80 protein-coding genes, 1 pseudogene and 1 riboswitch (1 of these 82 running past the window's edge) are annotated in these 94,228 nt (G+C 40.4%); of the genes and pseudogenes, 50 read left to right on the plus strand and 31 right to left on the minus strand.

The window, feature by feature from the left end; translation table 11 throughout:
* On the minus strand, window positions 1–704 hold the 5' portion of the coding sequence (locus SANK73390_RS08170) for a manganese-dependent inorganic pyrophosphatase (RefSeq protein ID WP_462765300.1). Its footprint begins 217 nt before the window's first position; 704 of the gene's 921 nt are visible here — the first part of the coding sequence; the start codon lies at window positions 702–704; its stop codon lies beyond the left edge, outside the window.
* Window positions 705–890: 186 nt separating this feature from the next.
* Here SANK73390_RS08170 and SANK73390_RS08175 point away from each other — a divergent pair, with 186 nt between their 5' ends.
* Both SANK73390_RS08175 and mutM read left to right on the plus strand, forming a co-directional pair.
* Entirely contained in the window at window positions 891–1,370 is a 480-nt protein-coding gene (locus SANK73390_RS08175; RefSeq protein WP_462765302.1) for a hypothetical protein, read from the plus strand.
* 23 nt (window positions 1,371–1,393) lie between these two features.
* Window positions 1,394–2,203 (plus strand): bifunctional DNA-formamidopyrimidine glycosylase/DNA-(apurinic or apyrimidinic site) lyase, encoded by an 810-nt coding sequence (mutM, locus tag SANK73390_RS08180; RefSeq protein ID WP_261593168.1) that lies wholly within the window; start codon window positions 1,394–1,396, stop codon window positions 2,201–2,203.
* A gap of 4 nt (window positions 2,204–2,207) precedes the next feature.
* On the opposite strand, the gene SANK73390_RS08185 is transcribed toward mutM, so the two are convergent.
* The gene (locus SANK73390_RS08185; RefSeq protein ID WP_462765304.1) at window positions 2,208–3,356 is read right to left on the minus strand and encodes a M20 family metallopeptidase; all 1,149 of its coding nucleotides are present in this window, start codon (window positions 3,354–3,356) and stop codon (window positions 2,208–2,210) included.
* Between the two features lie 174 nt (window positions 3,357–3,530).
* Between SANK73390_RS08185 and SANK73390_RS08190 the strand changes: the two genes are divergently transcribed.
* The 3 genes from SANK73390_RS08190 (at window position 3,531) to SANK73390_RS08200 (ending at window position 8,558) form a co-directional block, all read left to right on the plus strand.
* The gene (locus SANK73390_RS08190; protein ID WP_462765306.1) at window positions 3,531–4,466 is read left to right on the plus strand and encodes an ATP-grasp domain-containing protein; all 936 of its coding nucleotides are present in this window, start codon (window positions 3,531–3,533) and stop codon (window positions 4,464–4,466) included.
* 4 nt (window positions 4,467–4,470) lie between these two features.
* Window positions 4,471–5,853 carry an ATP-grasp domain-containing protein gene (locus SANK73390_RS08195; protein WP_462765308.1) on the plus strand — a complete coding sequence of 461 codons (1,383 nt, stop codon included), beginning with the start codon at window positions 4,471–4,473 and terminating at the stop codon, window positions 5,851–5,853.
* Window positions 5,854–5,960: 107 nt separating this feature from the next.
* On the plus strand, window positions 5,961–8,558 hold the full coding sequence (locus SANK73390_RS08200) for a M14 family zinc carboxypeptidase (RefSeq protein ID WP_462765311.1): 2,598 nt from the start codon (window positions 5,961–5,963) through the stop codon (window positions 8,556–8,558).
* Between the two features lie 259 nt (window positions 8,559–8,817).
* Here SANK73390_RS08200 and SANK73390_RS08205 read toward each other — a convergent pair whose 3' ends face one another.
* From SANK73390_RS08205 to SANK73390_RS08215, 3 genes are read right to left on the minus strand one after another with little or no spacing between them, the layout of a single operon-like run.
* Window positions 8,818–9,297 carry a DUF3299 domain-containing protein gene (locus SANK73390_RS08205; protein ID WP_462765313.1) on the minus strand — a complete coding sequence of 160 codons (480 nt, stop codon included), beginning with the start codon at window positions 9,295–9,297 and terminating at the stop codon, window positions 8,818–8,820.
* Window positions 9,298–9,309: 12 nt separating this feature from the next.
* On the minus strand, window positions 9,310–10,635 hold the full coding sequence (locus SANK73390_RS08210; protein WP_462765315.1) for an ABC transporter permease: 1,326 nt from the start codon (window positions 10,633–10,635) through the stop codon (window positions 9,310–9,312).
* Complete coding sequence (locus SANK73390_RS08215; protein ID WP_462765317.1) at window positions 10,632–11,318, minus strand: ABC transporter ATP-binding protein; 687 nt, start codon at window positions 11,316–11,318, stop codon at window positions 10,632–10,634. The genes SANK73390_RS08210 and SANK73390_RS08215 overlap by 4 nt, the downstream gene beginning before the upstream one ends.
* A 201-nt stretch (window positions 11,319–11,519) precedes the next feature.
* Between SANK73390_RS08215 and SANK73390_RS08220 the strand changes: the two genes are divergently transcribed.
* The 5 genes from SANK73390_RS08220 (at window position 11,520) to SANK73390_RS08240 (ending at window position 16,953) form a co-directional block, all read left to right on the plus strand.
* A complete protein-coding gene (locus SANK73390_RS08220; protein ID WP_462765319.1) occupies window positions 11,520–12,626 on the plus strand; it encodes a phosphoribosylaminoimidazolesuccinocarboxamide synthase in 1,107 nt (368 codons plus the stop codon).
* Between the two features lie 128 nt (window positions 12,627–12,754).
* Window positions 12,755–13,405, plus strand: a complete 651-nt coding sequence (locus SANK73390_RS08225; RefSeq protein WP_462765320.1) for a methylamine utilization protein — start codon at window positions 12,755–12,757, stop codon at window positions 13,403–13,405.
* Window positions 13,395–15,710 carry a bifunctional diguanylate cyclase/phosphodiesterase gene (locus SANK73390_RS08230; protein ID WP_462765321.1) on the plus strand — a complete coding sequence of 772 codons (2,316 nt, stop codon included), beginning with the start codon at window positions 13,395–13,397 and terminating at the stop codon, window positions 15,708–15,710. Before SANK73390_RS08225 ends, SANK73390_RS08230 begins: the two co-directional genes overlap by 11 nt.
* Complete coding sequence (locus tag SANK73390_RS08235) at window positions 15,697–16,518, plus strand: DUF3034 family protein (protein WP_462765322.1); 822 nt, start codon at window positions 15,697–15,699, stop codon at window positions 16,516–16,518. The genes SANK73390_RS08230 and SANK73390_RS08235 overlap by 14 nt, the downstream gene beginning before the upstream one ends.
* 48 nt (window positions 16,519–16,566) lie before the next feature.
* The gene (locus SANK73390_RS08240; protein ID WP_462765430.1) at window positions 16,567–16,953 is read left to right on the plus strand and encodes a group I truncated hemoglobin; all 387 of its coding nucleotides are present in this window, start codon (window positions 16,567–16,569) and stop codon (window positions 16,951–16,953) included.
* Here the strand turns inward: SANK73390_RS08240 and SANK73390_RS08245 are convergent.
* Both SANK73390_RS08245 and SANK73390_RS08250 read right to left on the minus strand, forming a co-directional pair.
* Window positions 16,950–17,738: a glycosyltransferase family 2 protein gene (locus tag SANK73390_RS08245; protein WP_462765324.1), complete on the minus strand. Its 789-nt coding sequence runs from the start codon at window positions 17,736–17,738 to the stop codon at window positions 16,950–16,952. The genes SANK73390_RS08240 and SANK73390_RS08245 overlap by 4 nt on opposite strands.
* Window positions 17,716–18,753, minus strand: a complete 1,038-nt coding sequence (locus tag SANK73390_RS08250) for a glycosyltransferase family 9 protein (protein WP_462765326.1) — start codon at window positions 18,751–18,753, stop codon at window positions 17,716–17,718. The genes SANK73390_RS08245 and SANK73390_RS08250 overlap by 23 nt, the downstream gene beginning before the upstream one ends.
* Window positions 18,754–18,847: 94 nt before the next feature.
* Here SANK73390_RS08250 and SANK73390_RS08255 point away from each other — a divergent pair, with 94 nt between their 5' ends.
* Window positions 18,848–19,678, plus strand: a complete 831-nt coding sequence (locus tag SANK73390_RS08255) for a sulfurtransferase (RefSeq protein ID WP_462765327.1) — start codon at window positions 18,848–18,850, stop codon at window positions 19,676–19,678.
* On the opposite strand, the gene SANK73390_RS08260 is transcribed toward SANK73390_RS08255, so the two are convergent.
* Window positions 19,671–19,877 (minus strand): DUF5522 domain-containing protein, encoded by a 207-nt coding sequence (locus SANK73390_RS08260; RefSeq protein WP_462765329.1) that lies wholly within the window; start codon window positions 19,875–19,877, stop codon window positions 19,671–19,673. The two genes, SANK73390_RS08255 and SANK73390_RS08260, sit on opposite strands and share 8 nt — an antisense overlap.
* A 135-nt stretch (window positions 19,878–20,012) precedes the next feature.
* On the opposite strand from SANK73390_RS08260, the gene SANK73390_RS08265 reads away from it, so the two are divergent.
* The 5 genes from SANK73390_RS08265 (at window position 20,013) to SANK73390_RS08285 (ending at window position 25,094) form a co-directional block, all read left to right on the plus strand.
* Window positions 20,013–20,372, plus strand: a complete 360-nt coding sequence (locus tag SANK73390_RS08265; protein WP_462765331.1) for a hypothetical protein — start codon at window positions 20,013–20,015, stop codon at window positions 20,370–20,372.
* Window positions 20,373–20,382: 10 nt separating this feature from the next.
* Window positions 20,383–20,862, plus strand: a complete 480-nt coding sequence (locus SANK73390_RS08270) for a hypothetical protein (protein WP_462765332.1) — start codon at window positions 20,383–20,385, stop codon at window positions 20,860–20,862.
* 98 nt (window positions 20,863–20,960) lie between these two features.
* Window positions 20,961–21,410, plus strand: coding sequence for a P-loop NTPase fold protein (locus SANK73390_RS08275; protein ID WP_462765334.1), 450 nt, complete (start codon window positions 20,961–20,963; stop codon window positions 21,408–21,410).
* Window positions 21,370–22,398, plus strand: coding sequence for a P-loop NTPase fold protein (locus SANK73390_RS08280; protein ID WP_462765432.1), 1,029 nt, complete (start codon window positions 21,370–21,372; stop codon window positions 22,396–22,398). Before SANK73390_RS08275 ends, SANK73390_RS08280 begins: the two co-directional genes overlap by 41 nt.
* Window positions 22,399–22,406: 8 nt before the next feature.
* Window positions 22,407–25,094 carry an NACHT domain-containing protein gene (locus SANK73390_RS08285; protein ID WP_462765336.1) on the plus strand — a complete coding sequence of 896 codons (2,688 nt, stop codon included), beginning with the start codon at window positions 22,407–22,409 and terminating at the stop codon, window positions 25,092–25,094.
* A 32-nt stretch (window positions 25,095–25,126) separates the two neighbouring features.
* Here the strand turns inward: SANK73390_RS08285 and SANK73390_RS08290 are convergent, their stop codons facing one another.
* The gene (locus tag SANK73390_RS08290) at window positions 25,127–26,095 is read right to left on the minus strand and encodes a class 1 fructose-bisphosphatase (protein WP_462765338.1); all 969 of its coding nucleotides are present in this window, start codon (window positions 26,093–26,095) and stop codon (window positions 25,127–25,129) included.
* Window positions 26,096–26,252: 157 nt separating this feature from the next.
* Between SANK73390_RS08290 and SANK73390_RS08295 the strand changes: the two genes are divergently transcribed.
* A complete protein-coding gene (locus SANK73390_RS08295; RefSeq protein ID WP_462765340.1) occupies window positions 26,253–28,679 on the plus strand; it encodes a zinc-dependent metalloprotease in 2,427 nt (808 codons plus the stop codon).
* Between the two features lie 71 nt (window positions 28,680–28,750).
* Here SANK73390_RS08295 and argE read toward each other — a convergent pair whose 3' ends face one another.
* Entirely contained in the window at window positions 28,751–29,914 is a 1,164-nt protein-coding gene (gene argE, locus SANK73390_RS08300) for an acetylornithine deacetylase (protein WP_462765342.1), read from the minus strand.
* A gap of 184 nt (window positions 29,915–30,098) precedes the next feature.
* Between argE and argC the strand changes: the two genes are divergently transcribed.
* The 8 genes from argC (at window position 30,099) to SANK73390_RS08340 (ending at window position 37,448) form a co-directional block, all read left to right on the plus strand.
* A complete protein-coding gene (gene argC, locus SANK73390_RS08305; RefSeq protein ID WP_462765434.1) occupies window positions 30,099–31,124 on the plus strand; it encodes an N-acetyl-gamma-glutamyl-phosphate reductase in 1,026 nt (341 codons plus the stop codon).
* The gene (gene argB, locus SANK73390_RS08310; RefSeq protein ID WP_462765344.1) at window positions 31,115–31,894 is read left to right on the plus strand and encodes an acetylglutamate kinase; all 780 of its coding nucleotides are present in this window, start codon (window positions 31,115–31,117) and stop codon (window positions 31,892–31,894) included. The genes argC and argB overlap by 10 nt, the downstream gene beginning before the upstream one ends.
* A 9-nt stretch (window positions 31,895–31,903) precedes the next feature.
* Complete coding sequence (locus SANK73390_RS08315) at window positions 31,904–32,824, plus strand: ornithine carbamoyltransferase (RefSeq protein ID WP_462765346.1); 921 nt, start codon at window positions 31,904–31,906, stop codon at window positions 32,822–32,824.
* Window positions 32,825–32,837: 13 nt separating this feature from the next.
* Entirely contained in the window at window positions 32,838–34,043 is a 1,206-nt protein-coding gene (locus tag SANK73390_RS08320; protein WP_462765348.1) for an argininosuccinate synthase, read from the plus strand.
* A 23-nt stretch (window positions 34,044–34,066) separates the two neighbouring features.
* Entirely contained in the window at window positions 34,067–35,932 is a 1,866-nt protein-coding gene (gene argH / locus SANK73390_RS08325) for an argininosuccinate lyase (protein WP_462765350.1), read from the plus strand.
* A gap of 202 nt (window positions 35,933–36,134) precedes the next feature.
* On the plus strand, window positions 36,135–36,308 hold the full coding sequence (locus SANK73390_RS08330) for a hypothetical protein (protein WP_462765352.1): 174 nt from the start codon (window positions 36,135–36,137) through the stop codon (window positions 36,306–36,308).
* Window positions 36,309–36,368: 60 nt separating this feature from the next.
* Window positions 36,369–36,902 carry a hypothetical protein gene (locus SANK73390_RS08335; protein WP_462765354.1) on the plus strand — a complete coding sequence of 178 codons (534 nt, stop codon included), beginning with the start codon at window positions 36,369–36,371 and terminating at the stop codon, window positions 36,900–36,902.
* Window positions 36,903–36,935: 33 nt separating this feature from the next.
* The gene (locus SANK73390_RS08340; protein ID WP_462765355.1) at window positions 36,936–37,448 is read left to right on the plus strand and encodes a hypothetical protein; all 513 of its coding nucleotides are present in this window, start codon (window positions 36,936–36,938) and stop codon (window positions 37,446–37,448) included.
* A 665-nt stretch (window positions 37,449–38,113) separates the two neighbouring features.
* Here the strand turns inward: SANK73390_RS08340 and SANK73390_RS08345 are convergent.
* Both SANK73390_RS08345 and coaD read right to left on the minus strand, forming a co-directional pair.
* Window positions 38,114–39,493: a capsule assembly Wzi family protein gene (locus tag SANK73390_RS08345; protein WP_462765356.1), complete on the minus strand. Its 1,380-nt coding sequence runs from the start codon at window positions 39,491–39,493 to the stop codon at window positions 38,114–38,116.
* A complete protein-coding gene (gene coaD, locus SANK73390_RS08350; RefSeq protein ID WP_462765357.1) occupies window positions 39,490–39,972 on the minus strand; it encodes a pantetheine-phosphate adenylyltransferase in 483 nt (160 codons plus the stop codon). The genes SANK73390_RS08345 and coaD overlap by 4 nt, the downstream gene beginning before the upstream one ends.
* Before the next feature lie 189 nt (window positions 39,973–40,161).
* On the opposite strand from coaD, the gene SANK73390_RS08355 reads away from it, so the two are divergent.
* Together SANK73390_RS08355 and thiI are read left to right on the plus strand one after the other, a co-directional pair.
* Window positions 40,162–40,818: a TetR/AcrR family transcriptional regulator gene (locus SANK73390_RS08355; protein ID WP_462765359.1), complete on the plus strand. Its 657-nt coding sequence runs from the start codon at window positions 40,162–40,164 to the stop codon at window positions 40,816–40,818.
* Between the two features lie 104 nt (window positions 40,819–40,922).
* Window positions 40,923–42,383 (plus strand): tRNA uracil 4-sulfurtransferase ThiI, encoded by a 1,461-nt coding sequence (gene thiI / locus SANK73390_RS08360; RefSeq protein WP_462765361.1) that lies wholly within the window; start codon window positions 40,923–40,925, stop codon window positions 42,381–42,383.
* A gap of 48 nt (window positions 42,384–42,431) precedes the next feature.
* Here thiI and SANK73390_RS08365 read toward each other — a convergent pair whose 3' ends face one another.
* Together SANK73390_RS08365 and SANK73390_RS08370 are read right to left on the minus strand one after the other, a co-directional pair.
* Complete coding sequence (locus SANK73390_RS08365; protein WP_462765363.1) at window positions 42,432–43,325, minus strand: ketopantoate reductase family protein; 894 nt, start codon at window positions 43,323–43,325, stop codon at window positions 42,432–42,434.
* Entirely contained in the window at window positions 43,318–43,668 is a 351-nt protein-coding gene (locus tag SANK73390_RS08370; protein WP_462765365.1) for a VanZ family protein, read from the minus strand. Before SANK73390_RS08370 ends, SANK73390_RS08365 begins: the two co-directional genes overlap by 8 nt.
* A gap of 140 nt (window positions 43,669–43,808) precedes the next feature.
* Between SANK73390_RS08370 and SANK73390_RS08375 the strand changes: the two genes are divergently transcribed.
* Together SANK73390_RS08375 and SANK73390_RS08380 are read left to right on the plus strand one after the other, a co-directional pair.
* On the plus strand, window positions 43,809–44,291 hold the full coding sequence (locus tag SANK73390_RS08375) for a YajQ family cyclic di-GMP-binding protein (protein ID WP_462765367.1): 483 nt from the start codon (window positions 43,809–43,811) through the stop codon (window positions 44,289–44,291).
* 152 nt (window positions 44,292–44,443) lie between these two features.
* Window positions 44,444–44,587: riboswitch (cobalamin riboswitch) on the plus strand.
* Window positions 44,588–44,624: 37 nt separating this feature from the next.
* Window positions 44,625–46,499: a TonB-dependent receptor domain-containing protein gene (locus SANK73390_RS08380; RefSeq protein ID WP_462765369.1), complete on the plus strand. Its 1,875-nt coding sequence runs from the start codon at window positions 44,625–44,627 to the stop codon at window positions 46,497–46,499.
* Window positions 46,500–46,710: 211 nt separating this feature from the next.
* Here SANK73390_RS08380 and msrA read toward each other — a convergent pair whose 3' ends face one another.
* From msrA to SANK73390_RS08395, 3 genes are read right to left on the minus strand one after another with little or no spacing between them, the layout of a single operon-like run.
* Window positions 46,711–47,241 carry a peptide-methionine (S)-S-oxide reductase MsrA gene (gene msrA, locus SANK73390_RS08385; protein ID WP_462765371.1) on the minus strand — a complete coding sequence of 177 codons (531 nt, stop codon included), beginning with the start codon at window positions 47,239–47,241 and terminating at the stop codon, window positions 46,711–46,713.
* On the minus strand, window positions 47,234–50,335 hold the full coding sequence (locus SANK73390_RS08390) for an efflux RND transporter permease subunit (RefSeq protein WP_462765373.1): 3,102 nt from the start codon (window positions 50,333–50,335) through the stop codon (window positions 47,234–47,236). The genes msrA and SANK73390_RS08390 overlap by 8 nt, the downstream gene beginning before the upstream one ends.
* Before the next feature lie 9 nt (window positions 50,336–50,344).
* The gene (locus SANK73390_RS08395; protein ID WP_462765375.1) at window positions 50,345–51,400 is read right to left on the minus strand and encodes an efflux RND transporter periplasmic adaptor subunit; all 1,056 of its coding nucleotides are present in this window, start codon (window positions 51,398–51,400) and stop codon (window positions 50,345–50,347) included.
* Window positions 51,401–51,630: 230 nt separating this feature from the next.
* Between SANK73390_RS08395 and SANK73390_RS08400 the strand changes: the two genes are divergently transcribed.
* The 5 genes from SANK73390_RS08400 (at window position 51,631) to SANK73390_RS08420 (ending at window position 55,751) form a co-directional block, all read left to right on the plus strand.
* Window positions 51,631–52,326: a DUF2982 domain-containing protein gene (locus SANK73390_RS08400; protein WP_462765377.1), complete on the plus strand. Its 696-nt coding sequence runs from the start codon at window positions 51,631–51,633 to the stop codon at window positions 52,324–52,326.
* 37 nt (window positions 52,327–52,363) lie between these two features.
* Window positions 52,364–52,696 (plus strand): hypothetical protein, encoded by a 333-nt coding sequence (locus SANK73390_RS08405; protein ID WP_261593127.1) that lies wholly within the window; start codon window positions 52,364–52,366, stop codon window positions 52,694–52,696.
* Between the two features lie 20 nt (window positions 52,697–52,716).
* Window positions 52,717–54,393, plus strand: coding sequence for an Lcl C-terminal domain-containing protein (locus tag SANK73390_RS08410; protein ID WP_462765379.1), 1,677 nt, complete (start codon window positions 52,717–52,719; stop codon window positions 54,391–54,393).
* Window positions 54,390–54,920: an Lcl C-terminal domain-containing protein gene (locus SANK73390_RS08415; protein WP_462765381.1), complete on the plus strand. Its 531-nt coding sequence runs from the start codon at window positions 54,390–54,392 to the stop codon at window positions 54,918–54,920. Before SANK73390_RS08410 ends, SANK73390_RS08415 begins: the two co-directional genes overlap by 4 nt.
* Window positions 54,921–55,037: 117 nt before the next feature.
* Window positions 55,038–55,751 (plus strand): YggN family protein, encoded by a 714-nt coding sequence (locus SANK73390_RS08420; protein ID WP_462765383.1) that lies wholly within the window; start codon window positions 55,038–55,040, stop codon window positions 55,749–55,751.
* Here SANK73390_RS08420 and SANK73390_RS08425 read toward each other — a convergent pair.
* The 7 genes from SANK73390_RS08425 to SANK73390_RS08455 form a co-directional block, all read right to left on the minus strand.
* Complete coding sequence (locus SANK73390_RS08425) at window positions 55,748–56,584, minus strand: amidohydrolase family protein (protein WP_462765385.1); 837 nt, start codon at window positions 56,582–56,584, stop codon at window positions 55,748–55,750. The two genes, SANK73390_RS08420 and SANK73390_RS08425, sit on opposite strands and share 4 nt — an antisense overlap.
* Window positions 56,581–57,309, minus strand: coding sequence for an SDR family NAD(P)-dependent oxidoreductase (locus SANK73390_RS08430; protein ID WP_462765387.1), 729 nt, complete (start codon window positions 57,307–57,309; stop codon window positions 56,581–56,583). The genes SANK73390_RS08425 and SANK73390_RS08430 overlap by 4 nt, the downstream gene beginning before the upstream one ends.
* Window positions 57,310–57,321: 12 nt before the next feature.
* Window positions 57,322–57,810: an FKBP-type peptidyl-prolyl cis-trans isomerase gene (locus tag SANK73390_RS08435; protein WP_462765389.1), complete on the minus strand. Its 489-nt coding sequence runs from the start codon at window positions 57,808–57,810 to the stop codon at window positions 57,322–57,324.
* A 56-nt stretch (window positions 57,811–57,866) separates the two neighbouring features.
* A complete protein-coding gene (locus SANK73390_RS08440) occupies window positions 57,867–59,330 on the minus strand; it encodes a LysM peptidoglycan-binding domain-containing protein (protein WP_462765390.1) in 1,464 nt (487 codons plus the stop codon).
* A gap of 37 nt (window positions 59,331–59,367) precedes the next feature.
* Window positions 59,368–60,348 carry a hypothetical protein gene (locus SANK73390_RS08445; RefSeq protein WP_462765392.1) on the minus strand — a complete coding sequence of 327 codons (981 nt, stop codon included), beginning with the start codon at window positions 60,346–60,348 and terminating at the stop codon, window positions 59,368–59,370.
* Between the two features lie 65 nt (window positions 60,349–60,413).
* Window positions 60,414–60,701, minus strand: coding sequence for a cell division protein ZapA (locus SANK73390_RS08450; protein ID WP_462765394.1), 288 nt, complete (start codon window positions 60,699–60,701; stop codon window positions 60,414–60,416).
* On the minus strand, window positions 60,701–60,931 hold the full coding sequence (locus SANK73390_RS08455; protein WP_261593117.1) for a DUF904 domain-containing protein: 231 nt from the start codon (window positions 60,929–60,931) through the stop codon (window positions 60,701–60,703). The genes SANK73390_RS08450 and SANK73390_RS08455 overlap by 1 nt, the downstream gene beginning before the upstream one ends.
* Window positions 60,932–61,110: 179 nt before the next feature.
* Between SANK73390_RS08455 and SANK73390_RS08460 the strand changes: the two are divergent.
* Window positions 61,111–61,948 (plus strand): annotated as a pseudogene (locus tag SANK73390_RS08460) (23S rRNA (adenine(2030)-N(6))-methyltransferase RlmJ).
* 256 nt (window positions 61,949–62,204) lie between these two features.
* On the opposite strand, the gene SANK73390_RS08465 reads toward SANK73390_RS08460, so the two are convergent.
* Entirely contained in the window at window positions 62,205–62,771 is a 567-nt protein-coding gene (locus SANK73390_RS08465) for a PhnA domain-containing protein (RefSeq protein WP_462765396.1), read from the minus strand.
* 466 nt (window positions 62,772–63,237) lie between these two features.
* Between SANK73390_RS08465 and SANK73390_RS08470 the strand changes: the two genes are divergently transcribed.
* Entirely contained in the window at window positions 63,238–64,506 is a 1,269-nt protein-coding gene (locus tag SANK73390_RS08470) for an EAL and HDOD domain-containing protein (RefSeq protein ID WP_261593115.1), read from the plus strand.
* Here the strand turns inward: SANK73390_RS08470 and SANK73390_RS08475 are convergent.
* The 3 genes from SANK73390_RS08475 to SANK73390_RS08485 form a co-directional block, all read right to left on the minus strand.
* Complete coding sequence (locus SANK73390_RS08475; protein WP_462765398.1) at window positions 64,503–65,981, minus strand: Ppx/GppA phosphatase family protein; 1,479 nt, start codon at window positions 65,979–65,981, stop codon at window positions 64,503–64,505. The two genes, SANK73390_RS08470 and SANK73390_RS08475, sit on opposite strands and share 4 nt — an antisense overlap.
* A complete protein-coding gene (ppk1, locus tag SANK73390_RS08480) occupies window positions 65,978–68,065 on the minus strand; it encodes a polyphosphate kinase 1 (RefSeq protein WP_462765399.1) in 2,088 nt (695 codons plus the stop codon). The genes SANK73390_RS08475 and ppk1 overlap by 4 nt, the downstream gene beginning before the upstream one ends.
* 139 nt (window positions 68,066–68,204) lie before the next feature.
* A complete protein-coding gene (locus SANK73390_RS08485) occupies window positions 68,205–68,711 on the minus strand; it encodes a glycine cleavage system transcriptional repressor (protein ID WP_462765401.1) in 507 nt (168 codons plus the stop codon).
* A gap of 575 nt (window positions 68,712–69,286) precedes the next feature.
* On the opposite strand from SANK73390_RS08485, the gene SANK73390_RS08490 reads away from it, so the two are divergent.
* From SANK73390_RS08490 to SANK73390_RS08520, 7 genes are all read left to right on the plus strand, one after another.
* Window positions 69,287–71,521, plus strand: a complete 2,235-nt coding sequence (locus SANK73390_RS08490) for an ABC transporter permease subunit (RefSeq protein ID WP_462765403.1) — start codon at window positions 69,287–69,289, stop codon at window positions 71,519–71,521.
* A gap of 17 nt (window positions 71,522–71,538) precedes the next feature.
* Window positions 71,539–73,188 (plus strand): phosphate ABC transporter permease PstA, encoded by a 1,650-nt coding sequence (pstA, locus tag SANK73390_RS08495; protein WP_462765405.1) that lies wholly within the window; start codon window positions 71,539–71,541, stop codon window positions 73,186–73,188.
* Between the two features lie 28 nt (window positions 73,189–73,216).
* The gene (pstB, locus tag SANK73390_RS08500; RefSeq protein WP_462765406.1) at window positions 73,217–74,044 is read left to right on the plus strand and encodes a phosphate ABC transporter ATP-binding protein PstB; all 828 of its coding nucleotides are present in this window, start codon (window positions 73,217–73,219) and stop codon (window positions 74,042–74,044) included.
* 23 nt (window positions 74,045–74,067) lie between these two features.
* Window positions 74,068–74,769, plus strand: coding sequence for a phosphate signaling complex protein PhoU (gene phoU, locus SANK73390_RS08505; RefSeq protein ID WP_462765408.1), 702 nt, complete (start codon window positions 74,068–74,070; stop codon window positions 74,767–74,769).
* Between the two features lie 140 nt (window positions 74,770–74,909).
* Complete coding sequence (locus SANK73390_RS08510; protein ID WP_261593106.1) at window positions 74,910–75,587, plus strand: TIGR00153 family protein; 678 nt, start codon at window positions 74,910–74,912, stop codon at window positions 75,585–75,587.
* A gap of 37 nt (window positions 75,588–75,624) precedes the next feature.
* Window positions 75,625–76,893: an inorganic phosphate transporter gene (locus tag SANK73390_RS08515; RefSeq protein ID WP_462765410.1), complete on the plus strand. Its 1,269-nt coding sequence runs from the start codon at window positions 75,625–75,627 to the stop codon at window positions 76,891–76,893.
* Between the two features lie 313 nt (window positions 76,894–77,206).
* Window positions 77,207–78,130, plus strand: coding sequence for a hydrogen peroxide-inducible genes activator (locus tag SANK73390_RS08520; RefSeq protein ID WP_462765411.1), 924 nt, complete (start codon window positions 77,207–77,209; stop codon window positions 78,128–78,130).
* Window positions 78,131–78,145: 15 nt separating this feature from the next.
* Here the strand turns inward: SANK73390_RS08520 and SANK73390_RS08525 are convergent, their stop codons facing one another.
* Both SANK73390_RS08525 and SANK73390_RS08530 read right to left on the minus strand, forming a co-directional pair.
* Window positions 78,146–78,343, minus strand: coding sequence for a hypothetical protein (locus SANK73390_RS08525; RefSeq protein WP_462765412.1), 198 nt, complete (start codon window positions 78,341–78,343; stop codon window positions 78,146–78,148).
* Between the two features lie 155 nt (window positions 78,344–78,498).
* A complete protein-coding gene (locus tag SANK73390_RS08530) occupies window positions 78,499–81,006 on the minus strand; it encodes a GGDEF/EAL domain-containing response regulator (protein ID WP_462765414.1) in 2,508 nt (835 codons plus the stop codon).
* A gap of 250 nt (window positions 81,007–81,256) precedes the next feature.
* Here SANK73390_RS08530 and queA point away from each other — a divergent pair, with 250 nt between their 5' ends.
* Entirely contained in the window at window positions 81,257–82,297 is a 1,041-nt protein-coding gene (gene queA, locus SANK73390_RS08535) for a tRNA preQ1(34) S-adenosylmethionine ribosyltransferase-isomerase QueA (RefSeq protein ID WP_462765416.1), read from the plus strand.
* Between the two features lie 685 nt (window positions 82,298–82,982).
* On the opposite strand, the gene SANK73390_RS08540 is transcribed toward queA, so the two are convergent.
* The gene (locus tag SANK73390_RS08540) at window positions 82,983–83,486 is read right to left on the minus strand and encodes a DUF721 domain-containing protein (protein WP_462765417.1); all 504 of its coding nucleotides are present in this window, start codon (window positions 83,484–83,486) and stop codon (window positions 82,983–82,985) included.
* Between the two features lie 393 nt (window positions 83,487–83,879).
* On the opposite strand from SANK73390_RS08540, the gene secA reads away from it, so the two are divergent.
* From secA to SANK73390_RS08570, 6 genes are all read left to right on the plus strand, one after another.
* Entirely contained in the window at window positions 83,880–86,588 is a 2,709-nt protein-coding gene (gene secA, locus SANK73390_RS08545) for a preprotein translocase subunit SecA (protein ID WP_462765418.1), read from the plus strand.
* A 64-nt stretch (window positions 86,589–86,652) separates the two neighbouring features.
* The gene (gene mutT / locus SANK73390_RS08550) at window positions 86,653–87,048 is read left to right on the plus strand and encodes an 8-oxo-dGTP diphosphatase MutT (RefSeq protein ID WP_462765419.1); all 396 of its coding nucleotides are present in this window, start codon (window positions 86,653–86,655) and stop codon (window positions 87,046–87,048) included.
* A gap of 120 nt (window positions 87,049–87,168) precedes the next feature.
* Complete coding sequence (locus tag SANK73390_RS08555; protein ID WP_462765421.1) at window positions 87,169–89,235, plus strand: M13 family metallopeptidase; 2,067 nt, start codon at window positions 87,169–87,171, stop codon at window positions 89,233–89,235.
* Window positions 89,236–89,609: 374 nt separating this feature from the next.
* Window positions 89,610–92,189, plus strand: a complete 2,580-nt coding sequence (locus tag SANK73390_RS08560) for a family 20 glycosylhydrolase (protein ID WP_462765422.1) — start codon at window positions 89,610–89,612, stop codon at window positions 92,187–92,189.
* A gap of 183 nt (window positions 92,190–92,372) precedes the next feature.
* Window positions 92,373–93,674 carry an N-acetylglucosamine MFS transporter NagP gene (nagP, locus tag SANK73390_RS08565; RefSeq protein ID WP_261594512.1) on the plus strand — a complete coding sequence of 434 codons (1,302 nt, stop codon included), beginning with the start codon at window positions 92,373–92,375 and terminating at the stop codon, window positions 93,672–93,674.
* Between the two features lie 328 nt (window positions 93,675–94,002).
* A partial coding sequence (locus tag SANK73390_RS08570) for a hypothetical protein (protein WP_462765424.1) occupies window positions 94,003–94,228 on the plus strand: 226 nt, incomplete at its 3' end.

Here is a 94,228-nt window from a genome sequence, read left to right on the forward strand (position 1 = left end):
TCAGCTTCAAGGTCGACTTTTATATCATCAAAGACTGATAAATCAATCACTTCTAGCTGACCTATGCCCACTAGTTTACCGTTCATGTTAAAGTCTTTAAAATCACGCATAACGAGGTCACGAGCTGGTGTATCTTCAACCGCTGATTTCACCCTAAACATGTCCATGCCAAGCTCTTTGTAGTCTTCAACGCCTGCAATTTCAGCAAGTGCTTCAACACATTTAATATCAGCCGTTGTACAAGTTGGAGATTTAAAGATAACGGTATCACTTAAAATTGCACACAGCATTAAGCCTGCAATGTCTTTTGGAATTTCTACCTGATAAAAGTCATACATCATTTTTACGATGGTGTTGCTACAGCCAACTGGACGGATCCAACACTCTAGCGGGGTAGAGGTTGTTAAATCACCAAGTTTGTGGTGATCAACAACACCCACAACGGTTGCTTGGTCAATGTCATCAGGTGCTTGAGTTTTTTCAGTATGATCAACTATATAGACTTCTTCTCCTGCATAGCTCATTTTAAGCTCTGGCGCTTCAAAACCAAAACGGTCCAGAATAAACTGGGTCTCTGGTGATACTTCGCCTAAACGAGTTGGGATAGCCGCTTCACCAATTTTGTTTTTTAGGTATGCAATTGCAATTGCACCACAAATAGAATCTGAATCTGGGATCTTGTGACCCACTACGTACATTGCCATTAGACGGAACTCCTTAAATTTTGCTGGCTATTTTAACAAAGAAAATGATGATTAAAACATTAATTGCATAGTTTTAATGCATAAGTGTTAGATTGCTGAGAAAAAATATTTGTAGCAAAATTTAACGCATATTCTGCTGTAAGAGATTTTCCGTTACACTCATAATACTAGAATTAGGAGTGTGTAATGGGCTTAACGCGCAAGGCTTGGAATAATGTGGTTATTTTTTCCATGTTATTGATGATTTTTTTCCTAAACGGTATACACCATAAGTTAAACCCTGATGATGAGGTAGTGGGTCCACAACGTTTGTTGCCAGAGCACAGCTTTGTGCTGACTTTAGCATTTCCAGGTTATAAAATTGAGCGTATTGGTACATCTTGGCGTATAGAGGGGCCATGGCAAGCAGATGCAGAACAGCTAAAAGCGCTTGTTGGGCTTTGGCAAAGCACCGAGCTTGATGTAGCGTCTGTGTCGCTAAGTAGTGATAAAGCTATCACTGTCGCGCGTTTTTGGTTGGCGTCTACAGAGTTACCGCTTAGTTACCAATTATATTATGACAATCAGCAATATTACTTATTTGATAAGCAGCAACAGTATTGGCTTGAGCTACCGACAGTGATGGCAAAAAAACTGTTTGCTCCTGTGTCATTGATTAACCCTTAAATTAATCTATTTTTGAGTGAAGTATGCCCGAATTACCCGAAGTTGAAGTAAGCCGTTTAGGCATTACTCCCCACATAGAGCAACAAGTTGTTACTAAAGTACTGATTCACCATGCTAGTTTGCGTTGGCCAATACCTGATGAAGTGCGCAGTATTGAGGGTATGGTGATCCGCTCAGTCAGGCGCCGAGCTAAATACCTATTACTCGATACTGATAAAGGCAGCGTTATTTTACATTTGGGAATGTCGGGGCATTTACGTATTGTGCCGCAATCAGAACTGTTAAAAAAGCACGACCATGTAGAAATACATTTTGGCAATGGTAAGGCGCTGCGCTTGAATGATGCTCGGCGTTTTGGGGCATGTTTATGGCAAGAGCCTAAACAAAGTCATGCGCTGTTTAACAAGCTTGGCCCAGAGCCATTAACGGATGAATTTACCGCGCAGCTTTTATTTGAGCGCTCTCGCAATAAAAAAGTACCAATTAAGCAATTTATTATGGATAACCACGTGGTGGTTGGAGTGGGTAATATTTATGCTAATGAATCATTATTCAAAGCGGGTATTCATCCTAAGCGCGAAGCTGGAAAAGTATCACTTAAACGTTATCAAGCACTCACACCCATTATTAAAGATACGCTTGCAGCAGCCATCGAGCAAGGGGGAACAACCTTAAAAGACTTTGCGCAAAGTGATGGTAAACCGGGATATTTTGCACAGCAATTATTGGTATATGGTCGTAAGGGAGAGCCTTGTGTGAAGTGTGATGAGTTACTGAAAGAAATTCGCTTAGGACAGCGCAGTACGGTGTACTGCGCACAGTGTCAAAAATAGTGTATTACTGAGCAAGCGCACTACTTTCTAGTTTAGAGGTTTGCTCACTATTGAGGTTGTTAAAGCACCATGCGGTTAGGATTTTAGATACTTGCTCAACGCGTAGTTCAAAGCTCGATTTGAGGGCTCTTTCGTGGCGAGTATGATCCCCATCACCGAATGGACCGAAACCATCTAGTGTGGGCGTACCCACAGAAGCTGCCACGTTAGCATCCGAGACGCCACCGCGTTGTTCAACCGGGAGCTGGCTGCCAAGTATATGGGTGATGTCATCAAGTAATGCTTGTTGCTGTGGACTAGGTGCCATCACGCCTCGTTGCAATCCGCCGTTAATGGTAATATCAACGCCCGTAATTTCTATAGCAAAACAAATATTCTCAACCCCTTGTAACAAGCGCTCCTGCTCTTTAACGCAAGAGAAGCGAGCTTCGACTATCATACTTGAGTGAGGTGAAATGGTATTTGCACCAATGCCACCTTGAATTTTGCCAACATTAACCGTGCTTCCTTTTTGCAAGTTAGTTAAGCTGGTCATTTCCAATAACATATTAGCCAAGGCAAAGTTTGCATCAATACCTTCACTATAATGGTTGCCAGCGTGAGCAGCTTTTCCTGTTATTGCTATTTCAAAGGTGGCAATGCCTTTTCGGCCAATTACCACTTCATGGTTTTTACCCGCAGCCTCAAATACTAAACACGCATCATAATTTTTAGCTAAATCTGCAGTTAAGTGTTTACTATCGTCACTGCCAATTTCTTCATCACTGACCAATAAAAGGTCGATATTATGTATTGGGCCAAATTGTTTGCGTAATTGGCGAAGTGCATTCAATGCAACAAAGTTGCCACCTTTCATATCACACACTCCTGGTCCGTACACCCATTGCTCATCTTGATGAAAGTCAGTGAACGTTTGCGCAGGAAAAACGGTGTCTAAATGACCAAGCAAGAGTACTTTTTTACCAGTTTGGGTTGGCGTATGAAATAGTAAATGATCGCCAATATGTTCTCTTTGATAGCGTGTTAATGAAAACCCAAGAGGTGCGAGTAGTTCAATCATCTGCTCGCCATGTTGGTCAACACCTTGTTTATTTTTACTGTGAGAATTGCACTCGATTAGCGCTGCTAATTCGTCAAAATTTAATTTAGCCATCACTGTTTTCCTTGGTTGTATTGGCGCTCATCGTGGCGGGGCTGGGTTGCAATTCAGTGAAGCTTTTATGAACAAATTTTGTCCGCTTGATTTGGTCAAAAATATGTCACACAGATCCTTTTACAATAGACGGTAATGTAGTTGCACCCCTACTTTAGGACCAAGGAGAATACAGTGACAGCACCTCATGTTGGCATTTGGATGTACGAAAACGGTGGCGGTAAAGCCATTGAGCAAAAGCTCGTGCATGCGTTGGCTGAACGTGGCATTGAGACCACTACAGGATTAAATCTTCGAGATGCTCGAGCGCAAGACGGGCAAATATTGTGTAATGGTATTGTAATGGAGCATCTTGATGCTTTTTTAAGTTACAACGCAGGCCAGCAGACTCAGTATCAGCTTTATTTATATCAGGCACTTAGTGAGTCGATACCTACACTAAATAATTTCCATGCATTTTCGTTAGCTGAAGATAAATTTCGTACCTCCCATTTGCTCAATAGCCATGGTATTGCTACTGCGGATTACCGGTTATGTCATAAAAACGATATTGCAGGTTTAAAAGCAGCGATACGTGATTTTGGTGGCAAGCTGGTTTACAAACCAACCGATGGGTGGGGTGGCGTAGGTGTTGTAAAAATAGATGGTGAACATGCGCTAGACATGTTGCTGCCATTTTTAAGCCGCACTGATTTACGCTATTTCTACGTGGAACGCTTCATTGATTATGACAATACGGATTATCGCATCGACGTAGTGGATGGACAGTGTGTAGGCTGTTATGGCCGTAAAGCGCCAAAAGATGATTGGAAAACTAATATTACCAGTGGTGGCTCTGTATTCGTGCGTGAACCGGATCAAGAAGTCATTGATTTGGCAATTAAGGCTACCAAAGTTTTGGGGTTAGAAATCGCAGGAGTGGATTTAATTTATGACAGGCAGCACAAACAGTTTGTGGTTTTGGAGGTCAATACAATTCCGGCGTTTGCCACACCAGAGCAAGAGCATTTGGGCATCAATTTTAATCAGGTAAAACTCGATGCCATGGTCGATCTCATTGATAAAACTGTACAGAAAAAGCAAGCACTTCACTCAATCAAGGTGGCCTAAGACAATGACAAAAAAAGATTCTTTACCAAAAATTGGACTTTTATATTTAGACTATGTGCTACGCTTTTTTGACAAATCAAACTTCAAAGGATGGCCAGATAAAATTGAACAGGTCACTTATCATTGGGGTAATGATAAAGCGCGTTTTATTGCAGAGGTAAAACGTAAAAATATTGATGTATTAATAGGTAATATACCAGCAACAGCGTACGAAGCGTTTCGTGAAATTGCCAAAGCCTTACCCCAAGTGCGCTTTTTACCCTCTTTAGACAGTCAATTTTCAAATAAGTCTAAAGAGAATGTTACTCACTTTTGTCGTAAATATAATTTACCTACGCCACACACTGAAATTTTTTATATTCCGGAAAAAGCCAAGCAATATTTAGCTAATACGCAATACCCAAAAATTATAAAGCGCTCTTATGGCCCATCTAACTATGGCGGTTATTTTGTACATAAAGTAGATAGTTATGAAGAGGCTGCCAGCTTATTGTCACAAAAGCGTTATTACCCTGCATATGTACAAGATTTTGTACCAATGGAAGCCGATATTCGAGTGATGTTGATAGGTCACAAACCCGTGTGTGCATTTTGGCGACGTCCACCAGAAGGAGAGTGGCTCACCAATACTAGCCAAGGTGGCAGCATGGATTATCAGGATGTGCCTAAAGGTGTTTTAGAATTAGCTGCGCGCGCCTCTAAAGCGGCGAATGCAGAATATTGGGCTTGTGATATAGCACTGGGTAAAGATGGCAAGCTCCGTATTTTAGAATGTGCGACGGCTTTTGCTGCATTCCCATATATTCGCGATTGGATTGGGCAGTACTTGATGTGGCTGCTCGGAGATGGACGTTTTGCAAAACCGAATATTCCGCTTTATAACTGGGAAGAGCTTGGCAAAATTGATACTCGTTTACTAAGAACCATGCGTCATATAGGCTTTTCTCGATATACACCAAGTCAAGATTGTGCTGAACAATTCTCTAGGTTAGATGAATATAATTATCCAATTTTAGATACCACATATCGCCCAGACGAAGAGTGGCCCAGTGAGATGTGGAATTTTCAAGATAACTTTAAATTACATGGAATCGTTGTACCTGCTAAAGCGCAGAGTTTGATACCGAGTAATGATGAAGTGAGCACAGAGTTAAATAGCTATCAGGATGTACAGTTTGATGAAGCGCAAATTCGCGAGATTTTGTCTCAGGTAAAAGGCGTTGGCAGTAAAATGGTTGAGGAGATCATGACCACTTTTGGTGCTATTGGTGTGGTTGAAGCACTCAATACGAAACCTGAGCAATTGTGCGTAGTAAAAAATCTCAAAGACAAAAAGTTAGAAAAAATTGTTAATCACTGGCAGCAAGTTGCAAAGCCCTGTCATTAAGCTTGGTTTTGTAAACGCCTTCGTTGTTACTGTCTTAGTATGCACTGTTACTTTATGTAGCAGTGTTTTTTGAGGGAGTGAGTAAACATGAGCCGTATGGGAATACTATGAAAATCCAATATGCATCGTATCAAGATACCATTGATTTTTTGCAACAAAGCATGAGCGAACACCCGCATTTAATTCGCCTAAAAAGCATAGGTGAAACATGGGAAGGTCGCCCTATTATGTTGGTTACCGTATCGTTAGATGTGACCTACGCAGATGATAAACCTGCGCTACTATATACTGGCTCTATTCACGCAAGAGAGTGGATAGGTAATGAATTAGCAATTAAATTTATTCAATATGTGATAGATAATTACCGCTTTAATCCCAAACTACAAACAGCGCTAACGCGTAATACCTTGTACATGGTGCCGTGTTTGAACCCTGATGGTTTTGAGTACTCTCGAAATCACTTTTCGTTTTGGCGTAAAAATCGACGTAACAATGGCGATGGCACCTTTGGTGTTGATTTAAACAGAAACTTTGATGCCAAATTTATGCGTAATCAAAACACGCATACTAATACATATGGTGGGCCTCACGCTTTTTCTGAGCCAGAAACAGCGGCAATTCGTGACTTTGTTGAAAGCCATGAAAATATTCGCATCGCGCTTGATTATCACTCACAAGGTAATGTATTTTTCCCCGCCCATAAGTTCAATCATGAAGTAGAAATTGAAGGCACTGACTTGAATGTACTATGTGCCAATATGAACAATGAGATTCGTAAGGTTACTGGCCGCCAGTACGGTATTCATCGCGGTAAGCCTCCTGCGCAACTTATTAACGGCAGTGGTCGAGAGTACTATTATCGCAGAGGTATTATTGCCGCCGTGGTTGAGGTGGGTACGCGTAATATTCCTGATTACATGAAAAATATGGCGCAAAGTGTTGCAGAAAATATCCCTGCGGTTGCACACGCCCTAAGCGAAGCGATTAACTATTCGCCTTTGGCTCCATCTCGAGTAGCAGAGTTTACAATTAAAGAGGTGGGCCACGACAGTGTTGAGCTAGAGTGGCAATTTGAAGAGCGTGATGATATTTATTTTGAAGTGTATCGAAGTGAGCATAACAAAAGCCCATGCACTGAGGATAATTTAGTCGCTATCACTAAGTCATTGTCGTTTTTAGACACTCAGTTAAAAAGTGGTCACTTTTACTTTTATAACATTCGTGCGGTAGATAAGGTGACTAAAATAAAATCTCCATTTAGTCCTGAGCTGCGTTTAAAAACAACCCTAGCAGATAATCAATGTGGTCGAACGCTTTTTCCTGCCCGCGAGCAGGTTGGTTATTTATCACAGAATTATTTACATAAAAATAAAGAGCACTTTGGTTATAACTCCATGTTTATTGGCGTTGATAAAAATCGTGGTGTGAGTGTTGGCGTGGTTGCTTTTGATTTAAGTACTATTCCTGAAGGCTCGCATATTGCAACCGCGCAACTGTTTTTGTACCCCATGAATCGCGTTGCTGCAAAAATTGAAAAATATGGTGAGTGGTCAATTTCAATTTTAGATGCCACTTTAGTGGATGATATTTATGACTTTGCTCAAATCCAAGAAGCTAAGCCATTGCACACTTTAGGGCAAACGATTGAGTCAGATAAAATGACGCAAGGCATTTGGCTTCGCTGGTCATTTAATGGGGTTGAACGCACTTTGCTAGAAACCTTAATAGCGCAACAAACATTGTTACTGCGTATTCAAGGACCGCAAAGTTTACCTGTTGGTAATGACTCGCAAGTTATGCAGTTTGACATTGGATATGGTTCATTCGGTGGTGGATTACACTACAGGCCTAATTTAGAGCTTATTTACCAATTACCAGAGCTATCAACCACGGTGAACGCCAGTAGCTGTAACACCATATATCAAGATAAAGTGGTGGCGGATAAGCTAGCCTCAGGGTTTGATACTGAAGGTGAAATCGTATACGGACAATTGGCGTTTGAGCTTAATGAATGCTTAGAACCAGATAAAACAGTATTTACTCAGGCTTGTTTAACTTTATATAGTATAAATAGCTTGGCGTCAGCTAAGGATGTGCGCTTTACCGTGGAACTAGTAGAGCTCAAAGATGTCGATTTTAAGCATGTGAAGCAAAGGCAGAAAATTGAATATATTGGTTATGAAGTGAGTAACGAACAATTGAAGGAACGCACAGCACATAATTTTATTTTTGATAGTTATAGTTTAAAAGAGCTAGCTCGGTTACATCGAGCACAAACGCCTTTGTATTTTATAATCCGTGCTACGGCAGAATCACAAGCACAAGATGTGCTGGTTAATTGGCGAAATAGTAATGATACACAGCCTGCGAAATTGCATGTAGAGTATATTGAACGGCGTGTTGAAGCATTACCTGCACCGACACATTTCCAAACTCAAGTGGAAAATGGTGTTGTTAAGCTGACTTGGCTCAATCCAGATAGCTCTGATCTTGTTGGCAGCTTTGTGGTCAGAAACCGCTTTCATCCGCCGCGGTCTCCATTTGATGGTGTTAAACTATATGGTGGCCCTGATCAATACACGTTAGATAATTTTGGTAATGCAGACATAGATAAGTACTACGCAGTATTTAGCTATGATCACGTACCTAATTACTCTGAGCCAGTGGTTGTTCATTATCCAGGAAGGCGCAAGTCGCTCGAATGAAGACAAAATTAAGGCCGCACATGCGGCCTTAATAGTGTGGAGAATGTTCTGTAAAGTTCAGATTCAAAATGTAAAAAAACCTCTAAACTGTTAACAGAGTGTATTCTTTTGTCCGTTTTTGCAACACCTAAATAGCTTTTTTAAGCTTAATTTTTATTTTAGCATGGGTTAGTTTTTATTGGCCGTTTAGGTGAAAAATAGTAGATTAGCAGAGGAACAAGAGTATGCAAATATAGTGCATACTCTTTAGTTTAAGGTACTAAAGTTCGAATGGGGCAACGCCCACTGCTTGCATGGTGTAGCCCGTTTGTGCCAGCTCACCTTGCCAAGTTTCTACTTTGATCACACCTGTTACTGTAATGGCGTCATATAAGCTATCAATAGGTACTCCACCTTTAATTTTAACATGTACAATTTGGTTTGGCGGCGGCGGCGGTACATGAATACAGGCGCCAAAATAAGGAACTAATAAAAATTCTCTGATTAATTGGTTATCGCCTTCAAGTGGCACAACAAAGCCGGGTAAGCTCACCGATTTACCATCTAAACTTTTTACTACTGGCGCATCTAAGCTAGGTTGCACCCAGTTTTGATCTGCTCCGTCATGTGACGCAGCATCTTGGGTATCAATTTGCACATGGCCTTTTGGAATTAGGTCTTCCCAAAAAATCTCTTTGGGGGGCGCACTATGTACCGTGCCGCTTAGCATATATATCAGGAACAGGGTAATAAATCGCATATAACTACTCTCTTATATTTTAATACTCATGCCATCGGCCAACGAATAAAAGTAGGCACGAGCTGCTGGAATGAGACCCATTAAGGTGCCAGCGGTCATGATAACGCCTAACAAGGTCAGTTCATAGTGGGATAAGGCACCAACGCTAATGCTGATACCAAATTGGCTTTGCAACATCGGTTCAACAATAAATAACATGCTGTAAAATGCAATGGTGCCAAGTGAACAACCAAATAATGTGATAATGATGGCTTCGAAGCTCATTAAACTAAAAATATGCCATGGCCTTGCACCTACAGAACGTAAAATAGCCAGTTCTCTGCGACGTTGGTTTAGTGTTGCTAATAATGTTGTCAGCATGCCTAATAGGCTAATAACCACGACCACCATTGAAAATAGCAGTAATATTTTCTCAACAATATCCAACATATTCCAAAGCTCTTTTAAGGTGACAGTAGGCATAATGGCAAGTAAAGGCTCTTGTTGATATTGGTTTATATTTCGCCTTACTTGCAAAGTGTACAGGGGGGATTCAAAACCCATTAAAAACGCTGTAATTTGTTGTGGTTCACCAATTAAATCTGAAGGACTGCTTTGGATATTAACATGCTTATGGTCGTGGTCGTGGTCGTGGTCATGGTCATGGTCATGTTGTGGATTTTTGGCAACAGGCTTGGCGCTGATAGAACGCGGTGCCCTTGAGTTTGTATGCATCGCGTCAATGGCAATTAAAGGTATATGTACAGTTTTATCTACAGGTGTGCCAGTGGGTGCTAAGATACCTACGATGGTCATCGGGTTATCGTCATGGTGGTGAAAGCTTGTATTACCCATACCATGAGAAATTACAATTTTTTGACCAAGGTGATAGTGCATTTTTTTTGCAACTTCGCTGCCTAACACCACTTCTTGGCCATTGTGAAACGCTCGACCAGCTTGAAATATTAATGCTTGCTTTTTTCCGTAGCGATAATGCGCAAAGTAGTTGCTGTCAGTGCCTAAAACAGCATGACCTTTATGGCTATCACCCAAGCTAATTGGTATGGTCCAAGCTACACCACGGCGCTGTTTTATATCCTGATAGCTTTGCCATTTTAGTGCATTATTACTATGGCCAATACGAAATACACTAGCAAGAAGCAATTGAATATCGCCGGTGCGCGCACCCACAATCAAATCAGTACCTGAGATAGTATTGCTAAAGCTGTTTTTTGCATCAATTCGAACACGTTCAATACTCAGTAACAGCATTACACTAATAGCAATAGTAAATAAAGTGAGCAATACGCTAGCGCGGCGGTTATAACTACTTTTAAGTGCCAGTTTTAATAAGGTCATAAGGTTGTTCCATTAATACTTTGCAAACTGACTTTGCGGTCAAATAAACTGGCTAAACTATTATCATGGCTTACAAAAATAATGGTTGCTTGATATTCTTCAGCCTGAGTGAACAAGGTTTTTATAAACGCTTCTCGCGTGTCGGTATCAAGTGAGGAAGTGGGTTCATCGGCAATAATCACTTCTGGGCGACCAATAAATGCACGAGCTGCAGCCACTCGCTGTTGTTGACCAATACTCAAGTTGGCTACGCTACTGATTAAGTGCTGGGGCTTTAAACCGAGTGCCGTTAATAAGTTACTTGCTTGTGTTTTTATACTTCCAGATTCTTGTTTTGCTTGTTTTGTTCTCAAAGAGGAAAACTCACAGCCTAACATCACGTTTTCTAACGGATTTAAATATGGAAGTAAATTAAAATTTTGAAAAATAGTGCCTATATGATCGGCGCGAAAGCGATCTCTCTTAGCATTAGATAGTTTAGTAAGTGACTGGCCCAAAATGTTTATCTCACCTTGCTGAATGGGGTTGATACCAGCGAGTAAACCCAATAAGGTAGATTTTCCGCTGCCACTTGGGCCATGTAAAAATAACTTTTCACCTTTGGCAATATGTAGGTGCTTGATGGTCAAAGTAGGTTGTGTTTGTTTCTGCCATGTGTAGAGCAAATCGTTAATTTCAATCATTTGTTCACCATCAATGCTATTGAGTGAATGATGGTATCTCAGATTTGCATGGGGCTAAACCTTGTGTCGTTAAAATCTAAACTTTATGCGGCAAATGGCGTTGCTGATTGTGATTTTGTTGCTGAACGATTATTATAAGGCCTCCTAACCCCCTCATTTTTTTGCACCCTTTAGCAAGGTGCATCCGGCCTTGGAGTAATAATGAGTAGCTACAAAGTTTTAGACGTCAATGACGATCTACCAATTCGCACCAAAGGTGCAGTGCACAGTGGTAAAGTACGTTCAGTTTACTGGCTCACCGACGAAGATAGTACACGCCTAATTTCTGAAAAAGGATATGACGTACCACCGGGTACTGAATTAGCCATTATGGTGATCTCAGATAGGATCTCTGCATTTGATTGTATTTGGCAAGGTGAAAATGGCTTAAATGGTGTACCAGGTAAAGGTATTGCATTAAATAGCGTTGCTGCACATTGGTTTAAATTGTTTGATGCAGCAGGCCTTGCAGGTAACCACATTGTTGATATTCCTCACCCTTATGTATGGATTGTTCGCAAAGCGCGTACAGTTAAAGTTGAAGCCATCGCACGTCAGTATATTACTGGCAGTATGTGGCGTGATTACGCTAAGGGTATTCGTAACTTTTGTGGTATTGAGATACCACAAGGGTTAAACGCCAACCAGAAACTACCTGAACTTTTGATCACACCATCAACGAAGGGCATTATTACAGGCCTTGACGATGTGCCAGCAGTGGATGATGTAAACATCAGCCGTAAAAATATCACCGATAACTTAGCGGCATTTAATTTTAAATCATATGATGATGTGACTAAATATGAGCAATTACTTAAGCAAGGCTTTGAGCTAATTAGTAAAGAACTGGCTGAGCTTGATCAGATTTTTGTGGATACCAAATTTGAGTTTGGCTACATAGAAGATACTAATGGCCAAGAAAAGTTAATTTATATTGATGAAGTTGGCACACCAGACTCATCGCGTATTTGGGATGGCCCAGCTTATCGAGATGGTCGGATTATTGAAAATTCAAAAGAGGGGTTTCGCCAACTTTTGATCAATAATGTCCCAGACTCTGATGTTTTGTTGAACAAAGGGCGTATGGATGAGCGTGAGGCATTGGCTCAGAATTATCAATTACCGATGGATGTAATGATGTCGGTTTCTGATACTTATGTAGGTATTGCTAGTAAAATAGTAGGCAAAGAGCTGATTATTCCAGCGGACCCCCGCTCAGAAGTCATTGCTATCCTTGACAGTGAATATGATCTCATAGAAAACAGCTAACCTACCATAGACTTAGCCAATAAACATGTATTTAGTGTGTTTATTGGCTGTTATCTCGTAAATGCCTTGCAATTGTGTTCTTAGTCAATTTTACTTACAGTCAGAGTAAAAATAGTTCAAGGCAAGGTATGCCATTTTATTTTAAAAAAGGGTGCTCCTTTATTGCACTAAGTATGCTACTGATTGGTAGCGTGAGTATTGCCGTTAAAGCAAAAACATTAACCATTGTTGATCAGCATAACCGTCCTGTAGAGTACGCGGTCATTGAGCTGTTGCAACCTTTTAAAAATGATAAACCTTTACCAGTTGCAGTGATGGATCAAGTGAATAAACAATTTGAGCCAAAGTTACTCACTATTGTTAAAGGTCAACAGGTCGCATTTCCAAATAGTGATGATATTCGCCATCATGTATATTCTTTTTCACCTATTAAGCCTTTTGAATTAAAGTTATATGCAGGTACACCAAAAGCACCGCTTACTTTCGAGCAATCAGGGGTGGTGGTTTTAGGGTGCAATATTCACGACTCGATGGTTGGCTATATTTATGTGGCGCAATCGGAGGCTCATTTTTTGACTGATGTGCAAGGCCAAGTTGTTTTACCTGATAATACAAGTTCTTACTTACTATGGCATCCGGAGCAAGATAAAGAACTGGGAGAGCGCAGTGAGCATATTTGGCCTCAAGATAACAGTCATAGCAAAGTAGAAATTGAACTGGTTACGCCTGCCCCACGTAATACATTTGGTGAAATGTTTAAGGATTCTCATGGGAACTAGCTTAAAGCATCGTATTATTACCCTGTGTGTTGGCTTAGTATTACTTACTGCAGTGGCGAGTTTGGTGAGCTTTTGGTGGTCGACTAGCCATTTTAATGAAAGCCAAGTACAGCAAGATATGCAAGTGGCAGAAAATGTCTATCAACAATATTTAAAGGCCAAAGAGCGATTGTTGATGACGGCAGCTACTGTGCTGACTGCTGATTTTGGCTTTAAACAAGCGGTTGCAACGCGAGATGCTGATACTATCAGTAGTGTGTTGTATAATCATAGCCAGCGTATAGACGCAGATTTAATGTTGTTGTTTGACACCCGTGGGCAACTCATTTCAGCCAACCAAAGTGACATAGAATTACCCGCAGATACGCCTCAATTAATGAAGCAGTTATTGGCACAAGGTAATAGCTCGACATTCATGGTAATCAGTAACAAGCTGTACCAAGTAATTGTTTTGCCAGTCAAAGCGCCTAGAACCATCGCATACAGTATGGTTGGGTTTGCTATTGATGCGACCGTTGCCAAAGAGCTTAAAGAGCTAACAGGGATGGAAATTAGTTTTATTGCCGTGCGTACTGGTCTTAAGGCAACCACCATGGCAGAGCATCCATCACATCTTCCTTTACTGGAATATATAGATAGCCAGATAGTGGACCGCTGGTTTAGTGAAGACCCCGTTTATTTAAGTGCTAAATTGCATCTACCAGGTTTGGTAAATAACCCTATTAATGTGGTGCTTAGTGCTGATTTGAGTGAGCATTACAAAGAATTTGATAAATTAGTATTAACCGTTATTTTATTGTCGTTTGGCACCATCGTGTTAGGTTTTATTACCAGTGGTATTTTAGCAAATAATTTAACCACGCCGTTACAACAACTGACAGTAATGGCGAAACAATTTGCACAAGGCAACTATTTGGCCAACATATCTGAGTCAAGGCCGAGTAAAGAAGTATGTGAGCTGGTAGATGCATTTCAAGAAATGGGAGAAGATATTCAAACGCGTGAAAAGCAAATCCGCTTTCAGGCTCGCCACGATACGTTAACAGGCTTTTATAATCGTACCGCTGCGCTTGATCTTTTATCAAATTATACAGAAAAAACAGGCTCTTATTATCTAATAGCAATCGATATAAAGGGACTGCGACATATTAATGATAAATTAGGCCCAAGAGTGGGCGATAGTTGCATTCAAGCGGTTGCTCAGCGAATAAAAGAATCCACCCAGTTACTCCATGGTTTTAATGCGCGTGTAGGCGGCGATGAGTTTTTAAGTGTTGTAGAAGTCAAACCTGACAGTACCAAGCAACACTGTGTTGAGCAATTACGACTGGCACTTAATCAATATTATGTTATTCAAAAATTAGAGATAAGTTTGCGTTTTAGTGTTGGTGTTGTGCAATATCCTGAACAAGCACAAACGCCAGAAGATATGATCCGCCGAGCATTGATTGCGGTTGATGCTGCCGCACAAGATGGTCATGAAGTGTATTACTATCAAAATGGTGAAGATGAAGCGCACCTTGAACGACTTCAAATTATTGATGAGTTAAAACACGCATTAAAAGATGACAGTGGGCAGTTGTTTATGGCTTATCAGCCCAAACTCAATATGGGTAGTGGTAAAATTGATAAAGTTGAAGCATTGATACGCTGGAAACGCAGTAATGGTCAGTGGGTTTCCCCTGAGTTTTTTATTGATTTAGCAGAGCAGTCGGGATTAATCGTTGAGCTAACTCAATGGGTGGTTAGCACCGTAGTTGGGCAAGTTGGTACTTGGCTACACGAAGGGTTAACTATGAAGGCTGCAATTAATGTATCAGCACAAGATATTGCCAATAAAGAATTTTTCTCACACCTAGAACGTGCGTTAGCTAAACATAAAGTACCAGCGAATTTGATCACTATCGAGCTGACAGAACGCGATATGATAGAAAATGAGGAGCAAGGTATTAATGCGCTTAAGGCCTTAAAGTCGCTGGGTGTGATGATATCGTTAGATGATTATGGTGTAGGGCAAACATCACTAGGGCGATTAAAAATGTTGCCTATTGATGAGCTTAAACTAGATAAAGTATTTATTTTAAAATTGAATGAATCCCATCAAGATCAATGTATTGTTCAGTCAACCATTTCTTTGGGCCATCAACTTGGTTTTTCGGTGGTTGCTGAGGGAGTAGAAAATGCAGAGTCGCTTAAGTTACTTAAACAAATGCGCTGTGATTATGCACAAGGCTATCACTTAAGCCGCCCACTTCCCGCAAAAGAGTTTTTAGACTGGTTAGGAAGCTACAATGAAGTGGTTTAGCGCATTAATAATACTCCTTTATAGCTCGCATATTTTTGCCAGTGGTAAGTTACTTGCTACACCAGGTGTATCGCAAATTGAAGGCAGTGCTGGTGGGGGGATAGTACCTTGGGCACAGCTTGCAGGGTATGCCAGTGAAGATGAGTGGGCGATGAGCGGATTTTGCAGTCGTGGTAATGTAAAAAATTACCGCCTTGATGTCTGTGGTATTCAAGGCAACTTATTTGACCGAGTAGAGCTGAACTATGCTGAACAAAACTTTGATGTGCCCGCACTCAAGACAACCATAAAGCAAAAGGTCAGTGGTGCAAAAGTTCGGCTGTACGGAGATATTGTGTATAGCACTTGGCCACAACTAAGCTTAGGGATGCAGCATAAGTCACTAAAAGATGGCAATGTGGCAAAGCTATTGGGTGCTAATGATACCCGTGGTAATGATATTTACTTGGCTGCAAGTAAACTTCATTTAGGTGTGTTTTATGGCTACAACTGGTTTTGGAACGTTACTGCCAGATATAGTGAGGCCAATCAAATTGGCTTGCTAGGCTTTGGTGGCGACAAAGCAAATAAACAGTGGTTACTAGAGGCCAGCAGTGCGGTATTTTTATCGAGAGAAATAGCATTGGGTGTGGAGTTTCGTGAAAAACCAAACAATCTCGGTTTGGGTGAAACACATTGGCGAGATATTTTTATAGCTTGGCTGCCTAATAAATCAGTGAGTATTACGGCTGCATGGCTAGATTTGGGCTCAATTGCGGGTGTAGATAGGCAAACGGGTTGGTATGTATCAATAACAGGGTATTTTTAAATGAGTCTGGTAGCAAGGTGTCAAAAAGTCGCTATTGCGCTGAGCGTGATGATTGCCGTTTCTGGATGTCAAAGCACACCAACTTCTTTGTATCATCAGGTAGGGGAACGGGCGGGTTTAGAACGTTTAACCGATGCTTTTATTAACCAGATTGGTCAAGATAAAGTTGTTTTTCACTATTTTAAACAAACGAATGTGAGTCATTTTCGCACTGGTTTTATTAGCCATATGTGTGCGGTGCTAGATGGACCTTGTCAGTATCAAGGCGACAATATGGTGCAAATCCATACCGGAATGAACATTAGTGAGTATGATTTTAATCATACCGTAGACTTACTCATTGCCGCTATGAATGAGGTCGGTATTAGTCACCCCTTGCAGAATAAAGTACTTGCTAAGCTAGCCCCTATGCGTAGAAATATCATTAAAATTTAATTTTGATGATATTTTTGTTTTTCTGCGAGTTCAAATAGTTTAGCTTCTTTGATAAACGCATATTGCGCATTGATCATAGATAAAATAAACCCTCGGCGTCCTGAAAATATTTTTCTGTGTAATAAGTACTCTCTTATAAAGGCAACAGGAAACGCGAGGAAGAGTTTGCCGATAGACGCTTGTTTTCCTTTACTGAATTTTTCCTCTGCCTTTAAAGTTGAGTAGGTGTTTGTTTTTAAAACAAGCGTTTGGATTTCATTGTAACCGTGGTGGATAAACGTCGCGTTCGACTTTAACTCTGCCCCTTCAACTTGTGCGCTTTCATGTACTAGTTGTTGTTTGTCAAAGTTGGCTTTATCACGTTGAAAAAAACGCAGGTGGTTGTCTTTTCTTGTCAATGAAGCTGATTTTTTATAAATAAAGATATCGTCACGCAAAAAACGCACAGAGGAATACTTCTTAGTCTCTATTTGCTTTACTATTTCTGCAATGCATTCATGAGTTAATATTTCATCACCATCAAGGTTTAATGCCCATTTTTGAGTGCATTTTTCTAATGCAAATTGCTTTTGCTTAGCAAACCCCAACCAATCTTGATGATACACTTTTGCCCCAAAATTTTCTGCAATGCTTACGGTATTATCGCTGCTACCAGAATCAACCACGATGATTTCTGCAAAGTTTTTTACGCTCTCTAGCACTTGTGCGAGGTACTGCTGCTCATTGAGTGTGACAATAAATACACTAACAGGAATGGTTTTATCACTTGATTGGGTATTCATCATGAGAGTTCCCTTGGTTTTGTGAATTAAGAGTATTTATGGCCAATAATGCAAGTTTGGATGGTGAGATTGAAGACAGCTTGTCACTATCATTAAGTAAAAATGGGTTAGCAAAAATAGGTTTGCAATAAGGGGTAACAGGTTGCACACATGACCAAGGGCTGGTCCCAGGGCCAACAAGTGTAATGCAATTAACACCCGTTGCACACGCGATATGCATTGGTCCAGAATCGATGCTTATCATTAAATCTGATTGGGCGATTGTATCAACAAGCTCCGTAATGCTGGTTTTTCCGCTTAAGTCTGTAACGGCAATATTGTCTGCTTTTAGTAGGTCGCATAGCTGGCTATTTTCAAATGCTTCATCGCCACTCCCCAAAAGGTTAAAGCTGCATACTGAATGTTTAGATATTTCTAGTAGGGCTTCTTTTGCATAATGACTAGGGTAGTATCGATTGTTCTTACTGGCACTGCCCATGTATACACTGATAATTTTTTGCTCGCTTTGGAATGCATTCTCTATATGAGCATGTGACAGCTTTGGTGATTCAAAGCATTTAAAAGGGTTGCTATGAGGTTCATTCACCAATTGACAATAACGGGTGATATAATGGTGGTTGATGTTCAGTGGTAGAGCATGGCTTAATAAAGCTGAACGGCCATTTTGTGCGTAACCTATTAGGGTTTTGATACCCGCCATTTTACACAATATTGCATCGCCTAGAGAGCCTCTAAATAAAAAACCGAGTGCAAATTTAAATTTGCGCAGTGCTTTAATTAAATCTAAAGACCACTTTTTTTTGCCAAAGCTATTGAGGCTAAGCGTTTCACTATTTGCTAGTTCAACTTTTTTGAACAGCTCGCAGATAGCACCATTAGCGAGTATGACAATTTTCTGCGCAGGGTAAAGTTGGCGTAATAGCTTTAAGGCGGGCAGGGTGTTGATCGCATCGCCAATAAATTTGGGTAGTACGACGAGAATAGGACTATTAACCTCTTTTGTGTGCAGTGGTTTCAAAATAATATCGTTGCTGTCTTTCACCTTAGGATGGCAGTAGTATAACGTGAGACTAAGTATTATTTCACCTGTTATCAGTAACAAAGGAGGTAAAGTGAAAAATCTGAAAAGCTGTCAGTGGCTTGCTCAGCACCTAAATAAGGTGCATGTTTTGGATGCAGGAATAGTAAAGCCGGGCGTAAACAAGCCTTATTCACCAATAGCTATTATTGCAGGGGCAAAGCGTTTTGATATCAGTGGCGCATTAACTAACCCAAAAGTAAGTTTGCCGAACATGATGTGTGATAGTGCACAGTTTCAGGCTGCTATGCGTCAATTGGGCATAAATCTGCATGACACTGTGGTTGTTTATGATGATATGAGCTTATTTAGTGCACCGCGTGCTTGGTGGATGCTTAAAAGCATGGGCTTTGAACAGGTTTATGTGCTTGATGGTGGTTTGCCGCATTGGCTAGCGCTTGGGTTACCAACAGCACCTAGTTATGCCATTACTGCGCAAGTTGGTAATTTTGTCGCTAAAGAGCAACCCAATTATTTTATTGATAGTCAACAAGTACTGCAAAGCATTAACGATAAGTCGACATGTTTGTTAGATGCAAGGTCGGCTAAACGCTTTAGTGGCGAAGACCCTGAACCGCGATGTAATATGCGCAGCGGTCATATTCCAAATAGTAAAAACTTGCCATATCAGCAAATATTAAATGAGCAAGGATTAGTAAAATCAGTCGATGCACTGCAAACTCTTTTTACAGAGTGTGGTATCACCAACCAAGCATTGCAATTTAGTTGCGGCTCCGGTGTAACAGCTTGTATTTTAGCTATGGCTGCTGATGAGTGTGGTTATGCACAGTTAAGCGTTTATGATGGTTCTTGGAGCGAATGGGGGCAACCGAGTAACTTACCTGTTGAAATCGGTGCTAATTAAATGGGCAGTGGCGACAACCATTGCCACAGCAACGACCACGCTTTAGGTGTGCCCAACGACTCATTACCAACAGGCCGTTTTCGATATCATAATCTAAACCCTCAACAACACCAGAGTGTTTAAAAGGGCGAGCTAAAGTGCGTTGTTCAGCAATGGAGTGTGTGCTTAAGCTTTCGATATATCTACGTATTTCTTTCACCAAACAGCTGCGGCAAAGGCAGCCATGAGTCTCAGATAAGGGTAAAATATTGGGCAGCGACATACACCAACAGTTTGTATTGGCTTCACAATTAAACGATTGGCCACAATTAGAACAAGGCATTACTTTACCTGCATGATGAATAACAACGTGAATAGTAACGAGAATAATAACACAGGCCATTATCAAGATTTAAAAACAATTGTACGCTTGGCTTCTGGCTATCAGCAGCTTTACGGAGAACTTACACGCTATCCCCAAGCAACGGTTATTTATACGCTTAGTAGCTCTGATATTATTGCTGCATTAGAGCAAGTTCAGCAAGGGCGTGTTGATATTGAAGAGCTTGAATTGTGGGCCAGTTTACTGGAGATGCGTGGTGATATTGATCATAGTTGCGTTGAAGGGGTGTTATATGCCCTCGCAAACCCAGAGCAAATGGGTGAAATAAGCCATGAAAAAGTGTCTCAGCTACTGACATTACTTAAAAAATAAGGAAAATAATATGCCTCTTACGCCTAAAACGGTTCATCACGATTACCAAGATAAGTATTTTACATTGCATATTATGCATCCCAAATTTAGTGTGCTTGATTATGAGCTGGTAATGCGCAATCAAGTCAGGCTTCGTGAGTTATTTGCCGGTCAAACCGATTGGCCTAAGCCAGATATGACAGTGGCAGATAATACGGTAGCGATGGAACACCATTTATATGAGTTCAATGAAAATATTGCATACGGATTTTGTGTGTTTGATAGTGAAGATAAAAACTGTATTGGCACGGTGTATATTGGTGCAAGCACGGTTGCAGGCTATGACTGTGAGCTGCATTACTGGTTAGATGAAGCGCTTATTGAACTAGAGCCAGTTTTAGAGCAGGCCATGATGTTCTGGCTAAAGGGTAAATGGGGATTTGAAAACCCAGCGTTGGTTGGCCGTGAAATACCTTTGCCGCAGTGGGAAGTAATGAAAAAAGCGAGCTAGTTCAGTTTACCTTGACTAGCTTGTCATCGTGGGAAATCTACAATAGGATTAATCGCTTATCGTTAAAGTATATATCTGCAAAGTTCAAGGAAGTTGAAGTGACCACCAAGCATAGCCATAATGACCAGCCTACTGCACAACCCTGTGAGTTTTTAGGTACTGAAAAGTTCGTAGAGAATATTGCCAAAGACATTGTCCACTCAGATAGCCCTAAGACTATTGCTATCACAGGTTACTGGGGTAGTGGTAAAACCTCTTGTTTAGCTGGGGCTTATAAAGCGGTTACAGGTGTTGCGCCTGTTGAGTTTTCTAAAAGACAAGCTCGACAAATGCAAACTGGAAGTTGTGTTGGAATTTGGTTTGAAGCGTGGCGTTATCAATATGAAAAAACACCGATAGTGGCGTTACTACACTGTATTCAGGCTCATTTTTCGACCGATAAGAAGTTTATCAATGCCGCGGGAAAATTAGCAAGTGTTGCTATTTTGGGAGCTTTGACAGTAATTGATGGGGTGGTTAAAAAAAGCAACAGGCGCCAGTGGTTTTGATAAGTTGAAAGGGATTGGTGAGAAATATGAGAAAGAGCATTTACTAACTCGGCTCGCTCCAGATCAAATAAATGATGCGCTGACTAAAGCGGTTGAAGCTTTGCTCGGAAATAAAGAAAAGTTGGTTATTTTTATCGACGATTTAGATCGATGTGAGCCAGAAATGGCCTACAAGTTATTAGAGGGATTAAAGCTTTATTTAAATGTCCCTAACTGCACGGTGGTGATGGCTATCGATCAGCAGCAGATTGAACGTTTTTTGCAAAAACAGTTTATTGACCTAATTCCAGAGCAAAAAGAGCAAGCTAAAAGTCAATATAGTTATTTAGGCGTAGAGTACCTAGAAAAACTCTGTCAGGAAGCCCACCGTCTTCCTATGCCTTCTCAAGTACAAAAGACCCAGTTCTTCTTAAAGCATTTAAAGTACCTGAATCATGGAAGAAATACAGGGTTAGTTAATGAGCTTGAACTCATCCTAAACAAATATGATTGCTTACCTGCAAACCCTAGGCGCTTAAAAATGATCTGCAACCGAGTCGCTGATTATCTGCGCAAGCTAGAAGCAAGAAAGATAGTCAAAATAACAAACGATAATCGGCTTTATACGCAGTTTAAAGATATAGAAATACCAAAACGCAAAGAGCTGTTGATGGCATGCACACTCATTGTATCGAGTTTAGCGGTAAGTTATAGGCGCATATATGAAAGCGTTGAACAACGCACTGATGGCGCGAGAGATATCTTTGACTTTTGTAATGCAACTGATGAGGACATTTATGACAAAACCAGCTCTGCATTTTATGAACTGAATAAAGATCACATCGCAATAGGCGTTCAGGCAAAGTATGAACACCCCAGTGATATTAGCGTATTCAAATTAAAGGCTTTATTCGAGCAAGAAACGGGAATTGCAAAATATTGTAATACACAAACAGTTGTAGTGAGTGATATTATGCATTTGCTTATCTGTCACTATAATTCTCACTAGGCAGTTTTATGTCTTCACAAGGTGTTAAATCAACTATGTCACGTTTTAATAAATTTCCAGACTATCAAAAAGCGGACCAGTCTGAGTTTATGGAGCTTGGCCGCACACCACTTTATCGTTATTTAGAGCAAGTGGTAAAGCAAGAAAGCTTTCTTGGTAATCAAGGTTTGGAGCTAGATGACAGTGATGGCGATAAAAAACGAGTACATATTGACCTACTCTACGTACTGCCGAATTTAAGTAAAAAAAGAGTGAGTACTGAGGAGTTTGTTAAAACGGAAGCAAAACCTGACGAGCATGAGTCACTCGCGTTATTAAATGTGGCTGATGTACTTAGAGACAACCCTCGAACCATTATTTTAGGTGACCCAGGTGTTGGTAAGAGCACATTAGTTAAATGGTTGCTGTGTTCCTTGTGTCACTGGAGTGAAAACTACGCTAAAAAGCATCTTGGAGAGTTGTTTCCGTTGGTACTGACCGCTCGAAACTTACCAAATTCATTAGAAAGTATAACAGACGAAGCCTTTGTTGAGCTTGTGTTAAAATCTCAAGGGGCATCACTTGCTGCGTTGATTTTAGACGACACTAAAGCCAAAGACATGTTGCTACAGCTTTTTAAAACTGGACAGGTGCTGCTGTTGGTTGACGGTTTAGACGAAATCAGCAAAAAGCAAAGCCAGTGGTTATCCACACAGATTATGCAATTATTAACAAGCTACCCAGCAGCCCGCTTGTTGATGACTAGTCGGGTAGTGGGATTTGACAATGAACGGTTTTGGTTTGGGGAAAGAAAAGAAAGAGATGACGAGCTAAAAAAAGCACTGCAAGAGTTTGAGCTTAGAGAGTTGAAATTGGCAAAAGGAGAGTTAAAAAAGGGCATCATAGATTTTGGCATTACAGAAAAAATGAGAGCTATATCAAATGGAAATTTTATAGACCCAAGTTTACTTAACGAGTCTAGCATGCCGAGCACTTTTTATTTAATGCCATTTTTAGCTGAACAGCGCAGTCGTTTTGCTAAAAACTGGGTAGAGCAGTATCTCCCCCCTAATAAAGAACAACGTGCAGAGTTTGTTGAAAACATCACCGAAATTAACCAAGACCTTGCTCAACTTGATACGTTATCGCGTATTCCAGTACTGCTGAACCTAATTAGTTTTATCCAATGGCGACGGGGCAGCTTACCTCATGGTCGTGCAGAACTTTACCGCCGTATTGTGGGCACTTACTTAGAGTCGATGGATAAAGCACGTAAGCTAAAGTTTAAACCTGATAGTGACTTTGATTATCAAGATATACGTAATTGGTTAGGTAAGCTTGCTTATTGTATGCATGCAGGGGAGTTAAAATTGCCTTGCGAGCCTCTAAATAAGTTAACTGACGATAAGCTAGAAAATTTACGCGAATACCTGCCTATAGTGAGTGATCCGCCTATCCATAACATTTCACGCAGTCAGTTAAAGCTGTTTTTAGACTTACAGCTTACTGAGATTCTCGATGTTGAAGAGGTAGATAAATACAGTGAACAGCTTATTGAGTATCTGCAGTGTCGTACGGGCTTTTTTATTCCTAAGGGTACGGGAGGTAATGAAGAGTTATTTGGCTTTAGTCATTTATCCTTTCAAGAGTATTTTTGTGCTTATTATATCAGTGTGCACTATGCGGAGCTCAAAGATGAGCTAGATGTTTTTGACAGTTTAATTGAGTCCACTAATCAAGCCAGTTGGGAAGAAATATGGCAATTGGTTTTTGAGGAATTTGCGGCACAAGGTAAAAGTAGAAAGCAAGCAGATAAAATTTATAAGACGCTATTTCCAGGGCAAGAGGTTTATTCTGAAACTCGAGTCGGCCTAGAGGCTAAAATCATTACCAATGTGGCTGTAAAATTATCTGATAAGTTGTTAGAGGCTATTGAAAACCAGATTGCTTTATTGTCAGTAAGCGGAGCATGTAATCCTTTTCTGCTAGGTACTGATGCTTTAGATATTGTCTGGAGAGTCTCAGAAAACGCTGAGCGGATGGTATGTTTGCTCAAAGGCTTTAGTTCTTTAGTCTGTTTCGGCTTTTATGATTTAGCTTTTTTATCTAAGATAGACTCATTAGAAGAGCTGAAACTGTTTATTTATGGAGTTGATGACTATGATCAAGTAGAACAATTGTCAACATTGAAAATAAAGAGTTTGGATCTTTATTCTAGGCTGGTTTCGTTTCCTAACTTTTCTAACTTCAGCGATTTAGAGTATTTAAAGATTATCTATCCAGAAATTGACAGTTTGGAAACGCTTGTGCTTCCTCCTAACTTAAAACTTCTTACTCTACATAAACCATCACTGAAGTCAGTTAACTCTTTAAGTAATATCAGTTCTATACGATGTTGTGTATTAAGTGATGTCAACGAGATTAGTGACCTAGAAAACACCAGCAATTGCAATCTTAAAGTTCTAGGGCTTACTGATTGTGGAATAGCAGACTGGGGCTTCTTAGCGAATTTTCCAAGATTAGAAGCACTGGCTTTTGCGGAGTGTGATTTTCAGTCAGCTCAAGGTTGGGATGAGTTCTTACAGCTGAAAGATCTAAAGAAAGTTGACTGCTATTATTCTTCAGAAGACACTAGGTTACCAGAAGAGTTAGTTACTAAATTGGAGCAAAAAGGAGTAGAAGTGCAGCTTGAACATGCAGGGAACTCAGGTGAGTAACGCTGGCAGCGTTACTCACTGTTTATCAAAAATTACTTATGATACCCCAAACAAGCTTCAACTTCGTTTTTAGAGCCTAAGATCACTGGCACACGCTGGTGAATTTCTTGCGGGTCAATATCCAAAATGCGCTCTTCACCCGTGTGAGCAATACCACCCGCTTGCTCAACAAGCATGGCCATGGGGTTGGCTTCGTATAATAAACGTAGCTTAAATGGTTTGTTAGGATCTTTGCTATCGGCTGGATAAGTAAATAACCCACCTCGGCACAATACGCGATGCACATCACCAACCATGGCCGCTATCCAACGCATATTGAAGTTTTTACCACGAGGGCCTGCTTCGCCTGCGAGTAAATCGTTTACGTAGTTCTGCATTTGTGGTTGCCAATGACGCTGGTTAGAGGCGTTTATTGCAAACTCTTTGGTATCTTCAGGAATTTTTGCAAAGTCTTCGGTGAGCATGAAGCTGCCATGGGTTTTATCCAACGTGAAAATACGAGTGCCTTTACCAATACTTAGTGCTAACGTAGTACACGGACCATAAAGCACATAACCTGCGGCAACTTGCTGGTGGCCTGGTTGCATGAAAATAGTTTGATCAGCAGGGTCTGAGTCTTTTGGTGCTTTCATGATTGAGAAGATAGTACCAACAAGCGAGTTTATATCGGTGTTTGATGAGCCATCTAGTGGGTCAAATGCGACGATATAGTCGGCATCAGGGTTTCCTGCAACGGTAAAATCTTCTTCTTCTGATGCAATAGCTTTAACGTAACCAGACTCAAGTAAAATGTCTTTTAGTAGCTGATTAGACAGTACATCTAATTTTTTTTGCGTTTCACCTTGAATGTTTTCATCAAGCGTTGAACCGAGTACGCCAGATAAAGCGCCCTGACCAACACGGAATGAAATCTCTTTACAGGCCGCTAAAATAGTACGGATAAGAGAGAGTAACTCTCTTGAACAACCGTCTTCAATCATTACTGGAGGGAGTCTACGCATAGTTTTTTATCCTGATAACGTTGTGCTCATAGCTTTAATGATGTGAGAGGAAGCCATGAACCGCAATTAATTTCGTCTTAAAAGGCTGAACTTTGTATACAATTTTATATACTGGATTTAAATCAACCATTAAAACCACTAATAACAAGGTAAGATCATGCGAAAAATAGGCAAGCTATCTTTCATATTTTGTACTTTGCTAGGCGCTATGATAACTCAAGCAGTCGCAGCAATTAAGCCCATTGACGAGTTTACTGATAAGTTAAATCGTTTTCCGGGATATTACTCTTTTTATGCCGATACCAGCAGCGGCAAAATCTACCTAGATGTTGATAAACTTAAGCAGCCATTCTTGCTTCAGCATAGTTTACCTTACGGGGTAGGCTCTAACGATATAGGGTTAGATAGGGGCCAATTAGGTGGTACGTATCTAGTTCAGTTTGAGCGCTTTGGAGACAAAGTGATGTTACGTGCACTTAATAGTTATTACCGTGCAAGTTCTTCTAATCCTGCTGAACAACAAAGTGTTAATGAGGCATTTGCGTCTAGCATTTTACAAGGTTTTAGTGTTGTTGCCGAAGATACGGATAGTGTTTTAATAGACTACACACCTTATTTATTATCGGATGTACATGCTGTGAGCCGTACTTTAGCGCAGCGAGAGCAGGGCAGTTTTAGTTTAGATAAATCGCGTAGCGCGGTATTTATGGAGCGCAGCAAAGCGTTTGTACACAATACCGAACTTGAAGCTGTGCTTACATTTACAGGCTCAAAACCCGGTGAGTATGTACGCCAAGCCAGCGCTGACCCTTATGCCATTACCGTGCATCAACACCACTCATTAGTAAAACTGCCTGATGACAACTATCAACCCCGCAAGTTCCACCCTCAATCGGGTTATTGGAGCATTGAGCATAAAGATTACTCAGCCCCTTTGGGGGAATCGATGTTGGTACGTTATATCCCACGTCATCGTTTAGCCAAAAAAGACCCTACAGCATCAGTGAGTGAACCAGTTGAACCTATTGTTTATTACCTCGACCCAGGAGTACCAGAGCCTGTTAAAACCGCTTTATTAGAAGGTGGCAAATGGTGGGATGATGCTTTTGCGGTAGCGGGCTATAAAAACGCTTTTCAAATAAAGATACTGCCAGAGAGTGCTGACCCAATGGATATTCGCTATAACGTGATCCAATGGGTACATCGTGCAACGCGTGGTTGGTCATATGGTGCGTCAGTGATTGACCCTCGAACGGGTGAAATAATTAAAGGTCATGTGACTTTAGGATCGCTTCGAGTTCGTCAAGATATCTTAATCGCTGAAGCGTTAGCTGCACCATTTATAAAAGGTGATGAAGCCGTCACGCGTCTGCACGAGATGGCCTTGGACCGTATTCGTCAGCTAAGTGCTCATGAGATTGGTCATACATTGGGTATTGCACACAATTTTTCAGGTTCGATTAAAGACAGAGCGTCAGTAATGGATTATCCACACCCACTGGTTGCCTTTGATAACAATGGCAAATTAGATATTACTCAAGGTTACGCAAAAGGTATGGGACAGTGGGATACACAGGTCGTTAAATATGGCTATAGTGACTTTGGTAATAGCGATGAAGCCCAAGCATTAGCTGATATTTTGGATGAAAATCGCGCCCTTGGCTTAGAGTTTATCTCTGACAGTGACGCTAGAGCAAAAGGTGGCGCGCATCCAACGGCCCATTTATGGGATAACGGTGAAAACCCATCAGCAGAATTGCTTCGTGTGTTAGAAGTGCGCCAGCAAGCACTTAATAGCTTTGGTATTAATAACATCAAAGCAGGTGTGGCATTGTCACAGCTAGAAGAAAAACTTGTACCTTTGTATTTATTCCATCGTTATCAAGTGGAATCGGCGGTTAAGCTTATAGGTGGCGTGGATTATGACTATGAAGTACGTGGTGAGCAGACGATTAAGGGCGCTAAGATAGTCGACAAAGCGACTCAGTTACAAGCCTTAGAAGCAATGCTGCAAACGCTAGATGCAACACAATTACGTATACCTGAAAGCGTATTAGCGCTTATTCCACCCAAAGCATATGGCGAGCAAAAAACCCGCGAAAGTATTTACGGTAGAACAGGGCTTGTGCTTGATGCAATGGCATTACCAGAGGTTGCAGTTAACCATAGTTTAGGTTTGCTTTTAAATGCGGAGCGTTTGAATCGCCTATCACAACAACATGCACGTAGCAGCCAATATTTAAGTTTAGCGCAGACCTTAAATGCGCTGTATGGCAAAGTATTTGATGCGCAAGCTAACAGCACGATGGCGCAAAAGCTAACTCAACGCGTGCAATATTTAACCGCAGCGCGTATGGCACAGTTAGCAAGTTCACCTAAAACTGAGCCGGAAGTACAAGCATTACTGAGGTTCCAATTGCTGCGAGTAGCAAAGCAGTTTGATGAGCAATCACTCTTTAGTAGTGTGAGCGAAGAGACGGCTTATCGTCATGAGTTAGCAAGACAAATTAATGTGTTCTTAGAAAGTGGCGAATGGCCTAAAGGCTTTGAAGCACTTAAAATGCCACCGGGATCGCCGATTTAAATATTTAAGCCAATTGGTATAATACGCCAAGCATCGCTTGGCGTATTTGCTCTTTCTATCAAACCTATCTCTCAATCAACATTGTTAAAACAACTGTTTTGGATTATTTGTCGGATCATGTGTTGAGCTGGCGCTATTTTTTCTATTGCTAAAAACTCATCAGGCTGGTGCGCTTGCTCAATAGAACCTGGGCCCATTATGATGGTTTCGCAACCTAGCTGTTGTATAAAAGGTGCTTCGGTACAATAGTTTACTGCAACCGCTTTGCTATTTGACACCTGCTCAGCCAGTTTTACTAAGGCGTTATCTGTGTTACCGCTAAAAGCAGGAATAGGCTCGTGCAAGTCAATCACTTCAACGCTATTTATATATTGCGCATTAATAGGTGCTACTGCATCAAGTAATAACATTTGTAGCTCTTTGATACTTAACCCTGGCAGTGGCCGCAAATCGATGTGTAGCTCGCAACAACCACAAATGCGGTTTGCATTATCTCCACCATGAATATGGCCCAAGTTTAATGTCGGGTAGGGGATTTTAAAATTAGGCAGTGAATATTTATTCTTTAACTGTTCTTTCAGTTGTAATAAATTTGCAATCACGGTATGCATGATTTCTATGGCGTTTACACCACGTTCAGGGTCAGAGCTATGACCAGAGCGCCCAATGACTCTAATAGCACTACTCATATGGCCTTTGTGAGTATAAACGGGGGTCATGTCTGTGGGTTCGCCAATAATACATCGTTCTGGTTTTAAATCAGCATGCTTGGCAATTTGTTGAGCACCTGCCATGGTGGTTTCTTCATCGGCTGTGGCTAACAATAGTAGTGGTTGTGTTTGTGTAACTGCTTGTTCATCTAAAACTTTTATTGCATCGAGCGCAAAAGCAAAAAAACCTTTCATATCAATAGAGCCTAAGCCATATAAACGGTTGTCATGTTGCTTTAATTGAAAAGGATCAAAATTCCAGCGGCTGTCGTCAAATGGCACTGTGTCAGTATGACCTGCGAGCATTAGTCCACCGTGACCTATACCTCGTTTGGCAAGTAAATTAAACTTTCCAGGAGCGGCTTCAAGCTCTGTGATTTCCACGCTAAAACCTAATGCCTCACACCAACTTGCCAGTAAATCTATCACAGGGCGGTTACTCATATTTAAAGTGCTGTCTAACGCACTCACCGATGGGTTGGCTATCAACTGTTGGTACATAGTTAAAAAAGTAGGGGTCGTCATAAAAAATCCAAAATATTTATTCAAAGTGTTTGCATAACAATTTAAAGGTGTTTACTATGAATATCAATTCACTTTTTTAGCATAAGTATATTTAATGGCTGGCATGCGACGATACTCATTCACTATTTAATTTCATTTTGACTAGAAAACGCAATACAAATTAGAGAGCTTAATTAAAAAAATGATGAGTACGACTAAAAAAGTAGCCATAGTTGGCGCCAGCGGATACAGCGGCGCAGAGCTTGCCAGCTTGATAGCCAAACACCCCAGCTTCTCCCTGTCGGGTTGTTACGTGTCAGAGCAAAGCTTGGATAAAAACAAATTATTGAGCCAGTTATATCCTGAGCATGGAGTTTTGCTCGACACGCCTTTATTGCCCTTATCAAATAGCGCTTTTGCCGAGATAAATGCTCAAGCTGATTATGTCTGTTTGTGTACGGATCATGAAGTTAGTGTCACTTTGGCACCAAAATTTTTGGCAATGGGTAAGAGAGTATTTGATTTATCTGGTGGTTTTCGCTTAGCAACCAATGCAGATTACGAACGCTATTATGGTTTTAGTCACCCCTGTTTGCAGTGGCTGGAACAAGCAGAATATGGCCTAGCTGAATGGAATGCTAAAGCCATCAGCCAAGCTCAATTGGTTGCCGTAGCTGGGTGCTACCCTACAGCAGCGCTCAACGCATTAAAACCACTTAAGCAAGCAGGTTTATTATCAAAACAACAAATTATTATCAATGCCGTGTCTGGTGTAACAGGCGCAGGCAGAAAAGCCAATATCAATACGCACTTTTGTGAAGTGTCGTTGTCACCTTATGGCTTGTTCAATCATCGTCATACGCCCGAAATTACACAATATTTAGATCATGATGTGTTGTTTACACCGCATTTAGGTAACTTTGCGCGTGGTATTTTAGAGACTATTTATGTACAGCTGAACCCAGAGGTTACTCATCAACAGGTTGCGCAAGCGTATCAAGTGCTGGCAGATGAACCACTTATTCGCCTCAAAGGTGATCTGTTACCTTCAATTAAAGGTGTTGTAGGGCAGCCATTTGTAGATATTGGCTGGCAGCAGCAAGGCTGCCAACTGATAGTGGTTGTTGCGATTGATAATTTGCTTAAAGGTGCTGCCGGTCAGGCATTGCAATGTATGAACCTTGCCCATGGGTTAGCGCCAGAGCTTGGTCTCAAAGGAGAGTGGTCATGAAAACCTGGGTGATAAAAATAGGTGGGGCGGTTTTAGATACCGAATATGCTGCCAGTGCGTTATTTAAGGAGTTGGCTAAAATCAGCATCAATAGCTCATCAAATCAGTTTGTATTGGTACATGGCGGTGGATCACTGGTTGATCGTTGGCTAGCAGATGCCGGATTTGCTACAGCAAAACACCAAGGTTTACGAATAAGTCCTAAAGAGCAGATGCCCTATATCGCGGGTGCATTGGCCGGATGTGCAAACAAGCAATTAATGGCATATGCAATAAGAGCAAGTTTGAAGCCTGTCGGTTGTTGCTTATATGAAGCGGGCTTGATGGCAAAACAAAAACTTAAAGCATTAGGGCAAGTAGGTGAGTGTGTACCTCACAATAAGGGCATATTAACCGCACTACTTGAGCTGGGCCACATGCCTTTAGTGAGTTCAGTCGGTTTAGGTGACGATGGTCAATTATATAATGTGAATGCCGATGAAGCGGCATCAGCTATTGCCAGTCAGCTCAATGGCGAATTAATTTTTATGACAGATGTAGAGGCGGTGCTTGATGGCAATAAGCAACCGCTTAATCAGTTAAACCAAGCACAAATAGAAGCATTGATAGAAGCAGGAGTCATTGTGGGCGGAATGGAGGTCAAAGTTAAGACCAGCCTTCGCGCAGCCCAACACTTACGACGTGGCGTGTATATCTCAAGTTGGCAAAAACCACAAAATTTGAGCGCTTTAGTCGATGGCGCTCATGTTGGTACACAGATTACTCCGTAGGAATTAAATATGACTCAGCATTTTTTAACTGGCCTTGAATTAAAACAGGCACAAGTATTACAGCTACTGTCTTTGGCGCAAAATATTAAAAACCAGCCAAAAGAATATGCACAAGCATTAGCAGGGCAATCAATCGTTACGCTTTATGAGAAGCCTAGCTTACGGACACGTTTATCGTTTGATATTGGCATCAACAAACTTGGTGGACATGCCGTTTACTTAGACCAACAAAATGGCGCGATGGGCAGCCGAGAATCAGTGCAAGACTTTGCACTAAATATTTCTACTTGGGCTGATGGCATTGTTGCGCGAGTAAATAGCCATTGCACATTGACTACCATGGCCGAATACGCATCAGTGCCTGTCGTCAATAGTTTGTGTCACTTATATCATCCGTGCCAAGCGTTGGCCGATTTTTTAACTTTGCAAGAAGTTCACGGTGATGTGAGCCAGTTAAAACTGGCTTATTTGGGAGAGGGTAATAACGTGACTCATTCTTTAATGTTGCTTGCTGCAACACTTGGGACAGATTTTGTTGCTGTATGTCCTAAGGGTCACTCGCCAGATGCGCAAATTGTAAAGCAAGCGGAACAAATAGCGGCCGCTAATGGTGCTTCGGTATTGATAAGTGATCGCGTTGAGGCCGCGGTTGGCGTTAATGCTCTTTACGCAGATACTTGGGTATCGATGGGTAATGATGTACCACTTGAACAAGTTAAACAAACCTTTATGCCATATCAAATTAATCAAGCTCTGCTGGAAAAAACAGGAGCTAGTACGGTGTTGCATTGCCAACCCGCACACCGTGAATATGAGATCACTTCACAGGTGATGGATGGCAAAAGCGCGAAAATTATTCAACAAGCACAAAACCGCATGCATGCCCAGAATGCCTTGCTGGTTTCTCTGTTAAATCCAAATTACGTGTAAGGATGTAAAACAAATGAGCGAAATAAAAAAAATTGTATTGGCCTATTCTGGAGGTTTAGATACGTCGGCAATTGTACCTTGGTTAAAAGAAAACTATGGTTGCGAAGTGATTGCCTTTGTAGCGGACGTGGGCCAAGGTGAAGAGGAGCTTGTTGGCGTTGAAGAAAAAGCCATCGCTTCAGGGGCTTCTGAGTGCCATGTTATTGATTTGAAAGAACAGATGGTAAGCGACTACATTTACCCTACGCTAAAAACTGGGGCTATTTATGAGGGCACTTATTTACTTGGCACATCTATGGCACGACCAATTATTGCTAAAGCGCAGGTTGAAGTGGCACGAAAAGTGGGCGCAGATGCCCTTTCGCATGGTTGTACAGGCAAAGGTAATGACCAAGTACGTTTTGAGGCATGCTTTGCTGCACTAGCTCCTGATCTTAAAGTAATAGCACCATGGCGAGAGTGGGACTTGTCGAGCCGTGAGTCGCTATTAGATTATTTAGCTGAGCGCAATATTCCTTGTTCAGCTTCAGCTACAAAAATTTATAGTCGCGACGCTAATGCTTGGCATATCTCTCATGAAGGCGGGGAGCTTGAAAACCCTTGGAATCAACCGAGTGAGCAAGTTTGGACAATGACAGTCGCGCCAGAGCAAGCACCGGATAAACCGGAGTTTGTGAGTGTGGTAGTAGAAAAAGGACAAGTCGTAGCTGTTAACGGCGAGCGTTATAGCCCTTATCAATGTTTAGTGCAACTTAATCAAATTGCTGCAGCACATGGCGTAGGACGTGTTGATATTGTTGAAAACCGCTTGGTTGGCATGAAATCTCGCGGTTGCTACGAAACCCCTGGTGGGACGGTTATTATGGCGGCTTTGCAAGCGATCGACGAATTAGTACTTGATAAATCGAGTCGAAAGTGGAAAGAGACACTCGGTGGCGAATTTGCCCATTTGGTATATGACGGGCGTTGGTTTACACCACTTAAAGATTCAATTTTAGCCGGTGCAGAGGCGTTATCAGAATTGGCCACTGGCGAAGTAATATTAAAGCTCTACAAAGGCCAAGTAAGCGCGGTACAAAAGCAATCAGTCAACAGTTTATACAGCGAAGACTTTGCCACCTTTGGCGAAGATGATGTGTATGACCAATCTCATGCCGAAGGCTTTATTCGTTTATTTTCGCTGTCTAGTCGTATAGCAGCATTAAATAAAAACTCGTAATTTAACGCGTTAGGAGAAATATTATGGCGTTATGGGGCGGGCGTTTTTCATCAGGTCCAAATGCAGCATTTAAACAGTTTAATGACTCTTTGCCATTTGACTACCAATTGGCAGAGCAAGATATCGTCGGATCTATTGCTTGGGCGGGTGCTTTGGCGCAAGTCAAAGTGCTTAGCGAGCAAGAGCATCAAGACTTAGTGAGTGCTTTAAACGCGTTACTTGAGCAAGTTCAACAAGATTTAAGCGTAGTAGCAAATGCTGGGTATGAGGATATTCACTCTTATGTTGAAGCAAAGCTGATAGAGCAAGTAGGTGATTTAGCTAAAAAACTTCACACAGGACGTAGTCGAAATGACCAAGTTGCGACCGATTTTAGATTGTGGAGCCGCCAAAGCGCAGAGCAACTGCTAGCGGCTTTAGGTGGGCTTAAATCTGCTTTTGTTGATCTAGCAGAGCGTGAACTTGGCACTATTTTGCCAGGCTACACGCATTTACAGCGTGCGCAACCTGTGTTGTTCAGTCATTGGTGTATGGCTTATGTAGAAATGCTGGAGCGTGATGAGTCACGCTTGCAAGATGCGCTGATGCGCTTAAATGTGTGCCCGCTTGGCAGCGGCGCTTTGGCTGGCACCGCATACCCCATTGATAGAGAAACATTGGCGACAAATTTAGGGTTTAGGCATGCGTGTCGTAACAGCTTAGACGCAGTATCTGATAGAGACTTTGTGGTTGAACTGCTCAGTTGTGCCAGCATCTCTATGATGCATTTATCTCGTTTTGCTGAAGACCTTATTTTTTACAACTCAGGTGAAGCGGGTTTTATTGAGTTGGCGGATAATGTCACATCAGGTTCGTCTTTAATGCCGCAAAAGAAAAACCCAGATGCATTAGAGCTTATTCGCGGTAAAACGGGGCGAGTATTTGGGGCATTTAGCGCCATGATGATGACGTTAAAAGCATTGCCACTGGCTTATAACAAAGACATGCAAGAAGATAAAGAAGGGCTTTTTGATGCTATGCCAACATGGCTTGCTTGTATTCATATGGCACAAGCATGTATTGCAGGTATAAAGGTCAATGGTGAAAAAACCCGCGAGGCGGCAAAAGGAGGGCATGCCAATGCCACTGAACTTGCCGATTATTTAGTGGCAAAGGGGATCCCGTTTCGAGAAGGGCATCATATCGTTGGTCAATTAGTACAAATCGCTATTGCACAAGGTAAAAGCCTTGAAGAATTAAGCTTGGAGACATTCCAAGAAGTGTGTGATGTGATTGATGAAGGGGTTTATCCCGTACTTGAACTTGACGCGGGTATTGCTGCACGTCAGGCATTAGGTGGAACATCAGTAACCCAAGTTGAAAGCGCAGTGCGAGTAGCGAAAAAAAAACAGCAAATCTTAGTCAGAGACGCAACACTTGATGATGTAGGCGCAATTGCAGAGCTCATTCAGCACTGGGCTAAAGTGGGCGAAAACTTGCCGCGTGCCAAAAGTGACATGATCCACTCCATTAATGAGTTTGCAGTCACTGAGGTAAATGGCAAGGTAACAGGCTGCGCCTCTTTATATATTTACGACACAGGGCTTGCGGAAATTCGTTCATTAGGTGTTGACCCTCAAGCACCAGTTAAAGGCCAAGGTATGCAATTGGTTGAGCATTTATTAGTAAAAGCGCGTAAGTTGGCTCTCAATCGCATTATTGTGTTAACGCGCGTACCTGGCTTCTTCACTAAGCAAGGGTTTAGCTATTGCACCAAAGATACTTTACCTGAAAAAGTAATGAAAGATTGCGAACTGTGTTTGCGAAAAGAAAACTGCGATGAAGTGGCAATGGAGTTCATATTAAAGGCGGCAAAAAGTACGGTGATCCCGTGTCAATTTGTTGCCTAAACTCCCTGAAGACGACAAAAGGCGCTTGGCTGATCCCAAGCGCCTTTTTTATTTTTGTTATTTAACCCGTTTAATTGTCTATCCAACCTAGCAATTAATGTGTCAAAAAAAAGTGGCCTACTATTTGCTTTTGAGTGCCTAATAATTGTAACGGAAAAGTTAATGTGACTTTTTTAATTTTAAATTACTAAACGAGGTTAAAATGAAATTACTTAAATCAATGAAAGTATCTAAAAAACGAACAAGTACATATGCAGGGACTAGTCAGAGCCTTGATCTTTCTGCTAAAGTGCTATCAAATAAAGAGTTATTATCGCAAGTTGGTGGAGCTCGGATGGGTGGCGTTATTATAGACAGAGATAATTATGTCTTATAGCTTTTATATGAGACAAGTTAGCGATATTTTTTGACTTCTCAAACCGCAAGGGGTTTAGTTTTGTTTGGTGATCTTTTTTTGCATTTTGATACGATTATACTCCTTGGCTTGATACTCGCTTTTGTATTTAATTTGAGTTTTTATTTTTTAAAAATAGTTTGTAGTGTTTCGCTAGTCGTCACTGCAGGAGTTGTAGCTGCTTCATACTATTTGAGTAACCATTTTTACAACGAAATACTAACCGCTAAGTATCCCTATTTAGTGTTGTTTATCAGTGACATTATCACTATTTTTATCATTTGGGTGCTTCACAAACTTTTTCCTTTAGAGCGTTCAAAAGCATATTTTTATGTACTTTTTTGTTTGCTGATGAATAGCTTACTTTTTTTTGTAATGTTTGCCGATAGAAATATATTGGAGAACCATGAACCTTGGTGGTTTTGGACTGTTTATAGTGTGACTATAAACATTTTCGATTTGATTATGGTGGCATCATTAATTTTGAACAGAGATTTTTTAGTTCTATCAGCGTTAGCAAAAAAGCTCAAAAAGACATTCCAGGATGTTCTTAGTAAGCGAGCAGAAGAACACTAATGTGCTCATTATTTACATCATAGGTTTGCTATCATGTTTGATAATTTCTATGCTTTTTACGATGGATTAATAGCTATAGGGCTGCTCACCACCTTTACAGTACATATATTTTTGTACTGTATTAACAGGCGCAAAGAACTGTCGTTAATTATCACATCAGGCTTGCTAGCAGCTTCTTACTCCATATCAAGCTTCACTGCAGTCAGAGAATTAACATTTATGGAGCCTTATCTTTTATGGATGATTTATGATTTACAGATTCTCCTGTTAATCTGGGGATTGCATAAGATCTTAAAGCTGCCCTATTGCTGTGCATGTATTTACGTTTTCTTTGGTTTATGCGTAAATGATACTCTTCTCTTTGCAATGTATATTGACCGATTTGTACTACTTAACAGCGAATATTGGTGGCTTTGGTACCTTTACACTTACACTATTAAGGTAGTTGATGTGCTGCTCATTGTTGCACTTATCACAAATAAAGACTTTTTTAGATTACAAAAGCTAAAAGACTTAATTTCCTCAAAAGTTATCTTATTAAGGTAATTTTTTCGGTTTATACTAGCTTCAGAAGTAGCTATTAGTTTGATGCCTCCCATTAACCCCTAACTAATTACCCACATGACCTACTCTGAATTAATGTTTGTCGTTATTCCTAAAGTGGTGGACTTGGCAACACCTGTCATCATGGCTGCTACACTTGTTTTTTACTTAGCGATCCATTCCTTTAAAAAGAAAGTCCCGACATCACTATTACTTACTTTATTTCTTACGCTGGTTTCATACAGCTTTAGTGCTTACTCTTTTAATTGGGACTTCTTCGGTAACGCAATTAATGCATATTTGTTGATCGTAATTTACGATATGCAGCTCATGCTGTTACTGTGGGCTCTGCATCGGTTTCTGAAGCTACAAGCCTCTAATGCTTATATATATTTTATTTTTTTCAGCCATAAACTGTATATGCTCTTCAGTAATGTACATTGATCTCGCATGGCTAGGTCGAGCAGAGACTTGGTGGTTATGGCACGTTTATTCGATTGTCGGAAAATTCATTTATTTAGGTATCATGATTGGGCTGTGTACCAATAAAGACTTCTTAAACTTAAGAGCCCTGCGGGTAAAAATAGTTACGCACCTAAATGAACGCAAAGAATTAAAACGAGAGGAAGGCGCGAAATAGCGCCTTTTTGTTATCTTTTACGATACAGTTAAAACTGGTACTCCCAACTCAGTTTAACAGCACTGTGTGTGTCGTTATCTTCATGCTCTTGTTTATCTTGCCAAATAGAGATACCCGTTTTAAGCAGTCCACTAAATAGGCCTTGCTGGTAGCCTATCTCTAGTAACGTACGCTCCACTTTTAGGTTCTCAAAATCGATAAACTTTAATTTGGCAAAGCCACCAAACCCCGCTAGTGCATGGTAATCAGAAGCTAGGGTGATACTTTTTGCTTGCGGACCAATGGCTGCGCCAAGCCATTGTTGGCGCTGAGTATATTCAGAGCCACCCGAGGCAACATCAAAATTACACTGAAAACTTGCCTGTTGCGCCCGACAGTCTGTCGTACTGTCACTATATTCCAAATAGCTTTTTAGGCGATATTGCGCATTACCCGTGTAGTGCTCAATACCCATAGTGAGCATATTTTCACTTGGCAGGATTCCTGTGTCATTACTACCTGCAACTTCTGCGTATACCGCCCAGGCTTGATTAAATAGCGAGCCAGAAAACTTCACATCAAGACTCGTTAAGCGTTGCCTTACAGCTGGCTTTGTGTCCAACAGCGGTTGCTCTAGTACAAAATCACTTGAAGTGGTACTAAATGCGATCTCTAACCCGCTTAAGGGGGAGCTAGAGAGCCTTAATCCCCAAAAGTCACCACTGCGATTATCTAACAAGCTTGGTTTTTGTTTTGCAGTAATGGCGGTAACTTGCCAAGGCCCGACAAACGAAAAAAGCGATGGCCCAGTGTAGTCACTGTTGGCACGGCTTAGTCGCAACGCTTTCATCGGGGCGGCATTATTTGACAGCATTAATGCATTGTCATTGGCAGGCCCCCACCAATAATTAAGTCGTTCTACACTAAGTGCCCAATTATCATATAGTATTGCTAAGTGACTACCGTAATGGTTGATTTGTTTAGCATCTAATGCGTCGTCAGTGTAATTAACTTGTACTTTAGCGCTAACATGGTTGCCTGTAATAACACCGTAACTTGAAATGCCAGATTGAGATGCCTGTCGCTCCCCCATGCCTTCTTGTAATGCAGGCTCATCATTAAAATGTGCTTTTACGCTAGAGTATCGTTCTCGTTTGGCTTGCGCTAGAGCATGGCGAACATGCGCTAATGCAAACTGGGCTAGCTCTGGGATATTATGATTCTCATTACTCTCTATCTGAGCTAAGTCTTGTATCAAACCTTGCCACAATAATGGGTACTGATTTACAGGTCGGTTGATTAAACCATGACTGACTAGTGTATCTACAGAGTGTTTAAGCTCACTTTCATCGGCATTTATCCAAGGGCTTGCAAATGCATAGCTGCTTAATGTGAGTGAAAGTACGGCACTTAAATATGATAATTTCATCCGTGTAATTTTTCCTGTAAAGCTTGAGCTACGAGCGGGTGAACAAATTCACTCACATCCCCTTTGTGTAAAGCCACTTCTTTTACCAAAGTAGAAGAGATAAAAGAGTTACGTTCAGAGGGGGTTAAAAACACGCTTTCGAGGTCAGGGTTAAGACGACGATTCATATTAGCGAGCTGAAATTCGTAATCAAAGTCAGATACTGCACGTATTCCTCGGATCAAAACATTGGCGTTTTGCTGCTTTGCTAAATCAACTAAAAGTCCTGAAAAACCAATGACCTTAACATTTTTATGCTCAGCTAGTATTTGTTCAGCGAGTGACACTCTCTCATCCAGCGAAAAGCAGGGTTGCTTATTTGGATTGTGTGCTATCGCAAGTAAAACAACATCAAACATTTTTGCTGCACGTTTAATTAAATCTGTATGACCATTAGTGAGGGGATCAAAAGTACCTGGGTATAAAGCTGTAACTTTCATAACACTGTGCCGGCTTAAAAATTTGCCCTATGGTAGCAATATTTTACAGATATTTCACTGGTCTGCTTTGCACTATCTAGGCTTATATCATATACCCTTTAGTGCTATTTTCAGAGTTGCTAATTGACTATACTGACCCAGTTAGTGAAACACACCCTAATATTAATCGCGTGTCAAAGAGATCAGGATATGAATACCAAGGAAAAAATCATTCGTACCAGTATTGCGCTGTTTAACCTCCATGGTGAAAGAGCAATTACAACGAATCATATTGCCTCCAACTTGGGCATTAGTCCGGGCAATTTGTATTATCATTTTAAAAATAAAGAAGACATTATTCGTAATATATTTTCGTTATATCGTGAGCATTTAAGTATTCACTTTAAACCATTGGATACCGAATTTGAGCCACTTGAGCAACTGACTAAATATCTGGACTCGTTATTTGATTTAATGTGGCGTTATCACTTTTTTTACGACAATCTGACTGATATCTTGGCAAGAGATGGGGTATTAAAAAAACACTATATAGAGTTTCAAACCGATCTTTTCGAGCAAGTTCGTTCGGTCGTCATTGGCTTAAGAACCAGCCGAGTGATTGATATTACTGATGAAGATGCCAAAGAGTTGGCGCATATGCTAAAAATGACGGTGAGCTTTTGGACGCCTTATGTCAAAGCGCGCAGAATGACAGGCGTTTTAGAGCAACAAGATATCTATAATGGGATTGTTAAAGTGCTTATGTTATTTAAACCATATTGTACGGATTTAAGCGTTGACAAAATTCAAAGCTTACAATTGCAATATCAAACGCTTGCCGACGAATCGCTACCTAGTATTGCGTAATAAATCGCTAAAGTGGTTTGTTTATTTCCTAGACGCTTAGAAATTTGCTATAATCGCGCGCCCGATGTTCCGGCGCGCATTCGCCACGCAAAAGAGTTGTTTCTATGTTTAAATTTATCGTCAAACTGCACCCTGAAATTGCCATAAAAAGTAAATCAGTCCGTAAACGCTTCACTAAGTTATTAGAGAAGAACATTAAAATTATCCTAAGCCGCTTTGATGAAAAGGTAAAAGTAAAAAATAACTGGGACAATATTACAGTAGTGAGCGATAAATCTGATGCTCAAACAAGAGAAGCGCTTATTGATAATTTAAAGCGTGTGCCCGGTATAGTGCAATTTATTGAAGTGCAAGAAACAGCCTATGAAAGTATCGATGATATTTATCAGCGAACTCTAGAGTTGGCGGGTCACACAATTGAAAATAAAACTTTTTGTGTTCGAGTAAAACGCAATGGTCAACATGACTTTACTTCTAGCGACGTTGAGCGCTACGTCGGTGGTGGGTTGAATCAAAATGTTGCCGGTGCCAAAGTAAAACTCAGTAAACCGGATATAACGGTTAAGATTGAAATCAAAGATGCCTTAGCTTATATCGTTACGCATACGCATTATGGTATTGGTGGGTTTCCGCTGCCTAGTCAAGAAGATGTGCTATCGCTTATCTCTGGGGGCTTTGACTCTGGGGTTGCTACCTATCAAATGATCCGCAAGGGTGCTCGCACTCACTTCCTGTTTTTTAATCTCGGTGGTGCAGCCCATGAAATTGGTGTTAAACAAGTTAGTCATTACCTATGGAAGCGATATAGCTCAACACACAAAGTTAAGTTTATAACCGTTGACTTTGAACCTGTGGTCGCGGAAATATTAGAAAATGTTGAAAATGGCCAGATGGGTGTTGTACTCAAACGTATGATGATGCGAGCAGGCAGTCAAGTTGCAGAAAAGCTTAATATTCCTGCCCTTGTCACTGGTGAAAGTATTGGTCAGGTATCGAGTCAAACGCTGGCTAACTTAAATGTAATTGACCGTGTGACAGAGACACTCATTGTGCGCCCGCTGATTCAGCATGATAAAGCGGACATTATAAAAATAGCGAGAGAGATTGGCACCGTAGAAATGGCAGAAGCAATGCCTGAATATTGTGGGGTTATTTCTAAAAAACCAACGGTAAAAGCCAAGTTGGAAACTATTTTAGCTGAAGAGCAAAAGTTTGATTTTGATGTGTTAGATACGGTAGTTAAAAACGCCACAGTCAAAGACATTCGGGATATTGAAGCAGAGGCTAAAGAAGAAGTTAAAGAAGCCGAAAGTGCTAGCGAGTTGCCAGCCAATGGGGTTATTTTAGATATTCGTGCCCCCGATGAAGAAGATGCTAATCCGTTAGAGATAGAAGGTGTTGACGTTGTGCATTTACCTTTTTTCCGCATCGCCACTAAGTTTGCTGATTTACCGCAAGATAAGGAATATTACTTGTATTGTGCTAAAGGGGTCATGAGCCAACTTCAGGCATTGATCTTACACGAAAATGGTTTTATGAATGTTAAAGTTTATAAGCCGGAATAAAGGTTTAATTGATTAAAAAAAGCCGAGGTAACTCGGCTTTTTTAATGTCTACTTTTTATTAGCCTGTAGTAGTTGTTCATTCTGTGGTACTGCAATGTTAAACTGCTTGGCAAGAATTACAACGTACCCACAAATGGCATCAATTTCAGTTTTTCTACCATGCTTTACATCTTGCGCCATCGATGAGTAATTAGCACAGGTTCGGTTCATGACCAGATACGCGCTGTCTAATGCATCTGATAATGGCAAATTGATATCTACTTTTTTGGCAACAACACAGGCTTCGTTAAGTAATGCTAAAATTGTGCTGGCAAAACGGGGGTGACGTAAATGACCGTTAGGGATCTGATGAAGTGCGCTCAGTGGGTTAATCGCAATGTTGACGATTAACTTTTGCCAACGCAATAGCTGAATATCGTCATGCATAAAGCTCGGTGATAACAAGGTTGCAAAAAAATTATGATATATGGATTGAATATTGCTGCGAGCTAGCTCGTTACATGCGCCTAGATAAGTGTCGCCTTGGCCGGTTGCGTGTACATGATATGCACTAAGCTTTAAAGCGCCTCTTGCAGTACTCACAAAGTACAGAGCCTGATTCGGTGTTAGTTGTTTACTCACGGCTTTAATATCTTGCATTCCGTTGTGGCTTATTAAGATATTTGCGTTGTCAGCTAAATGTGGTAGCACATCTGTAATTGCTTGCCAGAGCTGATAAGATTTGACGCAAATAAAGCAGTTTTCTATCGCCTCTTTGAGAGGCTTAAGATGATTTAACTGAAGAGGTTGAGCATTAATTTTTGACGTTTTTTGCTGCTCACTATAGTGCCAATTATCCATCACAGGGTGACGCGATATAATCGTGACATTATGCTGTTTACTGAGCGCATGAGCAAATGATAGACCAACTGCACCTGCGCCAAGAATATGGATATTAGCCATACTTTTTTGAGCGCCACTGAGTGAATATAAAATAGCAGAGGTAATAGCTAAGTGCGCCGACAAAATCTGCAATAAAATCGCCTAAGGACGCTTGTCTGTGGGGTAGCATACCTTGCATTACTTCTATGCCAATTCCATAGCTGGCTAACAGTACCAATTGGGCTATCATGGGCCACTTAAAGGCATGGTGCATGATAAAAGCAAGCGCAAAAAAGATAACAAAATGTACCACTTTATCAGCGTGTTCAATACGTACGCCTGAATGTTGAAATTCTTTAGCAAATAGATAGGTACATACTGCGAATGTTACTAGGAGTAAAATTTGATAAACGCGCCTTGTCACAAAACTTCCTACTCGATTAATAGCCGCTAATTTTGGGTCAGTATATCATTGAAAACTGGCTGGTGGGTGAATATCATTTTTTTACCCACATTCTTATTTTGATTGATATAATTGAGTCATTCATATTTTAGGAGAATAACATGCCTTCTTTTGACATTGTGTCTGAAATCGAAATAACTGAAGCAAAAAATGCCGTTGATAACGCCAAACGAGAGTTAGAAACCCGTTATGATTTTAGGGGGGTCGACGCGTCTATTGAACTCAATAGTGAGGTCATTACTTTGAAGGCTGAAGCTGACCCCCAAGTTATGCAACTATTTGATATACTTGCGAGTAAGGCTTCTAAACGAGGGTTAGATGTGGCCAGTCTTGAATTAAAAGACATTGAACGTGCGGGTAAGCATGTTTCACGTAAAGTGACACTAAAGCAAGGTATCGAAAAAGAGATAGCCAAGAAGTTAGTGAAACTCATCAAAGATGCAAAAATTAAGGTTCAAGTTGCAATTCAAGGTGAAGAAGTACGTGTAACAGGTAAAAAGCGTGATGATTTACAAGAAGCTATGCAGTTAGTACGTGGTGCTGAACTTGGCCAACCTTTCCAATTTAAGAACTTTCGCGATTAATAGGCTACATGCCGATACCTTCAATACAACCTAAAGTAAGTACAAATGCTTGCTTTAGGTTTCTAGACGTCCATTGACAATCCTTTCTAAAGTTCGCACAATAGCGCCTCTATTCAAGGTGCTTAGCTTGATAATAATACAGCGTATTATCGTGATAGTGAAAATATCAGTGTAATTGCTAAGATAATCGGGAAGTTGGTGAAAATCACAGGAATGACTGTAATCCAACACTGCCCCCGCAACGGTGATGTCTTTATAGGCAAAGTCCGGAGACCGGCCTTGAAATCAATTTACTTGTATTACTTGTGCGGTGGGCGCAGGTTTGGGGATATCATGCAAAACAAATCTATTTTGGCGGTGGCAATTTTAGCTGCTGTGTCTTCTAATGTCTGTGCACAAGAAACCTTTCATGACATTGAGCGAATTACAGTTACGGCAAACAAGTTTGAGCAGGCAATAAATAATACGTTGGCAACCGTCAATGTGATTGAGCGTGCGCAAATAGAGCGAAGTAATGTAAGAGATTTACCTTCGTTACTTAATACCGTTGCGGGTGTTGATATAATAAGAAATGGCGGTTTTGGTCAACAGACTAGCGTCTTTTTGCGCGGCGCTGCGACTAAACATGTATTGGTTTTGGTTGATGGGGTGCGTATTAGTGATGCAAATTCTGGTAGCGTGTCATTTACCAATATCCCACTCAATAGTATTGAGCGCGTTGAGGTCGTTAAAGGTGCTAGAGCTGCGATTTACGGCTCCGATGCATTAGCTGGCGTAATTAACATCATTACACGTCAAGCCGAGCAACATCAAATTAGCTTAACGTCTGGTAGCCACAACTACGTGGCTTACCAGCAGGCTGGATATATGTCATCTGACGCTTTGTCTTTGCGCTTTAATCTCGGTTATGAAGATACAAAAGGGTATGACGTAACAGGTAAAGATGCTGCTATGGCGCGGGGTAAAAATCATGATAGTGATGGCTATAATAATAAAAACGTAGGCTTTAACCTTAGCTACGATAATACATATATAGGGCAGCTTTCTGCATTAGCGCAATACAGTGAAGGCGATGCTGAGTATGATAATGCTTGGGGCAATGATGCCTATGAGTTTGAAAACTATACTGCAAAGTTTGTTTGGAAAAAGCAGCAAGGTGTATTTGGGCACTATGCAAGTGTAAGTACATCACAAGAAGAAAATACTCAAATAGGTACGTCTGAGCATGATATTTATAGCACAAAGCGTGTTGAGCTTGAGTATCGAGCCTTGTATCGCTGGTCTAAAGCGGTGCAACTGACCGCTGGTATGAACCGTTTAAATGAAGACCTCTCAGAAGCGTCGGCAGAATTTACGCATTCTGAGCGTACTAATAAAGCCGTATTTGTGGGTGGGTTTTACAACCAAGGTCCATGGCTAGCAAATATTGTGGCAAGAAGCGATGATTATGATTTTCATGGCCGTGCCAACACTTACACGGCAGGTTTTGGCTTTAAGCCTAATGATACGGTGACATTTAGGATTAATCATGGCACTGCTTTTAGAGCACCAACACTGACGCAAGCCTACGTTAAAAATAGTCCTTGGTACATACCAAATCCTGATATTGAGCCTGAAGAAGCAAGTAACAGTGAGGTGGGCGTTTCTCTTGAGACAGACTGGGGACAATATGATGTGGCAATCTTCAATAATCGTATTAACAAGTTGATTGTTAACTTGCCAAATGAAACGGGCAAGTATATTGCCAGCAATGTTGATAAAGCGAGTATGAAAGGCGTTGAGCTATCGGCTTCAGCTTCGGTATGGGGGTTAGAGCATACAATTAATTTAACCTTATTAGATGCCAAAGATAATAGCACGGGTAAAAAGCTGGTGCGCAGACCGGATACTGCTTTTAATTATACGTTGTCAAAGTCTTGGGATAAGTTAGATGTGAATGTTGCAATGCAATATCGCTCTTCAAGACCGAGTATTGCTTTATATGATAGTCAGTTTAATGCATTTGAAAAAAACCTAAGTGCGTATACCGTATTTAATTTAGCTGCTAATTATGCGTTATTTGATAATCTTAAGTTAACGGCGAGATTAGATAATATCACGGATAAAGCGTATATTACTGCGGGTACTGGTATTGCTACCGATGGGAGTACTTTAGGGTATGTACCACAAGGTAGACAAGCTTATGTAGGAGCGACGGTTAATTTTTAATTGCGGTCAGCTCTATTTGTAGACCATATATTGCGATAGATAAATGGCTTAGTAACCATAGAAGGGGTTCGGTATGTCATTATTCTACATGAATCATTTTTAATGCAGTTAATAAGTCATTTAGCTCGCTAAAATGCTCAATGCTCTAATAAAATTGATATTAAATGTAAAAAGCCAGTATGATATAACTGGCTTTTTTTATGCACTCTATTTACTTTAATAAGTTTTGAAACTGCTGTTTAAACTTAGCTAATTTAGGTGCAATGAGGATACTGCAATAGCCCTGATTAGGGTTATTTGTGTAGTAATCCTGGTGATAAGACTCGGCGCTGTAAAATGTGCTTGCACTACTGAGCTCGGTGACCACGGGGTTGGTATAGTGGCTTTGAATGGTTGTGATCATGGTTTTAGCTTGCTGCTGTTGCTGATCGTCATGATAAAAAACCACACTACGGTATTGTGTGCCAGTATCATTCCCTTGGCGGTTAAGTTGCGTGGGGTCATGCAAAGTAAAAAACATTTCTAAGAGTTGGTTATAACTGACAACTTCAGTGTCAAACTGAATTTCTACAACTTCGGCATGACCGGTATCGCCTTGGCAAATATGCTGATAAGTTGGTTGCTCTGTGTGTCCGCCGCTATAGCCTGAACGTATGTCTAAAACACCTTTTACTTGGCGAAAAGCGGCGTCAATACACCAAAAACATCCGCCACCAAAGGTGGCGGTTTGTACTTTAGTCATTTTCTAACTCCTTGTGCTCATTTGCTTGAGTCGCTAACTTTTGACTGATGAATTCTGGGGACTGGGTATGCTTAGCCAGTAGATTATATGCGCATGGAATAATAAACAAGGTGAGTATGGTGGCAATGCTGACTCCTGCAAAGATAACTACGCCAATAACCATGCGACTCTCAGCACCAGGTCCTGTAGCTAAAACCAATGGAATAGCACTCATAACCGTGGTTAATGAAGTCATAATTATTGGACGTAATCGTTGTACCGACGCATCGATAATCGCTTGCTCAAATGCGATACCTTTATCGCGTAGTTGGTTGGCAAACTCAACGATTAAAATACCATTTTTTGCACTAAGTCCAATTAGCATAACAATTCCAATCTGGCTGTAAATATTGAGACTATTGCCTGTGATATGCAACCCATACAAAGCACCAACGAGTCCAAGAGGCACTGTTAACATGATAACAAGAGGGTGAACAAAGCTTTCAAATTGTGCGGCTAATACTAAAAAGGTGACAGTTAGGGCTAAAATAAATACGTAGGTCATAGCAGATGCTCCTTCGTAGTAGAGCTGCGACTCACCTTTGTAATCAACAGCACCATCGATATTATTTTCTTGTGCGGCCACATCATTTAAAAATGTCAAAGCTTCGGCTAATGTATAGTTATCAGCCAAGTTGGCGGTAATTGTGATAGCACGCATACGGTTAAATCTATTTAGGCTTGCTGCAGTGGCCTCTTCATGTATGCTGATCAAGCTATCTAAAGGAACCAGCTCATCAGTGCGAGATTTGACGAAGATGTTGTGGATGTCATTAGGGGCATTAAAGTCTGATTTAGTGCCTTTTAAAATCACATCGTACTCTTCGCCGCGGTCGATAAAGGTGGTCACTCGACGCTGACCGAGCATAGTCTCAAGAGTTTGGCCAATGTCATTTACTGAGACGCCTAAATCAGCTGCTTTTGTTTTATCTATGCTAATTAAAAATTGTGGGAAGGTTTCTTTATAGTCATGATCAATTCTAACTAACCCTGGGTTTTGTTGGGCGCGTGTAATAATCTTATCACGCCACTGAACGAGCTCATCATAATCATTGCCCTGTAGAACAAACTCGATGGGTCTGGATTGACCTCCACCACCAATACCTCGGCGCATAATTGCGAAAGCACGTACATCTGTAACCTCTCGCATCGTGCTACTTATCTCTGCCATTACTTCCCAAGATGAGCGTTTTCGCTCATCCCAATTTGGCATACCAACGATTGCAACACCGCCTCGGCCGCCCCAGCCGGGAACACGCACTAGCACTCGGCTTAATTCACCTTTATCAACATAGGGTAATAAACGCTGCTCAATTTGCTCCATATTTGCTAAGTTATTTTCATAACTGGCACCTTCTGGGCCATTCATCATAATGAAAAAAGTCCCCCTATCCTCTTTTGGTGTTAACTCTGAAGGTATTTGCTGTAGCAATGCAAAGCTTGCAAACCCAGCAAGTGCAAGGGTTATTATCAAGCTGTACTTGCGGGCTAGATTATTTTGCAGAGCTTTTTGATAACTTTGCTCTAAACTAACAAGTCGCTTTTCCACCCACTGAGTAAAGCGGTTCTCTTTTTTACTTGGCTTTAGTACTTTTGAGCATAGTGCAGGGGAAAGAGTCAGCGCGGTCACGCTTGAAAACAACACTGCAGCGCTTACTGCCATGGCAAACTCTGTAAACAGCGCACCAATTCGACCATCCATAAACACTAAAGGTACAAAGACAGCGACAAGTACTAAAGTGGTGGCCACAATCGCAAACCCAACTTGTCGAGCGCCACGAAATGCTGCAAGTAGGGGGGGCTCTCCTAGTTCAATTCGGCGGTGAATATTCTCTAGCATAACGATGGTATCATCAACCACAAGGCCAATCGCCAACACAAGTGCGAGCAACGTGAGTAGATTTATAGAATACCCCATGGCGAGCAAAAACATAAATGTTGATATGAGTGCTACAGGCACTGTTACAGCAGGTACCAAAGTTGCTCTTATGTTACCCAAAAATAGAAAAATCACCGCTACAACGAGAGCCATTGCAATGGCGAGAGTACGGTAAACTTCATTGATGGATTCGCGGATAAATACAGAAGAGTCATAACTGTCTTGTATGGTGGTACCTGCAGGTAAATTGCGCTTAATTTTTTCTAGTTCTTGTCGAGCATTATCGACGACATCGAGGGTGTTGGCTTTAGCTTGTTTGACAATCCCAAGGCCTATCATGTTTTTACCATTACCACGAAAGGTACTCTCATCATCTACCGCCTCGAGGTGGACATTAGCCACTTCTTTAAGTCTCACAAGGTAGCCTTGCTCACCACGTTTGATGACTAAATTCTCAAAGTCACTTTGCGTTTTATAGCTACGAGCGATACGAACAGCAAAATCTCTATCAAGCGATTCAATTTCTCCAGCTGGCAACTCCACATTTTCGCGCCTTAGTACTTGTTCTATATCACTGCTGGTAACATCGCGTGCTGCCATAGCGCGTCTATCAAGCCAAATCTTCATGGCGTATTGACGTTCGCCACCGATACGCACGTTAGAAACGCCATCAACGACCGCGATACGGTCAACGATAAAGCGCTGTGCGTAATCTGAAAGTTGTAAGGTATCCATAGTTTCACTATTTAGTACAAACCAAGCTATAGGGCTTTCATCTGAATTTGATTTAGACACTTCTGGCGGGCGAACCTGTTCAGGCAGGCTATCTAACGCCCTTGATACGCGCTCTCGTACGTCGTTGGCTGCAGCGTCAATATCACGGTCGATGTTAAACTCTATCGTAATATTTGAACGTCCATTTCGACTTGAAGAGTTAATGCTTTTTATACCCTCAATGCCGGAGATTCGATTTTCCAGTACTTGTGTTATTTTTGCTTCAACGACTTCACTCGATGCACCTGTATAGTTTGTGCTTACACTTACTATGGGGCTTTCAATATCAGGGTACTCTCTAAGTGGCAACATACTAAATGCGACAATACCAAAGGTCAGCAATAGTAAGTTGATAACTACCGCAAAGACGGGCCGTTTAACGGCGGTATCTGTAATCTTCACGTTCTACCCCTAACCTTTGACTGACACGTTACTGCCGGAGCGGATTTTTATCACCCCTTCGGTGATCACTTGTTGCCCTTGCTTTACGCCAGATGAGATGGCAACCCACCCTTGAAATCGGGCAAGTATCTCAATTTGTACTTGCTTTGCTTTATTTTGTTCATCAACAATAAAAACAAAGTGTTTGTTTTGACGAGGAATAACGCTTTTTTCTGGTAGCATCACGGCATGTAATGTTTGCAGTTGAAGCTCTATATGCATCAACATCCCTGGGCGTAGTAAAGCTTGTGGGTTATCAAAACTGGCAGTTACTTGGATGCTTCGGGTGTCGCTATCAATACGAGGGTCGATATGGGTTATTTTACCGGTAAAAGGTTGTGTGCTATAGGCATCACTTTGACCTTGAACTGTCATTCCCAGTTTTAATGTGGCTAGGTGCTTTTCAGGTACTTGAAAATCAACTTTAATGATACTGATATCATCTAAAGTTGTTAATGGTATGTTTGGGTTAACAAAACTGCCTATAGAAACTAACCGTTTGCCTAACAGGCCTGCAAATGGTGCATTGATTAATAACTCGTTTAAGCGCGTTTGTTCTAACTGCAGGTTTGCTTGAAGTGCATCAACAATAGAGTGTTGGGTTTCAAGTTGCGAGCGAGCAGCAGACTGGCTTTTAGCTAGGTTTTCCAGTCTTTTGAGTTGTCTTTGTTGTTCTTTTAAATTTATTTTGAGTGCCTTAACCGCTAAGCGCTCTTTTTGATTTTGTAGTTGCACCAGCTTTTCACCTTGCTTTACTACATCGCCATCGTTAAAGTAAATGTTAGTGATGTAGTCGCTTTGAGCGCTGGAAATATGGATGGCTTGGTTCGCTCGAGCGCTGCCTACAGCAGAGATGAATATTGTTTTATCTTGCACGGTAGCAGTTTGAGCGTTTACCTGAGTTGCTGAGTTAGTGCTACGATTCATTTTCCCTTGACTACTGGGAAGGTATAGATAACCGATACTGGCAATGAGTACAATAATGATAAATGGAAATAGTGCTTTGCCGGATTGTTGTGTAAACATAAAAATATACCGCAAAAAGAGATGCTACTAGTGTACAAAATACAGCTCTTATACATATAGTTAGGTATCTCATAATTTTGTGTGTTGGCCGAAAAAATTGACAGTGTTGAAACAATCCAAGCAATCCGTAAAAAAAATACAGCCAAAACTAAAGTCTTGTAGTAAATGTATTACTGCAAGGTATGTGATGTTATGGGCACTTTTAATGTTTGTCTTCTACTTTGGTTTTTATGACTAGCAGACAAGCAAAAATACGGGCAACGGCAAACCGCCATAGTATCGAGTTTATGCTCGTTGGTGCTATCTGTTTGGTTATCATCATGGCGTTTGTTTCTTTGCGAAGTACTCCCATCAGCATAGTTGAAATTTTATTAAGCGCAGTTGCATTGTTAGCAATATGGCTAGGTTTTTTAAAAAGTCAGCAGCCATATTATAGCTTAACCATTGATAGTAAACAGATATGCTATATTCACAAATTTGGTATATGGTCTTTAGAGCACGATAATTTTCACCGCGCTGGGGTGCCATCTGTATCACAGGAGCTTGAAATTCTTGAGTTAAATGCAGTTGGTATTAAACTTAAAGATATTGACGTATTTCTATGCAGTTTAAGCCCTAGGTTGGCCGGGAAATTGTTGATAGAACAGCGTTACATTTTTTTACAAGCTGTTAAAATACATTGCAAAAGCGGTAACTGCCCATCAGAATGGCTAGTTGAACCGAATGATTATCGCTCTACATCCGGTGCTCGATATACCGGTTTGATAGCGATGTTTGCAAATAGAATGCATAATCTAAATACATTGACGGGGTATGATTTATTGTTACCGGCCAATGTTTTGGATAGGGATATATGGCATTTTTCGATATTATTAAATCGCTGGAAATTAAACCCAGATGAGGTGGTTAAGGTACTGCTGGAATAGCGAATAACCACAATGAAAGAAGTAACAGGAACAATTCATGAGCACAGAAAGAGCCTTTATCACAAGTGGTCGTAATACCATTATTCATAAAGAAAAGAAGCTCGACTTAGTTATTGTGAATGGTGAAGCGCACCCTAAAATTAAAGTAACGCCCATGGGCCTTGTGCCATTTAAAGAAGAGTTACCAAGAAACCGCAGAGAAGCTAAAGAGCGTTATATTGAAGTGGTGAATGTTTCGGCTGCGGAAGTTTTTGGTGAAGTTAAGCGTTTGCTGTTTATACAAGCACTTGATGGGCGTGAGTATAAAGTAGATTACTCAAAAATAGGCACTAAGCTATTTGTGAGAATCCATCAAGACAGTTACTTATAACATGCTACTAAGGAACCTTAATGGCAGTCACTAAGACACTTCCTCTGCTGCTTAGCCTTGTATTGGTTGGTTGTGGGGGGGGGAGCTCAGATTCAGGAACGAATACAGAAAATGCAAGCATTAATGCAGGCGAAGATTTTACTGTGTTAGAAAAGTCGGATTTTACGCTGACTGCCCAGGTTTCCCCTGCTGATGGAACCATCAGTTGGCAAGTATTGAGTGGCCCTAGTATTGAGGGTTTTCCCAAAGAGGAGCTTGAGGCACAAGTCACCGCGCCAGATGTAAAAACGGATAGTAATGTCGTTTTTATTGTTGATTACATAGCGCCTAACGGACAAAAAGTTTCTGATCAAATAACGGTAAGTATTACCTCACAAAACCAATTGCCTATACCTGCAGTTTCGCAAACTTTACCTGAAGATGGACTTGCCAAATACTTAGATACCATCGAGTTTAGTGCTGAAGAATCTTCAGACCCTGATGAAAATGGCCAAGTAGTCGCATATTTGTGGGAGCAAGTATCTGGGCCTAATATTGTGTTAAATACCACGACAGAGTCGACATTGCAGTTTATACATCCATTGCTGGTCAATAATGATGTCGCAATATTTAGACTGACCGTACAAGATGATGAAGGTGGCAGTGCAAGCACTGAGTTTAGTGTGCCATTACTTCAAGCTGCTACACCCGTGATAGCTGAGGCTGGTGATAATCAAACTGTTAGTGAGTTTGACACGGTTATTTTGGATGCTTCAAAAAGTAAAACTGCATCAGGACAGTTTTCCTGTTTGTGGCAGCAAGTCGAAAGCTCTAGCCAAAACACAATCGTAGAGATTAAACAGCCGCAGCAATGTATTGCTGAATTTTCAGCGCCTGATGTAGATGTGGCAACAACGGTTTCTTTTCAGGTAACAGTAACGGATGATGGTGGTTTAAATTCATCAGATACAACAATTGTACAATTAGAGCCAAAAGCATTAGGCCTTATTCAAGATAGCGGGCTGACAAAGTGCTTTAGCGACAGTGCGCAAATAAATTGTCAAGATACTAACTATCCAAAACAAGATGCGGATATTGGTAGAGATAGTGTTGCTTCATTGTTAGATAAAGCTGGTCAAGGTAGGGCAGCTTTTGATTACACGAAGTTAAATGAATTCGCAGATGAGCTACCCGATAACGCAACACAGTTTAGTTGTGTTAGAGACAACACAAATGGTCTTATTTGGGAAGTTAAACTCTCTAATACTGGAGTTATTCCAAACACTCATATTCGAGATAGTGTAAATCACTTTACATGGTATTTAACCTCACAAGAGGGCAATGTTTTTGCAGGAAGTATTGCTGGTGCAGCAAACTCTACTTGCTCAAGCAATGAAAATTGTGGCATCCAAGCATATATTGATGCGATAAATAGTAGTAATTTTTGTGGCGGAAGTAATTGGCGCCTACCAAGTTATTTTGAGCTATTAAGCTTAATTGACTACGGAAGCGAGAACAGTACACTGCTGCTAGATACTGAGCTCTTTGCGAATACCCCAGATGTTTCAATGTTGGGGCATATATATTATTGGACTGCTCAAACTAGTGTTGACGGGCGCAGTTTAACTCAAGCGTTTATTTTTGATATGCAAACAGGCAATGATTTAGCGTATCCTAAATCGAATACCGCTTATGTCAGATTAGTGAGAACGCCATGAATAAAGGTATTCAAGTAATCTCAGTATGCACTTTTTTGTTGAGCCCATTAGTAGTCATGGCCGAGCAAACTTGTTTTGAGGTATCGAGTGTTCCTAGCACAACACCTACAGAGCGCTTTACTAAAAATGCTGATGGAACTGTTACTGATACCGAAACGGGGTTGATGTGGCAAACATGTGAGTTTGGCCAAAATTATGACTTAGACTCTGAAAGTTGCACCAGCACCGCTTTACAAGTTGACTGGCAGCAAGCGCTCATTGCAGCTAAAAATAATACGTTTGCTGGCTTTAATGACTGGCATGTACCTAATGTAAAAGAGCTTGCGAGTATCATTGAGCACCGCTGTGTTGAGCCTGCGATTAATCAAGCAATATTTACTTCTACACAAAATGACAATTATTGGACAAGCACGACAGGGGGGTCGCAAATCGATCATGCTTGGGCTTATCAACTTGCTGATGGGAAGAATAACCTTAAAGCCAAAACTTCCGATGTTTTCTTACGCCTTGTAAGGTATGCCAAATAGCTTTGGCATTAGGTAAAAATTTGCTACTCTTTGAGTCGTTTTCTGATCGGGAGTAGTCGCACTTTGTTTCGTTTAGCTTGTTTATCAACATTAATACTTATGAACTCTTGTTTTGCAATGGCAAAAAATAAGTGTGATGTAGAGCTAAGTCATGGGCTGATTATTACAGATGGCGAAATTCGCATTGTTGATAATGGCCAAACGCGAGTGCAAATTAATAATGATAATCAACTGTTGATTAGGGGCTATTGGGTAGAGCTTTCAGAGCAAGATACACAAGTTCTTCATGAATATGCCCGTGGCATAAGAGATACTGTCCCTGAGTTGGTTAACTTGGCCACAGATGGCGTTAACTTAGGTTTAAGTGCCATTGAGCAAGTTGTCGAAGGGATGTCTGATAAAGAGCCTGAAGTACTTAAAACCCAATTACAATATGTTGAACGTGCCTTAATGGATAAGTTTAAAAAAGGCGACGATTTTTTCTTTATTGCGCCTCAGTCATTGTCAAAGATAGATGATTTTTTTACAAAAGAAATCAGTAAGAAAATTCACTCTGCAGTACACGGGTCGCTCGGCGCTATTCTAGTATCTTTAGGTGATGCTTTTAAGTCACGAGAGGGCAATATTGAAGATAGGATCACCGATATGGGTCAGCGTATGGATATTATTTCTAAAGAGATAGATAAGTCACTGCAGAAAAAAGCACAACAGCTAGAAGAAAAAGCAGAAGAATACTGTGAGTGTCTTAATACACTTGATGAGACTGAAACTCGCCTACAAAAAATTGTACCCACTCTAGCTGCTTATGATTTGGTACAGATCCGCTCCTAAAGCCTATAAATACGCTTAGCATTAGTAAAGCTTAACCTCTCCCACAATTTTGTATCGTCAACTAGTTGGTAATACTGACGCCAAACTTTTGCATAGTCTGCTCTTATCAAACATACTGGGTAGTTAGAGGCAAACATAACTCGTTCGGGCCCAAATGCATCTAATAAAAAAGCTAATTGTGCTGTGTTGCTTAAGGGCTTCGTTACATGCTCTTGACCAGAGTACTTGATAGCGACATTTGAACAGGTTGCCATTTGATGCAATCCGACTTGAAAATTTGTGTTTTGACGTAAAAAGCCACTGTGATTAACGATGACTTGTAATGTATTTAGCTGTGCACACAAAGCTGAGAATTGTTTAGTTACATCCGTTTGTTCGAGTTCAAACTGCGTCTCAAAAATAATATTAAGCTCGGCTAAGCGGCTAAGGTTAAGTGCTGTATTTGGATGAAGTAATTTTTGTGCTTCACGCCCCTCAGTAATATCTCGTATACCTATAAACCTAGGGGCGTTCTTGAGCAAGTTTAACTGCATGCTAAATGCAGTTGGGTCTTGGGCTATATCTAAATAGGCGATGGCTTGATAGGGAAGTGTTTTGATATGCTCAGCCAGCCAGTAAAGTTCAGCATCAGGGCGCGTATTATTAAATCCGGCTTCTATATGCACAAGGCCCGCCAGATAAAACTCACTGTCTAGCTGTAAATCAATTAGGCTATGATCACGAATTATTTTCTTTAAATTTGGCCAGGGTGGCGGTGTGGAGCCCCTTAGCCATTGATATTGACCCTGAGCTAAATCAAAAAAGTGTAGATGTGGGTCAATAATTGGCGTCATTGGGCTGTGTACCCACCGTCAATACTTTGTAGGCTGCCTGTGATAAAACTGGCATCATCACTGAGTAAAAATGCGACTAATGCCGCTACTTCAGTGGCTTGTCCAAGTCGTCCGAGTGGTTGCTGTTTAGCTTCTTCGGCCACAATTTCTGCTTTATTTGCCCCATTTTTTGTACAGTAATTATCGATAGCTGCATGAAATAGTGGTGTTTCTATGGTGCCGGGGCATACTGCATTGGCACGAATATTAAATGGCGCATAGTCAAGAGCAGTAGTGCGTGCCATAGATGCAAGTGCTGATTTCGTCAGATTATAGGCAAATGAGTTTGTTTTCCCTATTAATGCTTGATCTGAGGACATAAATACAATCGCGCCATTATTTTGCTGTTTCATAGTAGGCAGTACTGCTTTAGTCGCTGCATAAGCGCCTTTAACATTCAGCGCAAATAAGCTGTCTAAACTGGCTTCATCGGTATTTTCAATATTAGCACTGAGGTGTTTTCCAGCGTTTGAAACAAGGGCATCAACGCGGCCTGTCTGTGTAATTATTAGGTCTATTTTCTCTTTCACTTCCAATGTATTACTGACGTCACAGTAAATATACTGACCTACTTCACAGTGGTTAATATCAAGGTTGAAGACTTGGAATTTTTGGGTCAGCAGCTTTTCGACAATGGCTAGGCCAATGCCAAAGCTGCCACCGGTTACAATGGCAACTTTACTCATTTTACGATGCCCTTAATGGCCACAGCCATCTTTGCTGTGAACGTGGCCATGTGCTAGCTCTTCAGCCGTTGCTTCACGAACAGAGATAACCTCCACATCAAATGTCAGTGTTTTTCCTGCAAACGGGTGGTTTAAGTCACAATCAGCGTTAAAACGGCCTACTTTTACAACAGTCACTTGGTGACGGCCTTGGTTTGACTCAACAATGGCAGACATACCTGGTTTCCAAACTTTATTGTTGCCCAAGCCTTGTAAGTGCTTAATTGGAACCCGCTGAATAAGGCCTTCTTTAAATTCACCATACGCATCTTCAGGCGCTAAAGTAACACTGAATTTATCTCCACTGGTTTTGCCTTCCAACGCATTTTCAAGGCCAGGCAGCATGCTATCGTTGCCATGTAGGTAAGTAAGTGCTTCATCAGTGGTACTTGTTTCAATTTGTTCTTCCGCTTCACTTAATGTGTAGTGAAATTCAACCGCGGTATTTTTGGCTATTTGCATAACTATCTCGTTTTCTATCCATTTGCTGTCATTTTACGTGAGCATAGCACTTAGAGCTAGCGATTCGAGCGAGTTTCTGGCTTTACAAGTTGTTCAAGGTCAGATAAAAAAACGCTCTTATTTGGTTTTTTTGGGGTTTCGTTGGCTTTTGGTAAATGTAAAATAAGTACTTTACCGGGCTTTAACACTTTACTTGCATTAAGTTCATTCCACACTAAAAGATCTTTGACTGACACTTTATAGTGTTTACTTATTTTCCATAATGAATCGCCGTCGTTAATGGTATGGTGAAACTCCATGGTCAAAGGTTTAGGCTGCTGAATTTTCGCAACGTAGGGGCTAATCTTGTAGTCCACGAGTAAATTACCAAATTTCTGAGTTTGCTTTACCTTTAATACTTCGCCAATACGTATCATATCGCTTTGTTTATTATTCAAAAGCTTAATGTTACTGATAGAGGTGTCAAAGCGTTGAGCGAGTCGATAAAGGGTATCATTGCTGCGAACAGTGTATGTTTGGCTAAAATATCGTTGAAAAAAATCACTTTTTATCAAATTTTGTTCACTAAAGGGGAGCAAAATTTTATGTGGGCCATTTGGTGAGCTTTCATGGAGCAAGTAGCCCGGATTTAGTTTGTGTAGAGCTGCTTTTTTGACTCCTGATATTGATGCCAAAATTGAAAAATCAAACTGTTGACCGATATCTAAAGGGCTGGTGAGTGCATAGTTTGGTAATTTAGGGCGTTTAAAATTAGGGTGTTCGGTTTGCAATAAATAACTCAGTGCCATTAACTTTGGTACATATTCTGCTGTTTCTTTAGGTAAAGATAAGTGCCAAAAATTCGTGCTTTTACCTCTGCGTTTATTTCGTGCAATGGCTTTTTTTACACGCCCTTCACCACTATTATATGCAGCTAATGCATGTAACCAATTACCATTAAAACGTTTATGCAAATAACTTAAATACTCTAGTGCTGCATGTGTTGACGCTAGCACATCCTTTCTTCCGTCATACCATCTATCAGTGGTAATGCCAAAATGATAAGCCGTTGCATTGACTAGCTGCCATGCTCCAACAGCGTGCTCTGAAGAAACGGCTTCAGGTCTAAAATCACTTTCAACAAAAGGCAAAAGTACTAACTCCATAGGGAGATTTCGCCGCTCTATCTCTTCTACGATATGATAAAGGTAAGGACTTGCACGCTTAGATACTGAAACCAGATAGTTTGGTTGTGATAAATACCAATTGAGTCGCTTTTTTAGCCGCTCATTTGGATCATTTGCAAAGCTCAGTTTAGTGCTAATTCGTAGCCAAAGATCGGTGATTTTAGGTTTCTTTGCCACTTCAGATAATACTTTTACTGGTGCTACCTCGGTACTTTCTGAGTTGGATTTTAGATTTTCTTTGGTAGTTTGGGCTAGCAATAGTGATTGACTTATCGCTACGACATCTTGTTGAGTGGGCGCTTTAGGTTTTGTTGATTGACAAGCACAAAGCAACAATATCAAAAGACCGATCATGCAGTGATACTTTAACTGCATTTTTTGTGGTTTTACGCTAATGCAGCACATCATTTTGGTTCTTTGTTGATGCGCTTAAACGGCGCTGGGCAAGTTGATAATAATTCAGTAAGCGTGCTTGCTCATCGTCATCCAGCTTATGGTAATGAGTCATAAAGTATTGCTTTGCTTCGGTGACATCAAGACCTTGAGTAAGTGCTAAGAGGAAGGTGATAGGCTGGCTCAACGCCTCTTTTTTATAAGGTTTACCATATGAAGGTAGCAGCCAATTGATTCTGTTATCAGTTTGTAGGTTTTTAAGTTGATTCAGCCATGTAGATAGCCGTTCATGTCTCACATCCGGCAAGATATCAACGCTATTACCAGCTAACAACGCGCCATTGATAGGATTGAAAATAAACACATCACCCGTGCTAAAAGCACGTTTGGTATTGAGGATTAATTTATTTTCACCGAGCTGTAGCATGTGCTGCGTGTTAGGAGGTAATACTGATGGCGCCTGCAAGCTTAGATTTTGCCAATCTGCTAATCGTTGCTTTGCTATTTCAATGTGTGCTTTGAGTTGTGGGTTGTCTTGTTCAGACAAAGCTAGTCGCTTGGTGCTCAGTGAAATGCTTTTTTCGTGTAGTGACAACTGCTGCGTTAGAGCTTGTTGATAAAGTACCAAGTTATCTCCAACGGCTTCTCCTGCATACCATTTTGCACTTGGAAATGCGCGTTGTAACATTGCCATGCCGGTTATTTGATGAGCTTCAGCTGAGGGGCTAAGTAAGTAACAAACAGGTACTTGTAATTTGCGCTTGGCAGTATTAATCATTTTTTCCAGCGCTGCAAAATTACCATGCGCATTGATAATTGCGGCACACCGACTACCAATGATAATAGCTTGATTTGCCTGAATATAACGCGCGACTTTAGGTGGTGATACTAACCAAGTCGTATCATCAACATTATACCATTGATTAGCATAAGTTATGCCAGTAAGTAGGCACAGCGCAGCTGCAAAAATTAAACGCATAGTCGCCTTTTATTTATAACAAAAGAGATGATAATTTAACCGAAAATGCGTTCTTTGGGAAGTAGCTAATGATTGCCTAAATATACTGAAAGCTTATCAATAAGGGCTTGTTGTTGACTTTGTTGAGATTTATTGGACTGTTGCTGTGCTTGTAAGTCGTGGCATAAATGCAGAGCTGCCAGCAGCAGTGCATTTTGCTCGTTTCTGACCGTTGAACGTTGCTTCATATCTTCAACTCTTTTATTTAGTAAAGCAACAGCATCAAGGAGCACCTGCTCTTGCCCCTCGGTACAGGCAAATTGATGGGTCTTACCTAATAAGGTGACTTCAACCTGATTGCTTTTCCCAGTCATTAGCTAACCTGAGTCGCACTTTGTAGCTTTTCTAGCAAGTTAGCTAAAGTGTTACTTGTATCTTTTTGCTTTTCTTCACTTTCAAGGACTTCTAATTGTAAAGTTTCATTTTCATCAATTAATTTAGTCTTTTGTTCTTTAAGCTCAGAAAGTTCGTTATTTAAACGATTATTTTGAGCAATAAGTTGATCAATTAGCTGTTCGAGTTGGGGAAGTGTTTCATTATTCATAAATGCGCTCTTATCACAGTGTTTTGTCATGCAAATGTAAAACAAAGTCGCCTCGGATGCTAGTGAATACACGGCTTTATACTGATTTTTATGTAACTTTGAGTGATAATAGCACTAATACATCATTATATTCAGAAACGGTTCAGCAAAATTGCACCGTTTTAGCAACAGGCGACACTATGCTTAGCTATCGACATTCATTTCATGCAGGTAATCCTGCAGACATTATAAAACACTTGGTATTGGCACATGTGCTCGAGTATATGACGCGTAAAGAGGCTGGGTTTGATTATATTGATACACACTCAGGGGCGGGGTTGTTTGAGCTCAACAGTGCTGACGCACAAAAAACGCAAGAATACCAACAAGGTATTGCTAAGCTTTGGGAGTATCAAGGTGAGAGTAGCGCACTTGTAGATTATGTGAACTTAATAAAATCATTTAACAACGAGTCTTTGGCGTTTTACCCTGGCTCACCAAAAATTGCTGAGCGTTACTTACGCCGACAAGACAAAGGCTGGTTTTTTGAATTGCACCCTAAAGATTTACAATTGCTAGAACAAAATATGCAAGGTAAAAAATCGTTACGAGTACGTGGGGAAGATGGGTTTAAAAGGGTTATTAGGGTTAGTCCCTCCGGCATCACGAAGGGCCTGCATATTGATGGATCCACCCTATGAGATAAAAACGGACTACCAACAGGCTGCATTAATGATCAACAAAGCCCATAAACGCTTTTCATCTGGCACTTATATGATTTGGTATCCAGTTGTTGAGCGCCAGCGCATTGATCTATTAGAGCAAACATTGATAAATTCTGGGATGAAAAACATACAATTATTTGAACTTGCAACAGAGCAAGATACACAGCTACATGGTATGACCGCATCAGGTATGATAGTGATAAACCCTCCATGGACTTTGAAAAAAGCAATGGATGAGGTTTTACCCGAGCTGGTCGAACTGTTAAGTCAAGGTAGTGGTTTTTTTAGAGTTCAGCAGTTAGTTGATGAATAAAATATGAGTTTGGTTAAATAACCTCAGCTCTGGATAAGCGAATTTGCCCAATAAAGCTATTTCTCTCACTCTCGGCGTTGCTTTCATTTGTAATAGCCTGCTATTACTGCATAAAAGCGCCTTGATGTTGAACAAAATATCATCATTGGATTGTACGTAATGTTTGTTTACAAAATATTTTTATTCCAAAACCCTTATCCAAATCTGAGGCTAAATACGCTCAAAGCTAGCCCCTATTTTTAGGGGCTTTGTATGATTATTTTTTTACAAACTTGGTCAGAATAACAATACGTTGACCATCGACCCTACCTTCAATATGTTCCGGGTTTGAGGTTAGACCGATATTACGAACCGCAGTCCCTCTCTTGGCTACTAAAGAACTGCCTTTAACATCTAAATCTTTGATCAAAACCACGGTATCACCCGCATTTAAACGCACGCCATTACTGTCTTGGTGAATAACTTCTTCTTCCTGAGCTAATGCTTGTTCTGCCCAGCTGCGAATTTCATCTTCTAAATAGAGCATATCTAATGCATCTTGTGCCCATCCATTTTCTGCAGATAAGCGTTTCAACATGCGATAGGCCACAACTTGTACAGCAGGTACTTGGCTCCACATGCTATCATTTAAGCAATGCCAATGATTCACATCTAAATCACGCTTTTCTTCTATTTGAAAAAGGCAGCTTTGGCATAAATAAACACTCTTATCAGAGTGTGCTTCAACAACAGGAGGCACTTCATAAACAGATAGCTCACTTGTACTTGTGCATAACTCACACTGATTTGTGCTGCGTGTTTGCAGGGTCGCCTCGATACTCATAACTTTTTCCGTCGGCAAAACCCGCATTATACTGCTCAGTTTGATTGTGTGCCAGTGGAAGAGAGTGTATGTGCGCCGTGTTTAATGATTACTTCAAACAACCCGTACCATAGTAATAAATATTTGCACCATCAATTTTAGCTTCGCGTAAAATAGCATTCACTACTTTTTAGGTAAGATACCTAGGTGCACGAGACCATACGTATAATAGGGGAAATAGCTTCTTAAACCATTGACACTGTAGTAGTTGTGTATATGTATTTGCGCTTAGCAGGTCGCTGATGCAAAAAGCAGCTATGATTATTAAAGTCCGCATAAAAAATTCACTGTAGGAAATTTTGTATATTTTCGATTGCATGTTAGCTATCCTCATCGCAATAAACATGAAGTTTTATTTGCTCGGTCGTGGTGGTTAACGTATTCTCAAATAAGGTATCAACTATTGATGCGCTAAAAAAGGAAATAGATGTTAATGAGTGGTACTGTTGCAAAAGTGAAAAACACGGCCGTACAATACATTGCTCGTCAGGCTATTCTAGACACCGAGCAAAATGTCTACGCCTATGAACTTTTGTATCGAGACTCCAATGATAATGCATTCCCTATGGGCGTGTCCGATGGCCAAGCAACAGGCAGGATGTTTTTTAATTCTTTGATTTTTGTTGGCGTTGAACGTTTGGCTGCGGGTCATTGTGCTTTTATTAATTTGTCTGATGAATCGTTGTTGCAAGAGCTTCCTAAATTATTAAAGCCTAATAATCTCGTAATAGAGATTGTAGAGCGGTCCAAAAATATTCCCGAACTCGTAAAAACAGTCGTGGCGCTTAAAAAGAAAGGCTATCGTTTTGCTCTTGATGACTACGATGGGGACGCAAAGTGGCAGCCGCTAGTCGAATTGATGTCGTACATTAAGTTAGAAATAGAAGATCCCATTATCAAAACGACAATGATGATCAAAAAGCTCAAACGCAGTTACCCTGATATAAAAATCATCGTTGAACGCATTGAAACACAAGAGCATTATGCGTTTGTTAAAAATGCAGGAGCCGATTATTTTCAAGGGTTCTTTTTTGCTCGTCCTGAAATGCTAAATCATGGCAATGTTGAACCTTCAAAATTGATCGTGTTTGATTTGCTGCGCTGCACAGCTAAAAGAGATATATGTTTTAAAGAGGTACAGCAACGTGTTGCAAAAGATTTAAGTTTAACGGCTAGAGTACTTAAACTTGCAAACGCGAAGGCGGGTGAGAATAAAATAGAGATGAAGTCTATTTCACAAGCAGTAGTTTACCTTGGAGAAGATGCTATTCGCCAGTTTGTTCGAGTTTTAGCATTGAGTGAGTTAGGCGTTGATAAGCCAGCTGAATTAACCAAAATGGGGCTTATGCGTGCTAAATTTATGCAGCTATTTTTGGCCCCAGGTGGAGATGAAATGGCTGAGCAAGGTTATTTGATTGGCTTAATGTCGGTATTGGATGCTGTATTGGAAGTAGAGTTGTCTATTATTGTTGCTGAGTTCTCACTTGATAGCTCATTGAGTAGTGCTTTATTAAGTTATCAAGGCTTGTTGGGTGGCGCTTTACAATTAACTTTACAGGTCGAAAAAAATGACTGGCAGGAGGCACAGGTGATTCTAAAAGCAATTCGCCCCGCAACCCAAACAAAGCTGCTGTATAACTTTGCAATGCAAAGCAGGGATTATGCTGATGATGTCTTCTCAGTCGTGAAAAGTTAACTAAACACTAAAGTAAGATTAAGCTTTTTTAAATGTTGTTGTTCTTGATTGAGATCGGCCACCATTAATGAGTGTTCATTAAGCCAATTTGGTTTAAATTCTATCAGCAAGGCATCCGCATAACTGCTGAGCTTTACCTCGGTACACAAGTTATCTTGCCTTTTTGCATTGAGTAATACTGCAAGTCTAAAGAGGCTCAAGAGCTTGGAAAAGTGCCCTAACTCTATTGAACTACATAGTTTTAGTTCTGAAATACGGATTTTTTTGCGATAAAATCGGATCAGGTTACTCAAAAGTTGCTGTTGTTCTTGTGTAAAGCCAGGTAGTTGACTATGACTGACTATATATGCGCTGTGTCTATGCAATCCTGATGAATTAATAGCAAGCCCAACTTCATGCAACTTCGCAGCCCAGTACAGCATTTGCAAATCTATCTCTTTTAAAGACCAGCTTGATGCCATCTGTTGATAAAACTGTGTTAGCGTATGACAAATATGTTCACTATGTTGCCTGTCAACATTATAGTGTTCACTGAGTGTTTGAATTGTTCTAGCTCGTATATCAAACGCTTTATTTGTTGAAGTTTCATGTAGCAAACCATCGCGAAGTGCATGATCACTGTAAAATAATTGCCCTATATCAAATTGTTCAAAAATAGCTATCAATATAGCTATCCCACCGCAAATGCTGGATTTTCTTTCATCCGATAAGCCCTCAATAGCGAGTTCATTACAGTGCTCTGCTTGTAAAATTAGCGCTTTTATTTGTAAGAGTATCGAGTGGGTGAGTATGTGCGTGTTAAAGTGAGCTTGTGCTATTGCACAGAGTGCCTTAATCGTGCCAGATGTACCATAACAACGTTGCCAACCGAGCTTTTTGTAACTAGCCGTGATGGGTTCTAATAACTGTTGTGCTTTTATTTGTGCTTTTGTAAAACGCTTTTCATTGAGCCTATCTTCTTTAAAAAACATTTTGGTGATATTAACGCATCCCATGTTTCTGCTAGTTAGCAGTTTATGAGTAAAATGCTCACCAATAATTAACTCAGTGCTACCGCCACCAATATCTATGACTAAGCGGTTTCCTTCACTGTGTTCATAATTAGCTACGCCTTGATAAATTAGCCGAGCTTCTTCTTGACCTGATATTACATTAATTTTAAATGGGAAGCACTGCTTAGCTTTAGCCAAAAACTGTTTGATATTTTTACAGTTTCTTAAAGTGTAGGTGGCAACTACTTGCACGTTACTGTGAGGGAAGTTTTGTAAAGTAGCTGAAAATTGCTTAAGCACAGCAAGCGCTCTGTCTATTGCTTCATTGGATAGCATCATGTCAGCACTTAAGCCCGCTGCTAAATTTACTCGCTGCTTTTCTTTATGAAGCACTTGAAACCTGCCATCGACTTCTCTTGCCACTAACAAATGAAAACTATTTGAGCCCAAATCAACTGCTGCTATGGGAGGGTATTCTGTCATAGGGTACTCTTGTTGCTTTCCCACTTTTTAAGGTGATCATAGATGGCAATTTGTGAACGAATTTTTTTGCGATTACCGCGCCTTACGTAGTTATTTTTTTGTTCGGCATCAATGATCCGCGCTTTAGTTCGGTCTCTAAATTGTAGCTCAAGGGTGTCGATAATAAGTTGTTTTAGTTCTTTGCTGTAAATTGGTACACCGACTTCAACACGATGATCTAAGTTTCTGGTCATCCAATCAGCTGACGAAATATATACCAAAGGTCGGCCCATATTTTCAAATACCATAACACGAGGGTGCTCTAAAAATCGATCAACAATACTGATAACTTTAATATTTTCACTAAAACGCGGCAACCCCGGAACTAACGCACACATACCGCGCACAATAATCCGAACTTTCACCCCATGTCGGGCTGCAAAGTAGAGTTTGTCAACTAACTGCTTGTCCACTAAATTGTTGATTTTTATTGTTATTCTAGACATTTTCCCTTGCTCAGCATGTTTCACTTCTTGATCAATCAGATCTAAAATACGGTCTCTCGCATTGAGTGGTGAAATCATTAAGTGTTCAAAATGAAAAGGACGATAACTGCTTTCTATAAATCGAAATACACTATCACACTCTTCACAGATATCCGGGTGGCGAGTAAATAAGCTAAAATCAGTATATATTTTTGCGGTTTTTTCATGAAAGTTACCGGTACCAATATGAGCATATTTGACTATTTTGCCTTTTTCTTTACGGTGGATTATGCACAGCTTACTATGTACTTTTAAAGCAGGGATCCCTACCATAACCTTGATACCAAACTCACTTAAATGCTTAGCCCATTCAATATTATTCTGTTCATCAAAGCGCGCTTTAAGTTCAACCATAACCGTGACATGCTTTCCATTTTTAGCCGCGCTGATCAGTGATGCTATTAACCTTGATTGGCGCGCAACACGATAAATATTGACCTTTATTTGTGTCACATTCGGGTCAAATGCCGCCTGACGAACATATTCGAGCATATGATTAAATGTGTGATAAGGGTAATACAGTAAAATGTCTTGCTCTGTAATGGCACAGAAAACACTGGCATGCTTTTTAAATGCTTGGCTTTGTAGTGGGGGTAATGGCTTGTTCTCTAAATGGCGTCTACCTACATTTGGAAAGGCAATAAAGTCTCTGAAGTTACGATAGCGACCGCCAGGTATTAGATCATCTTGATTAGTGACGCCAAGGCGTTTTTTCATGACCTTCAGCATGTGTTCTGGCATTGATTCGTTATAAACTAATCTAACAGGCTCTGCATAAAGGCGTTGTTTCAAGCCCTTAGACATCTTATCTAATAACCCTTCTTCAATCTCATCATCAAGATTATACTGTGCATCACGTGTTAACTTAATTGCATAGCCTTCAATACTGTCAAAATTAAAAAAACTCTTAAATACTTCAGCTAAAAAAAACTGCACAATATCGTCGAGCATAACAATGTGTTTTTGGCGTCGCGAACGCTCAGGAGGAAGCTGAACAAAACGAGCTAGTCGGTCAGTGGGGATCTCTAAAAGAGCATAATGCTGTTTTTCACCACTCATGTGAACGAATAGGTAGGTCATGGTGTCATTCATGTTATCAGAATAATCTTTGCTTTCAGCCAATAATATTGGAGACATATTAGGCAAAACTTGATCTTCAAAATAATCTTTTAGCCATAACTGGTGAAACTCTGATAGTACTTGTGGTTGGCTAAGGTGAATTTGATGTTTTTCTAAATCAGCTAAAATTAGTTGATGAATGTAATTGAATTTTTTTCCTAGCTGCAAAACCTTCTGATTAATTTGGCTTAGCAGAGCCTCGTCTTCATCAAAGTTTGTATTGGGTAAGTTATTGAGCAAGATACGACGTTTTACATCAGCGACTCGCACTTGGAAAAATTCATCAAGGTTATTAGAAAAGATACCTAAAAAGCGAATACGTTCGATAATTGGATTGTTACTATCTTTAGCTTCTTGTAACACTCGTTCGTTGAAGGATAGCCAACTTAATTCTTTGGCAAAATAACTAACCGTTTTAGGCTGAGAAGGCAGAGCTTGCATTGTGACATCCACGAAAAATACGCTGCGTCAAATATAGGTCCATAATATGACGTAGGTATGACAAGTGTCTTGTAAACTGGCAACTTGTCATATTTGAGTATTTTTGATGAAAAGACAACGATGTGTCTGTGAGTGGCAATTACTCTGTTTCAATATCCACGATCAAATCACTGGTAATTGATTCCAAGGCATCAATAACATTGTCTTTATTCATACCAACGGGCAGTGTCACTGTGGCAAATGCACTAAATATTGGTACGCCCCAGTTAGGTGCGCTTTGCTGACGAGAGTTAAGGTGGGTGATGTTGGCACCTTTATGACGGATTACGCTTGCAAGCTCTTGCACTATACCCTTTCTATCATTACCAGTTATTACAAGGTTAATGGTTTCAGGAGCATTCTTATCATTTAAAATATCCCCAGTTTCCATTTTCACATCGAGTCCAGGTAGCGTACTCAAACCATCTTGGAGTTGTTGCATATGTTCTTCGGCCACTTCTACTTGAACGATCCCTGCAAACTGCCCTGCCAAGTGGCTAAGGTTACTTGTGAGCCAATTGCCGTGATGCGCTAGTACGGCTGAAGATATCTCTTCTACCAGACCGGGTCGGTCCTTTCCTATTATTGTTAAAACTAACTGCTTCATAATGCGTGTCTCTTTAATTATTTTTGCTATTCAAATAAGCATAGCGGTGGAAAAAAACGGTTTAAGCAAATGAGGGTACAATCCTTATACATAGCCTACAAAGGTAGATACCGCACTCTAAGATTAGTTCACCAAACTATGATGTCCAACAGAATTATTTGTTAGTTTGTAAAGAAATGAAAACGATTTTTACTTGCGTGCATGTTTCTTTGAAGTATGGACTTTCCAAATCATAGCTATGCAATGTTTCAAAAAGAGGTCTGTAGGGTTGTATTTTAAGTGAATAATCATGTAAAGGGATGGCATAGAAAGAAGCCGTTATTGCTCTTTTTTTGGCTCAATCATTGAAGTGTTTGGTTTGTTAATCAGTAGAGTGATATAGCGCAATTAATGTAACTAAATTAGGCCACGAAAAAATACTTAGTGACGAATACATCATTTTCTTTAATGAGCGTAATAATACCGTCACAAATTGTACCTTATATTATTATAATGCTTAGCCGAACTCGGTGTAACATAAATGTCATCTTGATGAAATATAATGCCCGCCAACTTTAAAATGAAAGGGTGTTTTGATGTCTTCCAATCCGCAGAAACCGTCTTTTAAAACGGATAGAAGCCGTCTATTAAAAGACCGGTTTGCACAGTTTGGTATATCAGCTGGTGGGGTGATGGTGTTGATCGCATTATTGTTGATCTTCTTCTATTTACTCTATGTAGTTCAGCCAATATTTGAATCAGCAAAAGTAGAAAAGCGTGTTGATGTCACGTTAAACAACGCGCAACAATATGTTGGTGTTGGTGTTGAGGAGCAAACTGAAATTGCTTATTTGCTTAGTAATACAGGGCATGTAGACTTTTATCACATTAAAGGTAAGCAGGCCGGTGGGCTAATTGAACGTCTTTCTGTTAATATTGATGGACAAGTGACCAGTGTCGCTAAAAGCGCTCCTTTTCTGGGGCAGTATGCGTACGGCTTAGATAATGGTCAAGTTAACTTAGTAAAACCTTCGTTTTTAGTCACCTTTCCTGGCAATGAGCGTGTTATTTCGCCGCGCTTAAGCTACCCCCTTGATGGCAAACAATTACTTGTTGATGAGCATGGCGAAGCAATAACGCGTTTTGCATTCAGTCATTATGAAGATAAAACGGCGGTTGTGGCGTTAACCGCAGATAAACGCATTATTTTTGCCTCATTTACGGCTGAAGAAAACATGTTTAGCGGTGAAGTGGAGTGGGTTGTTGAACGCACAGAACTTGAAATTGATGGCCGAATTGACGAACTGCTTATTACACCTGACACCACACGTACTTTTGTTCGTTCTGCTAATCAAGTTTATATTTTTGATACGCGTTACCCTAGTGAAGTTGAGCAACTTCAGGTTCTTGCTGCGAATGAAGAAAATGCAAACTTAGTCGGTATTTCATTACTTGCAGGCGCCAACTCATTGATGCTCGCAAACGATAATGGTGAAGTATCTCAGTGGTTTGAAGTGAACTCAGATACAGGGCGTAAGTTTCAAAAAATTAGAGCGTTTGAGACGCCTAAAAATAGTGAAGTGGATATTTATAGCGAATATTATCGTCGCACATTTTTCACCACCAATAGTAGCGGAGATTTAGGTCTCTACTACACTACGAGCCAGGCACATTTATGGCAAGGTAAAGTTACTGATGGTGCTATTGAGTTATTCGCGGTATCTCCACGCTCTAATGCGGTATTGTTACTCTCAAGTGAGCAGTTATCCGTATTTGATGTGCATAATGAGCACCCTGAAGTTACTTGGTCTGCATTGTGGCAAGAAGTGTGGTACGAGGGCTACCCAGAACCTGCCTATACATGGCAGTCAACATCTGCATCAGATGACTTTGAGTCAAAGTTTTCTTTAGTACCTATTTCTTTTGGTACTATTAAAGCTGCGATGTATGCAATGCTTTTTGCCGTACCAATTGCATTATCTGCGGCTGTGTATACAGCTTATTTCATGTCGAGTGAATTACGTAGAGTGGTAAAACCGACAGTAGAAATTATGGAAGCTTTACCGACAGTTATTCTTGGCTTCCTTGCTGGCCTTTGGTTAGCACCTTTGATTGAAACGCACTTGCCAGCTATTGTTGCATTACTATTGCTACTGCCAACGGCGATTATTGCAACGGCGTTTTTCTGGACAAAGTTACCTGAAAATATTCGTCATAAAGTGCCTGACGGCTGGCACTCGATGTTACTTATTCCAGTCGTGCTATTTGTAGGTTGGTTATCTTTTACTATCAGCGGTGGTGTAGAAGAGTGGGTGTTTGATGGTAACGTTCGTCAATACTTAACCAATGAACTGGGCATGACATTTGACCAACGTAACTCACTTGTGGTTGGTATCGCGATGGGTTTTGCGGTTATTCCAACAATCTTCTCGATTGCTGAAGATGCTGTTTTCAGTGTACCAAAACATTTGTCTAATGGCTCACTGGCTTTAGGTGCTACGCAGTGGCAAACATTAGTGAGAGTGGTGTTACTTACCGCCAGTCCAGGTATATTTTCAGCGGTTATGATGGGGTTAGGTCGCGCTGTAGGTGAGACTATGATTGTACTAATGGCAACAGGTAATACACCAATTATGGATTGGAGTATCTTTCAAGGTATGCGTACGCTCGCAGCTAACATTGCGGTTGAAATGCCAGAGTCAGAAGTGGGAAGTTCACACTATCGAATTCTCTTCCTTGCGGCATTCGTTTTATTTATTTTCACCTTTGTATTTAACACGGTGGCTGAATTTGTTCGTCAGCAGCTTCGTGAAAAATACAGTTCAATGTAATTATTGGAGTTCATGACATGGTAAAACAGTGGTTTAAGTCAGGGTCTCCTTGGATCTGGATGACAGGCGGTGCCGTTAGTATTAGCTTAATCTCGGTACTGGGTTTATTAGCGATGATTGCTTGGAAAGGTCTTAGCTTTTTTTGGCCTTCACAAGTTGTTGAGTTGCATCTAAATGGCTCTGTTAGTGAGCAGGTTGTGATTGGTGAAATTTACGACCGTGAGCAAGTACCTAAATCTCGTCTAGAAGCGGCAGGTTTTGATTTATCAGCATACGACAGTGAATTTATAGAACGTATACTCGTTAAAACTGGTAACCGTGAATATGTAGAGTTAGATTTTCGCTGGGTACTCTCAACTGATATTAAGCAGCAGTCTGCACCTGAAAAACTTGCTGTTTTTGAACGTAGTAAAAATGGTAACTTTTATGGCTATGTTGAGCAGGTTATCGAAAATGGAAATGTAGTCACAGACAACGCAACAGAACGCTTGTATGAGTTAGTAGAGCGTGCTGTTGAGTTAAATGAAGACGCCCTTGACTTACAAAATGGTGATATAGGCCATATAAATTATGAATTAGAGCGTTTGCGACTAACAGAAAAAGGCTATGTATTTGATAACGCGTTAACTGACGAGCGAGTGGCGCAATTGCAGGCCAGACGAGCGCAATTGCGTGACGATTACAAAGTACTTGAAGAGCGTTTATTTGCATTGCGTAAAAAAGCGAAGCGTGATCAGGTTGTAGTGCGTGATATGCGCGGTGAGTTAGTGACGTTACCGTTATATCAAGTATTAGACGTATGGTTCCCGAATGATATGGGGTATTTTGCCAAAGTAGGGCACTATTTTACTCAAATTAGCAAGTTTGTGAGTGATGATCCTCGTGAGGCTAACACGGAAGGTGGGGTATTCCCGGCCATATTTGGTACCGTCTTTATGGTTATGCTAATGGCTGTAATTGTGACGCCATTTGGAGTCGTTGCTGCAATATACTTACATGAGTATGCCGCCAAAAATGCAGTGACAAAAATGATTCGAATTGCTGTTATTAACCTCGCGGGTGTACCTTCAATTGTATATGGTGTGTTTGGTTTAGGCTTCTTTGTGTATATGCTTGGTGGGTCTATTGATGAATTATTCTATCGAGAAGCTGCGCCTAGTCCTGTGTTTGGTACCCCCGGCGTGCTTTGGTCAGCATTAACTTTAGCTATTTTAACGCTGCCTGTGGTTATTGTATCTACAGAAGAAGGGTTATCACGTATTCCTAGTACAGTGCGCCATGGCTCTCTTGCACTGGGTGCAACTCAGGCAGAAACGCTATGGAGAATTATCATACCAATGGCAAGCCCTGCTATTATGACGGGTCTTATTTTGGCCGTTGCACGGGCTGCGGGTGAAGTTGCACCGCTAATGCTCGTCGGTGTAGTGAAAATGGCACCCACTTTGCCGTTAGATGGTAACTTCCCGTATATTCATTTAGACCGTAAGTTTATGCACTTGGGTTTTCATATTTATGATGTGGGTTTCCAAAGTCCAAATGTAGAAGCAGCAAGACCATTAGTCTATGCAACTGCATTTTTGTTAGTGACCGTGATTATTACATTGAACATTACCGCGATTGGTATTCGTAACCATTTACGTGAGAAATTCAGATCACTAGAACATTAATAGTAAAGATTTTAAGTAGGTAAAAGTAATGATTACAGTAGCTCCAGAAGTTAATCAGGCCAATGGCCAAACAAAGCTAGATCTTGCAAATTTGACTCCAGAGCAGACATCTCTGCAGATTAAAGACTTAGATCTTTACTATGGTGATAAGCAAGCGCTTAGTAACGTGAATATGTTGATCCCAAAGGGCCAGGTAACTGCATTTATCGGCCCATCAGGTTGTGGTAAATCAACATTACTTCGTTGTATTAACCGCATGAATGATTTGGTTGATAGTTGCCGCATTGAAGGCCAGATTATTTTGCAAGGTCAGAACATTTATGACAAGCGTGTTGACGTTGCTGCATTGCGTCGTAACGTGGGTATGGTGTTCCAGCGTCCAAATCCTTTTCCAAAATCAATATACGAAAATGTGGTTTATGGTTTACGCTTACAAGGTATTAAAGATAAGCGTAAGCTAGATGAGGTAGTTGAAAAGTCGTTACGTGGTGCAGCCCTTTGGGATGAAGTGAAAGACAGACTTCATGATAGTGCCTTTGGTCTATCTGGTGGTCAGCAGCAACGTCTAGTTATTGCTCGCTCAATTGCAATTGAGCCAGAAGTATTGCTGCTTGATGAACCAACGTCGGCTCTAGATCCAATTTCGACTTTGGTCATTGAAGAGCTTATTAATGACTTAAAAAATAAGTATACGGTGGTGATTGTTACTCATAACATGCAACAAGCAGCGCGTGTATCTGATCAGACTGCATTTATGTACATGGGTGAGTTGATTGAATATGCGGATACGAACACGTTATTTACTACCCCATCGAAGAAAAAAACCGAAGACTATATAACTGGTCGTTACGGTTAAATAGCTGATTAAAGGGGTTTAATATGGAACATAATTTAAATAAACACATCTCTGGTCGTTTTAACGATGAACTAGAAAGTGTTCGCAACCATGTACTGAGCATGGGCGGTTTAGTTGAGCAACAGCTTAATCTAGCATTAGACGCTGTCAATGAGTGTGATGCAGAAAAAGCACGCAAGGTCAGTGAAAACGACTACCAAGTTAATGCAATGGAAGTAAATATTGACGAAGAATGTACTCGAATTATTGCCAAACGCCAGCCAGCTGCAAGTGATCTTCGTTTAGTGGTAGCAATTGCAAAGACAATTGCTGATTTAGAGCGCATTGGCGATGAAGCAGAGCGTATTGCTCGTGTGGCTTTAGACTCATTTACTAAAGACCAGCAAGACTTGTTGGTTAATATTGAAAATATGGGTCGCCAAGTGTCCAAAATGCTACATGATGTATTAGATGCTTTTGCGCGCATGGATGCACAGCGTGCGTTTGAAGTGCATAAAGAAGACGCTAAAGTTGATAGAGAGTATGAAGCGCTTACACGTCAAATTATGACCTACATGATGGAAGACCCACGTTCTATTCCAAAAATAATGGACTTAATTTGGTCTGTACGTTCTTTGGAACGTATTGGTGATCGCTGTCAAAATATTGCCGAATATGTAATTTACTTCGTAAATGGTAAAGATATTCGTCATATATCTCAAGAAGATATAGAAAAGACTCTCTAATTCATATCACATAAGTTGATCTTTACATGGTATGTTAAGGTCAACTTAATCTATCTTATCAATAAAAATCGTTCACAAAGCTGCTTAATGCTGTAAAATCACCTATCGCAAAGCATACAATTATGATTTAAGGGTCAGTTATGCCGACTAATGCGTTTTTAGGGGTTTTTGCAAAATCACCTATAAAGCCTGTGGAAGAGCACATTAAAATCGTTCATAAAGCCAGTAAAGCTTTAATCCCGTTTTTTAATCACGTCTTCAATGGAGAGTGGACCGAAGCCGAAGCGCTAAGGATTCAGATCCGTAATTTAGAGCGCGATGCTGATAAATTGAAGCGAGAAGTTCGCTTACAGTTACCTCGCGGTTTATTCATGCCAGTAGAGAGAACTGATCTACTAGAACTGATTACCCACCAAGATAAAATTGCCAATAAGGCCAAAGACATCGCAGGTCGCGTTGTGGGCCGTGAAATGGTGATCCCCAAATCTATCCAAGTTGACTTTTTAGCTTACTTACAGCGTTGTGTAGATGCAACAAAGCAAGCATCTAACGCTATCAATGAGCTTGATGAGTTGCTAGAGACTGGCTTCCGTGGCCGTGAAGTGACCTTGGTAGAAAAAATGTTGGTCGAATTGGATGCGATCGAACAAGATACGGATGAAATGCAAATTAAAATCCGCCAAGAGTTACGTGTTGTTGAAGCTGAACTAAACCCTGTTGATGTCATGTTTTTGTATAAAATCATTGAATGGGTTGGTGAACTGGCAGACATTGCAGAGCGTGTAGGCTCTCGATTAGAGCTGATGCTCGCACGCTAATTTAAGAAATTAAGACGTTTATAATTAAGGTTTTACAATGGAATTCATTGCATCCTACGGCACTGTGCTGGTATTAATTGCAGCAGCAGTTGGTTTTTTTATGGCTTATGGTATTGGCGCAAACGATGTTGCTAATGCGATGGGTACGTCGGTTGGCTCAAAAGCGCTAACTATCAAGCAGGCAATTTTGATCGCCATGGTTTTTGAGTTTGCGGGTGCATACTTAGCTGGTGGGGAAGTTACTTCAACAATTCGTAAGGGCATTATTGATGCCACACCTTTTGCTGATATTCCTGAGCTAATGGTTTTAGGTATGATTTCGGCACTTTTTGCCGCTGGAGCCTGGTTATTATTGGCCTCAATGTTAGGTTGGCCAGTTTCGACAACTCATTCTATTATTGGTGCAATTATTGGTTTTGCACTTGTTGCTGTGGGTAGTGAAGCAATTCAGTGGGGTAAAGTTGCGGGTATTGTTGGTAGCTGGGTAGTTACTCCCGCTATTTCCGGTTTTATAGCCTATTTGATTTTTATGAGTGCACAGAAACTCATATTTGACACTTCTGCACCGCTACAAAATGCCAAACGTTATGTACCTATATATATGGGGTTAGCGGGTTTTATCATGTCGCTAGTCACTATCAAAAAAGGCTTAAAGCATATCGGAGTTAATCTAGGCGCTGTTGAAGGGTATGCTTTAGCGATTGGTATTGCGGTAGTGGTAGGACTGGTTGGTAAGATGGCGATTGCACGCTTGAAAATAGACCCTCAAGCCGATAAGCAAATGCAGTTTAATAATGTTGAAAAAGTATTTGCGGTATTAATGGTATTAACAGCGTGTTGTATGGCGTTTGCGCATGGTTCTAATGATGTTGCCAATGCAATTGGCCCATTAGCAGCAGTTGTTAATATTGTTGAGAATGAAGGTATGATGACTGCAAAAGCTGCACTTGCTTGGTGGATCTTACCTTTAGGGGGCTTAGGTATTGTTGCGGGTCTTGCTATTCTCGGTAAAAAAGTAATTAAAACCATTGGTGAAGGGATCACTCACTTAACACCAAGTCGAGGTTTTGCGGCAGAGTTAGCGGCAGCATCGACGGTTGTAATTGCATCGGGTACGGGTTTACCGATATCTACTACGCAAACGTTGGTTGGTGCTGTATTAGGTGTAGGCATGGCTCGTGGTATTGCTGCACTGAATATGGGTGTTATTCGAAACATTGTAGTTTCTTGGGTGATTACATTGCCAGTAGGCGCTGCGCTTGCTATTGTTATATTCTATATTTTAAGAACTGCCTTCGGCGTTTAAACTTAGAAAGACAGACTTTTAGCTTGAAAAGATCTCAGTACCTGGTGCTGGGGTCTTTTTATTTATATGGGTCCTTTTAGTTAATACCAATTTGCAATAACACTTAATCATTTTGGGGAACTGATCTGATGCTAATTGCGTTAAAAGCTTCTCATTTAGAAGAATTACATACCAGAATTTTTCCTTGTTTCTAAGTTATTTATCTATCGCAATATCTGATCATTTATTTAATGTAATTGGTAAAGAAGGTTTTACTAGTTAGTTATCATGGTTATACTGAGAGCCATTATATTTCTATGTAAATTCATGTATCGTGACCAACTTGCCAAGTATCAAACAGCTTCAATATTTAATTGCCGTACATCAACATCAGCACTTTGGTAGAGCAGCCGAAGCCTGTTTTATAGGCCAGTCTACATTAAGTAGTGCGATTCAAACGCTCGAAGAGACCTTAGGTTGTCAGCTGATTGAGCGCGAAAATCGAAGTTTGATGTTCACTGATATAGGTGAAGAAGTAGTAATACGTGCGAAAAAAATAATCGCTGATACCATGAGTGTAAAAGAGTTAACTAAAAGCTATAAGCACCCATTATCAGGCAAATTGACACTCGGAGTGATCCCCACAGTGGCCAGCTTTATAGCGGCTCCCCTTTATCAATTTTGCTTACAGCAGTTTAATCAATTGCAATTGGTGCTCGTTGAGGATACCAGTGACAAATTATTAGATAAATTAGAGCATGGGCATATCGACATGGCCATGTTGGCTTTACCCTATCATACAGAGCGTTTTCATACGCAAGTATTGGCTAAAGATCATTTTTCACTGGTGCATCACCAAGATTATGAAATTGCCGCTGATGTTAGCGACCTGAATTTACTACCAGATAAAAGTGTTTTTTTGTTAGAACGAGAACATTGCATGACAGGTCATGCGTTGAGTGCTTGTCATTTAAATAGAAGTGATTGTATTAATCCGTTTGAAGCCGCTAACTTACATACTTTGCTGAGCATGGTTGAGTATCAAAATGGAGTTACTTTTTTACCTCAAATGGCGCTTAATGCGGGTATCTTACAAGGTAAGCCTATTGTTACTAATGGGGTTTTGGGTGATGCATACAGAGAGATTGGTTTATTGTGGCGTAAAACAACGGGTCGGATACTCGATTTTCGTTTATTTAGCGAAAAAGTTGGAGAGTTTGTAAATCAACAGTGTGAGCAACCAAAAGAAGAAAACTAGAGCGCAAAGTGCGCTCTAAGAAGGCTCAAACTTATTAGCTGAGCTAAGGTTAGGTAAGAACAATAAATAAACCCAAACCACTAAATTGAAATAAGGGATCAAGCCTAACACAGCAAATAGCTTACTGGGATAGCCTTTTGCTCGCGCATTACGGTAACATTGTATGGCGATTAAAATATTGATTATAAAAATAAAAGTCATTAATTGGTGCATAATCATACTCCTAGTCGTCCATAAGGTGATGTAACTCAATCCGTTGAATGTCTGGCTAAAAAGTAAAAATCAACAACTTAGCTGGACAGCCTCTGATAAGGTAATTATAGATGACTTTACCGGAAGGAAAAGTCGACTTTTGTATAAATCTTTTATCAGATTGTTTTACGGGATAAAATAGTTGGAATGGCTTTTTTGAGTTCATAAATAGGCATTGGGCGAGCAATAAAGAAGCCTTGGCCATAATCAACACCAATTTCTTTTAGCGCTTTAAATATTTCGATATTTTCAACATACTCCGCAACAGAGCGCTTATCTAGCGAATGACTAATGTCGTGCACGGCTTTTACTAATGCTAAATCAATTGGGTCATTAAGCATATCGCGCACAAATGAGCCATCAATTTTCACATGCTGTGCTGGCAGCTGTTTTAAGTAACTAAAGGTGCTAAAACCAGTACCAAAATCATCAATTGAAAAATGACAACCTAGTTGATTTAGTTTCGCAATCATAGACTGAGTTGCGCTAAGATTATTGATGCTTGCAGATTCTGTAATTTCAAAAATAATGTTTTCAGCTGCCACCTGATGCTCTACTAAACAGGCTTGTATATGAGGAAGTAGTCGCTCATCTAAAAATGATTGTGCAGAGAGGTTGATTGCTATTTGATTTAGTGAGTCGTGATTAGCTACAGCTGCAATGGCGTTTTTAATCACGCATTGATCCATCAAGAAAGTATCATTGAGTAGCTCCAGTGCAGGTATAAACTGATTTGGATAAATGAGTTCGTTCTTTATAACTAAGCGCAATAGTGCCTCAAAATAGGCTATGGTGTTATTTTTAAAGTCCCAAATGGGTTGATAGTGTAGCTCTATTAGGTTGTTTTGCAGCGCTTCTCTGACACTATGTCCCCACTCTAAACCTGCTTGCAATGTGCTATTATTAGCGTCTTCTTTAGTGTAGCAATGCACTAAGTTACGGCCTAAGTTTTTAGCAATGTATAAGGCAATATCCGCTTGTTTTAAGCACTCATTCGCATCATGATTTTCTATAGTAATTTGTGCTAAGCCAATTGAGCAGCTTATCGAGTAGCTATGTTCTTCAGAGTGAAATTTATGTTTTTCAATTGCCATACAAATACTTTCAGCAGCTATATGCGCATCAAGTAAGTTGGTATTGCTTAAAATAATTGCAAATTCGTCACCGCCAATGCGAAAGGTTAAATGTTCATCACTGATATTTTTGCCAAACAGTTGTGACACTTCTTTTAAAACAATGTCGCCTTGCTGGTGTCCTTTACTATCATTGATGATTTTAAAGTGATCTAAATCTATATACAGTAAAGCATGCTCTACATGTTTAGATTGTGTTACTGAAGCGCATATTTTGTTCAGTTGTTGGTCAAAATAGTATCTGTTGTGCAAACCCGTTAACGTATCATGTAGTGCTAAGTGGCGAAGTTGTAGTTCTGCTTGTTTTCGTTCATGAATGTTATCAAGCGTTGCTGTAATCGTTACTTTGCTTTTACTATTTTTGATTAATTGAAAGCGACACTCAACCCATATTTGATGTTGCTTTTGGTGAGCTATTTGTAGCTCTATTTTGGCTTGCTGCTGCTGTGCATTAATTATCTTATTAAGCACTTCTTGTAGCGCATTACGATGCTCTGCTGTGACAAATTGGCACAGAGACTGCGCCAAACTTGTTTTGATGCCAAACCCAGATAATGCTTCCCAAGCAGGGTTAATAAAGCGGATTAACCCTTGTTGATCTAATTCCATTACGACCGTATTGAGATGTAACAAAATACGCTGATGCGCAGAAAATAGGTCTTTATAGTTTTGTTCGCTGCGACTTAGTTGCGATACCTTTTCTTCAAATTCAGCATAGCTAACCATAAAATCTTCACGACGAGCAGCGTGGTCACAGACTTTGCTTAAAATTGAAATATCGTAGGGCTCACGTACAAAATCGGTCACACCAAGTAATAACAGCTGTTCAGCATAATCAGCATCTCTGCTATCAATAATGGTGACGATAGCTTGGTTGGGGTTATGTTTTAAAATACTGCCAACAAGTTCTTTAGCTGCATTACCACGGGTCGCTGTTGCATCAAGTAAAATAATAGCATAGCTTTGCTGCCTAAAAAGCGATAAGGCATCATGGGTGGTATGGACGTGTTGGCAAGCAAAGCTCAGAGATAGGTGTTGGCAAATTTCATTTGCTCTTTGCTGATTTGGTTCAAGTAATAAAAGGTTTAGACGGCTACTTTTCTCTAAATGTGTAGATAGCACGTTCGCTAAAGTATGTGGCAGTTGAGCATGGCGTTCAAAAGGCAATACAGCATCAATGCTATAGCTTCTAGCGGTTGTTTCAGCTATACGCTCGCAGTAAATAGGTGGAATTAATAGAATAGGTGTATTTTTTGGGGTTTGTAGTAAACCTGAACGAACCATTCGTGAAAAACGCCAGCCATCTATTTTGCCAACGTCCAGCCCAGTGATCACCACATCGACAGCCTGCTTTTTGAGAAATTGCAAGGCAATTTGACTATCTTCACATTCAATAAAAGTGAAAACATCAAGGCTATGTAGGGTATTTTTTATTGTATTTCGCTCTTGCTTACTAGAGTTTACAATCAATAAATTTAATTGTTTGGCCACAATTAACGCCTTAACTCCAATTTAAAATTAAACAACAAGCGACACCTCGGTACTGAATAAACTTTAACTAGCTGATTTTTATTGTTAATCACTTTAAATAACAGAACATTTATAATTACTTGCAAATTATCAACTTTAGGCTTTATATAACGGTGCTAGGTTAATGCTATTTTCGCAAGGTTACAAGCACTTGATTTAGCCTACAGGGATCTCTAGACTTGGCGCCAATTTCCTTACATGAGATGTTGTCATGCGCGTAGCTGATTTTAGTTTTGAACTTCCAGATGAATTAATTGCTCGTCATCCAAAAAAAGAGCGTTCAAGTAGCCGTTTACTGGCTCTTGATGGAAATAGCGGTCTTATTTCCCATAAAATTTTTACTGATATTGTGGATATGCTGCAACCCAATGACGTCATGATTTTTAACAATACTAAAGTTATTCCAGCACGTATGTTTGGACAAAAATCGACAGGAGGAAAGGTCGAAGTATTAGTCGAGCGTGTGTTGGATGAGCATAGAGTGTTGGCACATGTTCGCTCTAGTAAATCGCCTAAAGCGGGTACTACTTTGATTCTTGAAGGTAAAGCCGAAGTTACAATGTTAGGTCGTCAGGGGGAGTTGTTTGAATTACAATTTGCTGGTGAACAAGGTGTATTTGATATTCTAGAAGAAATTGGCCATATGCCTTTGCCACCTTATATTGATAGACCGGATGAAGAAGAAGACAAACAGCGTTATCAGACCGTTTACAATGAAAAGCCAGGTGCTGTCGCAGCGCCAACTGCGGGGCTGCATTTTGATGAAAGCCTGCTGCAAAACATCAAAAATAAAGGCATAGAAATGGCGTTTATTACGTTGCATGTTGGCGCAGGTACATTCCAACCCGTGCGTGTAGAGTCGGTTGATGAGCATGTCATGCACAGCGAATATATTGAAGTACCACAGCAGGTGGTAGATACCATTGCGGCAGCAAAAGCTAAAGGCGGGAGAGTTATTGCTGTTGGAACTACTTCAGTGCGCTCTTTGGAGTCAGCAGCTAAGGTGCATGGTGGAGAACTAAAGGCTTTTACTGGCGACACTGATATCTTTATTTACCCTGGATATGAATTTAACGTAGTTGATGCGATGGTGACTAACTTTCATTTACCAGAATCAACTTTGATAATGCTCGTAAGTGCATTTTCTGGTCAAGATAATATTATGCAGGCTTATAACACGGCGATAGAACAAAAATATCGATTCTTCAGTTATGGTGATGCAATGTTTTTATCTAAACAGCTTACTAAGTAGCCTTAGCTCTGGATAAGCGAACTTGTCGAATAAGGCTGTAGTGCTTACTCTCTGGATTGCAAGTAGTGTCAGTGACAAAGTATTTCATATTTGAAAACCCTTATCCAAACTTAAGTTAAATAAAACCAACTCAGCCAATGCTGGGTTCTGGTTGTTAAAAAAGTGCGAGACAACGATCTCGCACTTTGATCAAATAAGCGTAGTGACTTTAGAGTATTCACAATGCTTAAAGACCACCCCCAGCAATTCTAATAAGAAATGCTCGCCATTGACCAACTCGTGACTAAGGACCATTTAGTCCGCCTCATAGGCTTCATGATTGGTTTTGAATTTTCCGTGATGAAGTATCGCACCTCTACTGTAAAAACAACGAGCGCTCAGCGGTTGATCCTCTGGGGATGTTAAAAATTTTATTTCTAGGCTACTTATTTTGGCATAAAAAGCGAGCACTGCGTATCGTTGGTTGTAGGGATGGGATTAACGGAAGACATTATCCACCACTGGACACTCAGCAAAAACCGCAATAAGCGCTTAAAAGTCAGAGGCTTGACAAAATATGAAGAAAATGGTGCCCATGGCTGCGCGCTAATTCAAAAACCTTGAAATCTCACGTCAAAAAACCTCAAAACGACTTTGTATACGCCAAAACTCATTATTTAACTTGGCTAACACAATGAATGACGCATTATGCGTCATTTTTTTTATCTGTATTTTGCGCATGAGCAGCTAGTTTGAGCAGTTTGGCTTGTAAACTTGGCGGGGCGTTGCTCGCAAGTTCTTTTAATTGCTCCGCTGTTTGCTCACTCATGACACGGTTACATGTTTGAGTGTTCTGTAACTTACCTTTAGTGTCTTGGCGAGTTGCCAAACGTTGCTGCGCTTCTGGGTTAGTTGTGATTTTAACTTGTGAGCATTCAATCATGCCCGCTTTGCGAAACTGGGATAAAATTTCCATCTTAAGATAGTTGAGTCGAGTTGCCAAAGTAGCAGATGCGGCTTCTATGATTAAAGTACCATCACGATAATTAGCAACCCGAGATTTCTTGCTTAAAATAGGGCCAATGGCTTTTTCTAGACATTGCTGTAGTTCAGCCATTTTTTTTGATTTGTCGGTGTAATTAACTAACTTATTTGACCACTTACCCATCAATTCATTGAGCTGTTTTGGATCATAGCGACTTTTTGCCATACCGTGCCTAGCCTCGTTGGTAATGCTGTCAGCAGTATAACGCTCTCTAAGGCACAACAGAAGTTTTATTGACACCCTTGAATTTATAGAGTCTAGTACCCATCTTACATAACAACCTCAGATACCATTGAAGCAGTTAATAACTAACTCAAATGGATAGCGGTAACGCCATTGAATTATATAGCAGTACTAAATTGACACAAAAATGGGTTGATTTCACTTCAGTGGTTTGCACTGTCGCTGAGTCTGGTATGATAGGGCATAATTTTAAATTTAGGCAATACAACAAGTGCTAACTTTACTTGTTGCCAAAGCGAAGCAGTGCGACCTCACCTGCCAAAATAATATGGATGTGGCGTAGGTCAGCCATCACAAGAGTGAAACGGTTTTAACATGATAGCTAATTTATTTACCAAGATTTTTGGTAGTCGCAACGACCGCACTATTAAAAACATAAGAAAAACGGTCGCTTTAATAAATGCCCTTGAAGCGCAGTATGGCGCGCTTTCAGACGATGAGTTAAAAGCAAAAACAGCTGAATTTAGACAGCGTTTTGAACAAGGTACAAGCCTAGACGATTTATTACCTGAAGCGTTTGCAACGGTACGAGAAGCATCAAAGCGTGTATTTAACATGCGTCACTTTGATGTACAAATGGTGGGTGGTGTTGTTTTGCACCAAGGTCGTATATCAGAAATGCGTACAGGTGAAGGTAAAACGTTAACTGCGACTCTACCTGCATATCTTAATGGCCTTACAGGTAAGGGTGTTCATGTTATAACAGTTAACGATTATTTAGCAAAGCGTGATGCAGAAACTAACCGTCCGCTGTTTGAATTTTTAGGCTTAAGCGTTGGCTGTAACGTACCTGGCATGATGCCTCAACAGAAAAAAGCTGCGTATTCGGCTGATATTACTTACGGTACAAATAACGAATTTGGTTTTGATTATCTACGCGACAACATGGCGTTTAGCATTGATGAAAGAGTGCAACGTCCACTGTATTACGCTGTTGTGGATGAGGTAGACTCGATTTTAATTGATGAAGCTCGTACGCCATTAATCATCTCAGGTCCAGCTGAAGATAGCTCTGAGCTATACACCAAAGTTAATACCTTAGTTCCGTTATTAGAACTGCAAGAAAAAGAAGATGAAGAAGGTATTGAAGGTGACGGTGATTTCACACTCGATGAAAAATCAAAGCAGGTCCATTTAACTGAGCGTGGTCAACTGAAAGTAGAAGAATTGTTGATTGAGCACGGCTTAATCGAAGAAGGCGATTCTCTATATTCAGCAGGTAACATTACGCTTTTAAGTCACGCTTATGCTGCACTACGTGCCCACAAGTTATATCAAAAAGATGTTGATTATGTCGTTAAAGATAACGAAGTTATCATCGTTGATGAGCATACGGGACGTACAATGGAAGGGCGTCGTTGGTCTGAGGGCTTACATCAGGCTGTTGAGGCCAAAGAAGGCGTACGTATTCAAAATGAAAACCAAACGTTAGCATCGATTACTTTCCAAAACTATTTCCGTATCTACGATAAGTTAGCAGGTATGACTGGTACTGCTGATACAGAAGCTTTTGAGTTTCAGTCAATCTATGGCTTAGATACAGTTGTAATTCCGACCAATAAGCCAATGATCCGTGACGATCGTGCTGATCTGGTTTATTTAACACAAGATGAAAAGTTTGACGCAATTTTGGAAGACATCCGAGATTGTCAAAAACGTGGTCAACCAGTGCTTGTTGGTACTATTTCAATCGAAAGTTCTGAATACTTATCGCATTTCTTAACAAAAGAAAAAATTAAGCACAATGTACTTAATGCAAAGTTCCATGCTCAAGAAGCCGATATTGTTGCTGATGCAGGTTTACCTGGTACAGTTACAATCGCTACAAATATGGCGGGTCGTGGTACAGATATCGTGCTTGGTGGCAACTGGCAGGCTGACATTGCAAAAATTGATAATCCAACGGATGAACAAATAGCCCAGATAAAAGCACAGTGGCAAAAAACACATGATGAGGTTATTGCCGCTGGTGGTTTGCATATTATTGGTACTGAACGTCATGAATCTCGTCGTATTGATAATCAGCTACGTGGTCGTTCTGGTCGTCAAGGTGACGCGGGTTCAAGCCGTTTTTATTTATCAATGGATGACGCCTTAATGCGTATTTTCGCTGGCGAACGTATGACTAATATGATGCGTAAGCTTGGTATGCAAAAAGGGGAAGCGATTGAGCATCCTTGGGTTAATCGTGCCATTGAAAATGCACAGCGCAAAGTTGAGGCGCGAAACTTTGATATCCGTAAGCAATTGTTAGAATATGATGACGTTGCAAATGATCAACGTCGTGTAGTGTATGAGCAGCGTAATGAGTTACTTGTCGAAGGTGATATTTCAGAAACTATTGCAGCTATTCGCAGCGATGTACTTAACAGCCTCATTGATCAGTACATTGCACCACAAAGCTTGGCTGAAATGTGGGATATTCCAGGCTTGGAAGAAAGAATTAAAGGTGACTTTTTAATCGAGTTACCAGTAGCACAGTGGCTTGCTGAAGATGAAAAGTTATATGAAGAAAAGCTGCGCGATCGTATTTCAGAAGAATTAGATTCTGCTTACAAGCAAAAAGAGCTGATGGTTGGTCCTGATGTGTTACGCCAATTTGAGAAAGCGGTTATGTTACAAAGCTTAGATCAACATTGGAAAGATCACTTAGCTGCAATGGATCACTTACGTCAAGGTATTCATTTACGTGGTTACGCACAGAAAAATCCTAAGCAAGAATATAAACGCGAGTCGTTTGAATTATTCTCTGAAATGTTAGAAAACTTAAAAGTAGATGTAGTTGGTATTCTTAGTAAGGTACAAGTGCGTGCTGAAGAAGATGTCGAGAAAGTAGAGCAACAACACCGCCGCAGTGAACAAATGCCAAAAGAATATCAGCATGCAGAAGCTGAACACGTTGGTGGTGAGGTGCCTGAAGGCGTTGCGGTTGCAGCAAGAGCTGAACAGAAAGTTGGACGCAATGATCCATGTCCTTGCAAGTCAGGTAAAAAGTTTAAACAGTGTTGTGGTAAGTTAAAGTAAGTAAGCACTCAAGTATAAATTTTTAAAAGCGGCCTTAGGTCGCTTTTTTTTTCGAGAGGATAAAATGGCTAAGAAACATGTAAAAGTAGCTGTGGGTGTAATCATTCAAAATAGAAATATTTTTGTTAGTAAACGTAGTGAACACCAACATCAAGGCGGCTTGTGGGAGTTTCCCGGTGGGAAGGTAGAAGCAGGTGAAAGTGTTACCGATGCACTTAATCGAGAGTTAAAAGAAGAAGTTAATATTAATGTTCACAGCTCAGATGCCTTTATGATTATTGAGCATGATTATGGTGACAAGCATGTATGTTTAGATATTCATTTAGTGAATAATTTTTCCGGAGAGCCAAAAGGGTTAGAGGGACAGCCATGTAAATGGGTTAGTATTGAACAGCTTCATGAACTCGCTTTCCCCACTGCTAATTTGGAAATAGTGGCTAAATTACAGGCTGAATTTTAATCTTACGTATAGTTATACATGATTTGTTACTTTTCCTTTTATACCAACCTTTGCTTTGAGTTTGTTTTAGGTAAACAGGACGTTTAGTATGATCATGTATTACTGATAGGAAAATCATAAATGAATAAAATTACTTTAACTGCAGCAAGTGTTGCAATTACTTTAGGCTTGCTTGGCTGTAGCGAACCTACCACGATCTCTAACAGCAGTGCATCGCAAGAGTCTATTCAAACCGCATTTGTGTCTGGCATTAACCTAAATAACATTGACCGAACAGTAAAAGCGCAAGATGATTTTTATTATCATGTAAATGGAAAATGGTTAGAAAAAACCAAAATACCAGCAGATAAATCAAATTATGGCTCTTTCACGCAATTATATGATGAATCACAAAAAGCACTAAAAGATGTGTTAGAAAGGGCTAAAGCTAACTCACAATCAGCACTGGGAAGTGATGAGCATAAGTTAGGGGCGTTTTATGCTAGCTATATGGATAAAACAGCACGTGAAGAGCTGGCCTTATCACCAATAAAAACATACTTGACAGATATTAATGCCATTAAGAATAAGAGTGAATTACCTACACTAATGGCAAGTATGTTAACAAAAGGCGGCGATAACCCATTTGGTTGGTATGTAAATAATGATGCGAAAAACTCTAGCGAACATGCACTTTACTTATATCAAGCAGGGTTGGGTTTACCGGATAGAGATTATTATTTAAAAGACACTGAAAAATTTAGCATCTTACGTGCTGAGTATGTTGAATACATAGCACAGGTATTTAGCCGTTTAGGGAACGAAGATGCATTGCAAGTTGCGGAAGAAATCTTTGCGCTTGAAAAAGCGATGGCGCAAGCACATTGGACGCGGGTAGAAAGTAGAGATGCAACAAAAACTTATAATAAAATGACAGTTGCACAAGCTGAACAGCTAATGCCTGATTTTAAATTATCAGCATATTTTCAAGCGCTAGGTCTTAATTTAGAGGAGTTCGTTGTTAGTCAGCCTTCATATTTTGAAAGTTTGTCGAGTGTTTTTGCAAACACATCACTTAAAACTTGGCAAAATTACTTAACTTTTCATTTTGTAAACAACCATGCACAGTTATTGAACAAAGAAATGGTTGAACTGAAATTTAATTTTTTTGGTAAAAAACTACGCGGTTTAGAAGAGCAATCGCCAACATGGAAAAAAGCCGTGGATGCCAGTAATGAAGTGCTTGGTGAGTTGCTTGGTAAAATTTATGTGCAGCAATATTTCCCACCAGAAGCCAAAGCTAAAATGGAGCTACTGGTTGCAAACCTAATCAAAGGGTTTGAGCAGGCAATTAATGAATTAGAGTGGATGAGTGCCCAGACGAAAGTTGCAGCAAAGGAAAAGTTAAGCAAGTTCACACCCAAAATTGGTTATCCTGATAAGTGGAAAGACTACTCAGCTCTTGATATTAATCGTGACGATTTGTTAGGTAACTACGTTCGATACAGTCAGTGGGCTTATCAGAACATGATCGATAAAATTGGTCGTCCAGTAGACCGTTCTGAGTGGTTTATGACGCCACAAACTGTGAATGCGTATTATAACCCGGTAAATAATGAGATTGTTTTTCCTGCCGCTATTTTACAGCCGCCATTTTTTAATTTAGCGGCGGAGGATGCGGTTAACTATGGTGCAATCGGCGCTGTTATTGGTCATGAGTTAGGCCATGGGTTTGATGACCAAGGCGCTAAATATGACGGTGACGGCAACTTGCGAAACTGGTGGAGCGACTCGGATCTGGCGCAGTTTGAGGTGCTAGGGAAAAAGCTGGTTGAGCAATTTGACCAATTTAAGCCGTTTGAAGATGCTAACGTAAATGGTGAATTCACACTAGGTGAAAACATCGGAGATTTGGGTGGCCTTACTGTTGCCTATAAAGCATATCAAATTTCTCTTGGTGATAATAAGGCACCTGTAATTGATGGTTATACAGGCGAACAGCGTTTCTTTATGGGTTGGTCGCAGATTTGGCGCAGAAAATACCGTGATGAAGAATTACGTAATCGCCTAGTAACTGACCCGCACGCACCAAGTCATTATCGTGTTATCGGCGTATTACCTAATATGCCTGAATTTTATAAAGCCTTTGACGTTAAAGAAGGTGATAAAATGTACTTGGCACCTGAGCAACGCGTTAAAATTTGGTAATTAGTCGTATTTTTCGTTCTATAGCCCGCATTTTGCGGGCTTTTTTATGCCCAATAAACTACACATATCAGTTTTGTTATAACATTAATCATTTGAGTGGCCTAAATAACTCACTAACTATGTTAAAAATTACTTATGTAAAATAACGATATACTGAAATATTTGTTTAGTTATTAAGCCACTAATTTGTCGTAATATCTTATTATTTATTTAATGCAATTGGTATTATTGCACCAATATGAAAAAATAATGATAGCGCTGTCATTTTTGTTTCTATATGATGAAATTACATAAACTAAGCTATTTATTAATCAAATCGCACTTAAAACAAGAGAATTAAGCGAACATGTAGCCGCTTTATAAAGGAGCCTAGGATGAACTTTAAACACACTTTACTCGCCACTGCGATGGTGGCCACACCACTGTTTACTCATGCAGCATTGTCACAGGCTCAATTGCAGCGCTTCACTCAAGGCACTGAATTTATGTTTGCTGTTGAGGATAACTTTCATAAAGGGGTCGGTAGTGTACTTGCGTCTATTACCCTCAAAAATGACTCTGGTGTTGCTTTGCCAAAAGGTGAGAGTGATTGGCAGATTTATATTCATTCAATTAGAAAAATTCAAACCAAGCAGGTCGCAGGTCTAAAAATTGAACACATAAATGGCGATCTTAACCGTTTAGTTCCTACCAAAGAATTTGCAGGCCTCGCTAGTGGTGACAGTTTAAAGGTGCAATATGAAGCAAGTGCTTGGCTTGCTGCATACAGTGATTTTATGCCGCGTGCTTTTATGGTGGCAAATTCTCAAAAGCCAGTTATTTTTGCAAATACAGATACTGAAGACTTTACCCAGTTTGTGGCACCAATTGAACGAGAAAACCAACTAAAGCGTTATAATGACCCTGTTGACTATACCAAAATTGCAAATGCTCAGTTGCGATTTGAACGTAATAAACAAAAGCTATCAGTAAGTAAAGAAGAAGCAATTAAGCGTATTATTCCCAAGCCTAGTAACGTCGATTTTAACCGAGGCACTGCGGTGCTTAATAGTGATTGGCAAATTCGCTATGCGGGTAGGCTTAAATCTGAAGTGAATGTATTTACGCAAAGTTTAGCATCTTATGGCTTGAATTTAGTGGCAAAGCCTGATCATATTTCAGTTGCTAACTCACCTGTCATAATCTTAAAAGTGGATGAATCAATCGCTAAAGGTAAAGCCGAAAGTTATCATTTAGAGGTGGACGATGAGCAAGTAATTATTTTGGGTACGGATAATGCTGGTGTGTTTTATGGTATACAAAGCTTACTTGCACTGTTTTCACCTGATGCTCAAGCGAATATCGAAATTCCTAATGTTGAAATAGAAGATAGCCCACGCTTTTCTTGGCGAGGAATGCACTATGATAATGCGCGTAATTACCACGGTAAAGATGCGCTGTTCAAGTTGGTTGAGCACATGGCGCGTTATAAAATGAATGTGCTTCATTGGCATTTTTCAGAGGATGAGGGTTGGCGCTTAGAGATCCCCGATCTACCTGAACTAACCCAAATAGGTGGCTATCGCTGTTTTGACTTAAGTGAGCAGAGCTGTTTACTAACGCAATTGGGCACTGGGCCATTTAAATCAGGCTCTGGTAATGGCTATTTATCTCGTAAAGATTTTGTGGAGTTACTTAAATTTGCGACAGCAAGGCACATTAAAATAGTTCCTGAAATAGAAGGCCCTGGTCATGCGAGAGCATCGATAAAAGCAATGGAAGCCAGATATAAAAAGTTCACAAAAAAAGGCAATGAAAGTGCTGCAAGTGCATATTTACTCAGTGAGCCGGGTGATAAATCACAATACCTCACGGTGCAAAACTATCATGATAACTCTATGAATGTATGCCTTGATTCTACTTATGCATTTATTGATAAAGTGACCTATGAGCTGCAAAGTATGTATCGAGATGCAGGTACACGACTAACCCATTTACACTTTGGGGGTGATGAAGTAGGTAGTGGCTCGTGGAGTCAATCTAAAGCATGTCAGGCATTATTCTCAGAGCCAAATAATGGTGTAGCGGGCGTTGCTGACTTAAAACCGTATTTTACGCAAAGAGTAGCTAGTCTTTTCGATAAACGTGGCATTACGCCTGGTGCTTGGGAGGATGGTTTAATGTACGACAAAGTTAACCCATTTAATCGAGATGGCTTTCCCAATAAGGAGGTTACGGTTAATGTCTGGGATAATATATGGGAGTGGGGGGTAGCTGATAGGGCATATCGACTTGCGAATGATGGATATCAAGTTATTTTATCGCATGGCACCCATTTATACTTTGATCACCCATATGAAGCTCACCCTGATGAAAGAGGTTATTATTGGGCAACACGTTACATTGATACTAAAAAAGCATTTGGATATATGCCAGATGATGTGTATGGCAATGCTGACTTTACGCGCAACCGCGAACCAATTGTTAACCTTGAAGCTTTAGTTGGGCGTGAATTACCAAAACTTGAAAAGCCAGAAAATATCTTAGGAGTACAGGGACAGGTATGGAGTGAAACCATTCGTACTGAGGAGCAAGTGCTGGCGATGATTTTCCCTCGTATTTTATCGGTTGCGGAACGAGCGTGGCATAAAGCTGAGTGGGAAAGCTTAGGTGCAAATCAAAATAATTTTGCAAAAGACTGGCAAGAGTTCGCGGCAGCCATTTCTTTAAAAGAGCTATCTAAATTACAAAAGGGCGGAGTCAATGCCAATTTACCTGTGCCAGGAGCCTTGTTGAAAGACGGTAAACTACATGCCAATAGTGCGTTTCCGTATTTGACTATCGAATACTCTTTAAATAATGGGCAAACATGGTTGCAGTATAACGAGCCTGTGAACATCAATGATGTTGATGTAGTAAAGTTGCGCACGCGTCATGGTGAAAATAATGTTAGTCGTGTCACCGGGTTAAACTAGTTACATGTAGATTTAGATACACAGCGAGTAACTAGCGCTGGTAGTTTGTTTTAGTTCTAGTTACATTTGTGTTTAAAATCTAACTAGTCAAAGATAAAATTTTAACGTAAAGTTAAATGTCAGCGCTGTCATTTTTAGATGCAGCCCAAATAATGATATTAAATTAGCGACAAGAAGAAAATTATGGAAGCAATCGTGGAAATTGAAGATAAAGAGAAGCAAAGTATTTGGTTGCCAATGATACTCGCAGGTTCAATGTTTTTCATCTTAGGGTGTATCACTTGGTTGAATGGTGCAATTACACCATTTTTACAACAAATGTTGGAGCTAACGCCGCTGCAGGCCTCTTTTATTATATCGTCTTTTTATATTGCAGTAACGGTTGCTGGTATTCCATCTGCGATGCTTATTAAGCGAGTTGGTTACAAAAATGGAATGGCTATTGGTTGTGTGGTTATGGCCGCATCGGCATTAATGTATATTCCTGCAGCAAAAATGCAAATGATAGAGATCTTTTTGTTTGCACAATTAATGATAGGTGTTGGGCAAACTGTTTTGCAAACGGCCGTGAACCCTTATGTTGTTAAAATGGGGTCGGAAAAGTCAGCTGCAGTAAGAGTTTGCATTATGGGTTTGCTCAATAAGTCTGCGGGTGTCATTGTGCCAATTATATTTGCAGCAGTGGTTGTAAGCGGCCTTGCTGAAGGTGGCGTGAAGTTAAGCCAAGAGCAAAAAGATATCATGGCTAACAGCTTAATCGGGCCATATATAGGAATTGCTGGACTAATCTTTATATTCGCTCTTTTTGCGAAGTTCGCACCTTTACCGGACCTTATATTTGACGAAGAAAGCAAAACCAGTAAAGGTGAGCTTAAAGAAACATTGAGTCATCCACACCTGGTATTGGGTGTCATAGGTATTGCTTTATATGTTGCGGTTGAAGTTATTGCTGCTGATACTATTGGCTCGTACGCTTTGCAATTAGGCATTGCAGATTATTCGGTTATGACTTCTTATACTATGGCTTGTATGCTCATCGGTTATGCAATAGGTATCGCTTTGATCCCACGCTTTATGTCACAACAAAATGCGTTGGTGATGTCTGGAATTGCTGGTATTGTAACTGTATTGGCGGTTGTATTTGGCAGCAATGACTCATATGCTATTGCAAACTTGGTTCTTGTTCCATTTGGTGGACCTGAGCTACCAGATCCGTTATTGTGTATTGCATTGCTAGGTTTTGCTAACGCAATGGTGTGGCCTGCGATTTGGCCCTTAGCTTTAGATGGTCTGGGCAGATTGACAGGTACAGCATCTGGCTTGTTGATTATGGGTATTGCAGGTGGTGCGCTAGGACCACTGTTGATTGGTGTTGGTAATGTGGCTGGACTGGGTGCTCAAGGTGCATATAGCTTAATGATACCAAGTTACTTATTTATCCTCTTCTATGCTGTGAAAGGTCACAAAATGAGAAGTTGGAAGTAAAGAATTTCTATCTATACGTAGAAATAATCCCGTGTGTAATGCCACCGAAAGGTGGCATTTTTTTATTTTAAATGACCCATTTACTGCATTAAAAATGGGTCATTTAAAATAACTACATATTAGAATTTTTGCCAGGCTACGAAGTCATTTATCTGTCGCAATATCTGATCATTGATTTAATGCCATTGGTATAAGTTAAATCAAAAGCACTTGCTGAAAAAAATCGTAAGTAACCAAGTGGAATAGATACTTGGATTGAGTGATACATTACGTAGTTTAAAAAAATAGAAAATTGAATAGAATCATGCAAAGAAAATTGGAGCGATTGATGGGACTTGAACCCACAACAACCGGAATCACAATCGCTTATAACAAGTGGGAGCTGCTTAAAGGAAGAGTTTTCCACTCTGACAGAGGTACCCGGCTAGAGTGGACCAGAGTAATTAAGTGGCTAATAGTGTTCCATTTAGTCATGCGTGAGGCCTTTCATCTAAATGTTGACTGTAAAATAGGCTATTTAGATGTTTTAGCTGGTTATTTGTACGAACAATATG

The organism is Pseudoalteromonas sp. SANK 73390 (genome assembly GCF_054966645.1).

Excerpts from the sequence above, each read along its gene's own strand:
- SANK73390_RS08175 (WP_462765302.1), top strand. The coding sequence starts at position 891 with ATGGGCTTAACGCGCAAGGCTTGGAATAATGTGGTTATTTTTTCCATG.
- mutM (WP_261593168.1), top strand. The coding sequence starts at position 1,394 with ATGCCCGAATTACCCGAAGTTGAAGTAAGCCGTTTAGGCATTACTCCC.
- SANK73390_RS08185 (WP_462765304.1), bottom strand. The coding sequence starts at position 3,356 with ATGGCTAAATTAAATTTTGACGAATTAGCAGCGCTAATCGAGTGCAAT.
- SANK73390_RS08195 (WP_462765308.1), top strand. The coding sequence starts at position 4,471 with ATGACAAAAAAAGATTCTTTACCAAAAATTGGACTTTTATATTTAGAC.
- SANK73390_RS08200 (WP_462765311.1), top strand. The coding sequence starts at position 5,961 with ATGAAAATCCAATATGCATCGTATCAAGATACCATTGATTTTTTGCAA.
- SANK73390_RS08205 (WP_462765313.1), bottom strand. The coding sequence starts at position 9,297 with ATGCGATTTATTACCCTGTTCCTGATATATATGCTAAGCGGCACGGTA.
- SANK73390_RS08210 (WP_462765315.1), bottom strand. The coding sequence starts at position 10,635 with ATGACCTTATTAAAACTGGCACTTAAAAGTAGTTATAACCGCCGCGCT.
- SANK73390_RS08215 (WP_462765317.1), bottom strand. The coding sequence starts at position 11,318 with ATGATTGAAATTAACGATTTGCTCTACACATGGCAGAAACAAACACAA.
- SANK73390_RS08220 (WP_462765319.1), top strand. The coding sequence starts at position 11,520 with ATGAGTAGCTACAAAGTTTTAGACGTCAATGACGATCTACCAATTCGC.
- SANK73390_RS08225 (WP_462765320.1), top strand. The coding sequence starts at position 12,755 with ATGCCATTTTATTTTAAAAAAGGGTGCTCCTTTATTGCACTAAGTATG.
- SANK73390_RS08230 (WP_462765321.1), top strand. The coding sequence starts at position 13,395 with ATGGGAACTAGCTTAAAGCATCGTATTATTACCCTGTGTGTTGGCTTA.
- SANK73390_RS08235 (WP_462765322.1), top strand. The coding sequence starts at position 15,697 with ATGAAGTGGTTTAGCGCATTAATAATACTCCTTTATAGCTCGCATATT.
- SANK73390_RS08240 (WP_462765430.1), top strand. The coding sequence starts at position 16,567 with ATGATTGCCGTTTCTGGATGTCAAAGCACACCAACTTCTTTGTATCAT.
- SANK73390_RS08245 (WP_462765324.1), bottom strand. The coding sequence starts at position 17,738 with ATGATGAATACCCAATCAAGTGATAAAACCATTCCTGTTAGTGTATTT.
- SANK73390_RS08265 (WP_462765331.1), top strand. The coding sequence starts at position 20,013 with ATGATGAATAACAACGTGAATAGTAACGAGAATAATAACACAGGCCAT.
- SANK73390_RS08270 (WP_462765332.1), top strand. The coding sequence starts at position 20,383 with ATGCCTCTTACGCCTAAAACGGTTCATCACGATTACCAAGATAAGTAT.
- SANK73390_RS08280 (WP_462765432.1), top strand. The coding sequence starts at position 21,370 with ATGGGGTGGTTAAAAAAAGCAACAGGCGCCAGTGGTTTTGATAAGTTG.
- SANK73390_RS08285 (WP_462765336.1), top strand. The coding sequence starts at position 22,407 with ATGTCTTCACAAGGTGTTAAATCAACTATGTCACGTTTTAATAAATTT.
- SANK73390_RS08290 (WP_462765338.1), bottom strand. The coding sequence starts at position 26,095 with ATGCGTAGACTCCCTCCAGTAATGATTGAAGACGGTTGTTCAAGAGAG.
- SANK73390_RS08295 (WP_462765340.1), top strand. The coding sequence starts at position 26,253 with ATGCGAAAAATAGGCAAGCTATCTTTCATATTTTGTACTTTGCTAGGC.
- argE (WP_462765342.1), bottom strand. The coding sequence starts at position 29,914 with ATGACGACCCCTACTTTTTTAACTATGTACCAACAGTTGATAGCCAAC.
- argC (WP_462765434.1), top strand. The coding sequence starts at position 30,099 with ATGAGTACGACTAAAAAAGTAGCCATAGTTGGCGCCAGCGGATACAGC.
- SANK73390_RS08315 (WP_462765346.1), top strand. The coding sequence starts at position 31,904 with ATGACTCAGCATTTTTTAACTGGCCTTGAATTAAAACAGGCACAAGTA.
- SANK73390_RS08320 (WP_462765348.1), top strand. The coding sequence starts at position 32,838 with ATGAGCGAAATAAAAAAAATTGTATTGGCCTATTCTGGAGGTTTAGAT.
- argH (WP_462765350.1), top strand. The coding sequence starts at position 34,067 with ATGGCGTTATGGGGCGGGCGTTTTTCATCAGGTCCAAATGCAGCATTT.
- SANK73390_RS08330 (WP_462765352.1), top strand. The coding sequence starts at position 36,135 with ATGAAATTACTTAAATCAATGAAAGTATCTAAAAAACGAACAAGTACA.
- SANK73390_RS08340 (WP_462765355.1), top strand. The coding sequence starts at position 36,936 with ATGTTTGATAATTTCTATGCTTTTTACGATGGATTAATAGCTATAGGG.
- SANK73390_RS08345 (WP_462765356.1), bottom strand. The coding sequence starts at position 39,493 with ATGAAATTATCATATTTAAGTGCCGTACTTTCACTCACATTAAGCAGC.
- coaD (WP_462765357.1), bottom strand. The coding sequence starts at position 39,972 with ATGAAAGTTACAGCTTTATACCCAGGTACTTTTGATCCCCTCACTAAT.
- SANK73390_RS08355 (WP_462765359.1), top strand. The coding sequence starts at position 40,162 with ATGAATACCAAGGAAAAAATCATTCGTACCAGTATTGCGCTGTTTAAC.
- thiI (WP_462765361.1), top strand. The coding sequence starts at position 40,923 with ATGTTTAAATTTATCGTCAAACTGCACCCTGAAATTGCCATAAAAAGT.
- SANK73390_RS08365 (WP_462765363.1), bottom strand. The coding sequence starts at position 43,325 with ATGGCTAATATCCATATTCTTGGCGCAGGTGCAGTTGGTCTATCATTT.
- SANK73390_RS08375 (WP_462765367.1), top strand. The coding sequence starts at position 43,809 with ATGCCTTCTTTTGACATTGTGTCTGAAATCGAAATAACTGAAGCAAAA.
- SANK73390_RS08380 (WP_462765369.1), top strand. The coding sequence starts at position 44,625 with ATGCAAAACAAATCTATTTTGGCGGTGGCAATTTTAGCTGCTGTGTCT.
- msrA (WP_462765371.1), bottom strand. The coding sequence starts at position 47,241 with ATGACTAAAGTACAAACCGCCACCTTTGGTGGCGGATGTTTTTGGTGT.
- SANK73390_RS08395 (WP_462765375.1), bottom strand. The coding sequence starts at position 51,400 with ATGTTTACACAACAATCCGGCAAAGCACTATTTCCATTTATCATTATT.
- SANK73390_RS08400 (WP_462765377.1), top strand. The coding sequence starts at position 51,631 with ATGACTAGCAGACAAGCAAAAATACGGGCAACGGCAAACCGCCATAGT.
- SANK73390_RS08405 (WP_261593127.1), top strand. The coding sequence starts at position 52,364 with ATGAGCACAGAAAGAGCCTTTATCACAAGTGGTCGTAATACCATTATT.
- SANK73390_RS08410 (WP_462765379.1), top strand. The coding sequence starts at position 52,717 with ATGGCAGTCACTAAGACACTTCCTCTGCTGCTTAGCCTTGTATTGGTT.
- SANK73390_RS08415 (WP_462765381.1), top strand. The coding sequence starts at position 54,390 with ATGAATAAAGGTATTCAAGTAATCTCAGTATGCACTTTTTTGTTGAGC.
- SANK73390_RS08420 (WP_462765383.1), top strand. The coding sequence starts at position 55,038 with ATGGCAAAAAATAAGTGTGATGTAGAGCTAAGTCATGGGCTGATTATT.
- SANK73390_RS08425 (WP_462765385.1), bottom strand. The coding sequence starts at position 56,584 with ATGACGCCAATTATTGACCCACATCTACACTTTTTTGATTTAGCTCAG.
- SANK73390_RS08430 (WP_462765387.1), bottom strand. The coding sequence starts at position 57,309 with ATGAGTAAAGTTGCCATTGTAACCGGTGGCAGCTTTGGCATTGGCCTA.
- SANK73390_RS08435 (WP_462765389.1), bottom strand. The coding sequence starts at position 57,810 with ATGCAAATAGCCAAAAATACCGCGGTTGAATTTCACTACACATTAAGT.
- SANK73390_RS08440 (WP_462765390.1), bottom strand. The coding sequence starts at position 59,330 with ATGATCGGTCTTTTGATATTGTTGCTTTGTGCTTGTCAATCAACAAAA.
- SANK73390_RS08445 (WP_462765392.1), bottom strand. The coding sequence starts at position 60,348 with ATGCGTTTAATTTTTGCAGCTGCGCTGTGCCTACTTACTGGCATAACT.
- SANK73390_RS08450 (WP_462765394.1), bottom strand. The coding sequence starts at position 60,701 with ATGACTGGGAAAAGCAATCAGGTTGAAGTCACCTTATTAGGTAAGACC.
- SANK73390_RS08455 (WP_261593117.1), bottom strand. The coding sequence starts at position 60,931 with ATGAATAATGAAACACTTCCCCAACTCGAACAGCTAATTGATCAACTT.
- SANK73390_RS08465 (WP_462765396.1), bottom strand. The coding sequence starts at position 62,771 with ATGAGTATCGAGGCGACCCTGCAAACACGCAGCACAAATCAGTGTGAG.
- SANK73390_RS08470 (WP_261593115.1), top strand. The coding sequence starts at position 63,238 with ATGTTAATGAGTGGTACTGTTGCAAAAGTGAAAAACACGGCCGTACAA.
- SANK73390_RS08475 (WP_462765398.1), bottom strand. The coding sequence starts at position 65,981 with ATGACAGAATACCCTCCCATAGCAGCAGTTGATTTGGGCTCAAATAGT.
- ppk1 (WP_462765399.1), bottom strand. The coding sequence starts at position 68,065 with ATGCAAGCTCTGCCTTCTCAGCCTAAAACGGTTAGTTATTTTGCCAAA.
- SANK73390_RS08485 (WP_462765401.1), bottom strand. The coding sequence starts at position 68,711 with ATGAAGCAGTTAGTTTTAACAATAATAGGAAAGGACCGACCCGGTCTG.
- SANK73390_RS08490 (WP_462765403.1), top strand. The coding sequence starts at position 69,287 with ATGTCTTCCAATCCGCAGAAACCGTCTTTTAAAACGGATAGAAGCCGT.
- pstA (WP_462765405.1), top strand. The coding sequence starts at position 71,539 with ATGGTAAAACAGTGGTTTAAGTCAGGGTCTCCTTGGATCTGGATGACA.
- pstB (WP_462765406.1), top strand. The coding sequence starts at position 73,217 with ATGATTACAGTAGCTCCAGAAGTTAATCAGGCCAATGGCCAAACAAAG.
- phoU (WP_462765408.1), top strand. The coding sequence starts at position 74,068 with ATGGAACATAATTTAAATAAACACATCTCTGGTCGTTTTAACGATGAA.
- SANK73390_RS08510 (WP_261593106.1), top strand. The coding sequence starts at position 74,910 with ATGCCGACTAATGCGTTTTTAGGGGTTTTTGCAAAATCACCTATAAAG.
- SANK73390_RS08515 (WP_462765410.1), top strand. The coding sequence starts at position 75,625 with ATGGAATTCATTGCATCCTACGGCACTGTGCTGGTATTAATTGCAGCA.
- SANK73390_RS08525 (WP_462765412.1), bottom strand. The coding sequence starts at position 78,343 with ATGCACCAATTAATGACTTTTATTTTTATAATCAATATTTTAATCGCC.
- queA (WP_462765416.1), top strand. The coding sequence starts at position 81,257 with ATGCGCGTAGCTGATTTTAGTTTTGAACTTCCAGATGAATTAATTGCT.
- SANK73390_RS08540 (WP_462765417.1), bottom strand. The coding sequence starts at position 83,486 with ATGGCAAAAAGTCGCTATGATCCAAAACAGCTCAATGAATTGATGGGT.
- secA (WP_462765418.1), top strand. The coding sequence starts at position 83,880 with ATGATAGCTAATTTATTTACCAAGATTTTTGGTAGTCGCAACGACCGC.
- mutT (WP_462765419.1), top strand. The coding sequence starts at position 86,653 with ATGGCTAAGAAACATGTAAAAGTAGCTGTGGGTGTAATCATTCAAAAT.
- SANK73390_RS08555 (WP_462765421.1), top strand. The coding sequence starts at position 87,169 with ATGAATAAAATTACTTTAACTGCAGCAAGTGTTGCAATTACTTTAGGC.
- SANK73390_RS08560 (WP_462765422.1), top strand. The coding sequence starts at position 89,610 with ATGAACTTTAAACACACTTTACTCGCCACTGCGATGGTGGCCACACCA.
- nagP (WP_261594512.1), top strand. The coding sequence starts at position 92,373 with ATGGAAGCAATCGTGGAAATTGAAGATAAAGAGAAGCAAAGTATTTGG.